Consider the following 115,343-nt stretch of genomic DNA (forward strand, 5'->3'; position numbering starts at 1 on the left):
CGATCCATTTAGCCGCGAACAATTTTGGCTGGTAGGTCCTAAAATGGATATCACTTTTAGCGATAAAATCTTCTGGTCGACTTTTGTACAATATAACGAGCAAATCGATAATCTTAATATCAATTCCCGCTTTCAGTGGCGTTACCAACCAGTTTCAGATATTTACCTGGTTTATACCGACAATTATTTTACCGGAAACTGGAATTCAAGAAACCGGGCGGTGGTTTTAAAAATGACTTATTGGTTGAATTAATGTAATACGCTTGTGGCCTTAATTAACCGAACCATTCTCTTTCATATTCGTAAAAAAGCCAACTATTAGTGACTAAAATCACTTCTGTTTAGAGCGACAAATCGTATGTTTTACCAATTTGTTAAACCGGTTTTGGGGGCTTCAAATTATTTCTGACATCGCGAAAAAAAATTAACTTTGCGTGCCTTAAAACAATTTGACAGACAATTGTTTAAGATAAAAACGATTTTATAATATAAAACTCACTAGTAAAATGAAAGTAACAGTAGTTGGAGCAGGCGCAGTAGGCGCAAGTTGTGCTGAGTATATTGCAATTAAAGATTTTGCAGAAGAAATAGTTTTGGTTGATATTAAAGAAGGATTTGCTGAAGGAAAAGCGATGGATTTGATGCAAACTGCTTCGTTAAACGGTTTTGATTCGAACATTGTTGGTAGCACTAACGATTACACGAAAACAGCCGGTAGCGATGTTGCAGTTATTACCAGTGGTATTCCTCGTAAACCGGGAATGACTCGTGAAGAGCTGATTGGTATTAATGCCGGTATTGTAAAAGACGTTGCTGAAAAATTAATTGCTGAGTCGCCAAACGTAATCATCATTGTGGTAAGTAACCCAATGGATACAATGGCTTACCTGGCTCATAAAGCTACAGGTCTTCCTAAAAACAGAATTATCGGTATGGGTGGCGCATTAGATAGCGCACGTTTCAAATACAGATTGGCTGAAGCAATGGATTGCCCACAGTCAGATATCTCGGCGATGGTAATTGGTGGTCACAGCGATACTGGTATGGTTCCATTAATTGATAAAGCCGTTTGTAACAGTGTTCCTGTTGCTGAATTTTTAAGCGAAGAAAAACAAGCAGAAGTAGTTGAAGCTACGAAAGTTGGTGGTGCTACTTTAACAAAATTGCTGGGAACCAGCGCATGGTATGCTCCTGGTGCAGCAGTATCAGAATTGGTGCGCGCCATTGCTTTGGATTCTCAAAAAATGTTCCCATGTTCAGCTTTACTTGAAGGTGAGTATGGCTTAAACGACATTTCAATTGGTGTTCCTTGTGTGATTGGTAAAAACGGTATCGAGAAAATTGTTGAAATTGAACTTTCAGCTGCCGAAAAAGAAAAACTTACTGCAAGTGCAGAAGGTGTTTCAAAAGTGAACGATTTACTATAATTCGATAGAATTATACCAATTGTTTTTCATCGTGAGACCTAAGCGAAACGATGAAATTACAATGGTTAATGCCGATTGAAATTTTGAGGTTCAATTTGATTTCATATCGGTATAAACACAGCATACAGAGGCCCGCAATTTTTGCGGGCCTTTTTTGTGCGAATTTGTTTTAAATTTGGAACCATGCGAACGAAAATACCTATCGACATTATAGAACTGGAATCCTCGAATTATCATTTAATTCTGCCCTCACAATTTAATGGTGAGCAAAATGCTTATTGGGTTGTTGATACCGGCGCATCCAAATCGGTATTCGATAAAAACCTTACTGATTTTATTTTGTCGGAAAATGGAGAAACTGAAGATCTTCATGCAGCCAATATGAGTGAGGAGCCCTTAAAAACTTCGTCAGGTATTTTAAAACCGCTGCTTTTTGGTAAGCTAAAAGTTGATAATATGAAAGTGGCACTGATGGATATGAATCATATAAACGAACTGTACCAAAAAGTTACCGACTACAAAATCTGTGGTTTGCTGGGTAGCGATTTCCTGGTAAAATACAATGCCGTAATCGATTATAAACGAAAACGTTTACTATTGACAAGTTGAAAATCCCTTTTTTAAAAGATTGGATTAGGTCTAATTCAGTGTTAACGAATTTACAATGGCTTTCAATTCTTCTTTTTGCTTATCCGATTGATACGTAATTGTGATGTCGATATAAAAGTCCTCTTTTTTTAATGCAAAATGGGTTTGTTTAATTGTCATATCCTGAATGGTCATTGCTAAATCGAACGTATAACATTCAATGTCGTTAGTTAGCACCTTCTTTTTGATGTCAGAAGTTATAGGATCTAAATTTGCATATTGTTTTTGGGTATGTTCCAAATAGTCGCTTTCTTTTTTTAGTTGTGGATAAAGAGTTTTGCTTTCTGCCATTATGGACAGGTTAGGTTTAAAATCCTCTTGTTCTCCTTCTCGGTAGATAGTGAGCAAATTGGCCACTAAAACAGTATCCTTTTTATCTGCTTCTTCTGCAGGTGTCTTTCTTTCAATTTTGCCCATAGTATCCACCTCCCAGCTTTCCGGAACATTCATACTCATATTGAAATAGGTACTGGAATAAACACCATTTTCAAGTTTACCCTCTTCAACCGGACTGTGGTTTATCTCTTTGCAACTCATCGAAACAAGGGAGGTTAACAAAGCGAAAGTGAAACTTAATCTTTTTATCATGGCATATTTTTTTGATTTTGTACAGCAAGCGAATCGAATCTTGCTTAATTGCTGTTCGAGATAAACGCAATCTTCTTGCTGTTTGGCGACCAGTTTGGAACATTCATTGACCCCTGACCTCCATAAATATAGGCTAAAATACGAGGTTCGCCACCTTCGTAAGGAATTAATCGAATAAGGCAATGTTTATAAAACGGATGATCGCCGGGATCAACATCTTCAGGGAATGAAATAAATACGATCCATTTTTTATCCGGGCTAACATGTGGAAACCAGTCGTTGTATTTGTCGTTGGTCAGCTGTACCGGATTTTTTCCATCGGCGTCCATTCGCCACAGTTGCATTGTTCCGCTTCTTGCCGAGTTAAAAAAGATGTATTTTCCATCCGGACTGAATTCCGAACCGTCATCAAGCGTTTTAAAGTTGGACAATTGTGTTTCTTCTCCGCTTGCTACATCAACACTGTAAATATCATATTGTCCGTTTCGCTGGCCGGTAAAAAGCATCGTTTTTTTGTCGGGCGACCAACCGTGAAAGTACGAAGCGCCAATTCCGGTTTTTGTAACCCGAACCGGAGTAGAATCGCCTTTGGCCGGCAGGTAATAAATCGTTGAATTACCATCGTTATCCGCACTGTGGTGCGAAATCCCTAACAAACTACCATCAAAACTAAGAACATGGTCGTTGTTGTTATTGGTAGCAAAACCGGTATTTAACGGATTTATTTCTCCGTCTGCCAGCTTGTAGGTGAATAAGTGGCCTTTTGAGTTGTAGATCAGATTTTCATCATCAGGTGTCCAGTTGGGTGCCTGAATGGAGTGTGCCGATTGATGGATCACTTTTCGTAAACCACTCTCAATATCAAGTATTTCGAGATTGCTGCCAATATAATCGGTGTAGGGTACGTAATCTTCTTTTTCAGGACGAATAATTCGCACATTGCGGTAAACAGCACTTTCCATAACATCCGGGTTATGTGCACAAACATAAATACCCACATAAACTTCGTTGTCGAGCGAGAGGTTATCGAGTTGCACCACTTTTAAAGGTTCGCCAAATTTGGCCGTCGACATGATAAAAGTAGCGCCCTTTCTTTCCAGCTGGATTACATCCGGAGCCGTATCGTCAGATATCACTTCTTCCGTATCGGCACCTGTCGTTTTTCGGTATTGTAATGATGTTAGCCCGTCGCCATGAACCGTTGCGTTTGCATGCGGCGAATTACTGTCGAGGTTATTCCGAACCATCCAACCAACTTTTCGGTGCGGATCAACACCGTCTCCCAGAAATTTAACTTCGGCACGTAAAATAAAATCACCCTGCAGTGTTGTCCACAGGTAATGAAACTGATCGTCGCCAAACCACATGTTTAGTCCCGATCCTCCGATTGTGTATGTTTGATCGCTTGGATTGAATGATGCAAAACCCTCATGTTTGCAAGCGCCAATATCAGTGTGGCTATCGAAAATACCTACTTGGTTCTGTGCCAGTGAAAAATTTGAACTAAGTAACAGGACGAAAAGTACGGTGAATAAACTTAAGAAAGCAGATTTGATCATGACGTTTTTAATTTAGTTGGTTATCGTTTTTCAGGGGGTAAAAATAAGGAGTTTTCGTTCAAATATCAGAATGCAGGACCTATTGTTGAACACATCTTGAAGCTATTATTGGTTATAGTATTCTTTCACTGTTGCAGGAATAATTTCATCACGATAAAACTCCAGCGATTCCGATTTAAATTGTGCTTTGTTCCAATCAAAGTCTTCAAGAAATTCGTACCCGGCTTTCCATACAAAGGCAATTGCATTTATAATCAATGAGTCGGTTTCAACTTCAACCGGCACGATTTTATATTCGTTGCCCTCGTAAAAAGCCAGCAGACCAATCGCTTTTTCATTTAGATGCAATAATACTTTTCCTTTTACCTCCGAGTTTTTCATTGGGATTATTGCAGGATAATCTGCACCTTTTATAGCAACGCGTGCAAACCCTTTTAAAGTTGCAACTTCAGACTTTACTGTTTGCCCGCATAATCCATCGGCAATTTCAGGAAATAACAGCGACCCATATACAAATACATTAATCATAAATTGTTGGTGTTAAACGAAATACTTCTAAATTACCTTCATTACCTTTGGAAAGCTCGGGTATTTCGGTATATTTGCTCCGCTTAAAAATAAGGTGTAAAAACAAGTGAAAAAAGTTTTATTTACAACAAATGTTTTAAGCGCTTGCAGACGAGAGATTTAACAAATGATTTCTAAAATAAAAATAACAAGAAAATTTGCGGTTCAGCTGGCCCTATTTATGACGGTAATTGCTGCTGCTTTGGTGCTTGATGTTTATTTTGGAAATAACCCGGAGGAAGTTAAAAGGATTAAGGCTGAATCGCAGGAGCAGAGTAGCGAGCAGGGCAAAGTATACCTGATTTCGCAAACGGCTTCAAATACGATTAAAACCTTTGAAGACAGGGGCCATTCCCGCAATACAAAGCCTCAGCTGCACGACAAATTTTTACGCAATTATCATTCGGTTCGCAATTACCAGGTTTTAAAAGCCGAGCGGGTTATACAAACCACACCGCTAATTTCATCTTATCATTACCTGGTTTTCCAAAATCACGTCTTTTCCCCCGATGAAGACCCGATAGGTTGATCGTAGTTCTTTTATCCTTATAAAAGAATATCAGGCAAAGTTTGTCTGAACCATCTCGAATTCAATCAATTAAAAAATAACAATAAACATTTAAATTCAATTAAAATGCAAAACAAAGGTGCAATTTTAACATTTGCAATTCTGTTGGCAGCGGTATGTTTTTACCAACTATCGTTTACCTGGGTATCCAATCAGGTAAAAGACGATGCCATTGAATATGCACAAGGTGATGAAATGAAAGAGTTTCAATACCTCGATTCAATGAAGAGTGAAGTGGTTTACAACTTCCTTGGACTGAAAAAGTATACTTACAAAGATGTTCAGGAACTGGAATTAAACCTGGGACTTGACCTTAAAGGAGGTATGAACGTAACGCTGCAAGTTGAAGTACAGGATATCATCCGTGCAATGTCGAATTACAGCGACGATGAAACATTTAACGCTGCGTTGGCACTGGCACAGAAAAACCAGCAAAACAGTACAAAAGACTTTGTAACGCTGTTTGGCGAGGCTTTTGAAGAAATCGATCCGAATGCACGTTTGGCTGCTGTTTTCAATACTCTGGAACTTCGCGAACAGGTTAATTTCAACACAAGCAATGCCGAGGTATTAAAAATTATCGATGAGCAAACTTCTGCAGCAATCGACAATGCTTTTAATATCATCCGTACGCGTATCGACCGTTTTGGTGTAGCACAGCCTAATATTCAGCAACTGCAAAACAAAAGTAGAATTTTGGTGGAGTTACCTGGTGTTAAAGATCAGAACCGTGTGCGTAACCTGTTGCAGGGAACCGCAAACCTTGAGTTTTGGGAAACTTACGAGAACCAGGAAGTGTATCAATATATGCTTCAGGCCAACGAGCGAATTAAAGAAATGGAAGTGCTTGATTCAGAAAAAAGTGTTGAAGAAACTGCTGTTGATACAACAGAAGCGGAAACAACGGCTGATGATGCAGAAGAAAATTCTTTGCTTTCGGAGTTGGAAGCAGGTGCTGCCGACGATACCACTGCAACACCTGATAATTTAGCTGCTTTTAAAGAGCAGTTTCCATTGTTTGCCCTTTTGAACCCAAGTACCGATCAATCCGGTCAGCTTTATCCCGGTCCTGTTGTAGGTATGGCAAACGCTAAAGACACGTCACAGATTAATACTTACCTGCATAATCCACAGATCAGAAGTTTGTTCCCTCGCGACATGAGATTCGTTTGGACAGCAAAAGCGGCTGATGAAGCAGGTACTTTTTACCGTTTAATTGCACTAAAAGTTACTACCCGCGACGGAAAAGCACCCCTTGATGGAGGTGTAATTACCGATGCTCGTCAGGATTACGACCAGTTTGGAACAAATCCTGAAGTAGCTATGCAAATGAATGCTGAAGGATCAAAGGTTTGGCAACGTATGACGAAAGAAAACGTTGGTAAATCGATCGCTATCGTTTTAGATGGTTACGTTCGTTCGTTCCCAACGGTAAATGGAGAGATCCCTGGTGGACGCTCAAGCATTTCAGGTTTGGAAAGTATTGAAGAGGCGCAAGACCTTGCAAACGTATTGAAGTCGGGAAAAATGCCGGCTCCTGCACGTATCATTCAGGAAGATATTGTTGGTCCTTCGCTGGGGCAGAAAGCGATTAACAGCGGTTTAATTTCATTTGTAATCGCTTTTGCGCTGGTACTGGTTTACATGTTGTTCTTCTACAGTAAAAATGCAGGTTTAGCTGCAAACATTGCACTAATCGCTAACATGTTCTTCATCTTCGGTATTCTTGCTTCGCTTGGTGCTGTACTTACATTGCCAGGTATCGCGGGTATTGTGCTTACCATTGGTATGTCGGTTGATGCCAACGTGCTGATTTACGAACGTGTTCAGGAAGAAATGCGCGCCGGTAAAGGTGTAAAGTTAGCCATTACCGATGGTTATAAAAACGCTTACTCAGCAATTATCGACGGTCAGGTAACAACATTGTTAACCGGTATCGTTCTATACATGTTTGGTTCTGGCCCGATTAAAGGTTTTGCTACAACTTTAATCATTGGTATTCTTACCTCTCTGTTCTCGGCAATTTTCTTAACCCGTTTGATTTTCGAATGGCAACTGAAAAAAGGTGGTCGTATTTTATTTACCTCTTCAGCAACAGAAAATTGGCTGCGTAAAACCAAAATTAAATTCCTCGAGAAAAGAAAAATGTTCTACATCATTTCAAGTGTATTCATTTTGATTTCTATCGGCTCTTTCCTTGTTCGTGGATTGGATTACGGTATCGACTTTAAAGGTGGTCGTTCGTACATTGTTGCATTCCAGGAAGATGTTGAAGTAGGCGAAGTACGTGCGGCACTTGCCGATGTTTTTGGTTCAGCACCAGAGGTAAAAACTACAGGTGATAACATTAAAATTACCACCGACTATAAAATTGAAGACCGCAGTGAAAATATTGATAACGAAGTAGAAGGTTTATTGATGCAAGGTTTGCAGGATGCCGACCTGATCGATAAATCGGTAACATTAGAAGAGTTTACACTGGACTATCAACAGAGTTCACAAAAAGTAGGTCCTACCATTTCAGATGATATTCGAAAGGATGCAGCTATTGCAATTGGCTTCTCGCTGATTATTATCTTCCTTTATATTCTGGTTCGTTTCCGCGACTGGCAATATGGTTTGGGAGCGGTTGCTGCACTAGCGCACGACTCCTTGATTGTGCTGGGAATCTTTTCATTGTTTTCAGGAGTGTTGCCATTTGCATTGGAAATCGACCAGGCGTTTATTGCAGCCATTCTAACGGTGCTGGGTTACTCCATTAACGATACGGTGGTTGTATTCGACCGCATCAGGGAATACCTGGGCTTGCACCCAAAACGCGATCGTGTAGAAAATGTTGATGCTGCATTGAACAGCACGCTTCGTCGTACATTTAGTACTTCGTTGTCAACTTTCGTGGTATTGCTGGCCATCTTCTTATTCGGAGGAGCTACCATTCGCGGATTTACGTTTGCATTGTTAGTGGGTGTACTTGTTGGTACTTACTCATCGCTTTTTATTGCAACACCAATTGCACACGACACGCGCAGTCGTTTAGCTAAAGTGGTTTCAAAACGTAAGAAATAGATTGAAAACAGAAGTCTGAAGTTGAAAGACGGAAGACTGAATTGATACAAAGGATGTCATCGCTTAACTGGGATGACATCCTTTTTGCATTCCGGAAGTCTTAAAATCCTCAACCGGAAGTATTGCTTCAACATTTTGTTGAAGTGAAGACGCTATAATTCTGACAAAAAGTAAACATTTGCATGCAAACAGGTTTTCCGCTGTTACTAAATGTTAGTCCGCAGGCCTGCGGACAAGAAAAATGTAAGTGCGGACGTGTTTTTTTAGGCTGCGGACGCTAAAATATTGTCAGCGGAAAGCTATACACTGCCTGCGGACGCCTGGTTTATGTCAGCGGAGAGCAAAATAGTGGCTGCGGACACTCATTTTTGATCTGCGGCAAGCTCCTGATAGCCAGCGGAAGGTGAAAGGATGAAACCAGGACTTTATTTTGTAGAATATTTATCGGTAATCACGTGCAAAACTATCTTCCCACTTCGGTCTTCTGACTTCCAACTTTTTATATATTTGTGATCTAAATCAATTTTAACGATGCAGTATTTGTTATTTATAAGTGGTGGCGAGATAGTATTGGTGATGCTATTGGCATTGTTGTTTTTCGGATCGAAAGCGATCCCGGATATTGCCAAAACAATGGGGAAGGGAATGCGAGAGTTTAAAAAGGCCACAAACGAAATAAAACGCGAACTCGATAACCATACTTCTGACATTAAAAAGGATATCGACGAGGTTTCTTCAACGGTTAAAAAGGAAACCACAGATATTCAAAAAGATATTACTGATAAGCTGAAGGATTAAATCCAAAAAATCATTGTTAATGATTCTACTCTCCATATTGGCATTGCTGGCTTGCTTTATATTGCTTGCCCGCGTTGTGGATTTATTTTTTATTTCCTCGCTTGATAAAATTTCGAAAGACCTGCGTTTGTCGAGCGATGCTGCCGGTGCCACATTGATGGCAGTAGGGTCGAGTGCTCCGGAATTGTTCGTTGCCCTGTTTGCCGTTATAAAACCCGGCGATCACCAGGCGATTGGTATCGGAAGTATTGTTGGTAGCGCTATATTTAACCTCTTGGTAATTGTTGGCGCATCGGCACTGGTTCGAAAAGCCACGCTTACAAAAAGTCCGGTTATCCGCGATCTTGTCTTTTATTCACTTTCGGTTGCCCTTCTGGTATTATTTATATGGGATGGCAAACTGGAACTTTGGGAGACAGCTGTTTTTCTTGGGGTTTACGTGTTGTATGTAATTGTGGTCGTTTATTGGCGAAAATGGTTTACATACAAAGATAAACTTAGCGATGAAGTGGAAGAAACCGAATGTAATCCAAAGGGTTTTCTGGGACTTTTCGATCATGTACTTTGTTTCATTTTTCCAAAGCCAAAACGTTATTACCTCGTATTTTTTGTGTCGATTTTGCTAATTGCTGCATTAAGTTGGGCATTGGTTGAATTGGCCGTAGTAATATCACACGAATTAAATATTCCGGAAGCCATTATTGCACTTACCGTTCTGGCAATAGGAACCTCAATCCCCGATTTGTTTTCGTCGCTTATTGTGGCACGCCAGGGGCGGGGAGAAATGGCGGTTAGCAACGCCATTGGTTCGAATATTTTTGATATTTTGGTTGGACTGGGATTCCCTTTTATACTTGTAATGCTTATTTCCGGAGGTACTATTGAAGCTGGTGGCAATTTGCTAAGCTCAGCGCTTATTTTATCAGGATCGGTATTGTTGCTGATCGTGCTTTTACTCCTTCAGCGCTGGAAAGTGGGAAAATTAACCGGAGTAATACTGTTGCTGGCTTACCTGGTTTATGTGGTATTTGAAATACTAAGGATGTAAAATTTGTGTTTATTCTATTAAATAATTGCTTTGATAAGAGCTGCTAATATAACGAAATCGTTTGGAGCACTTGAGGTGTTAAAGGGAATCGATTTGGATATTCCAAAAGGAAAAGTTTATTCCATTGTAGGAGCCAGTGGTGCAGGGAAGACTACTTTACTTCAAATTTTGGGAACGTTAAGTAAGCCCGACAGTGGGGAACTCTTCTTCAACGATTCGAAAATTTCTGATCTGAGTGAAAAGAAGCTGGCCGATTTTCGTAACCGCCAAATTGGGTTTGTGTTTCAATTTCATCATTTGTTACCTGAGTTTACAGCGCTGGAGAATGTTTGTATTCCGGCATTTATTGCCAAAACACCTAAAGCAAAAGCAGAGGCACGCGCAAAAGAGTTGATCGATTATTTGGGGCTGGCCGATCGCATGAGCCATAAACCATCGGAATTATCGGGTGGTGAAAAACAACGTGTGGCAATGGCACGTGCACTAATTAACAGCCCGTCGGTAGTAATGGCCGACGAACCTTCCGGAAACCTGGACTCTGCCAATCGCAATGAATTGCACGACCTGCTTTTCAAATTGCGCAACGATATGGGACAGACGTTTATTATTGTTACCCACGATGATAATTTTGCCGAACAATCCGACCGGATCATCCACATAAAGGACGGAATTATAGAGTAGGAGAAATGCCGATATCCATTTCAAATCAGGACTTAGAAGATTTCCTTAACGAAAAAGTTGAAAAATACAATCAACCTGAATTTATTGAAACCGATCCGATTCAGGTACCCAAACAATTTATAAAAAAAGAGAACATTGAGATTGCCGGTTTTTTGGCTGCAACAATTGCCTGGGGAAACCGCGCAGCCATAATAAAAAATGCTTTGCGTTTAATGGCTATGCTCGATAATCAGCCTCACGATTTTGTGCTAAATGCCTCGGAAGAAGAACTTAATCGGCTGCAAAAATTTGTTCACCGCACGTTTAATGGCAACGATTGTATTTATTTTATCCGTTCGCTACGAAATATCTATAAAAATCGCGAGGGCTTGCAAACGGTTTTTGAAAACGGATATCAAACAGAAGAATCTGTAAAATCAGCTTTAGCACATTTTTATTCGGTGTTTTTCGAAACAAAAGGAGAACGAACACGCAAACATATTTCAAACGTAAACAAGGGAGCTTCTGCTAAACGCCTGAATATGTATCTGAGATGGATGTGCCGTAGCGATAAATCGGGAGTGGATTTTGGCTTGTGGAACGGAATCCCTCAACGGGCACTAATGTTACCACTTGATTTACACACCGGCAATGTTGGCCGAAAACTGGGGCTATTGCAACGCCGCTCTAACGACTGGAAAGCGGTGGAAGAAATAACCGCTTTTTTACGCGAATTCGATCCGAATGACCCGATAAAATACGATTTTGCACTGTTTGGATTGGGTGTTTTTGAAAAATTCTGAGTTTTGTGAATTTGTACCTTTGGGTTAAGCGATATGGGCAGAAACAACTATTTTCAATTCAAGCAATTTCGGATCGAACAGGAACGATCGGCCATGAAAGTTGGCATTGACGGTATTTTGCTGGGTGCCTGGGCAAACGTTTGCCACTGTAAGCAGATTCTGGATATCGGGACAGGAACAGGTTTGATTGCTTTAATGCTGGCACAGCGCTCGCAGGCAGATATTACTGCCATCGAAATTGAAAAAAATGCTGCGGAAGAAGCTGCTAAAAATGTGGCTGCATCGGTCTGGAAAGAGAGGGTAAAAGTTCAGCATATTTCTTTACAGAAATTTGCATCAGAAACTACTCAACAGTTCGATTTGATAGTATCCAATCCTCCTTACTTTCAGAATTCGTTAAAAGCCGGAAATGAAAATCGGTCGTTGGCGCGGCATACTGATAGTTTATCGCATAAAACTCTGCTGTATAGTACCTCTAAGTTATTATCGGAAGAAGGCCGATGTGCGTTTGTTTTCCCTGAAACAGTATTAAAAGATATAGAACACCTGGCAAAGCTTAATCATCTCTATCTAACCCGAATTACGATGGTAAGTCCTAATGAGAATAAACCGACCAACCGGATTTTAGTAGAAATGATTAAAAAAGAATGTTCCACAGCAACCGACAGGCTGCAGATTTATAACAACGACGGATCGTGGAACGATAAATTTAAAAAGTTGACCTGCGATTATTACCTAAACTTCTAAACAAAAAACATAAACGGATTAAAAATTTGGTTCATTTGTTTTGAGAAGCGTTTGATAGCATCGTGGTTAATGTGCGAGACGCTGTCTTCAATTTTAGCTACTTTCTTTACAATCATTTTCTGAAAGAAATTCATTTTATTAAAATCGAATTCTCCACCCAGACATGCTGTTGCTTTGGCACTTTGCAACAAATCATTTGCGAAAGCATCCTGTAACTGGATTTCTGCTTTTTCGCCTTCCTCCATGCAACATATAAATAAACCCAGTTCTTTGTTTTTCAGAATGTCAATATTCTCAGTGCAATAATCCTTTACTTTTTTCTGAATCTGGCCGGCATGAATGGAGCCGCCAATAATTACGCGGTCAAAAGAAGAAAGATTGGGAGCTGCTTCCTTTTTAAGATTAACTAGTAATACTTCGCCTCCTAGAAACTGTTTAAGTTCGGTGGCTGTTTTTTCTGTACAACCATGTGTGGTGCAATAGGTGATTAATGTTTTCATCGTATTAAAATTGTTTGTTTTCTAAGGAATAAGATGGAACTCGTCCCGGTTAATCGGGACTCGTTTCATTTTTTCGATAACTTGGTTTTTAAAGAAATATAAATTGACATTCGAAAATATCTATTCAAAATTAGGACACACTACTGAACATTCGTGTTAAAAATCGGTTAATTCTCTAAAACTATCGGTAAAATAAAACACCAAAAAGTCTTTTAAGTCAATAATTGCACATATTTTTGTGTCGAAGAAAAAAATAGATACATCATGACAATTGATATGAAACCAGAAGTACAGCTTGATACAAATTATTATAAGGTTATAGGAATCAGGAAATTAACAGATCACACATTTGTTCTGTCGTTACCTAAAAGTCGTTTCGAATTTGTTGCAGGGCAGCATGTGTCCTTATCTATCACAGGCGATTATCAAAGCCGCGAGTACTCGATTTACAGTGCTGAAAAAGGTGAAAATCTGGAGTTGCTGGTAAAAGAAGTTGAAGGTGGTTATTTTTCACCAAAACTTAAGCATCTGAAAGTGGGCGACATGGTAGAGGTACACGGTCCTTTCGGAAAATTTGGTCTGGATGAGAAAAATAAAGACACGCACCAACATGTTTTTATTGCCAGTGGAACCGGAATTGCACCTTTTCATAGTATGGTAAAAAGTAATCCTGATTTGAATTACCATTTAATTCACGGAGTTCGAAATGCCGAAGAAGCCTACGAGCAGGAAAGTTATAATAAAGCGCATCACACACTTTGTACATCGCGCGATAAAAGTGGCGATTTTAATGGCAGGGTGACTGACTACCTGAAAAAGACAGAATTTGATAAAAACACTTGTTTTTACCTTTGCGGAAACAGTGATATGATCTTCGACTCGATGGAGATTTTAAGCGAGAAAGGATTTGGAAGAGAGAATATTACCGTTGAGGTATATTTTTAAGATATAATTGCAGAATAGTTTGAGAGAGTTTTTAAAGAAATGCCATCCCATAAAAAGGGATGGCATTCTTTTTTATTTTGAGTCGATTTTTTCGCCAAATGCCAAATCGCCTGCATCGCCCAATCCCGGAACAATGTATGATTTTGGTGTCATCTCCGGATCAACAGCGCCCAGCCATAAAGTTACATTTTCGTCTTCTATATTGTTTTTCACATATTCAACACCTTCTTCGCTGGCAATAATTGCTACCAGGTGGATGTGAGCCGGCTTGCCCTTACTAAATAAGGCCTCGTAGCCAATTTCCATCGATTTCCCGGAGGCCAGCATCGGATCAGAAAGTATGACTACCTTATCATCAAGCGAAGGTGAGGCCATGTATTCAAATTCAATTTCAAATTCGCCTCCTTCAGTATATTTTCTATAGGCACTTATAAAACAGTTTTCGGCCCGGTCGAATATACGAAGCAGACCATTATGCATGGCGAGCCCGGCACGCAGAATAGTTGCTAACACCGGCTGACTGCACAATTTAGGTACTTTTGCCACACCAAGCGGTGTTGTAACATTGCTAACTTCAAACTTCATTTCTTTACTTATTTCGTAGGCAAAAATTTCACCTATTCGGTTGAGGTTATCACGAAAACGAAGTGGATCGGTTTGAATTCCTGTATCTCGAATTTCTGCCAGATAGTGGTCTAAAATGGAGTGGGTATTGCCTAAAACTCGAATTTCCATATTTAATAATTTTAGGTGAAGAAGACATCTCCGTCACCGTCCTGATATATTAGTTGCTTTTTATTTGAAACCTGAAAAGTACTGTATATTTTTTGCCCATAACTTTTCGCGTACAAAAATGGTAATTTTCTGCTAAATAGCTGGTCTGCCAGCTCTTTTTTGTAGCTAGTTACGTACTCAATTTTATGGGTAAGGCAATATTTTTTTAGGAAGACGGCTATTTCTCTAGTACAATCTTCGGTGAAATTTAAATACAGTGTTTTTAAATGCCCTTCGCGAACGGAGAAAATAAAGAAGCCGAGCATTTTATTTTCTCGCTTAAGCTGTATGGTTTTGTAATAAAAATCGTTAGAGAAGGATGAAAACGGGTAGCGGGGGATTCATCATTATTTTGTTGTGAGATCCAGGGATGTTCAAAGATCCATTTCAATTCGGTTTCGTTCCGGTTAAAAACACTGTTAACCGGATTGGATTTTAAGAACTCAAAACACGTTTCATCTGGTTTCTCGGTTTCTATGAATGATAGCTTATAATCCTTTTTTGTGTGGTAAAAGGCTGTAATCAGACGAACAATTAACCCAATAAAAAAGTCAATAACATTGAATAACAACTTGGTTAAAGGATTAATTTTTGTCGGAAAAAATTTTGCTGTTTTTGCATGCAAATATGCGCGTACTCCTTCAAACTGATGAATAGCTTGAAACAGCCCGGTTTTTAAATACAGCTTTTCCGAATTTGGAGCATAGTTTGTAAACAGCAATTTTTTGTTCCAGTCTTTGTAGGCTTCTCGTAAAAGTTGTTCGGAATAACCAAAGCGGCGGTGTTGCTTGTGCACCCAGTTCCCGCTACACCATCCAAAGCGAATTAATTGTCCATCAGAATTAAGGGTATCGGCAAACAGGCTGCGAAAAGCGATCAACTTGTTATCTATAAAACCAAGATAAAGCACAATGTCTTCGGGCTTTGCATGGGGGTTGGCAAGATACGATTGGGCGCGGATTGGTGAAATAGGGACCACTTCGTAATTCTGAAATTCCTTGCTGTTCACAAAGTTCTCAAGCTCCTTTATTCGTATTTTTTTTATCTGTAGAGTCAATGTTTTACTGTTGCTTTGCCAATTGTCTGGCGCAGTTTAAAATATAGAAATTCAGCTTTTACATTCAATTCAAAATTACCTATTTGTTCTGCCGGGTAGCGTTGAAAATGATGGGGTATTTCATCGTATTTTACGCCTGCTGTTCCAAAAGTAATAGCGCATAATTCGTTTTCGTGAATTTTATTTATCAATTTACTGGAAACACCATCGTCGGTGTATGGAAATGCAAATGCTTTGATTTTAGGATTCACATTTTCAGTCACCCACTTTATACTTTTTTTGATGTGTTTTAATTGTTTTTTTTCTGAGATTTTCCAAAACTCAGGATGTTTATGACTGTGTCCTCCAATGGAGAAACCCTTTTTATGCAAATCTTTAATTTGTGCAGTCGTCATGTAGGGTTGATGCGTTTGGAGAAACGCCTGAAAATCGATCTCAAGCAACTCGGCAGCATGTTCCAGTACATCTGTTTTCGAGAAAGGTACCTGTAAAATATTATTTAGGGGTACTTCATTCTCGTAGAGGTAATTTTCCACTTCAGCATCCGGGCGCGTGCGCATTTCACCAGCAATTAAACTTGCCTTGTACCGATGGAACAGTTCTTTATTGTCTACAAATCCGCTATTCACAAAAAAAGTGGCTGGAATTCCTTTCTGCAAAAGAATGGGTGCAGCTATTTCTGCGCATTCTTTCAGCCCGTCATCAAAACTTAAATGAAAACTGTTGGGTTTGGGCGATTTTGTTAGCTCTTCAAGCGAAATCGGCTGAAAATATTTTAGGTAGAAATCGAGTTCCTGTTTAAATTGTTTCTCGCTTATTACAGGGTAGTTTAAAATATGTGGTAAATGCTTGTTGCTAATGGTGTGGTAAAATGGTAAAAACGGGGGCGCTTTTGCTTCCAAAAGTTCTCGGGTTAAAAACATGGGACTCAGTTTTTTACATACCAAACGCGGAAAATGCCTCATTGCCAATTATCGTTTAAGCCATCTGAAAAGCAAAGGTAAACGATTAAATTTAAGTTGAAAGTACGTTTCGGGTTTTGCGCCAAAGCCCTTGTAAAAGCGCTCTACTCCCGGAATCATCGAACCCTCAAAATCTAAAATCAGGTTTTTACCGGCGTTGTCTTCAATAAACCGATTAATGAGGTAGTACATGGCTCCGGTGTTTTTCCCTTCTTCGTTTGAGGCAGCGTTAAAGTATATCATGCGGTCTTTCCACCGACAAAAATAAACAGCCGCACAAAGTTCATTTCCGGGGGTATAAACACCGTATATTTTTCCAAAGCCTTTGTATGCTCCAAAGGCGATGATACTTTTCAGTTTGTCGACTGCTGATGGATCAACTCCCGGTGGTAGATTTTGCTCCTTAAACTCCAGGTAGGCTTCAATCCGGATGCCCTCAATAATCGTCAAATCCTGTTTTTGGGCTTTGGCAATATTGCGTTTTGTATTCTTTGAGTATCCGGCAATTATAGACTTAAAATCCGGTGTTAATGAAAGCAGGTAGTTTTTCCGCTCATAAAAAATCTTCCTATAATTTTCGCTGGGAATATTTACTGCATTTAATTGTACATCGGCGTAGCTGAACCGTTGCTTTATTCTGGTTATAAATGCATCGAAAATAGTTTTCGATGGCGTTGGGAAAATTCCGAGTTGTTGCGAGAACAGTGGCTGATAAAGGTATTTTATGCCTAGTTTTTTCCGAAATGGCAGTGGCATTACATATTCGTAATCGCCATATACCAGAGCATCCCATTCAATGGCAGTCCGGTCGAGGTGCCAGTCGTAGGCATAAATCCTGCAATTTAGCGCACCATCAATACATTGATTCCATTTGTAGGAATCGATTTGTGCATGTTTTATATAGTGAACTTTTTGTATGCTACTCATTTAAAAATGTCGGGCTACTGGTTGTCCCATTCAAATCCTAGTTTGTTCATCTGTTCAAACACATCTCTGAAACCTTTCCATGTTCCCAGGTCGTTGACGGTTTCGTTGTGCCAAACACTTACAAATGTACCACCAACATTTTTAACTTCCTGCATAATTGTTTTTATTTCTTCAAAAGCTTTTTCGGGAGTTACCTGAAGGTAGTAACGCAGCGTTCCGTCCATTAGGTTGAACGGGATAATTTTCAGGTTCGTTACCGATTCATTCTTTAAATTGTAGAAAAAATAGGGGGTGCAGATACCGCCTCTGAATCCCGGTTGTGCAGAATAACCAAGTGTGTAATCTTCCTCAATTCCGGCTTTTATTAAGCGTGTGTATGTTTTTGGAAATCGGAGCCTTAAATAATGCTGGCGACTTTTATGAATGGTTTTGCCGGTAATTTCTTCCAGGCGTTGTTTTTCCATTCTTACTTTCTTTTTGCCGCCTTTCTTGCTACTTCCAAACGATGGATGAATACCAACATCGTATTTTTCGGCTGTCTTTTTTATTAGTTCCCTGTATTCTCTATTTGTGTGGGCAATATTTTTGTCGTAACGTCCGTAATCGCCCAACAAAAAGAAAAATTTTACTTTATCCTCGTTTCCTGCAAATACACTGTCGAGGTAATCGTAAGTATCGTACGGATCGGATTCTTTGCCGTCTAATACACGTTTGCGTTTTATAGTGTCTTGTCGGTTGCCTGTTATCACTGATTTTGCCCAGGCTGCAGTTGTGCGCAGAAATCCTTTGTTTTGATAGGCGTAGGCATTGTCGATATCGATGGTTGAAATAAAGCTGAACTTTGATTCGGTATAGCTAAACTCCGGGTATTTCTCTTTTAATAGCTTTGCCAAAAGTTTTGCCCAGATGTTTACAACGGGTTTTTGCAGCAGATTGTATTTCGATAATATACTGTTTTGATAAGGGTAACGCCCCAGTTTATCGCGGATTTTATCTACATATTCCTCGTGTCGGGTTACCAGGTAAAATGAGGCTGCGAAAGGATCGAAAGGGAGATCGGAATCTTTTGAACTTTCGCAGAAATATTTTTGTCCCTCGTACCAAACTGTATTAATTGTGGGTTTTATAAGTGCATTCTGAAAGATGAGTTTGTGTGGTTTAATATAAAATTCATCATCAAATTTTTCGTACGAATAATTGATCTTCGGTAACCCCGACTTTCGAAACTCATCGGAATTTTGAGTAAATGCAATTTTCGTTTGCAAAATGTTGGAGAAGATTAGTTTTCCAATGTACTCAATTCGCGGGTTAACTTCGTCGGAATAAAAAAGTATCATTTTCGTTCGATTTATTAGTTTAACATTCCTTCGTCGGCTAAACTCAGGTAGTTGTTCTGGCCAATAATAATGTGGTCGAGCACCGTAATATCCATAATTTCAGCCGCATTTTTAATTTTCTGAGTGATATTCAGATCGGCAGTTGATGCCTGCATAGTTCCTGAAGGGTGATTGTGGCAGAGAATAATTGCACTAGCCATCTTATCCAGCGCATTTTTTAATATCAGCCGAACATCGATGACTGTCCCGGAAATGCCTCCCTGGCTCACCATAAATGTGTCGATTATCCTGTTGCCGCGATTGAGCAGCAGAATCCAAAACTCTTCATGGTTCAAATCGCCGAGCATGGGTTGAAAATATTCGGCAGCGTCTTTGCTCCCGGTTATCTGTTTTTTATTGAATACATTAGCATCTTTTCTACGTTTTCCTATTTCTAAAGCGGCAACAATTGTAACGGCTTTTGCTTCGCCAATTCCCTGAAATTTTGTTAGATATTCAATGCTTTTTCTGCCCAGATCGTTAAGGTTATTATCAACTGAGGTTAAAATTCGTCTGGAGAGTTCTACTGCTGTTTCTTCGAGATTTCCCGATCCAATTAATATGGCAATGAGTTCGGCATCGGTTAGCGATCGTGGTCCTTTACTTAATAGTTTTTCGCGCGGACGATCTTCAACAGCCCAATCTTTAATATTTAGTTTTTTATATTCTCCCATCTATCCCGGAGTTCTTTTCTAAAATTAATCATAATTAACGATTTCGGAAATAGAAAAATATAGTTACAGAACATACGGAAGTATGAAACACAAAAAACCTCTCCGAAACTCGGAGAGGTTTTTTATATAATGTGGTTTTTCTCTGCTTACAATGAATTAACCTGAGTGGTTAATTTTGATTTTAAGTTGGATGCTTTGTTTTTATGAATGATATTGCGTTTCGCTAATTTATCAATCATAGCCACAACTGAAGGATACATTTTTTCAGCCTCTGCTTTGTCAGTTACATCACGTAAAGCTTTAATCGCATTACGGGTAGTTTTTGCGTAGTACTTGTTGTGTACCCTCTTTTTTTCGTCTTGACGAATTCTTTTTAATGCTGACTTATGATGTGCCATTTTCTTGTTTCTCTCTTTTTTAAAAATTAGTAGCCCGTAGGGGATTCGAACCCCTGCTACCAGGATGAAAACCTGGCGTCCTAACCCCTAGACGAACGGGCCTTCCTATTTAACTCCCTTAATTTTGGGACTGCAAAAATACTTCATTTTTGTAATCGACCAAATTTTTCAGGATTTTTTCTCAGCTAAAATACGATTACTTTTCGTTTAAAGCGCCGTTTTTATTTTAGCGCTGCAAAGGAAAGAAACATTTTTTAATCTGCAAACAAAAAATGGGAAAAAGTAAGGAAAAAAAATCTTTAGCGTAATTCGAAGTTCTGCCCGAGGTAAACGCGGCGCACATCTTCGTCGGCAGCAAGTTCTTCCGCGGTTCCTGCCTTTAATATATTTCCTTCGAAAAGCAGGTACGAACGATCGGTAATCGTTAATGTTTCGTGCACATTGTGGTCGGTTATTAACACACCGATATTTTTTTCTTTTAATTTCATAACAATTTGCTGAATATCTTCTACCGCAATCGGGTCAACTCCAGCAAAGGGTTCGTCAAGCAAAATAAATTTCGGATCGATTGCCAGTGCACGGGCAATTTCAGTTCGGCGTCGTTCTCCTCCTGAAAGCTGAATGCCTTTGCTTTTTCTAATATGCTGCAAACTAAACTCATCGAGAAGTGTTTCCAGTTTTTCTTTTTGGTACTCTTTTGTGTAATCGGTCATTTCCAAAACAGCCCGAAGATTATCTTCGATACTTAGTTTGCGAAAAACTGATGCTTCCTGCGCGAGGTACCCAATTCCACGCTGGGCTCGTCTGTAAACCGGTAGTTTTGTTATGTTTTTATCATCCAGAAAAACCTTTCCTGAGAAAGGTTGAATTAACCCCACAATCATGTAAAACGAAGTTGTTTTTCCTGCTCCGTTCGGACCTAATAATCCAACAATTTCGCCTTGCTGAACTTCAAAACTAACTCCTTTAACTACGGTTCGTTTACGGTATTTCTTTACGATATTTTCTGCTCGAAGAATCATAATGGTTCAAATAACGTCAATTTTTGATTGAATTACATGGCTTCCATCTCTTTTTCACGTTTTTTAACCACGTGTCGCGAAATCATTATGCCAATCTCATACAAGAATACCAGCGGGAAACAGACCATAACCTGGCTAAAAATATCAGGTGGTGTAATTACTGCTGATAACAACAACATTGCGATATATGCGTGACGACGATAAGTTTTCATAAATTGCGGAGTTAGGAGCCCTACTTTACTTAAAAAGTAGGAGAAAATTGGAATAAGAAAAACCACTCCTGCTGCAAGTGATATGGATGTTACCGAACCAATATACGACCGCAGGTTAATGGTATTCTCCACCTCGCTACTTACCTGGTAGGTACCTAAAAAATGAATGGATAAAGGCACAATTAAAAAGTACCCAAATAATATACCCGTTAAAAATAATACTGATGTAAAGAACACCGCCCCACCTGCATGTTTACGTTCGTTGGGGTACAATGCCGGTTTTATAAAACGCCAGAACTCGTAAAAAACAACCGGCGATGACATAATAAAACCGGCGATAATTGATACCATAATATGTGTAGAGAATTGCCCGGCAATTTTTATACTCTGCATTTTTAAAGGTACCTGGTTAATTTTCACCGCTTCCGATCCTACCAAATCGCCTAATTTGGCAAACATACGGTTGGTCCAAAAGTCGGGCATTCTGGGGCTGAGAATAACCACATCGAAAATAAACGATTTTAAAACGAATGCAGCGATAGCAAAAATTAGTATGGCTGCAGACGAACGGATAATATGCCAACGGAGTATTTCCAGGTGATCAAGAAAAGACATTTCGCCTTTTGGGCTATCGTCATTTTGTTTTTTGGTAGTACGTTCTTCGCTCATGAATTCTGGTTTTCAAAAAAAACTTCACAAATGTACACGAATTTTTCGCATTTAAAATCTCAAATATTACTTATATATTGCAGCGCTTAAACTTTTCGTGTAATGTTAATCTCATTTAAATACTCCAAATTATAAAATGTAAAATTTATTAAATTGTATTGCCATTTTGCTTACTTTTAATAATTTAGAATTTGCGTATGCTACAGATATTGGGAGATTGAACATATGAGTAAAAAAGTTGTATTAGCGGAAGAGTTGCAGCATTATTTCGGTTTCGACCGTTTTAAAGGGCAACAGGAAGAGGCGATTAAAAGTGTGATGGATGGTAATAACATCTTTGTGTTAATGCCTACAGGTGGAGGAAAATCGTTAATTTATCAGTTGCCGGCTTTAATTCTCGATGGGACTGCCATTGTGATTTCTCCGCTAATTGCCCTGATGAAAAATCAGGTGGATGCAATACGAAGTACACACGCCGAGGACAGTGTTGCTCATTTCTTAAATTCTTCGTTATCAAAAGCAGCTATAACACAGGTTAAACAAGACGTGTTGGCAGGCAAAACAAAACTGCTTTACGTTGCTCCCGAGTCGTTGACAAAAGAGGAGAATATAGAATTCCTAAAACAAATAAAGATCTCGTTTTACGCTATTGATGAAGCGCATTGTATATCAGAGTGGGGACACGATTTCAGGCCGGAATACCGAAGAATTAAACCGATTGTTGAAGAAATAGGGAAATCGCCGATTGTGGCACTTACTGCTACTGCAACGGCAAAGGTCCAGCACGATATTCAAAAGAACCTTGGTATTTTAGAAGCAAGAGTATTTAAAGCTTCGTTTAATCGCGAAAATTTGTACTACGAAGTGCGTCCAAAGGTGAAAACCGAAACGCAGATCATAAAATTCATAAAACAAAACGAAGGCAAATCGGGCATTATTTATTGTTTGAGCCGGAAAAAAGTGGAGGAGCTGGCTGAAACCTTGCAGGTGAACGGTGTTAAAGCACTTCCTTATCATGCCGGTATGGATGCCGCCACCCGCTCGGGAAATCAGGATAAATTTTTGATGGAAGAAGTGGATGTAATTGTGGCTACTATTGCTTTTGGTATGGGCATTGATAAACCCGATGTGCGTTTTGTAATTCACTACGATATCCCGAAAAGCCTTGAGGGATACTATCAGGAAACAGGCCGGGCAGGCCGGGATGGAGGTGAAGGACAATGCATTACTTTTTACAGTTATAAAGATATTCAGAAACTGGAAAAATTTATGCACGGGAAACCGGTTGCCGAGCAAGAGATTGGGAAACAACTTTTACTTGATACCGTTTCATATGCAGAATCAGCCATTTGTCGCCGGATAATATTATTGCATTATTTTGGGGAGCATTATCAGTCTGAGAATTGTGGAAACTGCGATAACTGTCTGAATCCGAAGGAGCAGATTGAGGCAAAAAACGAAATAGTTACTGCCCTGAAAGCTATTCTTGAAGTGCATGAGAAATACAAGGGCGACCATATTGCTAATATTTTGATCGGTAACAGTACTGCTGCCATTAAATCGTTCAAGCATTACAATTTAAAATCCTTTGGTACTGGAAAAGAGCACGATGAGCGTTTTTGGAATGCCGTATTCCGCCAGTCGATGGTAGCCGGAATAATCAATAAAGACATTGAAAATTACGGCTTGTTAAAAGTCACACAAAAAGGGCACGATTTTTTGGAGAACCCGCATAGTTTTATGCTGGTAAAGAACCATGAATACGAAGAAGAGGACGGTTCACGAAGTGGAGGAGGTGCACCTTCAGGAGGTGCAAGTGGCGACCCGCAGTTATTCGCAATATTAAAAGACCTTCGAAAAAAGATGGCTAAAAAACACAATTTGCCGCCATTTGTCATTTTCCAGGACCCATCGTTGGCCGACATGTCAATTCAATATCCGGTAACAACCGAAGAATTGCAAAATATTCAGGGTGTTGGACAGGGAAAAGCCCGCCGTTATGGGAAAGAATTTGTGGCCCTGATAAAATCGTATGTGGAAGAAAATGAGATTGAACGCCCTGAAGACCTGGTTGTGCGAATGGTGGCCAACAAATCGAAAATGAAAGTGTTTATCATTCAGAGTATCGACCGCAAACTGTCGTTTGAAGATATTGCCGATTCAAAAGGTATTGAAGTCAGCGATGTGATTGGCGAAGTGGAGGCTATTGTTAATTCGGGTACCAAATTAAATATTGATTATTACATTGAAGATGTAATCGACGAAGATCATCAGGATGATATTTTTGAATATTTCCGCGAGGCTGAAACCGATTCTATTAAGGATGCCATGGAGGAATTAGGCGAAGAGGAGTACTCGGAAGATGATATTCGTTTGATGCGTGTGAAATTTTTCTCCGACATGGGTAACTAATCCTTATCATTGATTTTCAACTTTTTTGTTGTAGAAATTGTTATTTTTGCACGCCTTTTTATTTGAAAAAATTAAAGTAATAAATATGACTGTTACTGTTCAGAAAGAATTAGATTATAAAGTTGCCGATATTTCATTGGCAGAATTCGGAAGAAAAGAAATAGAGATCGCGGAGAAAGAAATGCCGGGATTAATGGCCATTAGAGAAAAGTTTGGCCCTCGCAAACCGCTGGATGGAGTGCGTGTGATGGGAAGCTTGCACATGACCGTACAAACTGCTGTTTTAATTGAAACATTGGTTGCCCTTGGAGCAGACGTTCGTTGGGCAAGCTGTAATATATTTTCAACACAGGATCATGCGGCAGCTGCTATTGCAAAAGCCGGAGTGCCGGTGTTTGCCTGGAAGGGCGAAACCCTTGAAGAGTACTGGTGGTGCACTCGCGAGGCGATGAGTTTTCCCGAAGGAAAAGGCCCGCAACTTATTGTTGACGACGGTGGAGATGCCACTTTGCTTATTCACAAAGGTTATGCTGCCGAAAAAGATGCCAGTGTGTTGGAGGTTGATACTTCGGTTGAGGAAGAAAAAGTGATTCTTGAGCTTCTGAAAAAAACGTTGAAGGAAGATCATCAAAAATGGCATCGCACGGTAGCTGAATGGAAAGGTGTATCGGAAGAAACAACCACCGGGGTGCATCGTTTGTATCAAATGGCGGAGAAAGGCGAGTTGCTGGTTCCTGCTATCAATGTTAACGATTCGGTAACGAAGTCGAAATTCGATAATCTTTATGGTTGTCGCGAGTCGCTGGCCGATGGAATAAAACGTGCTACCGATGTAATGATTGCCGGAAAAGTTGTAGTTGTTGCCGGTTATGGAGATGTTGGTAAGGGTTGTGCACACTCGATGCGTAGTTATGGCGCGCGCGTTATTGTTACCGAAATTGATCCGATTTGTGCGCTGCAGGCTGCCATGGAAGGTTTTGAGGTGAAAACAATGGAAGATGCACTGGATGAAGGAAATATTTATGTTACCACTACCGGAAACTGCGATGTAATTACTGCCGAGCACATGGCAAATATGAAAGATCAGTCGATCGTTTGTAATATTGGCCACTTCGACAATGAGATTCAGGTTGCCAAAATGGAAAAATGGCCGGGCATTAAAAAGGTAAATATCAAACCACAGGTTGATAAATATACTTACGAAAATGGCCAGAGTATTTACTTGCTCGCCGAAGGTCGACTGGTAAATCTGGGATGTGCAACAGGCCATCCGTCGTTTGTTATGAGTAACTCGTTTACCAACCAGTCGCTGGCACAAATTGATTTGTGGGAGAACGACTACAAAGTTGGTGTTTATACTTTGTCGAAAAAGCTTGATGAAGAAGTTGCCCGTTTGCATTTAGCGCAAATTGGCGTAAAACTTACAGAATTAACAGAAAACCAGGCCGCTTATCTTGGCGTATCGAAAGAAGGTCCGTTTAAGCCGGAACACTACAGATATTAAATAAGAAAGATTTTATACGATAGAAATGGGTTTCACTTCGTGAAGCCCATTTTTAATTGTATACCCGGAGTATATTTCCGCTAAGTGAGGTCTTGTATTGTTTTAACGGTGCGGCTGCCGGTCCTTTTGTTGGAGTTCCGCCAATAAAAATAAATTCTGATTCGCAACAAGTGCATTTCCCAATTACTCCTTCATTTTCAACCCGGCATGATGGATTGATTTCGTTTGTGCACGTTGCGTCAAATGCATAATACGAGCCCTCTATTTCGCAATAAACAATAACTCCTCCAAACCCGGCATTAGCAAAATATGCCGAGTTGCCCGGAACAGTGAGGTCATTCCAAAGACCAAGATCAATATTTAAACCAACCCACACATCCGGAATTTCAGAATCGATCTCGTCGCACGATGAATACATCAAAAAAGTTAGGGCAATAAAAAACAAATATTTCATACCTGAATAAACTGACTTCCTGTTGTTGCTTTTCTTTTGCATGATGCTAATTTGTTTTGCTATTCTTTTTAACGCGAAAATTTTTATTTACGTGCTCGTTTCGTACTTTTATAAACTGAACAGTCAAAAATACAATTTATTGCTGATAGAAAATTATGGATGATATAGTAGTTATCATACTGACACTTATTGTTGCCTTGTTTGGCATCCTCAATAAAAAGCGTAAGAAGAATGTGGCGCCCGGAGAACCTGGTTCTTCAGAGGATAAAACACCGAATTTTTGGGAGATGTTAATGGATGATAATGAAGATATGTCACCCAATCCACATCCATATGAAGAAGTAGAGGTGGAGGAAGATGAAGTGCCGGTTCGGAAAGCCAGACCCATATATGAATATAGTACAGACATAAAGAATTCACAACCGGTAAAGACAAAAAAGAAACGGGCGAAGAAATCGAAAAAGCAGACGCTGATAATGGGCGAGAAGTTTTCGTTGAAGAAAGCTGTGATCTATAGCGAAATTATTAATAGTAAATATATCTAACTGTGTAAAAATCACGTGTTTTCGATATTTTTATTGTCAAATCATCTAAAAATAAAAGAAAATACATACTTTTGCATTAGGAAGAGTTCCGGGCAAATCGGGATTCTTTCTATTTTTTTATGCCTAGGTGAGGCGAAATAATAACATAAAGGAGGATACAGAAATGTCCGAAGTAACATATTTGACAAAAGAAGGTTTAGAAAAGCTGAAAAAAGAGCTGGAACATTTAAAGAATGTTGAACGTCCAGCTATTTCTAAACAAATCGGAGAAGCTATTGAAAAGGGAGACATCTCCGAAAATGCTGAATACGATGCAGCTAAAGATGCTCAAGGAATGCTTGAGGCAAAAATTGCTTTATTGCAAAGTAAAGTAGCCAATGCACGTATTTTGGATGAGTCCAAAATTGATACATCAAAAGTTCAGATTTTGAATAAAGTTACCATCAAGAACAAAAAGAATAATGCTACTATGCAATATACTTTGGTTCCTGAAAGTGAAGCGAATTTGAAAGAAGGAAAGATTTCGGTACAAACGCCAATTGCCAAAGGACTTATGGGCAAAAAGTTGGCGATGTTGTTGATATTAAAGTTCCGTCAGGAACAATACCTTTTGAGATTGTTGAAATTTCAATCTAAGAACCATGGCAAGCATTTTTACAAAAATTATCAATGGTGAAATTCCTTCCTATAAAGTAGCGGAGGATGCGAATTATTTTGCTTTTCTCGATATTTTCCCAACAGCGAAAGGACACACTTTGGTAATTCCGAAAAAAGAGGTGGATTACATTTTCGATTTAGATGACGAAACCTACGCCGGATTACAAATGTTTGCCAAAAAAGTGGCAAAAGGTCTCGAAAAAGCTGTTCCCTGTAAAAAAGTAGGGATAATGGTTTTGGGACTCGAGGTGCCTCATGCACATATTCATTTGGTGCCCATGCAAAGCGAACACGATTTGCTGAACTTTGCCGACAAAACAAAACTCCCCGAAGAGGAAATGAAGCAGCTGGCAAAGCTCATCGCTGAAAATATTGACAAGCAGCCCTGATTAAAACATCAGGGCTCTTTTGCCCCAAAAATTCCATCAAAAATTATTAACATCCCTCAATTCGGCTCAGAGAATTGGTATCTTTAAAGACTTTTTTTAGATAGTTTTTATGGTTCCATTTACGCATTTACACGTACACTCGCAATACTCCATTCTCGACGGAGCTGCCAGCATTAGCGATCTGGTAAACAAGGCAAAAGGCGATAACATGCCGGCTTTGGCAATAACCGATCACGGAACGATGTTTGGTATTAAAGAGTTTCACGCCGCCTGTTCAAAAGCTGAAATCAAACCAATTTTAGGATGTGAAACTTATGTGGCTTCCCGTTCAATCAGTAATAAAAGTGACAAAGTCGATCGCTCGGGGCACCACCTTATTTTGCTGGCAAAAAACAAGGTTGGGTATCGTAACCTCATTAAGCTGATATCGATAGCCAGTACATCGGGGTTTTATTATAAACCACGTATTGATAAAGAGTTGCTCGAGAAATACCACGAAGGATTGGTTGCATCGTCTGCCTGTCTTGGTGGAGAAATTCCGCAGTTGTTGATGGCCAACAATATGAAAGATGCCGAGAAATCCGTTCTGTGGTATAAGAAGCTGTTTGGCGAAGATTATTACCTGGAACTGATGAGGCACCCGGCACAATCGCAGCGCGAGCGTGAATCGGTTTACGACTGGCAGGTAAAAGTAAATAAACAACTGATTCCGCTGGCTAAAAAACTGGGTGTTAAATTAATTGCCACCAACGATATTCATTTCACCAACGAGTCGGATGCTGAAGCGCACGACCTGTTAATTTGTTTAAATACGGGTAAGGATTTTGACGATCCGAACCGGATGCGTTACACCAAACAGGAGTGGTTTAAAACGCAGGCCGAAATGAACGAGCTTTTTAAAGACGTTCCGGAGGCGCTGGCAAATACCAAAGAGATTGCCGAAAAAGTTGAAGCTTTTGAGCTGGATACTGCGCCGATTATGCCGGTGTTTCCAATTCCCGAAAAAATTGGCACGGAAGAAGGTTTTAAGGAGAAATATTCAGAGGCTGATTTGCGCAAGGAATTTAGCGATGCGGCATTTGAGCGGCTGGGTGGCTACGAAAAAGTAATTCGGGTGAAGCTGGAATCGGCATTTTTGGAGCACCTTACATTCGAGGGAGCAAAAGAACGTTATGGCGATCCGCTGGAGAAAAGCGTGGAAGACCGACTGATTTTCGAGCTGAATACCATTAAAACAATGGGTTACCCCGGTTATTTCCTTATTACGCAGGATTTTATTAACTGGGCAAAAGATAATGGGGTGATCGTTGGTCCTGGACGTGGTTCAGCAGCCGGTGCCGCCGTGTCGTACTGTGCAGGAATTACCAATATCGACCCGATTAAATACGATTTGCTTTTTGAGCGTTTCCTGAATCCCGACCGTATATCGCTTCCCGATGTGGATATCGACTTTGATGACGATGGACGACAGCAGGTGCTAAACTACGTAACTGATAAATACGGCGAGGACAAAGTGGCTCACATTTGCACTTTCGGAACAATGGCCACGAAGTCTTCTATCAGAGATGTGGCCCGCGTGTTAAAGTTGCCATTGCCCGAAGCTGATCGTCTGGCAAAGCTGGTGCCCGAGGCTCCGAAAATGAGTTTCAAAAAGGCTTTTAAAGAGAGTCCTGACCTGGCAAGAGAAAAGAATTCTACCATTCCGTTGGTTGTTGATACGCTCACTTACGCCGAAAAACTGGAAGGGTCGGTACGAAATACCGGAGTGCATGCCTGTGGAATTCTGATCAGTCGCGATACATTAACAGATCACATTCCGCTAATGCCTACAAAAGATGAAGAGCATCTGCTGACTACTCAGTACGATGGTCGTTTTGTGGAAGACATCGGTTTGTTGAAAATGGATTTCCTTGGACTGAAAACCTTGTCGATCATAAAAGAGTGCCTTGAAAACATCAAGCTGTCGAAAGGAATTGATGTGTCGATAAACGAGATTCCACTCGACGATGAAAAAACGTTTCAGCTTTTCAGTTACGGAGAAACAACGGCCATATTCCAGTTTGAATCGGACGGGATGAAAAAACATCTGCGCGATTTGAAACCAAACCGATTTGAAGATTTGGTGGCCATGAACGCACTGTACAGGCCGGGACCAATGGAATATATTCCCGATTATATTGCCCGTAAACATGGGAAACAGAAAGTGGATTATGATGTGCCGATGATGGAAGAATACCTGAGCGATACGTATGGTATTACGGTCTTCCAGGAGCAAGTGATGTTACTTTCGCGCTTGCTGGCGGGCTTTACCCGTGGCGATTCGGATACCCTTCGTAAGGCGATGGGTAAGAAGATTATGTCGGTAATGGAAAAGCTGAAAGTTAAGTTTGTTGATGGTTGTAAAGCCAACCGGCAGTTTGTTGACGAATGCAAAAACAAAGGGAAAACAACCGATGAGGTTATTCATAAAATATGGAAAGACTGGGAGGCATTTGCATCGTATGCATTTAACAAATCGCACTCGGTTTGTTATGCCTACATTGCCTACCAAACGGGCTTTTTAAAGGCGCATTACCCGGCAGAGTTTATGGCGGCCAACCTTAGTCGAAACCTGAATAATATTACTGATATTACCAAGCTAATGACCGAGTGCAAGCGAATGAAATTAAATGTTCTTGGTCCGGATGTTAACGAGAGTTTTATCAAGTTTACCGCGAACAAAGAAGGCGATATCCGCTTTGGCATGGGTGCCATTAAAGGGGTCGGATCAGGAGCCGTTCAGCACATAATTAATGTGCGTAATGAGAAGGGGCATTTTAAAACGATTTACGATTTGGTGGAGCATGTTAACTTGCAGTCGGTAAATAAAAAGAACCTTGAGGCACTTGCCATGGCCGGAGCATTTGAAAATTTGGAAGGAGTAAACCGCAGTTGCTTTTTTGCCGGAGAGCACGAGAACGATGATACCAATTTTATTGAGAAGTTAATTCGATACGGCAACCGTTTACAACTTGAAGCAAACAGTGCACAGCAAAGTTTGTTCGGTGGAGCGGGCATGGCACAGGATATTCAAAAGCCGGCCATTCCAAAAGTTGATGAATGGGCAAAGCTTATAATGCTTGAAAAAGAGAAAAATCTGATCGGTATTTACCTCACCGCTCATCCGCTCGACGATTTCCGCTTGGAGATCACAAATTTCTGCTCGCGAGATGTGGCGTTGAAAGACCTGAATAACGACATTTCGAAGTACAAAGACAAGGATTTTACTTTTGGCGGAATGGTAACTGCAGCCCGCGAAGGACAGTCGAAAAACGGAAATATGTATGCTGTTATGACCTTGTCCGACTACACCGATTCAAAAGAACTTTTCTTCTTTGGTAACGACTATGTGAACTTTAGTAAATTCTGCAAAGTGGGAATTTTTATCATGGTTAAAGGCTCGGTGCGAACGCGATTTAAAAGCGATTTCTACGAGTTCAAGGTGAACAGTATAGAGTTGCTTGATAATGTGCGCGAAAATTATATAAAAAGCTTAACCATTAACATTCCCTTAAAAGCATTAACCGAAGACGTGGTAAAACGCATCGATCACATAGCAAATGAATACAAAGGAAAGACGCTGCTGAAGTTTAATGTTTTTGATACCGAGAACAATATGTACATTGAAATGTTTTCAAGAACAACAAGGGTAAATCCTTTGAATAGTTTTCTGAAGTTTTTTGATGAACAACCGGAAATGACGTACAGAATTAATTAGTTTTGTGAAACAAATAAACGACATACAACAATAAAAAATAGAGATATGGCTTTAGAAATTACAGATGCCAATTATGAAGAATTGGTAATGAATTCAGACAAACCGGTGATGATCGATTTTTGGGCAGTATGGTGTGGCCCTTGCAGAATGATTGCTCCAATTGTTGAAGAAATGTCTGCTGAGTACGACGGCAAAGCAGTGATTGGTAAAGTTGATGTTGACAACAACCAGGATGTAGCAATGAAATACGGAATCAGAAACATCCCTACGGTGTTGTTTGTGAAAAACGGCGAAGTTGTTGACAAACAAGTTGGTGCTGCTCCAAAACAAGCTTTCATCGACAAACTGGAAGCACTACTGTAAAACTGTGTTCATTAAAACTGTCATTTCGACGAGTATGTGAGGAGAAATCTCTTGATTTAAAGAGCGAACTTTTTCACTATCGGAATGACAGTCTTTATTTCGAATTACCAGACTTCGACTACGCTCAGTCTGACTGTCACCCTGAGCGTAGTCGAAGGGTGTTCAATAAAACAACATTGCTTTTCTTTTCATCATTTTGAAGAACCTGATCGACATAGAACAATTTCATCGTTTCGATAATCTGGGGCTGGTGGCTCACGAGGTTGTTGAAGGGTTTATAACCGGTTTGCACCGAAGTCCGTTCCATGGATTTTCGGTTGAGTTTGCCGAACACCGTTTGTATAATCAGGGCGAATCGACCAAGCACGTTGATTGGAAATTGTATGCGCGCACCGACAAGCTTTTCGTAAAGCAATACGAAGAGGAAACAAACTTGCGTTGTCAGCTGGTTGTCGATACTTCTTCATCCATGTTATTCCCGTATTCAAAAGGGAAAAAGCATTTGCAAAATAAACTGGCCTTTTCAGTGTACACCGCTGCAGCTCTTATTTACTTGATGCGTAAACAACGCGATGCAGTGGGGCTAACACTTTTTTCCGACGAAATTGAGTTTCATTCTTCGCCTCGAATTTCATCGGTGAATGCCGAAGTAATGTATGGCAAACTCTCGGAATTGATCCAGCCCGAAAATGCCAGTTTGAGAAAAACCACCAATACTACACAGGTTCTTCATCAAATAGCCGAGAATATTCACAAGCGTTCGCTGGTAATTATTTTTAGCGATATGCTCGACAGTTCGAAAAATGAAGAGTTGTTTTCGGCACTTCAGCACTTGCGATACAACAAACACGAGGTTATTCTTTTTCATGTAACCGATCACTCGCTCGAACGTGAATTCGAATTCAGTAATCGTCCGCACAAGTTTGTCGATTTGGAGAGCGGGCAGGTTGTTAAGTTTAATCCTACGGAAGTAAAACAACACTACACAAATACGGTTAATGATTATTTCGAAGACCTGAAAGTAAAATGTGGACAATACCATATTGATTTGGCCGAAGCCGACATCAACAAAGATTTTAAAGAGGTACTTTTTTCTTACCTGGTAAAAAGGAAGAAGCTTTATTAGATCAATCCTTCAATTTTTTTTAATTTATACTTTCTCGAAACAGCTTGATAGCTTGTATTTTCGTTGAAATGATGTAGCTTAGTTTCCTGAATCAGCTTTTTAAGTTGTTTACTTAAACTTATTAAACCAATTATTATGGAAAGAAGATCATTTCTTAAAAAATCGGCATTGGCAACCGGAGCTGCCGTTGCGTCATCATCTCTAAGCGCCAGCCCTGTACCGGCAATTGAAAAAGACTTTTACGAATTAAGAGTTTATCATTTGAATGGCGGTGGCGGTCGAAATCGTTTACAAAAATATTATACGGAGGCGGTAATTCCCTTTTTACACAAGCGAGGAGCTAAAGTTGTGGCATTTAATGAGTACAGTATGGAAGAACCGCCGGTGATGTACATTTTACATGCCCACAAAAGTTTGTCGGATTATTATGATACTACCTTGGCTATGCGAACCGATCCTGATTTTTTAGCGGCAGCCAGAGAATATACCGCCGTTACCGCAAACAACCCGGTTTATGACCGATACGAAACTTTTCTGCTGGAAGCTTTTGATGGCTTTCCCCGCTTAATTGAACCCGATAAAAAAGGCGGGATAATTGAAATGCGTATCTACGAAAGCTATAGCGAAGATGCAGGAATTAGAAAAGTGAAGATGTTTAACGATGGCGAAATCCAACTGTTCCAAAGTCTCGGATTTCATCCAATGATGTTTGGCCAGCACCTTGCCGGTCAATACATGCCGGCACTCACTTATATGATGTGGTTTGAAGACATGGAAGAACGGGATGCCCTTTGGTCAACATTTGGACCTAGTCCGGAATGGAAGGCCATGAGCAGCAAAGAAGAATATGCCAATACGGTTAGTCACATTCACAAGAAATTTCTTGTTCCAGTCGATTTCAGTTAGTTCTTATAATCGATTGGTATTGGTTAGCCCTCAAGCCTGATATTTTCTCTCGCCCAAATTCCTAACCGCAGTAGATAAGAATTCGGGCGGTTTTCGGGGAGTTATTGTTTTATCTGTAATATATTGAAAAACTGTTTCGGCAAATCACCTTTTAATTTTCTGACGATTTTATTACATTTAACTAATATTAAACTAAATCCCCGTTTATGTTAGTTAAAACCTTCGGAAGTGCAGTTTTTGGAATCGATGCAACCACCATTACCATTGAAGTAGATGTAACCACCGGAATTAAATTCTTGCTGGTTGGCTTGCCCGACAGTGCCGTGAAAGAAAGTCAGCAACGCATTGAGTCGGCGCTGCGCTTAAATGGCTACAAATGGCCCAAAAAGAAAATCATTATTAACATGGCTCCGGCCGATATCCGGAAAGAAGGATCGGCTTACGATTTGCCGCTGGCAGCAGCGGTTTTGGCGGCATCCGGTCAAATAAATTCAGAAAAATTAGCGAAATATGTTTTAATGGGCGAACTCTCGCTCGATGGAACTCTACAACCCATAAAAGGCGTGTTGCCCATTGCAATAAATGCGCGGAAGGAAGAGTTTGAAGGACTGATCCTGCCAAAACAAAATGCACGGGAAGCTGCCGTTGTCGACCGGTTAAAAGTTTATGGAGCCGAAAATATTACTGAGGTAATCGACTTTTTAAACGATGAAGGAAATCTGGAACAAACGGTAATTGATACGCGGGCCGAGTTTTATAATCAGGTTAATAATAATCCACTCGATTTTTCAGATGTAAAAGGCCAGGAAAATGTAAAACGGGCTTTGGAAATTGCAGCGGCAGGGTCTCACAACATAATTTTAGTAGGCCCTCCCGGGTCGGGGAAGACGATGTTAGCGAAACGAATTCCTACAGTTCTGCCGCCATTTTCGCTAAAAGAAGCGCTGGAAACCACAAAAATTCATTCGGTAGTTGGGAAGATCGATAAAGAAACTTCGTTAATGACACGACGTCCTTTCCGAAGTCCGCATCACACAATTTCTGACGTAGCTCTGGTTGGCGGTGGAAATTATCCACAGCCTGGAGAGATCAGCTTGGCACACAACGGCGTTTTGTTCTTGGATGAATTGCCCGAATTTAAACGAACCGTTTTAGAAGTGATGCGCCAACCGTTGGAAGACCGGAATATTACCATTTCGCGGGCCAAGTTTTCGGTGGAGTACCCGGCAAGTTTTATGTTGGTGGCTTCCATGAATCCATGTCCGTGTGGTTATTACAATCACCCCACAAAAGAATGCGTTTGTGCGCCGGGAGTGGTTCAGAAATACCTCAATAAAATCTCGGGCCCCTTGCTCGATCGTATTGATATTCACCTGGAAGTTGTTCCTGTACCTTTCAAAAAACTGTCGGAGATGGAGTCGTCAGAGAATAGCGAGGCTGTTCGCAAAAGAGTGTTGAAGGCGCGAGAAATTCAGGAGAAACGTTTTGAGGAGCATAAAGGTGTTTATGCTAATGCACAAATGAGTTCGAAACTGATTCGGGAGTATGTCGTGCTGGATGAGGAAAGCAACGATTTGATTAAAAATGCTATGGACAGACTTGGTCTTTCGGCCCGTGCTTATGACCGAATATTAAAAGTGGCTCGTACCATTGCCGACCTCGACGGACAAGAAAGTGTACAGGCCGATCACCTTTCAGAAGCCATTCATTACCGCAGCCTGGATCGCGAGAATTGGGGTGGATAACCACCTTTTGGTGATGTCTCACTTCAAGTGAGGCTATCACTAAGACACAGCCCTACAAGCTAGGTACGATATACAAAATCGTGCCAGCGAGCGCAGTTGAACTAATTTTACTATTTTTAGTGGCTTCAACTATTAATCGACAAAATCATGACCCGAGTTATTCTTACTTTATTATCCGTTGTATTATTGCTTTCATCGTGCCAAACAAAACCGGAAATTTCAGATTGGCGTGGCCCCAATCGCGACGGAATTTATACCGCTTCGAACCTGTTAAAAGATTGGCCGGTTGATGGTCCCGAACTTTTATGGTCGTTCGAGGGACTTGGTTTTGGACACAGTGCAGTTGCGATTGCTAACAACAAGGTATACGTTACGGGAATAAAAGATACAACTAGCTCTGAAGGCACCTTATTTACGTTTGATTTAAATGGAAACCTGCTTTGGGAGAAAAATTATGGGAAAGATTTTAGTTTGAATTTTCATGGAACCCGATCGACACCGGTTGTTGTAAACGATTTAATTTATGTAGAAAGTGGGATGGGTGCTATTTATTGTTTAAATGCCGAAAATGGTGCTGAGCAATGGTCGCTTGATTTTATAAAAGATTTGGGCGTAGATTCCACCATTCAATTTGGTTATTCCGAATCGGTTTTAATCGATGGAGACCATTTAATATGTGTACCCGGTGCCAAAGAAAATAATGTGGTTGCCGTAAATCGTTTTACCGGAGAAATGGTGTGGAGTTGTGCCGGTAATGGTGAAATAGCCACGTATAATTCGCCCATTTTGGTAAATCACAATGGCCTTGAATTGGTAATAGCCATGACCTCGGGTTCAATAATGGGAATTGATGCCAATTCAGGAGAAATGTATTGGAGTATAGAACAAACACAGCGGAATAAAATACATGCAAACACCGCTATTTATGCACACGGTCAATTGGTTGTTTCCAGTGCCGATCCAACCGATTCGTCGGGATTGGTGCAACTTCAACTTTCCGAAGACGGTAAAAATGCAACCGTAGTTTGGCGAAATAAGAAGTACCGCAATTTAATGGGGGGAGTTGTTAAAATCGATTCGTGTTTATATGGTTCGGCTTATATGAAAAATGACTGGCAGGTTATTGACTGGAACACAGGAGAAATGCTGGTACAGAATAAAGATTTAGGTGGTGGCTCGATAATTTATGCCGATGGACTTTTTTATTGCTATGCCGAACGCGATGGAGAAGTTGCTCTTGTTGATGCTTCGCCCGAAAAGTTTGAGATTATTAGCAGGTTTAAAGTTCCACTGGGAACAAAAGAACATTGGGCGCGCCCGGTAATTAAAGGCACTAACTTATATATTCGTCATGGCAACGCGCTAATGGTTTACAACATTCAATCGAATTAAACTTACGCTTATGAAACAGCTATTTACAGTTCTTTTAATTGCCATAAATTTATTTGCGTTTGCACAAATAAGCACCTATTCGCCAAAAGATATGGAGAGCTGGCAAAGCATTGGTCAGGGAAATGGCTTTGTAACTCATGGCCAGTTTTTTATGGAAGAAGTAGAAGGCAGTAAAGGATTTATGCTTTTTTCGCCCCACAAATACGAAGATGTGGTTTTACGGTACGAAGTTATGACTTTAAATGCTGCTACTGTTTTAGTGGCGATATTAAATGCTTCTGACAGAGGAGAATCAACAGCATTAACCCTTAACGAAAACAGCGATAATTTTGGGTTCTGGACAACGGAAGTGGAAGATTATATGTTTGGATTTCGTGTGATGGCGCATAACTCAACACCGTTTCTACGCAAGCATCCTGCAACTAATGGCGAAAGTGCACAAATTGCTTTGGCCGATAAAGATGTAATGCACAGTGGCTGGCGGCACCAGGTTGAATGTGGAAAAAAGGCGAACAAACTTTGGCTGAAAATTGATGGAAAAACCCTGTTTGAAGTAAATGACGACAAGCCACACAAAGCTGGTAAAATTGCCATTCGGGTTCGCGGAACAGCAAACGAATTAGGGAAATGTATGATTCGTAATTTGGAGATTGAAGGGAGTCGTGCTAAATAGTCTAATTGTATTTTTTTGAAGGTCTTGTGATGTTTATCGGCCGGAACGCTGATGACACTGATTTTTTTGATTTTCGCAGAAAAGAGATGGTCTGCTGTTTTCCGCAGAAATATTTATAGGGATTGACACTGTAATTTGGTGATGGTCTCACTCTGAGTGAGGCTATCACTGATGAACCGTTGTTTTACCTTTTTCAGCCTTGCAGACTGAGCAACGATTTTCACAATAGCGCAAGCGGGGAGAGAAGCAATCTTTAAGTTCTTTATCAAATTAATTGTCTTTCATACAATAAGCTAATTTTATATCTTAGTAGCCTAAATCAATAAAACCACAAAATGAAGAAGCCTGTTCTTTTGGTGTTCTTTCTAATGAGCATCATTCCAAATTTATTCGCACAAAATATTCATCTAAATTCGCTGGGTTTTCTAACTGATGACTCCAAAACAGCAGTTATTCCGCAATCCTGCACTTCTTTTAAGCTTGTTTCGGTTTCTACCGGAGACATTGTTTTTGAAGGAGAAACTACTGGCCCAAACTATCAGAAAGATGTGGATCAGGAGGTTTGGAGGCTTGATTTTTCGGCCTTCCAAAAACCGGGGCGTTATTATCTGAAAGTGCCCGGAGTAGGCAAGTCGGGCGAGTTTGAAATTGGAGCTGATGTATTCAATTTTGCAGCCAAAACAAGCATGCGTGGCTTTTATTTGTGGCGTTGCGGAATGGCGGTTGACGGTGAGTTTGCCGGAAATCATTATCATCAGGATGCCTGTCATCTTAATGATGCCTACGAAGACTATATTGGTAAAAAGGGATCGAAGCGTGACGGAACAGGTGGTTGGCACGATGCCGGCGACCATGGAAAATATGTGGTGAATGCAGGTATATCGCTGGGCGTATTATTTTATGCGTGGGAACATTTTCAGCCTCAGTTAGAAAAAATGGAATTGGATATTCCCGAAACAGCACCCGGATTTCCCGATTTTCTAAAAGAACTTAAATGGGAAACCGACTGGATATTAAAAATGCAATATCCCGATGGTTCGGGAAGAGTCTCGCACAAGTTAACGCGCACCAACTTTTCGGATTTTATTATGGCGCACGACGATGATGCAAAACGCTATTTTACGGATTGGAGTTCGGCAGCAACAGCCGATTTTGTGGGAATAATGGCCATGGCTGCCCGCTACTTTAAACCCTACGATGCGGCGTACGCAAAAAAATGTTTGGATGTTGCCTGGGTAAGCTATCGTTTTCTGCAGGAAAATCCGGAGTACAAACGGTTTGAACAAGGTGATTTTAAGACCGGAGGCTACCAAACAAAAGATGATGACGACCGTTTGTGGGCGGCTGCAGAACTCTGGGCAACCACCGGAGATGAGGACTGTTTGCGTGATTATGAAAAACGTGCTGCTGAAATTGATTATGAAATTCTGGAAAACTGGGACTGGCAAAATGTATCTAACCTGGCAATGTTTACCTATGCACTTTCTTCGCGCGATGGAAAAAATTCAGAGATAGAAAAAACCATAAAAAAGAACATTATTGCAAATGCTGAGGCTATAGTCGAAAAGGGAAAATCGGATGTATATTCTCGTGCGCTTGGCGGCCGGTATTACTGGGGATGTAACGGAACTGTTGCCCGGCAAACGGTAAACCTGCAGGTTGCCAATCTTATTCAGCCTAACCCAAAATACAAACAGGCAGCCATTGGTATTGTCGATCATATTTTCGGAAAGAATTATTATAGTCGATCGTATGTTACCGGCTTGGGAATCAATCCGCCAATGTTTCCGCACGACCGCCGTTCGGGAGCCGATAAAATTGAGGCGCCATGGCCGGGCTACCTTGTTGGCGGCGGACATTCGGCAACCGACTGGGTGGATAAAGAAGAATCGTACAGTCACAACGAAATTGCCATAAACTGGCAGGCTGCCTTGGTTTATGCACTGGCAGGATTTGTTAGTTATTAGTTCAGCGAACTTTTCAATAATACTGTTGTACGATTATAGACAATTGTCAAAAAACAGATTGCTTCACTGCGTTGCCAATGACAGATTTTAATAAGTCGTTAAATATGAGTAAAATACCACTTTATGCATTATTGTCATTTCGACGAAGAATGAGGAGAAATCTTTCACAAAAGGAACAGATTTCTCATTCGTTTCCCTCATTCGAAATGACACCCCTGCATAATCTGTCATTACCTCATTATGGCAAAAACAAAATTTCGGTGGACTCTCGCAATGACGATATTGTCCGTGAGTTAGTTTTGTGGGGAGGGATTCGTTGGCGGTTATCCCGCCAACGAATCCCTCCCTGTGTAAAATCCCTTGAAGTGTGCGTCATTGACAGCATCGCGAAGCAATCTTAATATTTTCCCGGAGATCATTGACGTATTCTAAAGTGTTTTAGGACTGAAGACTAGGTAGTTCAATAGATTTCCATTAATTTTATAGAAATCAAAAATCTACCTGTTATGACTAAATCAAAAAAATATCCCGTTACCCGAAGAGATTTTATTAAGGTTTCAGCAACAACAACTGCTGCCTTTTCAGCAATGTCGCTTGGAGCTTGTAATTCAGAAAAATTACCGGAGCCAATGAAACGCCCTTTTGGCCAACTTGGCTTTAATGTTACAACACTTGGCCTGGGTGGTCAGGCCTCTATTCAGTGGACGCCCGACGATGTTGATCCGGTTCCAATTATTCTGAAAGCTTTTGATTTGGGGGTCAATTATTTTGATACATCAAATTTATACGCCAAAAGTCAGTTGCATTTTCATTCAGCCTTCGAGAAACTGAATCTTATCCCCGGGAAAGAAAATTATAATCAAAAATTGAGAGAATCCATTTGGCTAACCAGTAAAACCGGAATGCGTTGGGGTAAGCCCGGCTGGCCTGAGCGTGAAAACGTAAACAACTGGTCGAACGGAGAAAACGTTGAATGTGCCGTTGATGATGTAAAACGATCGTTGACTCAGATTTTTGGTGACGGCGAAGGCTTTTATCCCGAAGGTGCTTATCTCGACATGGTGCTTTGCCATACCCTTCACAATACCGATGAGGTGGATGTGCTTTATGAAGGATTGGAAACGCCGCTTGACCCCGATGGTAATTTTGGAGCCTTGGTAGCTTTACGCGATCTACGCGATGGCACCAATCTGACGGGAATGAACCCGAAAAATGAAAAGCTGATAAAACACATTGGTTTCTCCGGTCATGCTCATCCGCCTGCCATGATGGATATGATTCAGCGTGATGAATACGGCATTTTAGATGGTATGCTGATTGCCATTAACGCCAACGACAAAACAAAAATGAACATGCAGCACAACGTTATCCCGATTGCAGAGGCCAAAGGAATGGGAATAATTGGTATGAAAGTTTTTGCTGACGCTGCCCTGTATCATAAAGAACCGCGGTGGTCGCAAACACCTGACGATGTTTTCCGAAAAGTGGGTAATGATGAGCTGCCAAGTAAACCACTTATTGAATATTCACTTACCACTCCCGGTGTTCACACCCTGATTATCGGAATCGGACAAATCGACGAAGATCCGATGAAATGCCAGCTGGTGCAGAATTTTTATGCTTCTCAGGTAGCTCCTGACGGAATGAGTGCCGATGAGCGAAAACGAATTGAAGAGCAGGCAAAAAGTGTGAAGCCGGAAAGTAACTATTTTCAGGCTGTTGAGAAGGAACGACTTTCGGCTCCACGCGATGCTAAACGAACTGATGGAACATTAACCTGGAATACGGCGTTGGCAGATGAAGAACCCATTTTGTATTACGAAGTTTTGCAAAACGGCGAGTTGCTTGGCAAGGTGGAACATAAGCCCCAGTTATTAAAAAGCCAGCCGTTTAGTTTTAAGCTCGATAATTCAGAAAGTGTAACACTTGCCTCTGTTGATAAGGCCGGAAACCGAGCGGAAGTAGTCGTTGCGTAATGAAAATTTAATGGTTTTATCAATAAATATTTGAACTAAAATACGTACTATTGGTTTCAAATAAAAAAACATAATTTAACTAATATGGTAGACAGACTTTCCGATCCCATTGGCAGACTGATGGGATTGCGTTATAAATCACACCCCTGGCATGGTGTTTCAATTGGCGAAAATGCTCCCGAAGAATTAACTGCTTTTATCGAAGTGGTTTCAACCGACACGGTAAAATACGAAATTGATAAGGACAGCGGTTATTTGCGTGTTGACCGCCCGCAAAAATTCTCGAATGTGGTTCCTGCGTTATACGGCTTTATTCCGCAAACCTATTGCGGCACCAAAGTTGGCGAATACTGTTCGCAGAAAGTTAATCGAAAGGGTATAAAAGGAGATGGCGACCCGATTGATATTTGTGTGCTAACTGAAAAAGATCTGGCACATGGCGATTTGTTGGTAACTGCACGCCCAATCGGAGGTTTTCGGATGATTGACGGCGACCAGGCGGATGATAAAATAATTGCTGTTTTGGATAACGATACGGTTTATGGTCATTTCACCGATGTATCACAGGTTCCAGAAATAGTAATCCAACGTTTGGAGCATTACTTCCTCACGTATAAGGACATGCCGGGTGTTGAATCGAACACAGAAATTGCCGCTACTTATGGCCAGCAAGAGGCTCTTGAGGTAATCAAACTTTCGGTTGAAGATTATAACAATAAGTTTGCGAACTTAGGCAAACTGCTCGCATAAATAAAGCGGCCTGATTTCTGAAATCAGGCCGCTTTACTTTTAATAAATCCTTGCTACCGGGTAACGTTTATACGATTTTTCAGCCCACTCCGAGTTGGAATAGATATAACTCAACTGCGCCCGATGATTTTTAGCAAATTCAGGATCGGTTTGGCGTTTTTCTTCAAATTTCTTTTTGAACTCCCGATGTTCGTTTAAGTATTTCAACGCATTTTCTTCAAACCCATACGACGAAAAATATTCCCGTTGATCCAGAATCTGATCAAAGAAATTCCATCTGAAAAAGGAGTCGCGGGCTTTGGGCTCCAATTGTTCCAACAGGTAGTTTATTTTCTTTTGGCGAACCGGAATTACTAAGTCGCCAGCATAGTATTTAATGTTTTGCACTTCACTGGTGGTACTCACTTTGTCGTGAAAATAATGCCCGTTGTTTAGTCGGCTCGCATTCGAATATTCATCAATGTAGCACACCTCCACTTCCATTGTGGTGTCGTTTGGTAAACGCATAAATTCAATACCGTTTAATTCCAAACGCTCAATCACCCTGTTCCAGGTTTGTGGTAAAATGTAGTATTCCGGAATTTTAATTTCTTCTGCGGGATTATACACATCGAAGAATGGTATTTCTTCTGTATAAAGCCGGGTTTTGTCGTAACCAAAACGGGGCAATCCGGTAACCGGACTTATTTGATTGTAGTCTACCTCGTAACCTTTAAACTCCAACATACTGAATTGCGTGGTATCCAATTCAAAATTGATTGGATAGGTTTTGGCTGTCATCGATTCTTTTCTGCCTGTTTTGCGGCTTTCGATAATTTCTTCGGAATTTGCTGAGGTGAACTTTGCCAACACCTCAATAAACTGGTAGCACGATTTTACACGGTCAGCATAATCTTTGTACACATGATTTTCTGTCATCATTCCGTAACAGTTAAAAAGACTGGCATACCCCGATGAATAACGGCTGGTTTCCTGTGTCATTTTAATCCCCATTTTTGGATCGGGGTACATCCAGCTAACATACGGAATCAGCTCGTATTCACCTTTTTCCATGTTGCGGTAAAGGCCGGGCAGCAATTTTTCGCGAATGAAATTTTCCTGCGACGGTGGGAACATGTCGGGCGACGGTGCTATTAAAGTAACACTATATTGATGTTCTGATCCGTTGGTGGTGTGGGTATCCAGAAACACATCGGGATCCCATTTGGTAAATAGGCGGTTAAAATTACGGGCATTTTCCGAATCGCATTTTGCAAAGTCGCGGTTAAGATCGAGATTGCCGGCATTGCCACGGAAACCGGTTTCGTAAGGAGTAGTTTGCCCCGAACGATTATAAGCACTGCGGTTTAAAAGTCCACCAATATTATAAGCCGGAACAATAACAATAACCGTGTTTTCAAGAAGCTCTGCCAGGTTATCGGCGTTGCGTAAAATGTTATCGGCAAATTTAAGGCTGGCGTCAATTCCGCATGGTTCGCCTGCATGAATTCCGTTGTTAATCAACAACACCGATTTGCCCTGTGCTTTTATGGTTTCAGGATTGAATTCTGCTTCGTTATTAATTATAAAAGTGTGTAGAGGTTTGCCCACATCGGTTTGCCCATTTTCAACAAGAGTGGCATTTTCGTACTTCGCATCGAGCAGCTCATACATTTCAATAATCTCGTCGTAAGTTGGTGTATAATTTTGCTCGTACTTTAAATCCAAAAGCGGTTCTTGTGCAAATGAACATACGGCAATAACGCTCAGCAGAAGCGTTGTAAGTTTCCGGAGAATCATAATATGCAGTTTTTTTTATCTTTGTGAATTGCAATCAACTTTCGATTTCTACAACAAGAACTGACTATAGAAGACGAAAGAATCGTTCAATAACAAAGTGACCAATAATGTGAATATTTTATTTTCGTTCTAATTCAAGGTAAGAATAGTCAAAATTGTTCTTTTCATCGTTCAGATCTTCGCGTTTTACCTCGTTCCATTCCGAATAATTAACTTCAGGGAAATAGGTGTCGGCATCGAAAGATTTGTGCACCAGCGTGAGGTAAAGTTTGCCTGCGACGGGGAAAAATTGTTTGTAAATCATTCCACCACCAATAATAAAAGCTTCTGTTTCGTCCTTCACTTTTTCAATAGCTTCATTGATGGAAGAAACCGTTTCGCAACCCGGGAAAATATCGTCTTGTTTGTCGGTAACTACAATGTGCCTACGATTTGGCAATGGCCATTTTGGCAACGACAACAAGGTGTTTCGGCCCATAATAATGGTATGGCCACTTGTTATTTCTTTAAAGTGTTTCAGGTCGTTGGGTAAATGAAACAGCAGATCGTTATTTTTGCCAATGGCAAAGTTCTCAGCAATAGCAACGATTATCGAGATATTCTTTTGGATATTATTTGTCATTTCAATTAAATTTTAAACTGCAACAGCTCCCTTAATGTGTGGGTGCGACTGGTAACCAACTAACTCAAAGTCTTCGAATTTAAAGTCGAAGATGCTTTTTACATCCGGATTGATTTTCATTGTTGGCAGCGGATATGTTTCGCGTGTTAGCTGCAATTTTACTTGCTCCACGTGGTTAGAATAGATGTGTGCATCGCCAAAAGTATGCACAAAATCACCGGGTTCGAGGTCGCAAACCTGGGCCATCATCATGGTAAGCAAGGCATATGATGCAACGTTAAAAGGTACGCCAAGAAATACATCGGCACTGCGTTGGTATAACTGGCACGACAATTTCCCGTCGGCAACATAAAACTGAAAAAGGATGTGGCACGGAGGCAGGTTCATTTTATCCAGTTCGCCAACATTCCAGGCACTCACCAGGTGGCGTCGCGAATCGGGATTATTTTTTATAGTATCAATTACCTGCGAAATCTGATCGATATGACCGCCATCGGGAGTTGGCCAGCTGCGCCATTGGTAGCCGTAAATGTGCCCGAGGTTTCCGTCATCGTCGGCCCATTCGTTCCAAATGCGCACACCGTTATCCTGCAAATATTTTACGTTGGTATCGCCTTTCAGAAACCAAAGCAATTCATAGATAATCGATTTCAGGTGAAGCTTTTTTGTTGTTATCATCGGAAAACCTTCGCTCAGATCAAAACGCATTTGGTGGCCAAAGCGACTGATTGTTCCTGTTCCCGTGCGGTCTTCTTTAACCGCTCCCTTTTCTAAAATGGTTTCCAATAGATCTAAATACTGCCTCATTTTTCAAATATTTCTGACAAAAATAATCGATCAAAATGAACTGCTTCCGATTTCCGTGCTTTAAATATTCACAATTGCACTGAGGTTGTTAACGGGCACAGTTACAGTGATAGTATCACTCAGAGTGATGCTATCATTAAATGCTATCACCAAATCTAAGCCTCAGGATTAAGAAGGGAACCACATTTCTTGCAGAAAACAGCATCGTCATCGTGCGATGAATGCAGGCATTGCGGGCAAACCTGTGTATTTTTTTCGCTTGTAGGGTTGATCATCTCGGCAGTAACGATACCCGTAGGGACAGCAATAATGGCGTAACCCATTATCATTACAATACTTGCCAGAAACTGCCCCATTGGTGTTTCGGGGCTGATGTCGCCATAACCAACGGTTGTTAAGGTAACGATTGCCCAATATATTCCGCCGGGGATGCTGGTAAATCCGTGTTCCGGGCCTTCAACAAGATACATTATGGTTCCAATAATAATCACCAACATGGTTATAAAGAAGATGAAAACACTTATTTTTTCCCGACTGTGCCATATCGCTTTTACCAGTGTGCGGCCTGCCTGTGTGTATCGTGTAAGTTTTAATATTCTGAAAACCCGTAGTAATCTTAAAATACGAATTACCACCAGACTGTGCGATCCGGCAATAACTAAGCCGATGTATGTTGGTAAAACGGATAAGAGGTCGATAATGCCATAAAAACTAAAAATATAACTCAATGGCTTCTTTATTATGGCAATACGCAAAAGGTATTCAATGGAGAAAATTATGGTAATGCCCCATTCCAGAATGCGCAACAAATGTTGGTGATTGTCGCGAATGGAGGGAACGCTCTCAAGTAAAACCAGAGCCACACTAAGAATAATAACGAATAAGAGTGCCACGTCGAAAAACTTACCACCCGGCGTATCGGCTTCAAATATTATTTCGTAAATTTTCTTTTTGGTTTTGTCCATAGCGAGCAATATTGGGCATTAAATATACAAATATGCAATGAAACTGCTTGGGAGGAGAAACAAAAAAGCCCTTCCCAAAAAAGGGAAAGGCTTCTGAAATTATTTTGAATTGGTTTTTAGAGAATGCTTTCAACTTTTTCGTATGGAAGATCACACGCTTCTGCAACGCCTTTGTACACCACTTTGCCGTCAACAACATTCAGTCCTTTACGTAGAGGCTCATTGTCGATACAGGCTTGCTTCCATCCTTTTCCTGCAATCTCAATGGCATACGGAAGTGTTGCATTTGTTAATGCAATGGTTGAAGTGCGTGGCACAGCTCCCGGCATGTTGGCAACACAATAATGCAATACATCGTCGATTACAAAAGTTGGATCGGCATGAGTTGTAGCCTTCGTTGTTTCAAAACAACCTCCCTGGTCAACAGCAACGTCAACCAAAACAGTACCCGGTTTCATGGTTTTCAGCATGTCGCGGGTTACCAAGTGTGGCGCTTTTGCACCAGGAATAAGTACGGCGCCAATAATAACGTCGTGTGATGTAACCATATCGCGAATGTTATACTCGTTGCTCATCATGGTTTTTACGTTAGCTGGCATAATATCGTCGAGGTAGCGCAAACGTGGTAACGATACATCCATAATGGTAACATCGGCACCAAGGCCCGCAGCCATTTTTGCCGCTTCGGTACCAACAATACCACCTCCAATAATCAATACTTTTGCCGGAGTAACACCCGGAACGCCACCAAGAAGTACACCATAGCCGCCAAATGTTTTTTCAAGGTATTTAGCACCTTCCTGAACCGACATGCGGCCGGCAACCTCACTCATTGGTACAAGCAAGGGAAGCGAGCGGTCGGGCAGTTCAACAGTTTCGTATGCCAGACACACCGATTTATTTTCAATCATGGCATGTGTTAATGGCTCACAAGATGCAAAGTGGAAATACGTGTAAAGAATTTGTCCTTCTTGAATTAACTTGTATTCCTCTTCAATCGGTTCTTTAACTTTGATGATCATTTCGGCAATGCCGTAAACGTCTTCAATGGTTGGTAGCATTTTGGCTCCGGCACTTTCGTAAACCTCATCCTGGAATCCGCTGCCCATACCTCCTCCGGCCTGAATATATACTTCGTGGCCATGTTTAACTAATTCCGCAGCACCGGCAGGTGTTAACGCAATGCGGTTTTCGTTATTTTTAATTTCCGTTGGTACTCCAATTATCATTTTAGTATAGATTTGAGTTTTTTCCTGAGTTCAAAAATAGGCCACTATTTGTGACTAAAACATGATATATTCTCAGGATTTGCAACAATTTAGTCTAACAGTAATACTTATGACATCATATCATTAAAATTTGCAAGTTAACTTTGCAATAAGATATTAATTTGGCTTAAATTTTAGATTATTATTTTCAGTTTGATAATCCTATCTTTGCTTGCTTTTAAAATATATTATACAACATGCCGACAGTATCAGAGAGAGGAAGGATAATGCCTGATTCACCTATCAGGAAATTAGCCCCGTTAGCTCATGAAGCTAAAGAGAGAGGGGTTAAAGTGTTCCATTTAAATATCGGTCAGCCCGATTTGCCAACACCTCCTGAAGCGCTGGCGGCAATTCGTTCTATCGACAGAAAGATTTTGGAATATACTCCCAGCGAAGGAATTTTGTCCTTTCGCCAGAAGTTGGAGAAATATTACCACAAATTTGATATTGATGTCACGGCAGATGATATTATTGTTACTTCGGGAGGTAGCGAAGCGGTAACCTTTGCCTTTATGAGCTGCCTCGATCCGGGCGATGAAATTATTGTTCCCGAGCCGGCTTATGCCAATTACGAAGCTTTTGCAATTGTTGCCGGAGCAAAAATTAAATCGATAGCCGGTAATATTGAGGAAGGATTTGTATTACCACCAATAGAAGAATTCGAGAAGCTGATCACCCCAAAAACAAAGGGGATTATGATCTGTAATCCGAATAATCCAACCGGTTATTTATATACCCAACAGGAAATGAATGCCATTCGCGACCTGGTTAAAAAGTACGACCTGTATTTGTTTTCCGACGAGGTTTATCGCGAATTTTGTTACACCGGAGCTCCTTATATTTCCGCTTTTCATTTAGAAGGAATTGAACAGAATGTGGTTTTGGTTGATTCCGTATCAAAACGTTACAGCGAATGTGGTTTACGGATTGGTGCATTGATTACCAAAAACCAAGAGGTAAAAAAGAATGTAATTAAATTTTGCCAGGCACGATTAAGTCCACCACTTATTGGGCAAATTGCCGCAGAAGCTTCATTGGATGCCGACCCGCAATACATGCTTGATAATTATAACGAGTATGTGCAGCGCCGGAAATTTTTAATCGATGGATTGAACAGAATTGACGGAGTTTATTCGCCAATACCAATGGGGGCATTTTATACGGTTGCACGATTGCCGGTTGATAATGCCGATAAATTTTGTGCCTGGTTGTTGTCCGATTTTCAATATGAAGGACAAACTGTATTTTTGGCTCCGGCTTCAGGTTTTTACACCGGTTCTGATAAAGGACAGGATGAAGTTCGAATTGCCTATGTGCTAAACAAGACCGATTTGGGAGTTTGTTTGAAGATTTTGGCAGAAGCCCTTAAAGTATATCCGGGAAGAAAAGAGCGTAAGGGGGCAGTTTGAAAATGAGGTGGAGTAAAATTTAGCTGCACTTAAACCATTGTTGCTTTTTCCTGCCGGAGGCCTTCATTTTTGCCTTAATGCGAAAACGAAGCACGAGGAAGGCATTTCCGAGCTCAAGGCTCCTTTTGAGCTTCGCACTACGTTTTTATAAAACCCAAGTTCGGACGGGTGATCTCTTCAATGCTTCAGAGCTTCCCGTTCTGACTATGGTTTTATTTCAACTTCGGACAAAGCCCAAAAGAGGCCGTTCGCGAATATAACGTAAGCTACATCGAAGCTTGGCCTTGGTCGGTGAGCCGGAAAACAAGTGGTGACGGCGTTAAAAAATTACTGCTGTTTGAGGAGGTGCGACGAGTTTCAGGAATTTTAGTCGGCGCCGCGTAGCTTTTCCGAGTGAAGCGGGCGCAGCCTTGAGTTTTTTGTTTACTTATTGTCTCAAGACAAAAAGTAAAATAAGTCCGATAGGACAAAAGCATGTTTCTTATGGATGGTGGCTTGATGCAATTTTGAAACCATTGGAATAAGATAGTTTTTATCCAACGGAAATTTCATATCAGGCAATGCTAGCCATTTTTACAAAAAAGTTGAATGTTTAAAGCATAAAAAACCGGACTGATTTCAGTCCGGTTTTTCTTTATCCGTTTGTTACGCTAAGTTCTTCACTCTTTCCATTGCCTCCAATACATTTTCTCTGTCGGCAAAAGCCGAAAAACGGAAGTAACCTTCCCCTGCCGGTCCAAAGCCAGATCCCGGAGTTCCAACCAGGTTTGCTTCGTTTAGTACTTTATCAAAAAAGTCCCACGATGTCATGTTGTCTTTTGTTTTTACCCAAACGTAAGGCGCATTAACGCCACCGTATACTTCGTAGCCAATTTCTGTCAGGCTTTCGCGCATTATTTTGGCGTTTTCAAGGTAATATGTAATTACTTCAGCAACTTCTTTTTTACCTTCTTCTGTATAAATAGATGCAGCAGCTTTTTGTACCGGATACGAAACACCGTTAAATTTTGTCGATTGGCGGCGGTTCCACAATGCTTTTACCGGATGTGCTTTTCCTTTTGAATCGTAGGCTACTAATTCCTCAGGAATAACGGTTATTGCACAACGTGTTCCTGTAAAACCGGCAGTTTTTGAAAAGCTACGGAATTCGATGGCAACTTTCTTTGCCCCTTCAATTTCATAGATCGAACGTGGAATTCCATCTTCGGTAATAAAGGCTTCGTATGCTGCATCATATAGAATTATCGCATTATTTTCGACGGCATAATCCACCCACTTTTTTAACTCTACTTTCGAGGCTACTGTTCCTGTTGGATTGTTCGGATAGCAAAGGAAAATCAAATCCGGAGTTTCGGTCGGAAGCTCAGGAATAAAGCCGTTTTCTTTTGTACAAGGCATATAAATTATTCCCTCGTAATGACCGTTTGCCTGGCAAGCGCCTGTTTTTCCGCTCATTACGGTTGTGTCGGCATAAACCGGGTAAACGGGGTCGCAAATGGCAATTTTATTATCATTCCCAAAAATTTCCTGAATATTACCCGTGTCGCATTTCGAGCCATCAGAAATAAAAATATCATCAGCCGAAATATCAATTCCCCTGTCCTGGTATGAGTTTTTTGCAATGGCTTCGCGCAGGAAACCATAACCTTGCTCCGGTCCATATCCTTTAAAAGTTTCTCCTTTCGCCATTTCGTCAACACCTTCGTGAAAGGCTTTTACCACACTTGGCACCAAAGGTTGGGTAACATCGCCGATACCCATTTTAATTACTTTTTTATCGGGATTGGCATCGATAAATTCGTTCACTCTACGTCCAATTTCCGGGAAAAGATAACCCGCCTGAAGTTTCAGGTAATTCTCATTAATTTTTGCCATATCTGTCTATTTTATACTGATTTCCGTAATTGAGGCGTAAAGATAAAAAAATCTATCGGCATGTATTTTCGTAGCCGAAGGCCTTTACGGCTATTTAAGTTAATTTAATGCGCATGCAAAATCTTCTCAATGCTATATCGTTCTCAGCCATTCTTTGAAAACGGGGTTTGAAATTATGTATTGAGTACCATGCTTGGTAACAATGTCTTTCTTTATTAAGCTGTGCAAGGCAGTATTTAACGAGGAGCTAACAGGGAGTTTGTATTTTTCTTTTGTTTCAGCTGAATATAATTCCTCATTAAGGGATAATCTTGAGAGCGTAAGTAACACCGTTCGCTGTATGTTCGATAGTTGATCGTATATATTTTGGAAGATGTCTGATTGTCCGTTTATAATTTTATTTAGCCATTTTTTATTGAATTGTACATCTTTTTGGTTTTCACCTGTCAGAATTAGGTAAAAAACTTCAGATGCAAAAAACTGGGTATAATGAGGATGTCCTTCCGTGATTTCAAGGATTTTGTCGACAACTGAAGGTTCGACTTTTAGACCCCGGCTTTTAAATCGTTCGTTAATAAAATTGGCTAACTCTTCTTGTTTAATAGGATTGAGCTGCATTTTCATGCCGAACTCATAAAATGGCGAATTCTGATCAGAAAATATTGATTTCATTAATGACTGTTTGCTGCCCAAAAATATGTAACTGATATTTTTATGAAACTGAAAGGCTGAGCGCATCCAGTTGATTAGAAACGGATCAATACGTTTTATTTCTTGAAATTCATCAAAAGCAATACATATTTTTTGTCCGTTTTTTTTGCAGATTTTATGTGGAATATTAAGAATAGTTTCCACATCTGTTTGCTGATTTATTGCTTCTAATTGCAATGAGAACGACGGAGTACCCCTTTCGTCAAAAACAACGGATGGTTTTAACCCTTTGAAATTTTGAATGAATTTCTCTGATAAATTTCTGATATTGTCTTTCCAGTCGAATAACTCATTGGCTAAAAGTTGGGCGTAACGTTTACAAAAATCATCGACGCTTTTTATATTGTAAAGATCGAGATAAAGACATTTTACCGATTTCGTTTCTTCGAAAACCCTGTTTATTAAAGAAGTTTTCCCGAAACGCCTTGGTGAGTATAACCACAATGACTGACTGCTTTGGATATAGCTTTTCAAACGAAAGATTTCTTCTTTTCGGTTACAAAACCCCTCTTTGTCTACAATACTGCCATATTTGAATGGATTGTCTTTTTTCATCTTTTTGTTATGTCGCAAAACTGCGTGTCGTAAAACTGCGTGTCGCAAAATTACGAAATATAATTATTGTCACAAAATAGTGCTCGGTACTATTCACCTAATATTGAAAAAGCAAAGCAAGATCATTCCTGAATTGGTTTTCGTTTGATACATTTGTCTAAACAATAATACAACTATGCAAAACTTCTTTGTAAAATCACACGGTCTGGGGAACGATTATATCGTTTTAAATCAAGATGAGATAACATTTGAATTAACAGAAAAAGCCATTATTCGAATTTGCGATGTTCACTTTGGAATTGGCTCCGATGGTATTCTTTTAAAGGTGCCCAGCGATAACGCCGATTTCGGTTTGCGCATTCTGAATCCCGATGGGTCGGAGGCGGAGAAAAGCGGAAATGGCTTACGCATTTTTGCCAAGTATTTGTACGACCATGAATTTACTTCAGCAAAAAGTTTCAGCATTGAAACTCCCGGTGGGCTCGTTCGTGCTGAAATTGCAGAAGAAAAAAACGGCAAGGCTTTTATGGTAAAAGTTGATATGGGCAAAGCAATTTTCGAGTCAGAAAAAGTTCCTGTAAATCTTCAGAAACCTGAATGTATTGACGAATCATTGCCATTGCACGACAAAACTTTTCAGATTAATTGTGTTTCGGTTGGAAACCCGCATTGTGTGGTTTTGGTTGATGAACTTAACGAAGAAGAGATTAAAACTTACGGATCTGACATTGAGAATCATCCAATGTTTCCTAATCGGATTAATGTGCAGTTTGCAAAAGTTATTTCGCCAAATGAGGTTGAGATTATGATTTGGGAACGCGGTGCAGGCTGGACACTGGCTTCAGGAAGTTCGTCGTGTGCGGTGGCTTGTACGGTAGTTAAAAGAGGATTAACAGAACGAAACCTTACCATAAAAATGCCGGGTGGAGATTTGTCCATTGAGATAGACGAAGATTGGGAAATCCGCATGACCGGCGAAGTTCGCGAGATTGGAACGGGAACATTGAGTGCAGAAATTATTCAGGATTTGGAACTATAAAACATCCTTTTTTTACCAAAACCAGTGATTAAATTTCCAGGTTAGTAATTTCTTTTGTTATCTGGTAATCGTATTCCGGATATTCGTACATGGCCATCCGCGGTTCGGTGTGGCCAATGGTGTATCCGAAAACGCCGGCGTAATCTTCCGGGTTTTCACCCATTTCTTCCAGCTGTTTAAGGTATTCGTCGAGCGATTTTGACTCGATAACAATTACCTTCCCCATTTTATGAATAATAGGACTGTGGGTGCGTGTAGGATCGTGTTCGAATTCCAGAATCCGCCTACCGTAGCGTGTAATGCCGATGGTTCTGAAAGTCATACTTTTCCCTACTCCTGGCAGGTTAAGAATACTTCGGTCGGTGGATAAAAACGGAAGTTCGGCTTCTTTGTGTAGCGATTTTATACTCTCCACAATTTTTTGAGGATGCAGTAGGAGATGTTGAGCAAAATCCATGTCCTTTTTAGGAATTGTTCCAAATATTTTTTCTTCCATTCGTTCCTGCATCAGTCGCGAGTTAGGAGTAAAACTGGTTTTATTTTCTTTAAATCCTTTCACTGCGAAAGTATAGTAGGAAAGCACACCTAATTCATTTAGAACATTACGCAGTTTTGCACTGTGTCCGCGCCTTGAAGCTGCAGTAGTAAAGACCTCTTGGTTGGTAACTGCCCAGCCCGATTCAAGAAGCAGCTGAACAGCCCGTTTTGAATCGAACGTAATTTCCATGGGCGACTGAAAGTGTGTTTGAACAACAAACTGTTTTATGCCTGCCTTTTGGGCTTTCTTTTTAAATTCCGAAAGAACTTTCCCGAGATTGGGAGTTATTCGTTGGGGCAGATAAGCCGGTAAACGCGTTCCAATTCTTATTCGCACAATTTCGGCATATTTTTCCCCTTCAGCGCGTAAGCTGTTGTCTTCAATTTTTGCCAGAGCCATTTTGTAAATTGCATCAAGTATTTGTTTCAGGCTTCTGTTGCTACTCATTAAGGCATCGCCACCGGTAATAAGTATATCGCGAAGCTGAGCGTCGTTTCTGAAATAACCGAGTAGTTCCGGAAGGCGTTCTTCCCAGGTTCTTTTGGGTTTCAGTTTGTCGAGATTAAAATTGTAGCGCCCGCTCTGAAAATCATACATCCGTTGACAGCTGGCGCACAAACCGCCACAGGCACGGCCAACCGTATCGGGAATAAAAATGGCTACTTCGGGGTAGCGTCGGTGGATGTTATATGAGGGTACAATCCAGCCTGCAGCATTTGGCTCGCCGGGTTTTACCTTGTCTTCTTTTTCCCAGGCTACAATTTTTCCGAACTCCTCAACCAGTTGTTTGCTGTAAATTACGTACGAACGAATGGCCATGTCGGCACCCACCACATAATCGGGGATATATGAATTTAACAGCGAAAGGTAATACGGATTGACAAAAAATGGAATGCCTTTTCTTCTGGCCTTTTTCAGCACCTTCATTGTTTCTTCGGTAAGTGTGTAGTCGAGCATTTCGTTCAACAACTCCGGAGAACGGATAGCAAAGCGTAAATGGAAGTTGCTATCTAGCCACCACTCATTCATCAGCTTTTCTTTATTGGCAAAACTCAAACCTGATTCAAAGGAATACCTTCGGCTGGAAATATCACCACTATCGATTTTTTCGATCAAAATCCGGATGATCCTCTTTTTATTATCTTGTCGTAGTTCTTCCACCACAGGATCAAGTCCCGATGGATATTTCTTCATCCAGTTTTCTACCTGGCTTTTTGTGGGATGTGTTCGAATTTGTGTATCATTTAACTGGCGAAACAATTGCAACATGTCCTCGAAAAAAGCCGCTTCTGCACCACTGCTTCCTTTATGAGTAGCCAGCCAGAGCATTTTAAACGGATTGGTTTGCGCCAATTGTCCGCCAATATTCTGATCGGGAAATTCTTTGCCGGCATTGTCGATATAATCGAGAATACGTATAGCCGCCAAGTCCTGCCAGCTGAGTTTTTCTTCCGGTTCCGGATCGGTAGATTTATTCAGATAATAACTTTCGGCAGCCGGATTGCGTTTTAAAATGGGCATAACCCAGTTGCGTAAAGCCGCATGAACTTCAACTACGTTGTCGGCATTTCGTATTATGTTTTCAAGAACCGGATTTTCGGCTAACAGTTTTTGAAGAATTTTTCGTGCGCGTATGGAGATTCCAACATTGTCCCAGAAAGCAATTGAATCCATGGCGAATTTTTTAAATAAAGTTGTTGGATCATTTAAGGTACTAAAATTTGATTTTAAATCAAAGGAAAACAAGTAGTGTTTGCAGGTGCTTTGTGAAACTTTTGTATTGAAAATCAAAATATTATGCCGTTGTGAGCGCAATTTGTTGAAATCGATTATCTTTGTGCCGATTTTTAAAAATAACAGAGAAATCCCGAAAGGGAAGGAACACCTAATAGTTTGAAATAATGGCACATAAAGCAGGATTTGTGAACATTGTTGGCAACCCGAATGTGGGTAAATCAACAATTATGAATGCACTGGTAGGCGAAAAACTGTCTATCATCACCCAAAAGATGCAAACCACGCGCCACCGCATCAAAGGCATTGTAAGTGGCGAAGATTTCCAGATTGTTTATTCCGATACTCCCGGTATTCTGAAGCCCAGTTACAAGCTTCAGGAATCGATGATGAAGTTTGTTGACACAGCTTTAATCGATGCCGACGTGATTCTTTTTGTTACCGATGTAAAAGAAAAGGTAGACAAAAATCCGGAATACATTGAGAAAGTACGAAAGTCGAATATGCCGGTTATCGTATTGCTGAATAAGATCGATCTCTCGAACCAGGAAGAAGTATTAAAACTGTACGATCATTGGTCGAACACATTTCCGGGAGCCGATGTTTTTGCGATTTCAGCCCTGGAAAAGTTCAATATCGAACCTATTTTCGATCGCATTATGGAGCACCTTCCCGAAGGTCCGGCCTTTTTCTCAAAAGAACAATTGACCGACCGGAACGAGCGCTTTTTTGTGCAGGAAATTATTCGTGAGAAGATTCTTCTGCACTACCAAAAGGAGATACCTTATTCGGTGGAGGTTGAAGTTGAAGAGTTTAAAGAGACAGATAAAATTATAAATATCCGTACAGTGATTCACGTGTCGCGCGATAGCCAGAAAGGAATTATCATTGGGCATCAGGGCAAGATGATAAAACGCGTTGGAACGGAAGCACGCCTTGATGCAGAAGAATTTTTTGACAAGAAAATTTTTCTGGAGTTGTATGTGAAAGTAGCCAAAGACTGGCGCGAGAAAGACGGTCAGTTAAAGAATTTTGGATACGATAAGTTTTAAAGTCGGAAGACCGGAGTAGAAAGTAAGTAGCAGAAACAGGGAAAATATCCTTAGCCCCGACTTTTAAGTTGGGGGAGATGGAAGCCTCCGGAAAACAATGGGCTTTTAGCCCTTAAAAAAGATTGAAAAATGAGCAGCAGAATAGTAGCTATAGTAGGACGCCCGAACGTTGGGAAATCAACTTTATTTAATCGTTTGATTGAACAACGCAAAGCCATTGTTGACGAAACAGCAGGCGTTACCCGCGACCGTAATTACGGAAAAGGCGAGTGGATTGGAGTAGAATATTCAGTAATTGATACCGGTGGTTATGTTGTTAACTCTGAAGATGTTTTTGAATCAGAGATTAACAAACAAGTGCATTTGGCCATTGATGAGGCCGATGTGATTATGTTTGTGGTTGACGTGGAAGCTGGAATTACCGACCTGGATGATGCCATCGCCAGTATTTTACGACGCAACAAAAAGGAGATTATCGTGGTTGTAAACAAGGTAGATAACCATAATCGTATTTTAGATGCACAGGAATTTTACGGCTTAGGATTGGGCGAGATTTATTGTATTTCGTCGATGACCGGAAGCGGAACCGGCGATATGCTGGATGCGTTGGTTGAAAAATTTCCGCACAAAGAGTCGTTGGAGGAAGAGCACGAGTTGCCACACCTGTCGGTTGTTGGCCGCCCTAATGTTGGTAAATCATCGTTTATAAATGCCTTAATTGGCGAAGCTCGTAACATCGTTACCGATGTTGCCGGAACAACGCGCGATTCAATACATACCCGATACAATAAGTTCGGCCACGATTTTATGATCGTTGACACAGCCGGACTTCGCAAAAAAGGAAAAGTACACGAAGATCTTGAGTTTTACTCGGTTTTACGCTCAGTGCGCACCATCGAAAATTCTGATGTTTGCATGTTGCTTCTTGATGCCACCCGTGGTGTGGAAGCGCAGGACATGAACATTCTGAACCTGATCTTAAAAAATAAAAAGGGTGTGGTTATTTTGGTAAATAAGTGGGATTTGGTAGATAAAGATACCATGACAACCAAAAAAATGACACAGGAAATTCAGGAGAGGCTGGCACCGTTTACCGATGTTCCTATTCTTTTTATTTCGGCATTAACAAAACAACGTGTTCACAAAGCGCTGGAGATTGCCATGGAGGTACATCGAAACCGTAAGCAACGTATTAAAACCTCAGAATTGAACGAGATTTTGCTGGAAGCAATTGAAAACTACGGGCCGCCATCGGTGAAAGGGAAATACATAAAAATTAAGTATTGTACACAGTTACCATCGCCAACTCCGGCGTTTGCATTATTTGCCAACTTGCCACAATACATTAAAGAGCCGTATAAAAGGTACATCGAAAATCAGTTACGCGATAATTTTAATCTTACCGGCGTACCTATTCAGATTTATTTCAGGCAGAAGTAGGAAAAGCTGGAAGATTGAAGTAGGAAGCTCGGAGTTGAAAAATTCCATCTGTATGGTTGCAGGTGGAATTTTTTCGTTATAAAGAACCCGTATATGAGAGAAGTGTGTTGTCAAAAAATTCTTAAATTGGCTAAAAATCTTTGGGATTAATGGGCTATAAAATGTTGTATTCCGAAGCATAAAATTAAAAGTATGGCACGTTTTTTAAAAGATCGCTCAAAAGCAAAAGGGTTAGTGCCCGGTTCGCTGGTTTTAATCGGTAGACAAAAAATGGATCAGCCGGTGATTCAATTAATAACCTACGATAAAAATAATTTATTGGAGGAGTCAGTTGATTCGGTTTCTTCTATTCAGCAGAAATTATCAGCCGATAAAGTGAACTGGATAAACATTTATGGGTTACACGATCTTGAGATGATCAAAAAGGTAGGTGAAGAATTTAAGTTGCCGTCACTTTTACTCGAAGACATTTTGAATACTGACCAGTCGCCCAAGTATGAAAATGGCGAGAATTACGATGCTTTTATCATGAAAATTCTTCATCAGGAAAAGGAAGCAAACCGAATTCAAGCCGAGCAGGTAACATTAATTTTGGGCGAAAACTATGTGTTAACTTTGCAGGAGCGTAAAGGCGATTTTTTTGAAGTGGTACGCGAGCGCATTCGTAAAAATAAAGGGAGAATACGCATCAGCGGAAACGATTACCTCGCTTATACTTTAATGGATACTTTGGTTGATAATTATTCGATTCTGATAGAAACTATTGGGCGTCAGGTGGAAGATATTGAAGATCGTCTTTTTAAAACCATGGACTCAAAAATTGTAGAGGAGATCTATCGTTTTAAAACCGAACTCAATTACATTCGGAAAGCAGTACGCCCTGTGCGCGAGTTTATTACTACTTTGCTACGTACGGAAGACTCATTTTTTAAGGAAAAGAATTTTGCCTTTCTGAAAGACTTGAACGATCTTACCGTGCAGTGTGCCGAAGCAGTTGAAATGTATAATAGTATGACTTCAGATCAGCTGAATATTTATAACTCGAATATGAGTAACAAAATGAACGAAGTAATGAAAACCCTTACCATATTTGCTTCAATTTTTATTCCGCTCACTTTTGTGGCTGGAATTTACGGAATGAATTTTGACTACATCCCCGAGCTCAAATTCAGGTATGGATACTTGCTTTTTTGGGTAGTTATACTTATCGTTGGAGGTGGATTGCTGATTTACTTTCGGCGTAAAAAGTGGTTGTAACTTTTTTAATCAAAACATATATGCAGGATATTGAGAATATAGAACTGAAGTATTTAAAATTCGACGATTACCAGGAACTTAAAGCGGCCATGATTGAGGTTTACCCAAGCATGCCCGATGCGTACTGGAAAGAACATCATATCAAATCACTTATCAAACGTTTCCCCGAAGGCCAGGTGGTGCTGAAAGTTAACGGGCAGATTGCCGGTTGTGCGCTTGCCATAGTGGTTGATTACGATAAGTTTGAAGATAACCACAAGTACAAAGAAATAACCGGTAATTATTCTTTCGATACGCACTCGCCCAATGGCGATATGTTATATGGAATTGATGTTTTTATTAAACCCGAATTTCGTGGATTACGGTTGGGGCGCCGGCTATACGATTACCGAAAAGAACTGTGCGAAAGACTAAACTTAAAAGGAATTGCTTTTGGAGGACGCATTCCCAATTATCACCTGTACCAAAATGAGTTGTCTCCAAAAGAGTACATACAAAAAGTACGTACAAAAGAGATTCACGACCCCGTTCTGAATTTTCAGATATCAAACGACTTCCATCCGGCAAAAATTATAAAAGGTTATCTCGAAGGAGATAAAGACTCGAAAGAGTACGCCGTACTTTTAGAGTGGGATAATATCTATTACGAAAAGCCTCGTAAAAAGCCGGAAATCACTAAAACAGTGGTGCGTTTGGGATTAGTGCAATGGCAAATGCGGCCTTATAAAACGTTCGAAGATTTGATGTTTCAGGTTGAGTTTTTTGTTGATGCCGTTTCGGGCTACCGCTGCGATTTTGCCTTGTTCCCTGAGTTTTTTAATGCGCCGTTAATGGCCGAGAACAACCATTTAACTGAACCCGAAGCCATTCGGGAACTGGCCAGACATACAGATGATATTATTGCAAAATTCTCGGAACTGGCTATCAGTTACAACATCAATATAATTACAGGGAGTATGCCCGAATTGGTGGATGACAATTTATATAATGCCGGTTATTTGTGCCGCCGCGATGGAAGTACCGAGCGCTACGAAAAGCTCCATGTAACACCCGATGAGGTAAAGGTTTGGGGAATGCAGGGCGGCAGTTCCCTGAAAGCTTTGGATACCGATTGTGGAAAAATTGGTGTGCTGATTTGTTACGATTCTGAGTTCCCCGAATTGAGCCGTTTGCTGGCCGACGAAGGAGTGGATATCTTATTCGTACCATTTTTAACCGATACCCAAAATGGTTTCTCGCGGGTGCGAAATTGTTCGCAGGCGCGGGCCATTGAAAACGAATGTTATGTGGCTATTGCCGGTAGCGTTGGTAACCTGCCAAAAGTGCATAATATGGATATCCAGTATGCGCAATCGATGGTTTTTACACCCTGCGATTTTGCTTTTCCTGTAAACGGAATTAAGGCAGAAGCTACGCCAAACACCGAAATGATTTTGATTGCCGATGTTGATATTGGCTTGTTGCGCGAATTGAACCAGTTTGGAAGCGTTCGAAATTTGAAAGACCGTCGCCAGGATATTTTCCAGCTGAAAAAGAAGGTGTAATATCTTTTGGCAGAAAGAATTTCAGTATATACATTCATCAAAGTAGAAAATTCAGGGACGAAGGAAGCACTCAGATTTTCTTATCCCGTTTAAATAAAAAACTATGTTCATCGTTCACGTTTTTGTACACGTAAAAGAAGATTGTATTGATGCGTTTAAAGCGGCTACCATCGAAAATGCAAAACACAGTTTAAACGAACCGGGTATAGCTCGTTTTGATTTTGTAGAACAACAAGACGACTCTACACGTTTTGTATTGGTGGAAGTTTATCGTACAGCCAACGACCCTGCAAAACACAAGGAAACGGCTCACTACCAAAAGTGGCGCGACACAGTTGCCGATATGATGGCAGAGCCGCGATCGGCACTAAAATTTTATAATGTACTTCCCGGCGAGAACGGTTGGGATTAATTTCGATAGAAAAAATGGCAGTTAATTTTTCATTTGCAACCGCGGGGCAAATTATTTTTGGAAATCATACGCTTGATAAGGTACCTGATCTTGTTGCTGGTTTTGGCAAGAAGGTTATTTTGGTAACAGGGAAAAGTTCATTAAGAGCAGAAGAACTGATGGCGAAATTCAGCCCGGGAACTGATACCATACTTTTTAAAGTGCCCGGAGAACCGACCACTGATTTGATTGAAGCCGGTGTAAAATTAGCACGCGAGCACAACAGTGAAGTAGTAGTTGGTTTTGGCGGAGGCAGCGTGATTGATAGTGCAAAAGCAATTGCCGCAATGGGAACAAATAAAGGTGAGTTATTGGATTATCTGGAAGTGATTGGAAGAGGAAAGCCACTGACAGAAAGGCCGTTGCCATGTATTGCTATTCCAACAACTGCCGGAACCGGCGCCGAGGCAACTAAAAACGCGGTAATAAAATCGCCCGAAAATAATGTGAAAGTAAGTTTACGCAGTAGCCAGATGTACCCCGACATTGCAGTTGTTGATCCGGTACTTACCTGGTCGATGCCACCAGCATTAACAGCCAGCACCGGAGTTGATGCTTTAACACATTTACTCGAAACGTTTGTGTCAAATCAGGCCAATCCGTTTATCGATATGATTTGCCGCGAAGGATTGACTCGTATTTCACGTTCCTTACGAAAAGCATTTACAGATGGGGCTGACAAACAGGCGCGTGAAGATATGGCAATGGCCAGTTTGCTGGGAGGAATGGCACTTGCCAATGTAAAACTTGGCGCCGTGCATGGTTTCGCCGGACCAATGGGAGGTATGTTTCCAATTCCGCATGGTGCTGTTTGTGCCTGCCTCATGTCGGCAGTAATTGAAGAGAATATTCAGGCTTTGCGTAACAATAAACTCGACAGCTCGAAATTTGATGAGTTAGCAAAAATTCTTACCGGAAACGAAAAAGCCATGTCGAACGATGCCGCTATTTGGGCATCGGAATTGGTGGCTGAACTTCAGGTTTCAACACTCTCCGAATTTGGATTGACCCAAAAGGATTTTCCATTACTGATTGAAAAAGCAAAAGTTTCGAGTAGTATAAAAGGCAATCCGGTAGAATTGACAGATGAGCAGTTGTTTCGTATTCTGGAGCGATCGTTGTAAATCACATTCCGGTATCGGAATAATTTTTGTAGAATAAAACTATCTTTGTAGAATAATTATAACGCGATGATTGGCAGATTTTTTCATACACCGGGAACAAAAAGATTTAAAATTACTCCACGTTTTTGGGATCCCGACAAGGACGAAAGAGACGAGCGGGAACGACGAATAAAGGATGAATTGGGAATTGTTGAAGAAAAAAAACAAAGCAATCGTACGTTTCGTCCTAATGTTAAAGGACAGTTTCGTTCAGGCGATAACTGGGCCCGATCATCCGAATCGGCCAGAAAAGCACAGAACCGCCGACTTATTTGGATTTTTCTGATCCTAGCATTGGTGCTTTATCTTTTCTTCTTTTCCGACTTTTTTAACTAAACAGCGCACTCCGTAGTACAAATTTCTAAAGATTTAATCTTGAGCGATATTATTCAGTTATTACCCGATGCAGTAGCCAATCAGATTGCTGCCGGAGAAGTTATTCAGCGACCGGCATCGGTTGTTAAAGAGCTCGTGGAAAATGCTCTTGATGCGGGTGCAACTGAAATAACCATCAATATAAAAGACGCCGGGAAAACACTCATTCAAATTTCTGATAATGGCAGCGGGATGTCGCCAACCGATGCCCGAATGGCTTTTGAGCGCCATGCCACCTCGAAAATACGTGAGGCTAAGGATTTATTTGCCATTCGTTCAATGGGGTTTCGTGGCGAGGCACTGGCATCAATTGCCGCCATTGCCGATGTTGAACTACGTACCAAAAAAGCCGACGATGAGGTAGGAACTTTTATACATGTTATTGGCTCGGAAGTAAAAACACAGGAGCCTGCCGGGTGCAACAATGGTACCAATTTCATGATTAAAAACCTGTTTTTTAATGTGCCGGCTCGTCGTAAATTTCTGAAAGCGAATTCAACCGAATTAAAACATATTATCTGGGAAATTCAGCGGATAGCGCTACCCAATCCCGACATCAAATTATCATTGATTCACAACGGCACAACAGTTTATGATTTGCCACCGGCCAACCATCGGAAACGTTTGGTTGATGTGTTTGGAAGAAGTTTGAACCAAAGCCTGATAAATGTTGATGAAGACACCAGCATTGTTAAAGTGTTTGGTTACGTTGGTCAGCCAAAATATGCCCGCAAAACACTGGGCGAACAATTCTTTTTTGTGAACGGGCGTTTTATGCGTCATCCGTATTTTCACAAAGCCATTATGCAGGCTTTTAATAAGTTATTGCCGCCCGATACGTATCCGTCGTATTTTTTGTTTCTGGAACTCGATCCTGAAGCAATTGATATAAATGTGCATCCTACAAAAACCGAAATAAAATTTGAAAATGATCGCGATATCTGGCCGATAATTCATGCAGCGGTGCGCGAATCGTTAGGCAAGCATAATGTAGTACCATCCATTGATTTTGACCAAAGTGGAAGCATCGATATTCCTGTTCCGAAAAAAGGAGGTGAGGATGTGCGTTTCCCAGAGATTCAGGTCAATCCCGACTATAATCCTTTTAACAACGAAAAACAGTTCGCCGAACGTGGATACTCGCCTTTTGATAAGGACTCAGGACAGGGAAGAAGCTCTTTTCCGGATTCGGGTAGAGAAAAAAAGAACCTGGAGAACTGGGAGGAATTGTACCAGGGAGCACAGCTAAAAATAAAACCTGAGCCGGAATATCGCGGTACAGCTCCGCAAAATGACGACTTATATGTCAACGCGCCCGGGCAGTTTAGCGGTAAAAAAGTGTTGCAGCTGAAACAACGTTATGTGTTAACGCCGGTAAAATCGGGGTTGATGGTTATCGATCAGAAAAGAGCACACGAGCGCATTTTATTTGAGAAATTTATGGAAGTGCTGAAATCGGATTCGGTAGCCAGCCAGCAGCAATTATTTCCGCAAACCATTGAACTCAATCCAGCCGATTCGGCATTGCTGAAATCAATTTTGGAAGATTTGTTGTCGTTGGGATTTGATATTCGCGAATTTGGCAAAGACACTTTTATTATAAATGGTACGCCAGGTGTTCTGGATATTTCTTCGCCTGAGCTGATATTAGAAAAATTGCTGGAAGACTATAAAACATCGCCGGTTGATGCGCGATCAAAAGCCAGGGAACAAATTGCTGCGTCGTTGGCAAAAGCATCGGCAATGGATTATGGCACCAACCTCAAACAGGAAGAGGTGGATCACCTGATCGACAACTTGTTTGCCTGTGCTACACCCAACTTTTCGCCCGACGGGAAGAAGGTGTTGACCATCATTTCGACAGATGATATCGAAAAAAGTTTTTCAAAATGACAGATTGTCGTTAATTTGAACGCGTTAATTTTTGGCTCGGTCATTGTATCTTGCCTCATCATTAAAACAATAAGCAACTGAAGATCGTTGATTTTGGAAAGAAAGATTATTTCGGTCTACCAATTTTAAAATTATGAGATACCGTCCGATGTTAAATATGCCTCCGGTAGTGAAGAATTTGATTCTCGCCAACGTTGTGGTTTTCCTGATTACCATTGTGTTAAAACAAACCGGTACCGATTTGTACCCGATTTTAGGATTACACTTTCCCTTGTCGGAGAAGTTTAGGCTACACCAGTTTTTTACTTATATGTTTATGCACAGCTCGAGTGGTATTGGGCATATCTTTTTTAATATGTTTGCCCTGTATATGTTTGGGCGCGTGTTAGAAGGCGTGTGGGGGTCAAAACGGTTTCTGACATTTTACCTGGTAACCGGAATTGGTGCAGCAGTGTTGCATATGGTGGTCGCTTATTTCGAATACCGGTCACTTATTGGAAAATTGTCACCCGATCAAATTGCTTACGTGAAAGAGGTTGGCTACCAAATTTGGAGCGAGGGAAAGAATTTTAGCGATCCATTATCCGGTAAGCTAAATGCTATTCTGAATACGCCAACCGTTGGTGCGTCGGGAGCTGTTTTTGGCATTTTGTTAGGTTTCGGAATGTTGTTCCCGAATACCCAGCTGATGTTACTTTTTCCGCCAATACCAATTAAAGCCAAGTATTTTGTGATTGGTTACGGTGCTTTGGAATTATTCTTTGGCGTGTCGGGGATTCAGGGAAGTGTAGCCCACTTTGCTCACCTTGGAGGTATGCTGTTTGGTTATTTTATGATTAAATACTGGAACAAGAACTCGAATCGTTTTTATTAAAAAAAGACTCTGGAAATTGTGGATATTGCTGGCGACATAAAAAGAACATTTAAAGAAGGATCGGTATTAACCCGGCTCATCTATATAAATATTGGTGTTTTTCTTTTGCTGAAAATTATTGCAGTATTCTTTTACCTGAGCGGACAAGCATTTCCGGTGTATCAGTGGTTGTCAGTACCTTCGGTAACCGAAGTTTTAGCAAAACAGCCATGGACCCCAATAACCTACATGTTTTTACACCAGGGTTTTATCCATCTCCTGTTTAATATGCTTGGGCTGTATTGGTTTGGACAGCTGTTTCTTTATCATTTCGAGGGGGACAAGATGTTGGGTGTTTACCTGATGGGAGGTCTTTGGGGGGCGTTTTTGTACGTCATAGCTTACAATGTATTTCCGGCATTTGATTCAATGTATGGTCTGTTGCTGGGAGCTTCGGCATCGATTATTGCAATTTTAGTAGCCGTTGCTTTTTACGATCCTAACCGCGAGATTCATCTGTTTTTTATCGGGCGTTTCCCATTAAAATATGTAGCTGCGTTTTACGTGCTATTATCGATAATTGGCATTTCGTCTACTAACCCCGGAGGAAATATTGCACATTTAGGAGGTGCTTTCTGGGGGTGGTTTTACATTTATCAATTGCGAAAAGGAAAAGATATGGGTGCTGGGTTAGTTGACTTAGTAAATCAAGCAGGCGAGTTTTTTGAGGGTCTTTTTAAGCATAAAAGCAAAATGAAAGTTACTTACCGAAAACCGCCGCGCGATGATTACGAGTACAACCGTCAGAAACATAAGCAGCAAGACGAGATCAACCGTATTCTGGATAAAATTGCAAAATCGGGTTACGATAGTCTATCCAAGCAGGAAAAAGAACTGCTCTTTAAACAAGGGAAAAAATAGTACAAGTCTTCATCGCTCATCATTCAACTTTTATCGTAGTCATCCTGATAGGTATGCGCCTGGTAAATACTGGCATTCAACTCAAAGCCAATCAGTAAAATCAAGGACATTACATACATTAAAAGCATTACTGCCAGTAATGTCCCAATTGATCCGTATAAAATATTGTACTGGCTAAAGTTATTTAGATAATAGCTCATCCCTATAAACCCAATAATACTTAAAATGGTTGCCAGTGTTCCACCGGCAGAAATAAAACGCCACTTTGTTTTTTTTGCCGGTGCCATATAATAGAGAAACGAAAAAGTAAAAAAGAAAATGGTAGTAGTAATAACCCACTTACCAACAGTTAACAGGTTTACCAAAAATCTATCTCGGATAATGTCAATTCGGTCAAGGTAGTTGATTAATACTTGTCCGCCGGTTAACATAGCAATAGCTACACCAAGAAGAAGTGTAAAAATAATGAGCAGAAAAACAGCTACAAAGTATTGGCTTCGCCAGGTTCGACGATTGATATTGTGCACAGTGGCATCAAAAGCACTCATCATAGAAACAATGCCGTTGGTGGCGAAAATAAGCGCTATAAAAAAATTTATCGACATAACATCGCGACGGGGATCCACTAAAACAATTTCAGTAATGGTTTCCTCTACCACAGGCCAAATCTTGTCGGGTACTAACTCGTGGATGATCACGAAAAGTTCATTTTCGAAACCACTTGAAGGAATAAGGGTAAACAGAAATATAATACCCGGGAACAAAGCAATAAAAAAAGAAAATGCGATTCCCGATGCACGTGTTGTTATCGATCCGTCGACAATACTTCTCCAAAAAAACAATAAAACATCATACAGTGGTACTCCATCAAAAAGAGGCAGTGAGATATTTTTGGCGTGTTCAACAGCTTTTTCGCCCAGCTTTTTTAGTCGCTCAAAAGAGATCTTATCCGTTGCCATACCGGCCATTATTGTTGTTCAATTCGCAGTTGGTGAATGTATTGTTTCCCACTGTTTTGTTTAAGTAAAAAGTAAACCCTGAAATTGCCTTTTTCTGTTTTTAATTTTCCGATAACATATTGAGCATTCTCTTTTCCACTGTCGTGAATAATACTAAAAGCATTTTCGGCTACCGGTGGAAATTTACTGAAAAAATTGGTTACAATTTGTTGGGCCTGGGCTTTGCTGTATACATTGTCGTTATCAAGTACTACCAGTTCAACGTTTTGGTTAAAATAAGAGGAAAGTACTTTTGCATTTCCGGTTGCCAAACCAACATTTATTTCGTTCGGAACCTTTTTATCCTGTGGTGTATTACCTGCCACTGCCAGAAAGCTGCAGAATACCAGGATAACCGAAATTATCGTTTTAAAATTCTTCATCATATTTTAATTCCGTATTTGTGTTGCATAATAAGCAAAAACTATGCAAAAACACTTTTATACGCTTATTTTTACTGTAAATTTATAAAATTAAAAATCAATTGGGCGATTGCAGTAAAAACATAATTTTATTTAATTCGCCTTCAGAGGGTTATGAGTTTCCACGTTTTTGTTATTCAGGAATTAAAAAAGAAGTTGATAACAGTGTAGGCGCTTTACATACCTCATGAACAGACGATCTTAATTATGAAGATAACATTACTGGTTATTGGTAAAACTGATGCGGCCTATTTACGCGATGGGATGAACGAATATTTAAAGCGACTGAAACATTACATCAGTTTCGATGTAGAAGTAATTCCCGACATTAAAAAAGGGAAAAATACCAATCCGGAAATGCAAAAAAATAAGGAAGGCGAAATTATTCTATCAAAACTGGCTCCGGGCAAAGAGTTACATTTGTTTGATGAGAAGGGAAAAATGTTTTCGTCGGTTGAGTTTTCGCGGTTTCTTGAGAAGAAAATGATTAGTGGACCAAAAGAACTGGTGTTTGTGGTGGGCGGTCCTTATGGTTTCTCGGATGAAGTGTATAAACGAGCCAGTTCAAAAATTTCACTGTCGCGATTAACATTTTCGCATCAAATGGTGCGATTGTTGTGTGTTGAGCAGGTCTACAGGGCAATGACAATTTTAAAAGGCGAACCGTATCATCATGAATAATCGATGTTAGTTAAACTAAATAAATATACTTACCTCATTGTGGCCATTGGGATTATAGTTGTGGCAGCTATTCTCGAAAATGGTTTGCTTAGAAGAAATCCGGAGACTAAACTAATTAACGATTTCCAAACACAGCTACTGGCAAACGAAACAAAACTGCATGATAAACTGGCAGAAATTAAAGAAGTGCTGGCTGATGATGAATTGGACGAAGATATAAGCGAATTTTTTAGCCGGGATCAAACACTTATTCGTGAAACCGGATTTGGCGCGATGGTTTTTAAAAACAAAGAATTGTTTTTTTGGTCTGACCGTGGTATAACGTTTTTCAACCGATTGGAAGAAATAACTCAAACCAGTGGCCTGGCAAAATTGCCAAACGGTTATTACCTGGTAGATACAATTAATGTAGACGAGTATACAGCGGCTGTATATCATTTAATAAAGCGCAACTATACCTACGAAAACAAATACCTGCAAAATAATTTTTTTAAAAATTACAAGCTCCCCAACGACTATATTATACGAACAGAAAAATCCAAACACGGCTATGATATTGTTGACCTGAAAGGCGATTACCTGTTTACTCTTTTACCCCACGGAAATTATTTGTGTACCACCAATCAGTTGTATTTTCCCGGGGCCATATATTTCATCGGGCTTATTTTACTGTTATTTTATTTCCGAAAAGAATTTGTAGACAACGACGCTCCGTTCTTTCTGAAACTGGTTTCGCTGGGAGTGGCATTGTTTGTGGTGTATTGGATTCACCTCATTTTCCAGGTGCCCAAGGTATTTTTTCATCTGAAATTTTTTAGCCCTGATTATTTTGCCATAAACGACTGGTTGCCATCACTGGGCGATTATTTTCTACTGGCGATATTTTTCCTTTTCTGGATATACAATTTCGCCATCGACCTGAATATCTCCGATTTGCAAAAGAACTCGGGTTTACGGCGAAAGGGAGTAATTATTCTACTTCTGATTTTTAATGCCAGTTTATATTTGCTTATCGATAATTTAATTAAGGAGCTCATTTATAATTCAACCGTTTCATTTGCGCTGAACAAGATTATCGATATCACGCCTCAAAGTGTTTTGGGGATTTTTGCAGTAAGTTTATTATTATTGGGCGTTGTATTTTTTACTATCAGGGTAAACGAAAAAACGCTAAAAAGTTTTAAACTCTATCAGCTGGTTATATTAACGCTGGCTATTAGTTTATTCTTTGCCGGAGTGCAATACATTGCCGTACAAAATGTATCTATTTACGCACTGTTGCTCTTTATTAGTTGCGTTATACTTTCTTCGCTCATAACCCGTCACTATCTTCAAACCTTTACCTTAAGTTATCTGATTATTTATGTGGCGGTAGTTTCAGTTTATTCATTGGTTGTTATTAATCGTACTATCAGCAAAAAAGATAAAGAGCAACAGAAACTGTTTGCGGTGACACTTGTTGCCGAACGCGATCCGGCAGCCGAAGTTTTTATGACCGAGATACAACAGCAGATTACAAAAGATTCGGATATACCGGAGCTGTTACTTCAAAACAGGGATGACGATGCCATTGAGCACATCAGGCAATTGTATTTCAATTCCTATTTCAGAAAGTACCTGCTAAATATTCTGGTGTGTCGCGAGGGAAGTAATTTGATTATTCCTCCTGATAATTATGAAGTTTCGTGCATGCCCTACCTAAATGACAAAATAGAATCGGAAGGAATACAAATCCCTGGTACTAACTTTTATTTTATGGATAATATGAACGGAAGGATTTCATACACCGGCCGTTTACACTATCCCTTGGTTGATGGAGGAGAAGGGATAACTATTTATATTGATCTGGATTCTGATTTATTGTTCGAAGGAATTGGTTTCCCCGAGTTGCTGATCGATAAATCGATGGCTCGGTCAAATAGTTACCGCAAATACAATTATGCCAAATATTATGCGGGAGAATTACGAGATAAATATGGCGATTACAACTACAATTACAACGGGCATGTATACCTGAAATCGGATGATGAATTTTCGTTTCTTCGTCAGGGAAAATACGAACATTTGGTTTATCGTACCAGCCAGCAGAATTATGTGGTTGTTTCCAGGGAGTTGCTAACACCTATCGATTATCTGATTTCTTTCCCGTATTTGTTTGTATTCTATTTTCTTACCCTGCTGGTTGTTTTAATGATTGCTAATCGCTCCATTCGGGGACGAAGGGTATTTTTCGATCTGAAATTTAAGATTCAGGCAGCGATTATTTCCATTGTTTTTGTTTCGCTAATGGTTGTTGCCGGTGTCACCCTGTATTACAATGTAAAAGAGTATCGGCAAAAACACCAAGACGACCTGAATGAAAAAATGAAATCGATTGCTGAAGAAATTGACATGCGCCTGACCGATAAAAGTGAGATTACTCCGGAACTGGAAGATTGGCTGCGCGAGGAGCTGGCAAAACTCTCAAATATTTTCAGAACAGATATCAATATTTATGGTACTGACGGGCACCTTATCGCTTCATCTCGTTTCGAGATCTTTGAGCGTGGTTTGGTATCATCGCGAATTAATGCCCGTGCCAATTACGAGGTGTATCAGAACTATTCCATCAGCTATTTTCAGCCCGAGAATATTGGCAAATTGTCGTACCTGTCGGCTTACCGGCCAATTATAAATAATGATGGGAATTATTTGGGAGTGATTAATTTACCCTATTTTATCAGGCAGGATAATTACAGCCAGGAAATATCCACATTTATTGTAGCCTTTATAAATTTGTATGTGCTACTGTTTTTAGCCAGTATTATTGCCGCAGTTTTTATTGCAAACCAAATTACCCGGCCCTTGGTTGTTATTCAGGAAAACCTGCGAAAAATGCAGTTGGGTAAACGTAACGAACCTATTCAGTATAATAAGAAAGACGAAATTGGAAGTTTAGTAAGAGAATACAATAAAAAGGTTGATGAGCTGGCGGTAAGTGCAGATTTACTCGCACGCTCGGAAAGAGAATCGGCATGGCGTGAAATGGCCAAACAAATTGCACACGAGATAAAAAATCCACTGACACCAATGAAACTGAACATACAGTATTTGCAGCGTGCCAAAGGAAAAAACGAAGAGTACAATGAATTTGTAGATCGGGTAACATCAACATTAATAGAGCAGATCGATAACTTATCGAATATTGCTACCGAGTTCTCGAACTTTGCAAAAATACCAACTGCCCGCAACCAGGTATTTTGTTTGGCCGAGCAGCTAAAAAAGTCGATCGATCTTTACGAAACACATGACGAAATTGACATTAAATTTGACTCGAACGGTTATGAAGATCTTGAAGTGAATGCCGACAGAGAACAGTTGTCGCGGGCCATTATAAACCTGATTCGAAATGCCATTCAGGCAATTCCCGAAGATCGAAAGGGAGTGATAAAACTTAAACTCGACCGGCGCCAGCACATGGCATTAATTTCGGTTGAAGACAACGGCGCCGGTATTGATGCCGAGTTGCGCGATAAATTGTTTAGCCCCAGTTTTACTACTAAAACCAGAGGAATGGGATTGGGCCTATCAATTGTAAAAAATATTGTTGAAAATTTTGCCGGGAGAATATGGTTTGAAACCAAGATGGGGAAAGGGACAACGTTCTATCTGGAAATTCCGGTACATCAGGAAACCAATAATAAATAAAACAGAGATAAAACATGGTTACTTTATTATTTAAAGAAATAACTGAACGACTGAAAATAATTGAATTCCCCAAGATTGATGTCGTAATTGGTATTGGGACCGGAGGTGTTCCGGCAGCAACAATGGTGGCTTATCATTTGGATGCCGAGCTTTTAGTAATGACACTGAATTACCGCGACGAGCAAAATAACCCGCGCTACAACGAACCCAAAGTGCTTGAAAAAGCCAACTGGAACCTGGACGGGAAACGAATTTTGTTGGTCGACGATGTGTCGGTATCGGGAAAAACCATGGAGGCGGCTCTCTTGCAACTCAAAGGTTTAAATGTTAAAACCTGCGCCATGAAAGGAACAGCAGATTATGTGCTGTTTCCCGAAATTAAAGATTGTGTAAAGTGGCCCTGGAAACCTTAATGGGGTTGAAATAAAAATTGAAAATGAAGTATTCAACGTATTTTATTGTGTGCTGTTTGGTTGGGCTGGTGGCGTGTGCAACTCCAACATCAAAACAAGATTACCTCAATCGGTTTGAAGGTTTTGTTGAGCGGGTAGAGGATAATCATAAAAAGTACAGCCGAAAAGACTGGGAATGGGCTGATGAGAAATTTGAAAAGTACAATTCGGAATGGTATCTCGAATTTAGCGACGATTTTACGCTTGAAGATCAGATAAAAATAAAAGGACTGATAATAAAATATCACGCACTAAAAAATAAGGAAAGCGTGGGCGATATGCTTCGTGATCTTTTTAAAGATGATGCAAATAAAATTGGCGACAAGGTAGAGAAATATATTGATGAGGATTTTGACGAAGATCTGGATAAAATTATTGATGGTGCTACAGAAATCGGCGACTCAGCAGTAAAAGTAATAGAGGATGCTGTTCGGGTACTGGATGAGTCTTTTTAATTTTGGTGAAATTTTATTCAACGTATCGATTCATTAATTTTTTAGGAACCGATAAAAACAATGAAATATTGGCATAAGGCGCCCCTGAAACTTTCGATGTTATCAGGTAATCTGTATCCGGTTTTAACAGGGTGCTTCCCAACTTAAAATTCGATTCAGTAACATTAAAATTAATGTTGTTTGAATAGCCAAATTTAGCCTCAAATCCCACCCATTTATGAATTTTGACCAGGACCCCAACAGTTGCATCAATTGTAGATTGACGTAGCTGAATACTTTCCATTTCATTAAGTACTGTATCATCGACGCGCACGGTGTAACTGGTTCCCGATATTTCGGCGTCGCATAAAAGGTACAATTTTTTGTTTATTTGTTTCCAAGCTTTAAAGCCTTGTGGCAGAAGTATATCAAGACCAATGCCATTGGCAAAACGTTTGGAGTAGTTAATTACCGGGTAAATCGCCGGATCGCCAAATGTATAGCCAAAATAAGCACCAAAAGCATAATAGGTGTTTCTGTTTTTGCGCGTGGCATAACCAACGGCGAGAGAGGATTTTAGTAAGTCGCCAACCGAAAAATATTTATGGTCATGAATGTGAAAATCTCCCGCCAAACTCCAACTGGTTTGCATTATAATTGAATGATTGTCGCGCAGATGAAACAAACCTTTCATATCAACACCCAAACGGCGCAGATTGCGATCGTTTAGTCCAACATACATAGGGTAGTCGCCGGGTTTAATGTCTTCAAAATAAAACTGCTCGTTTACATAGCGAAATCCGCCGGTTAGTTTTACACGCTGTTTATTCAAAATCGGAAATTTTAGACGCGCGGTTACTGTTCTGTTTCCGGTAATTTCGGCCGATCCGTTGCCAATTTGTGGTAGTTCCGATGTTGATGAAATATTATATTGAAAGGGACCTTCCATTTTCAGGTAAAGAAAACGGGTGGGCAAATTGCTTTCAAAATAGGGTGTCCAGTCTTCGCGCGAGAGGGTGTCCTGCGCAAACCCTGTTATTGAAACAAGAATTAATATGAGTCCTAAAAAATATTTCACAAGCCTATTAACGTACAATTGGTTTAATTATTTTCTTAATACTGTGGCTCCCAGGTTTTTTCTACCATTATTTTGTATTATATGCCAGCCGCGTTTTTCAAGCTCTATAGCAATGTTTCGGTTTATAAAACCATGTGTTACCAATATTGCCTGTTTGTTTTGCTCAGCCTTTCTTTCAATAAAAGAACTAACGTTGTCTACCCGGTCGCGGGCTTCCTGAAACGATTCTGTTCCAGGTCTTTTAAGCCCCATCAGCCACATTGTTCTCGATAGGGAAGTCCATACTTTATAGGGCAGGAACAAGGGGAGCCAAACCATGTGCATTTCAAATTCGTTGAGGTCTTTTAACGATACGATGGTTGCCGAATCGCCAAAAAGTTTTAAGCCGGTTGCGATTGAACGCGACAAGCCACTAACATAAATGGTGTCGGTAATACGCTCCGGAATTTTGCTTAATACCGTGTCAGGATTGAATTGACGGATTGGGGCAGTGTCGTATGCATCGCGCATTGCGGAGGCCGTTTTTGCTCCCATCCAGCCGTGGCGATCCAGTTTCACTGCTGCGTGCCGAATCAAAATCACTTCTTGTGCCAAGCTCTGTTGCCCGCCTAAAATGATTACCAGAAAAAATATGAGTTGGGTAAGTGTCTTCAAAACAAAAAGCTAAAGTTAAATTGAACTAACGTTTCTTCGCTGCTTTTGTTTAAGGTGGCAGTTACAATGGCCATCTTAAATGGCGAAAGCCAAATTCCCCCGCCGTAGCCGTTGTGCCAGTCATCGGATTTCTCTCCATCGAGCCAAACACGGCCAATATCGTCGAATAAAATAACACCAAGTTCGCCGGTTAACAGGTAATTTTTAAAATCGATGACTTTAAAACGTATCTCGGAGTTGAGATAAGCACTTGCATCGCCATAAAAACGAGTTTTTCTGTAACCGCGCAGGTTTGTTTTTCCATCTAAAATGGCAGCGTCGTGAAAAAAGTAATCGCCAACTATTTTTTCGCCACCAGCTCTGAACGCAAAAACCGTTCGCGGATATTTATTAAAACTCAACAAGGTAGCAGCCGAGCCGCCTATCTTGGTAAAATCGGGTTCTCTGCCCTGTATATTCAGGTATCGATTGGCCGAAGCATCTACAACAAAACCACGTGTTGGTCTAAAATCTTTATTCAGTTTTTGATAGCTGTAATACCCTCCCACAACAGCATAATGGATTTGTGCAAGATTTGCGGCACTCAGTCCGTTTTTATCAAAATTGGTAATAAATTTATTTTCTTCATCCTTGGTATCGTTGAGTTTCCATTGCACCCTTACTCCTATTTTGTGCTCGTTTGTCGGATGATCTTTGTGTTCGTCTTCTTCGTCGTAACGTACCCAAACCGATTCGCCAAACCTTTTCTGAACGGACAGCTGAGCAATAATGTGTCGTTGTTTTACCTTATAATAGTCGTTGTCGAAACCACTGTTGGTGTATGATGAGTTGTTCCCGAAACCAAAAAAGTTGGTTGTGTAGTTCTCGGTACTTGCGTCAACGCCAAATAGGGCATCGAATCCATTGTTGGTGGAAAGTGATTCGTATTGTGCTTTTAAAATAAGAGATGAATTTACAAGCGAATAATCACCCAAAATTGAGGTTCTGTTATCGCGCCGAAATTTTTGTTTGTACCACGACCGGCCATAACCCAGATAAATCCCATCGTCGGCGTTGTAACCTCCACTGGCCAATGGCATTCCTACATCGCGTTTAAAATATTTTCGGTCGTAATCGTGAATGATTTTATTGTCGGTGAGTTTGGCATTTGTTCTTCCGTTTCCTTTAATTTCAGTACTTTTTTTCAGGTCGTAAACCAGAGTTTTGGTTTTTATTCCGCTTACTTTTGAGTTGTTCACAACCACATCTTTATCCTGCCCTCCAATTATTCTGATTATCGGACCTTTGTTTACTTGCCCGCTAATTTCAAATCGGTCTTCTTCATCCAATCCGTAACATACAATTTCACGTGTTTCGCTTGTTTTTATTGTACGCTCATAAATGAGTTTTCCTTTGCTTTCGTCCTTTTTTATATGGTGAACAGTAATTGTTGTTTCTTCGTCATTTTCCCGCTTAATCTCGAACAGATCTTTTCGGTCGGTTCCCGGAATATTTATTCTTTTTGCCTGGTAAAGGTAGAGCTCGTGCGCCATTTCTTCCATGTACTTTTTACGCTCTAGCAGAATTTTTGCGGTAGAATCGGCAACCAGCGGCTGTACTTCTTTGGGGAAAGTTGCCATTGCTTTGTTAATGGCTTCCGGCGTCATTCGCTTCATTAGCTCGGTGTTCGCTTCTTGCCAGTCTTCCCACTCCATTTGATTGAGAAAAGTACGGTCGAAATAGCGGGCATTAAAACCCAGCCCGATTACATAATTTGTGCGCGGCTGAAAATTCTGAAGCTTTGGAAGCATAAAAGGCATCGCTGCAATTCCGGGTATAATTCCCTGGTTTACAAAAAACGTTTGATCGCGGTCTCGTGGAATGGGTTTATAAATGGTTTTACTGCCTTCTTCAAACGAAGCCCAGCGCCATTGGTCGTCGTGCCGATCCCAGTCGTTTATAAAAATGTCGAGTAAGCGGGCGCGCAGAACAGCGTGTTGATCCACCTGATGATCTTCACTTTCTGTGATTTTTTCAATCACATCGTCTGTTCCAATAATGTCTTCCGAGTAACCAAAACTTTCCAGATCGCTTCTGTCTTTTGCCGGTCGTTCTTCAAGTAGAAACAATCCGCTGCGCATGTCATCCTGGTATTGTTCAAGAAGAGGATCTTGTGGCACATAAACCACCTCGGGGTTGGTGTGAAAAACGCCGGCATATTCAGCTAAAACGGCTGCCGGCATTGCAGAATAAGGATTCGATGCGGAAATCTGATCTTGTACAATATCTTTGGCAAATGTAGGCTTCATTTCTTTTGGGAGTGCACCTTCAGCAAATTTCTCCAGCGAGCGCAGAACGTACTGATGGCCTTCATCTGTTTCCATACGAAGCGATTTGGTTTGTTGGCCACCTCCCCGTTTTAATACGGTAAGTCCCCCTTTTTCTTTTGTGATATCGAAAATACGGGCCTCAACCGGTGTTTCCCAAACTTCGCGGTAGTTGGCGCCCATCCATTTTTCGTAGCTTTTTGTAGCCTGATATTGGTGGCTCGCGTATGTGGTGTGTGTTGAATCTTCAAAAAGTTCTTGTCGTTTATCAATTAAATTTTCCGGTGTTTCTGTAGTTTGGTTGTACAACAGCCGACTGAAAACCGGCTCTTTTGTGCCGTTTTTAACAGTAAAAAAGTTGAGTGTTACATCGCCGTTTTCGTAAACATCAACACGTGAGATGCCGGCACTACTGCTTGCAAATTCTGCTTTATTGGTGTTTGCGAAAGATTGCTTCACCAACGATCCGCTGATCACCTGGTGAATGTTGTCTGTTTTAATATACTGCAGACTGTTCTCCAGCGCCGATGCATAAATTACATTTGGAAAACGATGTAAAACAGCATGCAATTGTTGGCGTAGGTTTCTGTAATTGGGGTGAACCAGATCGTTTTTTCCGCCCAACGTATTTTTAAAAATGGCATACGGAAATCCCAGAATACTTGTTGCTGTTGAGAAGTGGCTGCCATGGGGCCCACTGATTCAATTGGGTGGTAGCCAACTACAATAACTGTTTTATTCTCGTTAAGGCGCAGTGCATCCTGTAGCCAGATAAAAACATCCTCGTCTTTTTCAATGCCGCATTTCCCGTAGCGGGTGTCAAGTGCCGTGAGCCACCAGTATGTATCTATAAGAATTACAGTTAATTGATCGCTTAGCTGCACTTCTGTTGGTCCGGGACACCCCCAATCGTTGGTATAAACTTCATTATCCGGGAAATAATTACGAATGGCTTTGCGTACCTTTTTTGTCTGTTTTTTACCGTTGTTCCATTCCTTAATTCCGTTGGTAAAAAGTAAGGGCGTATTTTCATTTTCTATTTGTGGATAGAAATGAAACTCCAGCTCATCATCACTAGTGGTGTAGTCGGAGTAATTGCCCAAATAAACAAAAGCATGAGCTTGGGGGATGTTTGTTAACTCATCAATAAATTCATTGAATTCAGCATCGTCATCAGGGGCTGTATTTCCGGCTAAAAATACACTGTAATTTATGTTGCTTTGAGCAAAGGCAGGGGAATAGCAGCCTGCAAAAAATGCAAAAAAAACAAAGCTAATTTTAATCAGGTTTTTAATCATCACAACAAGGTCGTTTGTGCGTTGTAATACACATTTGTCATTTAATCGTTGGCGTTATTGATTTATCTTCTTCGCTAAAAAATAGATTAAAAAATTAAAGTTCTGTGTATTTTGTTGTTTTCTTTGATTCAAAAGTAGTTATTTTTAACTTCAGTAAAATTAATAAGAGTTACTGTTTACTAGTTGACAGATTCTGAATATTCAGAAAATAAAAAAAAATTGGCAGATGAAGATTGTTGAAGAGGTTAAGGCGTTTGCTATCAGATATTACGAGGAAAAAGTTTCGGCTTTGTTAAATTATCATTCCATTGAACACACCCGCTTGGTTGCTCAGGTATCGGGAACCATTGCCGACGCAGAAGGTTTGAACGAAAGAAGTAAAGATATTGTGGTGGTGGCAGCCTGGTTTCACGATATTGGTCATGCCGTTTCGTTAAAAGACCATGAAGCGGAGGGCTGTAAAATTGCACGGCAATTTCTCTCTGAAAAAGGAATGGATGAGGAATTTATTGTTGAAGTGGAAAAGTGCATTGGTGCAACAAAAATAGGAGCGCCAAAGAATTCATTACTGGAAGAAATAATTGGCGATGCAGATTTTGCGCATGCAGGAATGGATAATTTTATGGAAATCTCGAATTTGCTGCGTAAAGAGATGTGCAACTTTGTGGAACGAAAATGTTCGAAACGAGACTATTGGAAACAAACGCTTGATTTTATTTTGGGGATTAAATATTATACCAACTACGCCAAAAATACTTTTGAACCGGTTCGATTAAAAAATATCAGGAAAGTAGAAAAACGCATCAAAAAATTGTCGGGCAATAAAAAAACGAGTGTGCCTAAAAGTGCTCAGAAAAGTACAGCGCGTGGTATCGAAACCATGTTCAGGCTAACAGCCCGTAACCAAATTAATTTAAGTTCTATTGCCGACAATAAAGCCAATATCATGCTCACAATTAATGCGGTGTTGGTTTCAGTGTTAATGAGTACAAGTGCGCTAACGCTGCAAACCAGCGAACATAATTTCCTGGTTCCGGGGATTATATTAATTATAGGCTGTTTAATATCGCTTGTATTTGCTATTTTTTCAGTTATTCCAAAGTATGGAACGGGAAATTACAGCGATGAAGACCTGAAAAAACGAAAGCTCAACCTGCTGTTTTTTGGAAACTTTTTTAAAATGCCTTATGAGACGTATGAAAAGGGCGTGAAAGAGATGATGAACGATTACGATTATTTGTACGGAACATTAACCAAAGATCAATACAATCTGGGAAAGGTTTTGGCTAAAAAATATAAACTGCTAAGTTATTCCTACCGCGTATTTTTGGTCAGTTTTGTAGTGGCGGTGCTCACGTTCTTATTCCAGTATCTCTCAAAATATTTGTAACTATTGTTAAATGCCAAGACTTGAAAGAACATATAAAGGGGCAGTACGGCGACACCAGCTTTTACTGCTGGGGTTAACCTTATTATACTGGAATTTGGTAATCCGATTTGCCCTTTTTATGCGTTTGCTTGGTGCCCGCGACGACCACATGGGCGATATGTTATCAAAAGGAATGAGCTTTTTAGTTGAAGAAGTAGTGTGGTCATCGGTGGTTATTTCGCTGTTTGCTACCTTAAGTTGGTTTACGCTTAATAAGTTGTATCCTCGCCTGGTACGCAACTTTAAAATGCGCAAGCTGGCAGTGGGTGTTGTTTTTCTCGATATCCTTATCTTTTTAATAATAAGTATTCTGTTAGGAATTGTACATTACAGTGTAGCACAAGACCTGAGTTTCGCCGAGTCTATATCGCATTTACCAAAGTTTTTATTCAATTCAACCATCCTTTTTTTTCTAATTGTATTGTTTGTTGGAGGTTACGTTTACCAGTTAATTAATACACTTTTACAACAGGTTGGGTATGTTCCACTCGGGAAAATTATGATGGGGTACTACCAAAAACCCAGGGAAGAAGAGTTGATATTTATGTTTCTTGATTTAGAATCGTCAACCGCGGTGGCCGAAAAATTGGGGCACGAAAAGTACAGCTATTTTATTCAGGATTGTTTTAAATGTGTATCAAATTCGCTGCTGGCAACGCGCGGGCGCGTATATCAGTTTGTTGGCGACGAGGTGGTAATATCGTGGGATGCCAAACGAGAACCGTCGTATAAAAGGGCAGTAGATTTCTTTTTTCTGTATGAAAAAGCATTGAACAAACGACGCGATTATTTTGAACAGGAGTATGGCATGATGCCTGTTTTTACGGCATCGTTAAATGTTGGAAAAGTTATGGCTGCTGAAGTTGGCGAGATTAAGCGCGAGTTGGCTTTTCATGGCGATGTGTTAAACACTGCTGCGCGCATTCAAAAACAGTGTAAGCGCTACAGTAAAAAGATTTTGGTAACCAACAAATTTGCCGTAAAACTGATAAAAAGTACCAAAGAATATAAAATTGAATACGTTGACCTGATTAAGTTTTTTGGTAAGAAGAGATCGATAAAAATTTACGAAGTACATCAGGCTTAAAACAAAGGCCTTATCACTCCAGGTAGTAGTTTTATCATTTCACGAATTTCCTCTCGCTTCACTCCATTCTTCCGATTTATATTCGCTCCCGAAAACAGAAAACAATGAAAACAAGCATTATTGTTTGTACTTATAACGAAGAGGAAACCATTTTTAATGTGGTTGCTTCGTGTTGCAAACATAACCCAGATGCCGAAGTAATTGTAGTTGATGATGGATCAACTGATGAAACAGAGAGTGTTCTGAAAGCTCTGGTCCCGCATTATCATTTCGAGTATTTAAAGCTGCCTGAAAGCCATGGAAAGAGTTATGCAATGGCTTGTGGCGTTGAGTTTGCCAGCAACGAAATCGTGCTGTTTATCAACGCCAATCTGGTTCATTTGCGGAAAGATCATTTCGCAGCCATGTTAGCCCCAATTCAAAATCAACAGGCTGATATGGTTATTGGCAATCCGGCCAGTTTTACCATTAATTATGGTGCCGACCCATACGAAACGGCGATGAGTGAGAAAGCCATGTTGAGAGCGGATTTGCTTCCCATTTTAAACGATGTGAAAGAGATATTTTTTGGGGTAGAGGCTTTTCTTACTATTTATTATCAGGCATTGGGAAAGCGGGTTTGCCACCAGGCATTGAACGACCTGGAGCGGACGGAGCGCAAGACGGACAGCCAGACCGTTCGGCTAAGGCAAGAAGGCGATAAAGAAATTGCAAATGCGCTGATCTCCAACTTCGACCTAATGATGAAACGTGTGCAGAATAACATCCAGAATTCGCAGAATTATACCCAATCAACTATTTCAAGTGTACAATTGCAGTTGAACAAGTATATGAAACACCTGAAAGAGCGCATTACAAATGTTGAAACGTTTTAAGTGCATTTCAGGAGTTCATTTTGTCATTCGGTACACAAATCTAAATCTTTAATAATCAGCACAGTTACTTTTGTTATGTGATTAGAAAACAAAAACAATATAGTAGTATGAAACGAACATGAACTTATTTAATCATAACTACACGAAAAGGATGATTAAAAAAGTTTATTTGAGAGCGGAGCGCTTACATCCGTTCTCAAATTTTAAAGCAAATATTACAAAACTTGAAAATTTTAAACGGATGAAATTCAAAACCATTTTTCTCGTATTAGCAGCTGCTCTTTTTGCCTTTACAGGGTGCAATAGCAGTACAGGAGAAGAGCCTCAGGCCGAAACAATTAAAAATGTAAAAATTGAGACAGTTACCGATGCTGACACGCAGAACTTGATGACACTCAACGGAAAGATTAAGGAGAAAAGCCTTACCTCGCTCTCTTTTCGTGTTGGTGGGCCATTGTTTAAACTGGATGTAAAACAAGGCGACTACGTTAAACAAGGAGATGTGATTGCAGAGATTGATAAGCGCGATTACAAACTGCAGATAGAAACCACTAAAGCTCAGTTTGAGCAAACCGAAGGTGAGTATAAACGTTACAAGCAGTTGGTTGAGCAAGACAAGATTCCTGAAAATACCTTTGAAAAGATTAAGTCGGGATACCTGATGACTAAAACAGCTTACGAAAACGCACAAAACCAATTGCGCGACACCGAGCTGAAAGCACCTTTTTCAGGCTATATCTACGAGAAGTTTGTAGAGAATTTTCAAACGGTGGGAGCCGGAACACCGATTGTTTCAATTATTGATAATTCGCATCTTGAAGCTGTTGTTTCAGTTTCTGAAAGTCAGCTTCAGCGAGTAAATAATGCTAAAGAAAGTTATTTGAATGTAGCCAATGCAGGCATTAGCCAATTGCCGGTGAAATTGTTCAGCGTTAGCGAAAAAGCCATGCAGGATGGTTTGTACGAAGTGAAATTTTCGTTCGAAAACAAGAATAATTTAAAAGTAGCTCCGGGAATGACAGCGAATGTTACGGTATATAACAGTGCCGAGGAAAATCAGCTCTCGGTGGCAGCTTCAGCAGTTTTCCACGAAAAAACAAGCACTTACGTTTGGGTATTCAATCCATCAACAAATAAAGTTGAAAAGCGTGAAGTTAAAATTGCACTCGACGGAAATCAGGGACGTGTAAACATTGTAAGAGGTGTAAACAACGGCGAACAAGTTGTTACTGCCGGCGTACATTTCCTGGTTGAAGGACAAAAAGTTCAACCCATTAAAACACCATCGGTAACTAACATTGGAGGGTTGTTGTAATGCTGGAAAAGTTACTGAATCAAAAAGCAATGATCTCCACCATACTCGTTGCAGTATTGCTGGGAGGTGTAATTGCTTACAATAATATTGGGAAACTGGAGGATGCTGAGATTCCGATTAAGGCGGCTACAGTAGTTACGGTTTATCAGGGAGCAACGGCACACGAAGTTGAACTGGAAGTGACCGACCCACTTGAAAAAGCTATTCAGAAACTGGAAAATATTGATGAGATTCAATCTGTTTCGCGCCCCGGTTTGTCGTTAATTACCATATACATTCAACCAACAGTAAAAACACCACAGTTGCCACAGCTTTGGGATCACCTGAGGCGAAAAGTTAATGATGCAAAAGGGGCGTTGCCACCAGGCGCTATGGAGCCGATTGTGAATGATGATTTTGCCGATGTTTACGGGATTTTATATTCAATCACTGCCGACGGATATTCGCATCACGAGTTGACAAAATACACCGAATACATCGAACGCGAGCTTCTAAGTGTAAATGGTGTTCGTCGTTCGCAGATTTTTGGTGAGCAAACCGAAACTATCGATATTGTTTTTTCGCCCGAAAAACTGGCCGGGTTAAGTGTAAATCCAATGTACATTGCTGCAGCCATTCAAAACGAAACGGCTATTATCAATCCCGGATCCATTGTAACCGGCGACGAGTCGATTCGTGTTGGTGTTGGACAGAAAATTACATCGATAGAAGAAATTGAAAACCTTTTGATACAAGTTCCCGGTGGTGGGAATTTCCGTTTGGGAGATATTGCGACCATAGAAAGATCGTACCTGGAGCCCAAAAACGAGGCGCTTTTTTACAACAATAAAGTGGGTTTAACGCTGGGCTTATCGAACGAGAGTGGAATTAACGTTGTAAAATTGGGAGATCGGCTGGATGAGAAACTGGCTGAGATACAAAAAGATTTACCTGTTGGTATCGAGATTAACCAGGTTTATTACCAGCCCGACCGCGTGGATGATGCGGTAAAAGATTTTATGATGAACCTTGCCATGTCGGTAGGAATCGTAATCATTGTGCTGATGTTTGCCATGGGATTTCGATCGGGGCTACTTATCTCAAGCGGTTTGATTTTTACCATCATGGGAACCTTAATTGTGATGATGGCCATTGGCTTACCACTACACCGGGTTACGCTGGCAGCCATTATTCTGGCAATGGGTATGTTGGTTGATAATGCTATTGTTGTTGCCGATGGAATTCTGGTCGACTTAAAATCCGGAATGAAGAGAAGTAAAGCATTTGTAAATACCGCACAAAGAACGGCGTTGCCATTGCTTGGTGCAACGGCGGTTGCAATTCTGGCTTTCTTGCCATTGCGGATGTCGCCCAACGAAGCCGGCGAGTTTCTCGCATCGCTGTTTACGGTACTTATTATATCGCTTACGTTAAGCTGGATCTTTGCCATGATTCAAACACCATTTAATGCCAAATATTTTTACCGTAAAGAACGCCCGAAAGGTGAACATGCTGAGACATACGACCGCGGATTGTACAAGATATTTGGCACTTTTTTAAAATGGGCAGTGCGCAATAAATACATGTTTGCCCTTGGTTCATTTGCCATTCTGATTTTTGCATTCTGGTCGTTCCGTTTTGTGAAGGTTGACTTTATGTCGAAAATTGAATACGACCAGTTTTATATTGAATATTTCTTGCCACAGGGAGCCGACATTGAAGCAGTGGAGAAAGATATTCAACAAATTCAGGAAGGTATTTTGGAAATGGATGACGTTCATTCGGTTACAGCAGCCGTTGGTCGCCCGCCCGCCCGCTACTTGTTAATGCGTTACATGCAAACCGGTGGAACAAACTATGCCGATTTAATTGTGCAAACAGAAAGTACCGACAGGGTGCCAACAATTATTCCTGAAATAGAAAAGTATTTAAATAATAATTATCCGAATGCATTTTTCAGGGTACAGGAATACGGTGCCGCATTTGCCGCTGCTGATATTGAAGCACAGTTTATAGGTCCTGATCCTGCCGTATTAAAGGATTTGGCCAACCAGGCAAAAAAGATCTTTTTGGAAGAGCCGACAGCTATTCATGTTACCGACGACTGGAAAAATCAAACTAAAAAAATTGTTCCTGCTTATTCTGTTGAACGTGCACAACCGCTCGGATTATCGCGTGCCGATATGGGTAACTCTATTTTGGTAGCCACCAACGGACGACCAATTGGAGCCATTTACGAAGGCGATAGAATGATGCCGATTGTATTACGCACCGATAACAGAGTGGCCGAAAACATAGAACAACTAATGAATATTCCGGTTTGGGGACAACAAAGCCGTGCAAGTGTGCCGCTGTCGCAAATTGTTGATACCATGAAAGTAACATGGGATTACGAACTCATTCACCGTTTGGATAACAGGCGTGCAATAAAAGCACAATGCGATGCTGCAGACGGGTATACAGCTGCTGAAGTTCAGGCGAAATTTCAGGATAAAGTAGAGGCTATTGATTTGCCCGAAGGATACGAGTTAAAATGGGAAGGAGCTACCGCACGTTCGGGAGAAGCCAACTCGGCGTTGTTTATGTTCCTGCCGCTCGCAATTGGATTGATGGCGATTATTATCATCGGTTTATTTAATAACCTGAAACAGCCGATCATTATCTTCCTTATAGTGCCATTTGCATTTGTGGGTATCGTACTTGGTTTGGCAACAACAGGTGTTTACCTCACGTTTGCCGGTATTATTGGCGCACTCGGATTAATTGGAATGATGATTAAAAATGCGGTGGTACTTCTTGATGAAATAAACCGAAATATCAAGGACGGGAAAGATCGCTTAAAAGCTACTATCGATGCAGCATTATCACGTTTGCGTCCGGTAATGATGGCTTCGCTGACAACCATTTTAGGAATGGCACCACTGATTACTGATTCGATGTTTAACTCAACAGCCATCGTTATTATGTTTGGATTGGCCGTTGGTTCCATAATTACATTGGTAGTTGTACCGGTTCTTTACACGGTTTTGTACCGTGTTGATGGAAGTAAATTAAAAGCATTAAAGTCAAATGTAGAGTAGATAGATAGTGAAAAAGGTGGCCCCGTTTTTTGAATGGTCGGGGGACGACAGTTTCTGACCTTTGGTCAGATAGAAGATCGGGGTTATCCTTTTTTGCAAAAAGAAAACAGAAAGAATTCAATCTAAAAATTAGTATACAGATGAATCAATCAATAAAATATATAGCCGGCACAGTTATCGTTTTGCTTACTGTGTTTGGCAACACTTTCGGACAAAAAATAATGACGCTTGAAGAATGTCGTGAGCAGGCTGTGGCTTTCAATAAAGAATTGAAAAATGCAGCCTTACAAAACCGCGAGGCACAGGTAAACCAAGAAGTGGCCAGAACGGCTTTTTTACCGTCGCTTGGCTTTTCTTCGTCGTTAATGCATCGGCCCAATATGGATCCAATTAGCATGCCAGGTTATTTCTTGCAAACAGCCGATAGTGAAGAAGATGCATTAAACGGAAAGTTCTCGGGAACAAGCAATGTTTGGAAACCGGGGACTACAATCGACATTAGTAGCCTGACACTTATAAACAGTGGTTTTGAAATTAACCAGGCGATTTATGCCGGAGGTAAAATAAGGTATTCAAACCAGCAGGCTGATGCCGGTGTATCTATTGCAGATATGGCATTGAACATGAAATACTCGGAAGTGATTGAAGAAACCGACCGGGCTTTTTGGCAGGTAGCAACTGTTAAAGAGAATATTATTATCGCCACCGAATACATTAAACTACTTACCGAGTTGGAAGAGCAAATGACTGCTATGTATGAAGTGGGGCTTCAGCCTGCCAGCGAGAAATTGCGGGTAACAGTACAGAAAAACGAAGCCGAATTGAATTTGTTAAAAGCGCGAAACGGTTTAAAAGTGGCCAAAATGTATTTGAACCAGATTCTGGGACAGCCATTGGATAATGAGATTCAAATTAGTCACGAGGCCAATCCTGAAGTAAAATTGTTTAACCTGGAAGATGGAATGATACAGGCAAGTAACAAGCGAAACGAACTTAAAATTCTGGAAAAGCAAAAAGAAATTTCGGAGCTGGATGCAAAAATTACACATGCCGATTATTTACCAACTGTAGGTGTTAGCGCCCAATATACCAGTTATTGGGTAAAAGATCTCAACGAAAATATCGATTTTCAGCCGATGCTGGCAGCACAGGTTTCCATCCCAATTTTTCAGTGGGGGCAAGGGAAAAAGAAACAGCGTGCCGCACAATTAAAAGTACAACAGGCCGAAACCGATTTGCAACATACAAATGATTTGATTAATCTTGAAGTAATGCAGGTTCAGGTTCAGGTTGAAGAAGCTTATGAGTCAATTCGTTTGGCAAAAAAGAATGTTGCCGAAGCTGAAGAAAGTAGGGATGAAACTCAAGCCAGTTTTGAAGTAGGCTTGAATACAACCACTGATATATTGGATGCACAAGCGCAGTGGGTTAAGGCAAAAGCACAGTTAATACAGGCAATAGCGAGTTTTGAAGTGTTGAAAACCAAATGGCAAAGCGTAACCGGCAATCTTTATATGCCTGATGAAGAAAGTTAGAAAATTATTTGAGGAGTAATGAAGTGTTTGGATTTACATAGCCCAAAAAAGCAAAACCTTGCTACGAGGTTGCCCAGCTACGAGCCTTTTAGCATATTGGGAAGGTTTGTAATAATTAGCATTATTGCTGTTCTTATATTACATTTTATTTCATACGTAACATTAGTACCAAAAGGGTTCGATGAGAAAATCCCATTTGTAATTTATCTGGTGATTATTTTATCATTTAATGGTGCTGCCGAATTGCAAATAGCTCTTGACAATATTCTGGAGCGTTTTCTTCCGGTACCCAAAAAAATTAAATTACGGCTTTTTCTTCAAATTGGTGTGGGAATGTTATTTCTGTATGTTGCTCACCGCATAATTATGTATTTTGTTGAGCCAAAGCTTACTCTTGATGATTCTCGTTCGGGCGTAATTATGGGCATGATAACCGGATTGGTATTTGTGCAAATGGTAGCTAACTCGCTTACTATTGCCCGCTTTACTCAAAAGTGGTTCGATTCGCAGGAACAGATTGCCGAAATGAAACGCGAAAAGTTACGTATGGATTACAACTCTTTGCAAGATCAGTTAAATCCACACTTTCTGTTCAATAACCTGAGTGTACTAAAATCCTTAATTATTTACAATCCGGAAGTGGCAGTAGTGTTTACCGAAAACTTTACCGACGTATATAGGTATGTACTGCAAAGTAAAGATAAACGACTGGTAAAATTAGCCGATGAAATGGATTTTATGAAAGCCTATTCGGCTCTGCACAAAGAGCGGTTGGGCGATGGGATTGAGATTGAAAACCTCGTGGCAGATAGCATTTTAGATAAAGATATAGCGCCTCTTACCGGGCAGCTATTAATCGAAAATGCCATTAAACACAACATTACAAGCCGGGAAACGCCTTTGCAGATAAAGCTTTTTGTGGAAGATGATTATTTAGTAGTATCGAATAATTTGAATCGAAGAGCCGCGTCCTATTCCACAAAAACAGGATTAAAAAACCTGGTGAAACGATACGAGATATTAACAGAAAAAGAAATTGCTGTTCAGTACGACGAAAAATATTTTGAGGTGAAAGTGCCTTTGTTATAAAGCCGCAAAACAATGCGACAAGGGTTACAGTGAAATATAAAAACAATGAAGATATTGCGACCCAGATTAGTGGGGTGAAAAATGAATTCTGAGAATTTAAAAAACGGAAGAAGTGAGAGTTATTATTGTTGAAGATGAACTGCACAATTACCGCTTGCTAAGAGGAATGGTTGAAAAACTACGCCCCGACTGGCAAATTGTTGAGTGGTTTGAAAGTGTAAAGAGCACGGTGGCCTGGCTGAAAAGTAATCCGGCACCCGACATGATCTTTTTAGATATTCAACTAACCGATGGTATCAGTTTCTCCATATTCGACCAGGTAGACGTAACCAGCATGGTAATATTTACTACTGCCTACGACGAATATGCTTTGCGGGCTTTCCAGGTGAATAGTATCGACTATTTGCTGAAACCCATGAAAGAGGATAAGCTGCGTTTGGCAATCGAAAAATTCGAGCACATGGTTGCTGCATCAAACGAGAAGCCCGAAAACACTCCCGATTATAAAGAATTGTTACAGGCAATAACTTCCAGAGAAAAGAAATACAGACAACGTTTCCTGATAAGCGGAGCAACATCCTATTTTAAACTTGATGTGGAAGATGTAGCCTGGTTTTATACCGAAAACCGGGTTACAACAGCAGTAACTTTCCAGGGAAAAGAACATGTAATTGATTTAACGATTGAAAAACTGGAAGAACAACTCGATTCGGAATTATTCTTTCGCACCAACCGGAGTTCAATTGTGAACATTGATGCCATACGTAAATTCGAAAATCATTTTGGAGGGAAATTGATTTTGAGATTAATTCCGCCTATAGATGAACCGATTACTATAAGCCGGTTAAAGGCTACAGAGTTTAAAGAATGGGTAGGGAAATAAGTAAAATGCAGGTACTATCTATAAGATTATAATATATTTGTCAGTTAAACTAGAATCAGAATGAAGTATAGAGACCAGTTATACCAGGAAGCAATTGCAATGATAGAACATGCTACTCCACAGAAAGAGAGTCTTTTGTATCACAATATTTATTCATTACAAACCAACGGTGGTTATCCATTTTCATCAAAAAAAGATGTGCACGAATTGGTTAATTTCTTAAATTCATGCGATTAAAATAAAGTTGGTCCGGATTTAACACTATTTCCCGGGTCTGAATTGTTTTAATCTTAATGAAACAAGAAAATCAACTTAGCCATTCGGGTATGAAAAATTTGATCCTCACAACTTATCATCTCGTAGCCATTATAATTCTTCTACTGGCTGTTTTTCCTGTCTGTTCACAAGAAGTAAATACATCAGAGAAACCCAAAATAGCTTTGGTATTAAGCGGGGGTGGAGCTAAAGGCCTGGCACATATTGGTGTGCTTAAAGTGCTTGAAGAAGCTGGTATACGCCCCGATATAATTACCGGAACAAGTATGGGAAGTATTGTTGGTAGTTTGTATGCTGTGGGTTATACGTCAGATGAGCTTGCACAGATAAACGAAAATGCCAATTGGGACTTATTATTGACTGACAAAGAAAGATTGCGTAATGTTGCAATGGACGAAAAACAGGAAACAGAGAAGTACCTGTTTGAAATTCCCATAAAAGAAAAAAGAGTAAACCTGCCCGCCGGTCTTATTAACGGACAGCATTTGGAAGCCTATTTTTCGGAATTGTTTTGGCCGCTTACTTCGCACGAAGATTTTAACCAGTTGCCTATCCCGTTTCATTGTATGTCGGTTGATATGATATCGGGAAAAACAGTAGAGCACAGTTCCGGCGATTTGGTTCGGGCCATTCGCTCAAGTATGTCTATTCCAACCGTTTTTTCGCCTGTACGAATGGATTCCATGTTATTGGTTGATGGGGGTGTGGCGCGGAATTTTCCCGTTCAGGAAGCGATTAATATGGGCGCTGATATTATTATTGGTGTTTATGTTGGTTTTCAGAACGATGTAACGGCCGAAGATATGACATCGATAACCGATATCCTGCAGCGATCAATAGCTTTGGGCGGAATTCTTGATGCAAAAGAACAGTTCAGCAAATGCGAAGTGTTGATCATTCCCGACCTTCATGATTATTCAGCGGCAGATTTTTCGAAAGGATTGGAAATTGAGCAGGCCGGAGAAGATGCTGCACGTGAAAAGTTTAACGACCTAAAAGTGCTTGCCCAAAAACACAATCGCAGTTTCGAGCCTGTTACCAAGATCCGGCAACCGGACAAAATAAAATTATCATCGATTGAAATTGAAGGTTTACAATACCTGAACAAGAACTTTGTTTTGTCAAAATCAGGACTGGAGGGAGGAGATTCAGTTAGTTATAAAGATATTGACGAAGCCGTTGAATTTATGTACGGCACACGACACTTTGCCAAACTAACCTATTCGTTAAAAAAGGATGAAGCCCCCAATTCTTATATTTTGAAATTTAGCATTAAAGAAACGCCTCGGGCAATGTTAAAGCTGGCTCCGCGTTACAACAATGATTTAGGGGTTGGAATAACCACTAATTTCACCTTGCGAAATATGATTGCTCCCGCAACCCGGATGTTAATCTCTTTTGATATTGCTGAAAACCCGGGAATGGAGATTAAACTAAATAGGTTTGTTGGCAAGAAACAACGACTGTCTGATTATTTCTTTATTAGTAGTTACAGCTTTAAACTTCCGTTTTATGACGGAGGCAAGCGCTCAGGTAATTATAAACGCGATTATTTTGGCGGAGGATACGGGCTGGAGTATTTGTTTGGTTTAAATCATCAACTTGGAGGAAATGCATTCTATAAATACAACCGTTTAACACCACGTGCAGATTTGCAATCAATCTTTCCTGAAGCCGATTTCGATTACCTGAAGTCTCATGATTGGGGCTATCAGTTGTATTATAAAATAAATACCACCGATGACCTTTATTTCCCAAAAAAAGGAATAAAACTAGATATTGGATTTCAGCACATTTTTTCGGCTAACAGTGATTTGAATTTAAACACTACAGAGCCGAGAGACTATTTAATTGGCGAAGTTAATGATGCTTATGCAACCTTAACAATCGATCATAACTGGTATAAAACATTTGCCCGCAAGCTGACCTATAATTTTGAAGTGGGAGCCGGTTTTAGTTCGGAAGATGCCGGTGCTAACGGAATTTATATGTTAGGCGGATCGCAATTCGACCCCAACAAACTGCAGTCTATAGATCTTACCGGCTTTAATTATGCCGAGCTTTATACCTACAATTATGCGCTAGCCAAATCGTCGCTTAGTTGGGAAATAGCTTCCGGGCTTTACATAACAACTAAAGTTAATGTGGCTGCCACTGCCGATTCTTACGAAGATTTATTCGATCATTTAACAACACAGCCTTTTGGTAATCATATTTGGGGATATAGTTGCGGATTGAAGTACGATTCCTTGTTAGGACCAGTACAGTTGCTCATTTCGGGCAATAACCAGGATAATGAATCGCGGTTTCATTTAAGTGTCGGATACCCATTTTAATTTAATAGATACTTACTCCGTAAAATTGAAAAAAGCTTAATTTTTCTCTTAATTGTTGTTGTGTAAAGGCGACATATTCTTTTGATTTTGAAGTTTTATGCAAAATCTTTCTAATTTTAAACCCTCTCAAAAAAATAACTCATTATTTTTAGAGTTTTAATTGAAATAAATTGAATAACAGTATAACTAACTAAAATAAAAATCATGAAGGATAGAAGAGAATTTCTGAGAATTTCTACGGCAGGTGCTGTTGGTGTTTTGGCACTTGGAACTTATGCCTGTGGATCGGGAGGCAAAAAATCTGCAGAGCAAGCTGAAGCAACAGTTAAGGCAGCAACCGGAATGGGTGTTGGTCTGCAACTGTACACCATTCGCGATGCTATGGCAGCCGATGCGGCAGGTTCGTTAAAAAGAATTGCCGACATGGGCTACAAATTTGTTGAAATGGCCTCGTATTCCGATGGTAAATTTTATGGCATGGCACCAAAAGAATTCCAAAAAATGGTGGAAGACAATGGCATGAAAGTAGTAAGTAGCCATACCAGTGTTGAGGCCGAAGGTATTACTACTGCAAGTGCCCAGAAAATGGCCGATGCACATGCCGAAATTGGTATAGAATATTGTGTTCAGCCCTGGATTGAAGAAAAAGACCGAAATATAGAAACTTACAAAAGGATGATTGCCGAGTGGAATAAAGTTGGCGAGATCATGAAAAATGTAGGTATTCAGTTTGGTTACCACAACCATAACTTCGAGTTTAAACCAACCGACGGTATGGTGCCTTATTATGATGTATTCCTGAAAGAAATGGATGCGGACCTGATTACTATGGAATTGGATTGTTATTGGGCAATGAAAGCAGGTCAGGATCCTGTTGAAATGTTCAATAAATATCCCGGACGTTTCCAACTGCTTCACTTTAAAGGTATGGGCGACGAGGTTGTTGAGCCATTTTATACTGTAGACAAAGACGATATTGTGGCTGTTGGTGCTGGTGTTGCAGATTACAAAAGTATTTTAGACGCAAGCGAAACTGCAGGAATGAAATATTTCTTTGTGGAAGACGACAACCAGGGTAATGGTAAACCTTTTGAAGGAGTGAAGGCAAGTATCGATAATATACAATCGAAAATATTCGTTTAAGCAAACAATAGCTTAACTGAAAACCGGGTTCAAATAGAATCCGGTTTTTTTGTGCCCGTTTATGTTATCTCATCCTAAAATTTTATCATTTCGGAAAAAGAACCAACTGTCATTTCTAAAAAGCAACTACATTTGCATTAATGAATGAACGTTCATTAATTAATTCGAAGATATGGCACGGATTACAGATCAAACAAAAATTGAAAGACTGAAACAGTCGACCATGAAAATGGTAGTAGACCATGGTTTTGGAGGAGCTTCGGTGGCACTTATTTCAAAAGATGCACAAGTGGCTTCGGGCTATTTCTATATGCATTACAAAGGTAAATACGAGTTGGTAAACACCATTTTACAAGAGGTTTACAGCGAAGTGTTCGGCATGTTCGAAAAACTAATAGAACAGGGTAACCCCTTTCATGAAACCATTGAAAATATAATTCGCCATTTTGTTGAATTGGCAAACAAGGAGCCAATCCGGGTGAAATTTTTATACGTGCTTACCAACGATTATAATTTCGTAATCGATAAACATATCCAGGAAAATACACAGATGCTGCTTGAAAAATTGATGGAACTGGGACGATCAAGCAACGATTTGGACAAGACACTCATCGTTAGTGATTTGTACCTGATATTGATAATAACCACCATTCAGTTTATCAATCAAAAATACAGAAACAACGATCGGGATATCATTGCCGAAGAGGATATTAAGCATTTACTAAAACTGATTTTTAAGTTTTTGAAATAGGCAAAAACAACAGATTTGAATTTTTGAGAATACAACAGAATACAGCTTACAATAATAGAAATGAAAACAATTAAACAACAGAAAACAGTCTTATTATTCCTTTTGCTTTTGGCTGTGGGAATAACGGTTCACGGGCAGTCGCAGGACCAATTGTTGTCATTCGACCAGGCGATGCAAATTATGCTGGAACAAAATCCGGCACTGTTGCGCCAAAAAGAAGAGATCAGGCAGAAAGAATTCGAGATCAAATCGAAAAAAGGAATGCGTTTGCCACAGGTTTCGCTAAATGCAACAGCGGTGGCCATGTCCGATCCTTTGCATCTCGATTTAACTCCGGTGGGCGAAGCCATCAGTCCCTTGTACGAAACTCTGGGAACTTATGGTGTTTTTAGCGGCGTTCCAAATCCCGATCCGGCAACCAATGCACTTTATCCTTATTTAAGCGACGACATGAGTACCCAAATTGTACGTCAGCAATTGCTTGAAGGAGGCGAAGAGATTGCCGCTCACGATTGGGATGAGATCATTCAGGACAAAAATTTTGCTTTGCTGACAGCGAGTTTTACGATGCCAATTTATGCCGGAAGTAAAATAAATGGTGCGAACCAGGCTGCCGAAGTAAATCTGGATATTAGTCAGCAGGAATTGCGCCATACTGAAGGCGTTCTGTTAACGGAGCTGGTGACACGTTATTATGGACTGGCCCTCGGGTTGCAAGTGGAAAAACTTCGTAAAGAAATGCTGAAAAGTATGGAAAACCATCACAACGATGCAAAAAAACTATACGATAACGGAATGATTGCAAAAGTTGAATTGCTTCATGCCGAGGTGGCAAAAAATGAGGCTGAACGCGAAGTGAAGCAGGCCGTGCGGAATGTTGAGATATTGCGAACCGGCTTAAGAGCAACATTGGCAACTGATTCGATGGGGCAGGTTATTCCAGCCAATAATTTGTTTATAAATAACGAGTTAACAGGTCTGGCTGCGTGGTTAGATCGCGCCAAAGAATTAAACCCTCAATTGAAACAGATACAGGGGAAAAAGGAACTTGTTGAGATAAAACACCGGGTAGAAAAAAACGAATATTTACCAACGATTGCAGCAATGGGAAATTACAACATTGCCGATAAAAACTTTTCGCCATACATGCCCGAATGGGAGCTTGGAATTGGAATGAAGTGGAACTTGTTTCAGGGAATGAGCCGCAGGAACAACATACTGGCCAGCGAAACCATGCATAACCAGGTTGAATACGCAGAACAAAAAGCCAATAACGATTTGGAAGCCTACCTGGTAAAGCTATACAACGAATTGCAAATGCAAATGGAGCAAAAGACCGAGTTGGAAACAACGCTTGAGTTGGCAAACGAATACCGCCAGAGTACCGAGAAAGCATTTAACGAAGGATTGGCAACCTCTACCGATGTGGTGGAGGCGAATACAAAAGTGCTGCAGGTGAAAACGCTGCGCCTTAGTGTTTTATATAAATACGATGTTGGGTTGGCTAATTTCCTTCAAACAGCAGGTGTTCCCGAACAATACATCAATTTCTCGAGTGGAGATAATACTGTAACCGAATCACTTTAAGAAAACCAAAAGCAAAAAACATAGAATATGAATAAGAAGACCTTAAGCTCAATAATTGTACTTGTAGCTATCGTAGCGTTTATAGTGTACACATTTATTGTTGTAACAAAACCCGAGCCCGTAATTCTGCAAGGAGAAGTTGAGGCTCAACAATACAATATCGCATCAAAAGTTCCGGGAAGGATACAGAAAGTAGCTGTTGATCGTGGACAGAAAGTGAAAAAGGGCGACTTTATTTTTTCTATTGACAGCCCCGAAATTAATGCAAAACTGGCCAACGCAAATGCCGCGCGTACTGCCGCAAGTGCACAAAGCCGAAAGGCTCAAAACGGAGCGCAACAAGAAGATATTACAGCTGCCTACAGTACCTATGTAAAAGCTGAAGCAGCTGCACAGTTTGCTGAAAAGACATTTGCACGAATTCAGAATTTATATGATGAAGGAGTGGTGCCGGCACAAAAACGCGATGAGGTTGAAACGCAAATGAAAGCCGCCCGCGAAACGGCAAATGCAGCAAAAGCCATTTGGCAGAAAGCTGAAAAGGGAGCCCGCGAAGAAGATAAAACCGCTGCTGCTGCAATGGTAAAACGTGCCGATGCCGCCATTGCCGAGGTGCAAGCTTACCTGAAAGAAACAACAATTAATGCTATTGCCGACGGAGAAGTGTCGGGAGTAAATGTTGAAGAAGGCGAGTTAGTTTCAACAGGTTTTCCGGTAGTTACCCTACTCGATTTGAACGATATTTGGGTTACACTTTACATTCGCGAAGATTATATGACTCATTTTAAAATGGGTAGTGTGTTTAAAGCTAAAATCCCTGGATTGGATGGGCAGGAGTTCGACTTTAAAGTAAAATACATAAGTCCGTCGGCCGATTTTGCCCGATGGAATGCGACAAAAACTTCAGGAGAGTTCGATTTAAAATCGTTTGAAGTTGAGGCGCGTCCGGTCAATAAAATTGAAGGTTTGCGTCCCGGAATGACTGCCGTTGTTACCTTACCCGAAATGAAATAAAATGGACGGGAAAAAGAGACATCCTATTTTTGAGGTCATGGTTCGTGAGGCCAGGCGGATTCAGCAAAATCCTGCTTACCGGTTTTTGCTTTTAATCGGGCCGATCACGGGTATTCTGCTTCTCTTTTTTATCTTTCAACAAGGAGCAGCAAAACGTTTGCCCATTGCTTTGGTCGATCAGGATAATTCATCACTTTCCGTAAAAGTAGGAAATGCATTAAACGCTTCACCCGATGTGCAAATTGTGACTGGTTCACCGGATATCTTCCAGGCGCGGGAGTGGTTAAAACAAGGTCTTGTTCAGGCAATTGTTGTATTGCCCAACGATTTGGAGAAAAAAGTGTTTCAGGGAGTTGAAGCACCTGTTCCGGTTTATATAAACGGAACAAATGTAACGGTTGCCGGAGTTGTACAACGTTCGGTTTTAACCACACTAAATACCTTGTCTGCCGGAATTCAGCTAAAAAAACTGGCACTTAACGGTAACAATGCACAAAAGGCCATGGCTCGTGTTGTCCCTGTGATAATTCAAAAGCATGTCTTGTTCAATCCGTATACAAATTATGCCTACTTTCTTAACTCGGCAATGATGTATTTTACCTTGTTTTTATTTGCTTTTATGAGTTCGGTTTACACCTTCGGCAATGAACTGAAACGAGGAACAGGGCTAAGTCTTTTGGAAGCCGGAAACAACAGCGTACGAATGGCAATTGTTGGGAAACTTTTTCCATACACCGTTATTTATTCTGGTTTTGCAATGTTAATTGCCTACCTGCTTTATGTGGTTGAAGGCATGCCCTTAAATGGCAGTTTCGTAATTATCTTTTGCGGGCAGTTTATTACAATTCTTGCCTACCAAATGCTGGGATTAATATTTGTTGCTTTAACCAAAAACCTGCGTTTGTCGCTGTCGGTGGGGAGTGCCTATATAATGATGGGAATAACATTTTCCGGCCTTACTTTTCCGGTAGAAGGAATGATGCCATTTGTAAAAGCACTCACAGCCATTTTCCCTTTTACCTGGTGGGAGAAACTTTTTATTTCGCAATCGTTACGTGGAGCTCCAATAAAAGAAGCGTTGCCGTATTTGTGCTACATTATCCTATTTATGCTGTCGGGTATGGCTGCATTTAATCTGTATAAGAAAAGTTTGAGCGATCCGAAACACTGGGGAAAACAATAGGAACTATGACAAAAGACAAAAATAAAATATACAGCTTCGAGTTAATGGCTTTTCATTTTAAGAATGAATTGAAAGCAATTTTTACAGATAGCGGTGCAGTGTTGATTTTGGTGGGGGCGCTATTGATATATCCGCTGTTATACTCGTTCGGATATTTTAACGAGGTGCTTACCAACTTGCCGGTTGGTGTTGTTGATTTAGATCAAACAGCTACCAGTCGGAAATACACCAATATGCTTGATGCCTCGCGTGAAGTGCAGGTTACATACAATCCACAAAGTTTAAAAGAGGCTGAACAGCTTTTTCTGGAAAATAAAATTGATGGTGTTTTACTTATACCAAAAGGATTTCAGAAAAATGTGCTATCGACAAAACAGGCCAATGTTGCCGTTTATGCCGATGGTAGTTACCTGTTGAAATACAAAACATTTTACACAGCGGCACAAGCCGTTAATGCTTATTTTGGGGCAGGTGTTGGCGTGCAACATTACCTTGCCGAAGGAAAATCGTTACGACAGGCAAAAGTTTCGGCCAGTCCCTTGAGTATTCAAACCCACATGCTTTACATTCCTTCAGGTTCGTATGGCAGTTTTATCATGCCCGGATTAATATTAATTATTATTCAGCAAACCTTGCTTATCGGTATTGGGATTATGGGGGGACCTTCTCCGAATCAAAAGAGTCTCCGTTCCGGTTACCGGAAAACAAACGCCGGCGCGAAATTATTCCGTTAGTCTTTGGTAGAGTAGGAGCTTATTTGCTCATTTCTGCATTTAATATTTGCCTTGCATTGATCATTATCCACCATTGGTTCAACTATCCCGACAAAGGCAATATGTTTGATGTGCTGATGTTATTATTCCCCTTCTTATTGTCGGTAATATTTTTCGGAATTGGTCTGTCAACCTTATTTAAACATCGCGAGTCGGCCATTGTATTTATGATGTTTTTATCGCCGATTGCCTTGTTCTTAAGCGGTATTTCCTGGCCGGTATCTGCTATGCCCGATTGGCTGGTAGGCTTATCCAAAATTCTGCCCGGAACAACAGCTGTACCAGCCTATTTGCGTTTACGCACAATGGGTGTTGGAATTACTGAGGTAAAATCAGAGGTGCTAAAGTTATATTTTCAGGCAGGAAGTTATGCCTTTCTAACTATTGCATATTTCTATGTACGGCTTTTTACTGGCAAAATAAGAAAGAGGGAGAATTCTTAAATTCATAAGGATCTCAATGAGGGACCAGAAAAAATAAAAAGTGGATCTATAAATAAGGTTTCCTCTAATGTCAGACGGATTTTACTCTTTGGCTTAGCCCAAAGAGTAAACGGAAAGCCCAAGGCTGCGTTCGCTTCACTCGGAAAAGCCCTGCCTACCGGCAGGCAGGTACGCGATGCCGCCTAAAATTCCTGAAACTTCCCGATACTACGATCGGGACAGGCTGTCGTGCCTCCTCAAACCTGCCGGCCGGCAGGCGGGCACCAGTAATTTTTTAACGCCGTTACCACTTGTTTTCCGGCTCATCGGTCGAGGCCAGGCTTCGATGTGACGACGTTACCTCAGCGGATGGCCTCTTTTGGTCGTTGCCCGGAGTTGAAGTAAAACCTTAGTGAGAGCGGGAAGCTCCGAGGAATCGAGGAGATCACCCGTCCGAATTTAGGTTTTATGAAAATGTAGCGGAAAGGCTAAAAGCAGCCTTGACTTTTTTGTTTCATTTTTGTGTCAAGACAAAAATGATAGCCTCCGGCAGGAAAAACATGGATAGGATTCCTAATCAACCATTTGCCTATTTAATTATTATTGAAATAAGAATATTATAGGTGTTTGACCTATTTGATTTCGTGGGTTTTTACCCAATGTTATAACAGAATAAAAAAAGCTTTGATCCAATCGCGGTCAAAGCTTTTTATTTAATTCAAAATTACTTTTAGTTTCAGTATTCGGGCTTTTTTATAAAGCCTGATGGAATCTTCAGAAACGGCAGTTGGAATGTCAACTTTAACGCTCCACACTGGCCCTGTTTCTTTTAGTTCCGGTTTTCCGTTTTTGAAATTGTCTTTCATTGTTTATATGGCTTTTCTGCAATGTATGGTATTTTACAAATATTATGCCGAAAACCCTTGTTAGTTATCACCAGAACTTTGTGAACAGTAGCTGTTTAACTGTTGCAGGGACTTAATTCACGGCTTTTATAGTGTATCCGCGCTTTTCAATGCTTTTTTCAATTTCATCGATTGACACTGCCGATGCGTTGTATGTTACAATGGCAGTTGAATCTGCGAGTGTCACTTTTACCGATTCAATCCCACTCAGGGAATTTACTCCCTTTTCTACCGAGGTGACACACGCATCGCAATGTAACCCGCCAATATCAATAGTTGATTCAACAATTTGTTCCGGCTGTGCAACTTCAGTGTGTTTTTTTGTTCCTGAATTACAGGCAACAAATCCTAAAAGAATAAAGAGATAAAATAGTTTCTTCATGGTATTTTTTTTAATGTTTACTTATCGAATAACCGGGGCAAGTATTTGTTTGTTTTCTTCGCTGGCTGCACCCATCACGGTTTTAACTTTGTTTCCCATAAATCTTGAGAACAGGCCCGAGTTCAACATCGAAACATAGGTTTTGCCGTTGCGTTCGTATACGGCAACGCGGCAAGGCATAAGTGCCGAAACCACACGTTCCTGGTCACTGCTCAAAATCTGGTAGGCATGATCGGGTTTGCACAGCGAAAATACTTTCACCGGTTTTACATCAAAACCATGTTTTTTCATGGTTGCCTGGAGATCATATAAATGCGGCATGCTCCAGTTATGGTCTTTTGCCGATTGTTCAATGGCGGCAACGGTTTCGTCAAAATCGAGTTTACTTTCGTTTACCACAAACATTTGTTTGGGCATTATAACAATCAATACAATTACGGTTAAAAGTATGCCTGCAATAAGTCCGGTTAAAAACATAGTTAATCCTTTCATTTTTAGTTGTGTTAATTTACACAAAGAAACAACATACCGTAAACTTTTGTTTGATAGATTTGCCTGATAGTGCTTAGAAGCATAGAAAATAAAAAAGGGAACCACTCATTCGAATGATTCCCTTCATATATATTGACGTTAGTTTTAATACAATCCTTCAATCGATAAATAGCGCTCGCCGTGATCGTACGAGAAAGTAAGAATTCGCGATCCTTTTGGTAGTTCTTTGATCTTTTTGGCAACGGCAGCAAAAGATGCTCCCGATGAAATACCAACAAACAAACCTTCTTCTCTTGCCGCTTTCTGAGCATATTCAAAAGCTTCCTCTTTACTAATTTCTACTGTTCCATCAAGAAGATCAGTATTTAGGTTGTTCGGAATAAATCCGGCACCAATTCCCTGAATCCCATGAGGGCCAGGATCTTTACCGCTAATTACAGGGCTTGAATCCGGTTCAACCGCAAAAACTTTTAGGTTCGGAAATTTTGCTTTTAAAACTTCGGCAACTCCAGTTATATGACCTCCGGTACCAACACCGGTAATCAGGTAATCGAAACCTTCGGGGAAATCTTTTAAAATTTCCTGAGCAGTAAAATTGTGGTGTACAGCAACGTTTGCCGGGTTGTTAAACTGTTGCGGAATCCAGGCGTTATCCAGTTCGTTGGCCAGTTCTTCGGCTTTGGCAATGGCACCTTTCATTCCTTTTTCCTTTGGTGTTAATTCCAGCTCGGCACCAAATGCTTTTAATGCTCTTCTTCTTTCCAGCGACATTGACTCCGGCATAGTAAGAATTAAACGATAACCTTTTACGGCTGCCACCAATGCCAATCCGATTCCGGTATTTCCCGACGTTGGTTCAATAATCACCGAACCTTCTTTCAGCAGTCCTTTTTTCTCGGCATCCTCAACCATTGCGAGTGCAATACGGTCTTTTATGCTTCCTCCCGGGTTTGTTTTTTCTACTTTCACCCAAACTTCGTAATCCTCCGGATAGAGGCGGTTGATCTTTACATGTGGCGTGTTGCCAATGGTTTCTAAAATGTTCTTTGCTTTCATTTCACTATGAATTTAATTTTTGAGTTATTTCGGTAAATACTTTTTAAACAAAAAAAAAGCCTTTCCGTTCACGGAAAGGCCTTGTATAATCATGCAATTAAGCTCAAGCTAAAACACTACAACACCTTTCCCTTTTTTAAGGAAACAACAACACATCATCATATTGTTACCGGTGTTTTTCTTTTTCATAATGGACGCAATATATGCAATTTTTATTTATTCTAAATAGTAAATATGAAAAAAATCATGTTTTTGTCTACTTTGTTAAGAAAAGCGGGTATTTGTCTGGCTGTCTTAAAGATTTTGTTTCGTCATCCTGAACTTGTTTCAGGATCTTTTAAGAATTTGAAACCAGGTTCTATAGATGCTAAAATAAATTCAGAATGACATTGTTGCTACCTTTTTTAGCCAGCCTCATTATCTTTGTTACTAGCCTTTATATCTAAGCCATTTAATCAGCTCTTTAATATTTACCTTTTTTCCGTACATCAGTAATCCAATGCGATAGATTTTGGCGGCAGCCATAATGCATACAATTGTAGTAATTACTAAAAGACCCATTGATAAAAGTAGCTCCCAAATTGGCAGATCGTAAGGAACGCGTGCCATCATTGCCACCGGCGAGGTAAATGGAATTATAGAACACCAGAAAGCCAGTGGCCCCTCAGGATTTTTGGCAATGGGGAAGAGCAGCATAATAGAAAGGATCAGCGGAAAAGTTACCGGGAATACCATCTGTTGCGAGTCTTCGTCGTTATCAACAGCGGCACCAACGGCACCAAGCAGAGCGCTGTAAAGCAGGTAGCCCACCAAAAAGTAAAACACAAACGAAAACAGAATAAGCGGCAGGTTTAGATTGCCGATCATTTCCATAATTTCCATTACCTGATTGGATTGTGTAGCCTGCACGGCAGCCGGGTTCATTTGTCCCTGCGACTCCATAATACTTTGTCCCATTTGTTGTGCCGACTCGGGCGTGAAAAAGAGGCTTTGTACCACAACCAGTCCAATGCCACCCAGAAGTATCCAAATGGCAACCTGTGTTAAGCCTACCAAGGCCGTTCCGATAATTTTCCCGGCCATCAGTTGGCTTGGCTTCACTGAAGAAATAATCACCTCGATAATGCGGCTTTTCTTTTCTTCCATCACGCTGCGCATAACCATGGCGCCATACATAAACACAAAGAAATAAATGAGCAATCCCATGGCATAACTGGCAATAAAGGCTACTACCGACGAACTTTTCTTTGTTTCGCCTGATTGCGAAACCTTAAGCGTGCTAAGATTTACGTTGGTGCGCGTTTGGCTCAGGCGGTCTTCCAGATCAGGGATCCCCGAATCGGCTATCACTTTTTGTCGTTTATCGTTTTCGATAAAGCGGCTTAGTTTGCGCTCAATTTGTTCGGTAAGCTCAAACGGCAACTGTTTTTCGGAGAAAAGCTGCGCCTGGTTGTTCGAGTAAATATCCGATGGAATGTAAAGTACGCCGTAATAACCGCTGCCTTTTACATTGGTTTTTAAGGTTGCAAATTCTTCTTGCGGAATAAAATGATAACTCGTTGTTCCTTCTTCGCTGAATTCGCCAAGAAATAAATTAGTGGCGTCGTACACGGCAATAGTGCGTTCTTCAGTGTCGTCTTTTATCGAGAAATAGATAACAAGCCCGTAAACGCCGGCAATTAAAAACGGCGTCAGGATGGTTAATATGATGAACGATTTCTTTTTTACCCGTTTCAGGTATTCTTGTTTTAATATCAGTAATGTGTTGTTCATTGTGGCAAGTTTAGTTTTGGTTCGACTCTTCAACGGCAGTAATAAATACATCGTTCATACTCGGAATAAGTTCTTCGAATGCCAGAATTTCGGCTGCCGGCATTAACGCCGACAACAATTCGTTATTCGAATTCCCGTTCAGATACTGCACTTTCAAGGTGTTTGCCTTTTCCGACTCATCGTGGCTGATGATTTTGTAGTTGGAGCCTAACGCCAGGTCAATAGCTTTAAATTCGCCCCTGTATTTTATATCGAAAATATTCGTTTTATATTTCATTCGTATTTCATCGGTTGGGCCGTCTTCAATCTTTTTCGATTTGTTGATTAGTGCAATGTGGTCGCATAATTCCTCCACCGATCCCATATTGTGGGTAGAGAAAATAATGGTAGCACCTTCTGCTTTAAGGTTTAGAATCTCCTTTTTTAGCAGCTTGGCATTTATGGGGTCGAAGCCACTGAAAGGCTCATCGAATATCAGCAGTTTGGGCTGATGAACAACAGTGGTAATAAACTGCACTTTTTGCTGCATCCCTTTCGATAATTCTTCCACCTTTTTGTTCCACCAAGGCATAATATCGAATTTCTCGAACCATTGTTTCAGGTTCTTCGACGCATCGCGGTGCGACATACCTTTTAACTGAGCCAGGTAAATAGCCTGCTCACCAATTTTCATTTTTTTATAAAGTCCGCGTTCTTCGGGCAGATACCCAATATGCGAAATGTCTGACCGGTTCATTTTTTTCCCGTTCAAAAAAATCTCGCCACTATCGGGGGCCGTAATTTGGTTAATAATGCGGATGAGGGTGGTTTTGCCCGCGCCATTAGGGCCAAGCAACCCAAAAATACTTTGTTCTTTCACCGAAATGCTAACATCGGTTAATGCCTGTGTGGCAGCAAAAACCTTGTTTACATTGTGCGCTTCGAATAATTCCATGTTGTTTTTTATTGAATAGTAAGATTTAACCTGTGCAAATTACAGGTTTGGTTTTAAATATGCATAAAGAAAGCCTGAAAATAGTGCCCCTTGAAATAAATATCGGCGAATGGGGATTATTGGAGGATGAATCGGAATTGTTGTTCATATTTTTCCAATTAATCCGGTCGGAATTGTTTCGACGCATTATGAATTCAATAAAAGTTTCTATGGAATTGTTTTGCGGACACGACGAATTGTCTCGCGGCAATAAAGAATTATAGGTATTATCTAAAGAATAGGGATTATTCGATAGAAAACCTCTATTATTTCAAAGAGAATTGTCTCTCGGAGTTATGGAATAGCTTTAAGGCAACACGGAATCATAGATATTCCATTTGGAAGCAAGGTTGTTTCATAGAGAATTTCTATAGTTCTTACTGGAATCAATCTTCAGCACAGTAGCCAAAGATCGCCAAAACATTTGCTTTAAAAATGATGCTGAATACTTTCTTCCAGATAAGGATGCTTTTTCGGAACCAAACTGGCTTTGGTAAGTGTTGTTCCTACTACCCACGAAAATAATCCGGCATACCCCAGGAAACTACCGATTTCAAGCAGGCCAAACTTGGCTTCGTGAACCGTTGCCGGCCAAATAATGTAGTACAGTTCGGTGTATTGTCCGATTATCAGCAGAAGGATTACCGGAATCATAAATAATTTGCTCCTCGAACTCTTTCGCGGCATCAGTACCAAAAACGGAATTCCCCAGTTAATTACGATATTGGCGAAGAATAGCACTTTGTATACGCCATGCCAGCGGTGCACAAAAAACGATGTTTCTTCCGGAATGTTTCCGTACCATATTAGCATGAACTCAGCAAAATTAAAGTAACCCCAAACTATACTCGACATAAAAATATAACGGGTAAAATCGTGCAAATGACTGTGGTTCAGCAAAGGAAATTTTCCTTGTTTTGATAAAATTATTACAATCAGTGCAATTATTGAAGAGGCGTGTAAAACTCCGGCCATAAAGCTTTTGCCGGCAAACATGGTACTGAACCAGTGGGGTTCGAGCGACATCAGCATATCAACCGAAAACAGGCTGAATGAAAGTGCCAGCACAAAAATCAGAATCTTGGAATAGAACTCCGATTTTTCGAAATAATACATGCCGCCAACTTCGTCTTCTTTTAACGAGAATTTGCGCAACACTTTCGACAGAATAATCCATGCGGCAAAGAATAAAACTACCCGTGCAAAAAAGAACGGTACATTCAGGTATGGCGATTTGTGCTGTAAGATATGGTCGTGCGAAACAACTTCGTGGTGTGTCCATTCAAAAACGGAATGCATGCCAAAATAAAGAATCAGGAAGAATACCGCTGCAAACGGAAGGTACGCGGCCATAGCCTCGGGCACACGCTTAAACATAGCCGACCAGCCCGATTGCGTAATGTATTGTATGGCGGCAAAAAAAGCAGCACCAATGGCCAGCGATACAAAATAATAATTGTTTAAAAGGTAGTTTGCCCAGGTGCGCTCGGCATCAAAAACAAAACCCAGTGCAAAGGATACTACGCCAACGCCCATTAGCGCGTAGGTGAGCATTTTAAACTTGTTGGAAAGTATTAATCGGTCTTCCATATCTGTTGCTTTTGTTCTTCTTAGTTTATCGTTCAAATCATTCATAGTTGTCATTTCGAAGGAGGTACGACTGAGAAATCTTATTCATGAGACAGATTTCTCCTCATTCTTCGTCGAAATGACAGCTTTTATATTCTACTTCCTAATTTTTATACCCATGATATTTTAGATGAACTCTCATCATATAATTCTCAATTTTGTAATACCTCTTTTACATACATCGCAATTTTCCAGCGGTCGGCTGGCCGGATCATCGACCCGTGCTCGCCCATAATTCCCTGGCCAACCGTAATTACATGGTAAATGTCCGCTTCGGGATTGGCCAACATCTTTTCGCTTAGTAAACTGGCTGGAGGAAAGGTGTATTTTTTACTTACATACAACGATCCCTGCCCGTCGCCCTTTTCTCCATGGCACTGCATGCAGTAAATGCCGTACATTTTTTTCCCACGATCCAGATTTTTTTTATCAAACACCACCGGGTTTTCCAGAGTGGCTGCTGCCAGCGCACGGTCTTCTTCCGTTTTTTCGTAAGCGTAAGGAACGGTGCCACGTGGAATTGTTCCCGGAACAGGTGGCTGCATGGTTTTTCCGTCGGCAAAATTGGGATTGGGCGTGTAGCTCTCGTAAGCCGGAGAGGCAACCATATCATCGAAATACTGCCAGCCTGTTGTTCGGCGGTTGTAATCGCAGGAAGAAATCAAGGCAAGAGTAAAAAGTAAAAAGGCAAACTTTAAACCGTCCTTTAGGGCGGTGTGGACATTGTTTGGCTTCCTGATATTGAAACTTTGAAAATTGTTAACTTGTAAAATAACAATTTTCAAAGTTTCAATTAGCTGCTGTACCTGCGTGATCACCGCCCTAAAGGACGGTGCAAAATATTTTCTAATTGATTTTATTAAGTCCATAGTTATTCAATTTTACCATGTTCTGTGAGGATCGATTTAACTGATTCGCTGTTGCTTGCCATTCCGGCCTCGTCGAATACCATAACAAATTTATCGTCGGTGGCACGCTCGTGAAATATCTCTGCTCTTTTGCCGGGAAAAATTTTTGCCCTTGCCGAAAAGGTAAAAAGCGTGAGCAATGTAATAGCAAGAATAGTAGCAACAATTGTTACCACAATAAACGACGGAAAAGCATTATAGGGTTTCCCTCCATAACGCAAGGGCCAATCGATAACTGCCGCATAAGTTAGAAATCCAAGAATCCCAATTGCGGCAAACAGTCCGTAGAAGAAAGCGGCATGCGTAATACGTGTTTTAATGGGCATTCCTTCCAGAATCTCGTGCACCGGGTAAGGCGTATAAACCTCAACCGGAGTAACTCCTTTGTCTTTTAATTTCTCAAAAGCATCAACTAAAGTTGCTTCGTCGTCAAAAACGCCAAGGATATATTTTTTACTCATGACTCTTTGCTTTTAGTTGTCCGTTATTTGGTTTGTCGAATTTGGCCACACTTTTTAATTCAGAAATGGCAATCATTGGAATGTAGCGGAAGAACAACAGTACGCCGGCAAGAAACATTCCGAGTGTCCCGACAAAGAATCCTATTTCAACCCAGGAAGGCGAGTAGTTCGCCCAATTGGCTGGTAAGTAATCGCGGCTAAGCGTGGTAACCACAATGTTAAAGCGCTCGAACCACATACCAATATTGATAATGATTGAAATGATGAAAACAATCCACATGCGTTTACGAACGGCTTTAAACCAAAACAGCTGTGGAACCACGGCATTGGCGGTAAACATGATCCAAAACTGAAGTGCATAATCGCCAAACAAACGGTTTTGGAAGAACATATAAGTTTCGTATTCCGAGGCTGAATACCAGGCAATAAAAATCTCTGTCATGTAGGCTGTTCCCATAATGAGTGAAATAAATATCAGAATCCGGCAAATCGCATCAATATGTCTGTCGGTAATAAAATCGTTCATTTTGTATAGGCCACGCATCGTAATTACCAAGGTGAGCACCATTGCAAATCCCGAGAAGATTGCCCCGATTACAAAATACGGTGGAAAAATGGTGGTGTGCCAACCGGCTTGTACCGAAACAGCAAAGTCAGTAGCTACAATCGAGTGTACCGAAACGACCAAAACGGCAGCAATTCCGCCAAGTACAAAACTCAGGCCTTCAAAACGCAGCCACTCGCGGCTAGAACCGGTCCAGCCAAAGGCAAAAAATCCGTAAACTGCTTTTTTAATTTTCGATTTAGCAGTGTCGCGTATGGTGGCAAAATCAGGTACCATTCCAAAATACCAGAAGCTTGCTGATATAAGCAGGTAGGCCGAAATAGCCACAAAGTCCCAGAAAAGGGGAGAGTTAAAATTCACCCAAAGTGGTCCCCGCGTATTCGGATACGGGAAAATAAAGAAAAACAACCACGGACGCCCCATGTGTAACAGCGGGAAAAGACTGGCACAGAAAACGGCAACAACGGTCATTGCCTCTGCAGCACGGTTAATGGCTGTTCTCCATTTTTGTCGTAAGATGAGCAGGAAAATGGAAAATGCTGTTCCGGCATGTCCGATACCAATCCACCAAACAAAATTGATGATGGCCCAACCCCAGGCAACCGAGTTGTTAACTCCCCAGGTGCCAATTCCGGTTGAAATGGTTACGTATTTGCAATACAAACCAAATCCGAACATGCCCAAACTCACCAGCATGGCTGCATACCACCATAACGGTGTTTTGGCATGGATGGGTGCTAATATCTCCCTCGATATCTGGCTATGCGATTTTTCGCCATCAATTAGCTTTCCCCTTACGGCTGAATTATACATAGGCGTTTATGCTTTTTTGTTTCTTACTTTAGTTAAATAACCTACCGATGGCAGGGTGTGCAGCTCTTCCAGTAAATGGTAATTTCGCTCGTTTTTAAACATTTTATTAATCTTGCTGCTCTCATTGTTTAAATCTCCAAAAACCAGTGCATCGGCTGGGCATGACTGAACACAGGCAGGTTGAACCTCTCCGTCCTCCAATTTTCTACCGTCAACTTTGGCTTCTGCTTTCTTCTCCTGAATACGTTGTACACAGAACGAGCATTTTTCAACCACACCACGCGAGCGTACGGTAACATCAGGGTTTAGCACCATACGTCCTAAATCGCTGTTTGAGTTAAAATCGAATTTATCGTTGTTTACATACTGAAACCAGTTAAAACGACGCACCTTATACGGGCAGTTGTTCACACAATATTTGGTTCCTACGCATCGGTTGTAGGCCATTTGGTTTAATCCTTCCTCGCTGTGTGGAGTGGCCGAAACGGGGCATACATTTTCGCATGGTGCATTATCGCAATGCTGGCACATTACCGGCTGATGATATACATCCGGATTTTCAGCATCGTTAGAAAAATAGCGGTCAACACGAATCCAGTGCATAATCCGCCGATTCCGAACCTGCTCTTTCCCGATTACCTGCACGTTGTTTTCGGCCTGGCACGAGATAGAACAGTTTCCACATCCCACACAGCTTCCCAAATCAACTGCCATTGCCCAGTGATGGCCTTTGAACTCCTGCTCAGGATACAAAGAAACGTGATGTTTTTGATGCTCTTCGCGGATTTCATTTCCCGAAGCCGGATCAAGTTGCCACTTATCAAAATTTGTTTCACGAACAATTGGCCGGCCTTCCATTGAATGGTGCGTTTGCGATAAAGCCAGTTCGAATGTTTTTTCTGTTGTTTGCACATCGGCACCACTTATCCAAAGTTGTTTGGCATTGTTTTGAATCGATGCCAGCTTGTACATGTTTTTACCAACTCCGTCGCCCACTTTTCCGGCAATTTGGCGGCCGTAGCCTAATGCCACCGAAATCGTTTCAGGCGCTTGTCCGGGTTGCACAAAAACGGGCATTTCAATACCGTTAATGCTGATTACCGATTCGTTTTGAACGCCATTTTCTTCGGCCCATTTTACGGGTACTGCAGCAAAATTATCCCAGCTGATCTTCGCAACTGGGTCGGGTAGTTCCTGCAACCACGGATTGTTGGCCGAGCTTCCGTCTTTTAATGCTACACTTTGGTAGAGGGTAATTTCCCAGCCCCGAGATTCAGCACTGCCGAGTTCTAATGCATCTTCCAATCCATTTTCGTTATAAAGCGGGGCATCAGAAGTTATTTCTGTTTCGAATACTCCCTTTTGTAATGCATAGTTCCAGAACAAACGGGTATCGGAATATTTTGATTGTGAGGCTGAGAAGTTCTCTTCCCAGTTCGTTTTTACAATTTCGTAATAGTTAGGCTGCTCTTCTCCTGCCCATTTTAGCAGTGTTTCCTGTACCTGTCGGCTATCGAAAAGTTTTGAGATGGTAGGTTGCACCAAGCTGAAAATTCCTTTTTTGGTTCGGCATCGTTCCACGCTTCGAGGTAATGTGGCGCAGGACATACCCAGTAACTGGCGGCAGTAGTTTCGTCTTTTCTGTCGGAAAACGAAACAGAAAGTTCGGTACCCGAAATCAAATTTTCTATTTCTTCACCATTCGGATGATTATAAACCGGATTTACACCCCAGCATAGCAGGCCGGCAACTTCTTTATTTTTTAGTTCTGAAATTAATTTCTCGAAATCGGCATCAATAGCCTGGTGGGTATGTAATGGCCTGTCGAGTAAAATCGTTGAGCTGTAATTTCCCAAAAGATTATTAATGGCATTTACAATCAGGTGTATAGTTACATCGTTGCTTCCTGAAATAACCATCGACTTCCCTTCGTTTGCCAGCAGATCGTCGGCCAGTCCTTTTATATCAACCGGACTGCCAGGCGCTGCAATGGTCACAAACCCTTTTGCCTGCATTAATTGGTAGTAGAGGGCTTTTAAAATCGTCTTTTCTTCTGATGGTTTTATGGGAACACGCACATCGGCATTTGAGCCAGTCAGAGTCATTCCCGACTCGAACTGATAATGACGACTCATTTCGTCGCCTTTATCCAGCACTTTTCTTCCGGCTGCGTAACCTTTTGTATATTCTGTTGAAGAAAGCCAGGTACCTAAAAAGTCGGCACCAAAACTGGCAATTACTTTTGCACGCTCAAAACGGTAGTCGGGAATTAGTGCAGCTCCAAAACTTTGTTGATTGGCCTGCAGCATTCCGCTTGCCGAAACCGAATCGTATTGAACCCACTCAACATTGGGGAATTTCTCCTGAAAGCTTCCGATTACTTTTTTTGTTGTTGGCGAAATTATGGTTGACGTAAGCAAAACAACTTTTTTATTGTCGTTATTCAGTTGCTCCAGTTTTTTTGTGATGTAACTGTCTACTTCCTCCCAGTTTGTTGCTTTTCCTTTTTTTTGCGGTGTTTTAAATCGGGCATCATCGTATAGATCAAGAACGGAAGCCTGAACCCGGGCAGATGTTCCTTTTTGTGAAATGGATGACAAATCGTTGCCCTCAATTTTAATGGGGCGACCGTCGCGTACTTTCACCAAAACACTGCAGTATTCGTTGGCTTCAAAATAGCTTGAGGCATAATAGTTGGCCATTCCGGGGGTTACTTCTTCTGGTTTTACCAAATAAGGAATGGCTTTGTTAACCGGGCGTTTACAGCTGGCAACAACCGCTGCCGTTGCAACACTGAAACCAAACGTTTTCAGAAAATCGCGCCTTGATGAACCGGAAGCTTTTTTCATAGTGGCACGCTTCGCATCCAGTTCCAGTTTAATCTCGTTTTGCTTAAACTCTGCCGGATTATTAAACTCGTCTAAACTTCTCCAATATTTTGTCATAGTTTGTTTGATTCTGCTTTAAACTTGAACTTATTAGTAGTGGCAGCGCATACAATCGTTAGCACCAATATCAGCTGCTGTTACCGAATCGATAGCTCCGGAATTCAGCTCTTCATGTAATTTTACGTAATGTTCGTAATAACCATTGTTTCCAAAGTCCACTTCGGTATCGCGGTGACAGTTTACACACCATCCCATCGACAAATCGCTGTGTTGTTCCATAATATCCATCTCCTCAACGGGGCCATGACATTGCATGCAGTCGAGTTTTCCAGAACCAACATGCACCGCATGACTGAAATATACGTGGTCGGGAAGATTATGAATACGTTTCCACTCAATTGGTTGCCCGTTCTCGGAGGCATCAACCACCTTCGAAATTTCAAATTTGCCACTGTTGGTACCTTCTCTAATAAGTATGTGGCAATTCATGCAAAGATCGGTGGCCGGAATGCCCGCCGATTTGCTGTGCTCCACTGTTGTGTGGCAATACATACAATCAATTCCATTATCGCCGGCATGCACTTTATGCGAAAATTTTATGGGTTGATCGGGAGCATAATTTTCTTGTCGGCCCAGGCGAATAGCATCGGTAACAATCATTTTTACCTGCCAGCCAAAAGCAGCAAACAATATTAGTAGAGGAATGAATTTCAGTTTTATTTTGCGCAGAAAGATCAGTTCTACAACTGCCCAGGTAATCAGTAATCCTAAAAACAGGAACAGAATAAGGTTGTAATGTGTTGGTTTTGCCGGAGGAACTCCGGTGTGTGCCAGATTGTCTAAATAAATTTTTACGGTTTTCAGGTCTTCTTCCTCAATTTTGAAGTTAACGTGCGATGCTTCCGTTTTTACGCCTGTCGGATTCATTACCGTTGTTTGAAAAGCTTCAAAATCCTTATCCACGTATTTTATTGCTATATCCATGGCTGAAGGATTCCAGTTTAAGGTGTCAACCCGGTTTAAATTGTGGCAGGAAACGCACGATGCAAAGTCACGATCGAAAGGTAATAATCCTTTAAAGAAACGCTCCCCGCGTTTAACATCCTGGTTTGAATGTCCATCGGATATTACCGATTCAGTTGAATCGGCATAAGAACTAATTGATAGCAAAATACAAGTAACAAATGCGAACAGGGATATGAAAATCTGCGTTTTTTTCATGAAACCTCCCCTTAAGAAGTGTTCTCTCATTCTGTTAAGTTTAGTATTAAAATAAAGGCCTTTTTATGTAGACTCAATCTATTAACAATAAAAAGACCTGAAGGTTCTGCAAATGATTAAACTTTTACGTTAAATAGCTGAGAATGTTCTGAAATAGCGATAGCTTACATTTATGAGAAATGAAATTTTTATTTCCTATGTCGATAAACTATGACGTTTAAAGGCTTTAGGTTTTCTCTTTTTCGAGTTGTTCTGTTAATTTTCGTACCAGTTTCATATTCTCAAAAAATTCTGCGGCAATTACCCTGATAATGGTATAAACAGGAATGGCCAGGATCATTCCTATTATTCCGGCCATACTTCCGGCTGCCATAATTACAAGAAATATTTCGAGCGGGTGTGCTTTTACGCTACTGGAATAAATAAGGGGCTGATAAAGTACGTTGTCGATCACCTGAACAGAAAGAAAAACCAGTGTCATCCATCCTAATGTGGGTAAAACCTCATTCATAAAATCGAGATTAATATGTAAAGCTGCTCCGATGAGTAAGCCAAGCGCTGCTCCCATCCACGGGCCGAGATAAGGAATAACATTGAACATGCCACAGAACAGACCAATTACAACCGCATGGTTGAATTCGATACCAATAATGGTAAGACCGATGGTGTCGAGCAACATAACCATAAAAACCTCGAAAAGCAGTCCGATGAAATAACGCCGTAACAAGTAGGAAATTGACTCCAGGATATGGCTTACTTTTTCTTCGAAACGGGTAGGAACCAGTAAAATAATAAATGTGCGGAACATGGTTTCTTCTTTCAAAAAGAAAAAGGTGATAAAAGATACCGCGAAAAATCCGATCAGCAATTCCCCGATGGTTCCTGCCACCAAGCCAAACCAATTTGAGACTTGTGAAAAATCGATTTGGGCACCAAGACTTTCTGTAACGATATCAAGAAAATTCTTCGATTCAATGCCCACTGCATCTTTGTTGAAAAACTGCATCAGATTAAGCAAAGGTTCTTCTATTGAATCGAGAACAAGTGTAAAGTCAATCTGCGATAATGTTTCCACTTCGCTTATCAGCAGCGGGATCATAAACCGAAAAAATGAAATAAAAACGATCCACAAAGATACCAGGCTTGCAAACGCAGCCAGTCCTTTGGGCATTTTAAATCGTTTGTATTTAATTCTCATCAGCCAGCGAGTTAACGGGCGGCCGATAAACGAAAGTACTACCGAAATAAGAATGTAGGTAACTATGGCACTAAAATACCACAGTAGAAAAATGATAAAAAGTAGCCCAACAATAAAAAGCGTGTTGCGGGTCCAGCCTTTAAGTTGAATCATTTTTGTTCGTTTTTAACAAATATAACCAAATTTGGGACGAACGGAAGCGATTTCTATTGGGATTGGGAAGCAATAAAATGCAGGTACCACTGAACGATATATGCATTAAAAGAATGCGGTTTTAGCGGATGCTTTATTTTTATATTTTGCCGCAATTGCTGCGTTATTTCACGATAAAAAATTCCGTCGTTCATGGGGTAATACAAGGTTTTTAATTGATGGGGAGCCAGTTTTATCAGCCAGTTTTTTAGTGACGGGGCTTTGGTTGTTTCTTTTTCTGTAATCTGCTTCAGA

103 protein-coding genes and 1 tRNA gene (2 of these 104 cut by a window edge) are annotated in these 115,343 nt (G+C 40.6%); 60 read left to right on the forward strand and 44 right to left on the reverse strand.

Going from position 1 to position 115,343, the window contains the following annotated elements:
- The 3 genes from G0Q07_RS03665 to G0Q07_RS03675 form a co-directional block, all read left to right on the forward strand.
- Positions 1-253: the end of a hypothetical protein gene (locus G0Q07_RS03665; protein WP_163344816.1), read on the forward strand. The gene continues 392 nt to the left of window position 1, outside the view; the window shows 253 of its 645 coding nt (coding positions 393-645); the start codon falls outside the window, past its left edge; the stop codon is at positions 251-253.
- Between the two features lie 253 nt (positions 254-506).
- On the forward strand, positions 507-1,427 hold the full coding sequence (locus G0Q07_RS03670; protein ID WP_163344817.1) for a malate dehydrogenase: 921 nt from the start codon (positions 507-509) through the stop codon (positions 1,425-1,427).
- 183 nt (positions 1,428-1,610) lie between these two features.
- Positions 1,611-2,036: an aspartyl protease family protein gene (locus tag G0Q07_RS03675; RefSeq protein WP_163344818.1), complete on the forward strand. Its 426-nt coding sequence runs from the start codon at positions 1,611-1,613 to the stop codon at positions 2,034-2,036.
- A 30-nt stretch (positions 2,037-2,066) separates the two neighbouring features.
- Here the strand turns inward: G0Q07_RS03675 and G0Q07_RS03680 are convergent, their stop codons facing one another.
- The 3 genes from G0Q07_RS03680 to G0Q07_RS03690 form a co-directional block, all read right to left on the reverse strand.
- Positions 2,067-2,663: a hypothetical protein gene (locus tag G0Q07_RS03680; RefSeq protein ID WP_163344819.1), complete on the reverse strand. Its 597-nt coding sequence runs from the start codon at positions 2,661-2,663 to the stop codon at positions 2,067-2,069.
- A gap of 44 nt (positions 2,664-2,707) precedes the next feature.
- Positions 2,708-4,222 (reverse strand): TolB family protein, encoded by a 1,515-nt coding sequence (locus G0Q07_RS03685; RefSeq protein WP_163344820.1) that lies wholly within the window; start codon positions 4,220-4,222, stop codon positions 2,708-2,710.
- 105 nt (positions 4,223-4,327) lie between these two features.
- Positions 4,328-4,750, reverse strand: a complete 423-nt coding sequence (locus G0Q07_RS03690; RefSeq protein WP_163344821.1) for a gamma-glutamylcyclotransferase family protein — start codon at positions 4,748-4,750, stop codon at positions 4,328-4,330.
- A gap of 166 nt (positions 4,751-4,916) precedes the next feature.
- Here G0Q07_RS03690 and G0Q07_RS03695 point away from each other — a divergent pair, with 166 nt between their 5' ends.
- The 7 genes from G0Q07_RS03695 (at position 4,917) to G0Q07_RS03725 (ending at position 12,479) form a co-directional block, all read left to right on the forward strand.
- Complete coding sequence (locus tag G0Q07_RS03695) at positions 4,917-5,318, forward strand: hypothetical protein (protein WP_163344822.1); 402 nt, start codon at positions 4,917-4,919, stop codon at positions 5,316-5,318.
- Positions 5,319-5,423: 105 nt separating this feature from the next.
- Complete coding sequence (gene secDF / locus G0Q07_RS03700; protein WP_163344823.1) at positions 5,424-8,423, forward strand: protein translocase subunit SecDF; 3,000 nt, start codon at positions 5,424-5,426, stop codon at positions 8,421-8,423.
- Positions 8,424-8,954: 531 nt separating this feature from the next.
- Entirely contained in the window at positions 8,955-9,221 is a 267-nt protein-coding gene (locus tag G0Q07_RS03705; RefSeq protein WP_203532668.1) for a Sec-independent protein translocase subunit TatA/TatB, read from the forward strand.
- Between the two features lie 19 nt (positions 9,222-9,240).
- Entirely contained in the window at positions 9,241-10,269 is a 1,029-nt protein-coding gene (locus tag G0Q07_RS03710; protein WP_163344824.1) for a calcium/sodium antiporter, read from the forward strand.
- A 30-nt stretch (positions 10,270-10,299) separates the two neighbouring features.
- Positions 10,300-10,950: an ABC transporter ATP-binding protein gene (locus G0Q07_RS03715; protein WP_163344825.1), complete on the forward strand. Its 651-nt coding sequence runs from the start codon at positions 10,300-10,302 to the stop codon at positions 10,948-10,950.
- Positions 10,951-10,955: 5 nt separating this feature from the next.
- Positions 10,956-11,732: a TIGR02757 family protein gene (locus G0Q07_RS03720; protein WP_203532669.1), complete on the forward strand. Its 777-nt coding sequence runs from the start codon at positions 10,956-10,958 to the stop codon at positions 11,730-11,732.
- A 33-nt stretch (positions 11,733-11,765) separates the two neighbouring features.
- Entirely contained in the window at positions 11,766-12,479 is a 714-nt protein-coding gene (locus G0Q07_RS03725) for a tRNA1(Val) (adenine(37)-N6)-methyltransferase (protein ID WP_262887989.1), read from the forward strand.
- Here G0Q07_RS03725 and G0Q07_RS03730 read toward each other — a convergent pair.
- Positions 12,476-12,979, reverse strand: coding sequence for a flavodoxin domain-containing protein (locus tag G0Q07_RS03730; protein WP_163344827.1), 504 nt, complete (start codon positions 12,977-12,979; stop codon positions 12,476-12,478). The genes G0Q07_RS03725 and G0Q07_RS03730 overlap by 4 nt on opposite strands.
- 264 nt (positions 12,980-13,243) lie before the next feature.
- Here G0Q07_RS03730 and G0Q07_RS03735 point away from each other — a divergent pair, with 264 nt between their 5' ends.
- The gene (locus tag G0Q07_RS03735; RefSeq protein ID WP_163344828.1) at positions 13,244-13,924 is read left to right on the forward strand and encodes a ferredoxin--NADP reductase; all 681 of its coding nucleotides are present in this window, start codon (positions 13,244-13,246) and stop codon (positions 13,922-13,924) included.
- A gap of 72 nt (positions 13,925-13,996) precedes the next feature.
- Here G0Q07_RS03735 and upp read toward each other — a convergent pair whose 3' ends face one another.
- From upp to tatC, 10 genes are all read right to left on the reverse strand, one after another.
- Positions 13,997-14,659 carry a uracil phosphoribosyltransferase gene (gene upp, locus G0Q07_RS03740; protein WP_163344829.1) on the reverse strand — a complete coding sequence of 221 codons (663 nt, stop codon included), beginning with the start codon at positions 14,657-14,659 and terminating at the stop codon, positions 13,997-13,999.
- Positions 14,660-14,921: 262 nt separating this feature from the next.
- On the reverse strand, positions 14,922-15,755 hold the full coding sequence (locus tag G0Q07_RS03745; RefSeq protein WP_163344830.1) for a GNAT family protein: 834 nt from the start codon (positions 15,753-15,755) through the stop codon (positions 14,922-14,924).
- Positions 15,752-16,678 carry a polysaccharide deacetylase family protein gene (locus tag G0Q07_RS03750; RefSeq protein ID WP_163344831.1) on the reverse strand — a complete coding sequence of 309 codons (927 nt, stop codon included), beginning with the start codon at positions 16,676-16,678 and terminating at the stop codon, positions 15,752-15,754. Before G0Q07_RS03750 ends, G0Q07_RS03745 begins: the two co-directional genes overlap by 4 nt.
- 48 nt (positions 16,679-16,726) lie before the next feature.
- The gene (locus tag G0Q07_RS03755) at positions 16,727-17,644 is read right to left on the reverse strand and encodes a hypothetical protein (RefSeq protein WP_163344832.1); all 918 of its coding nucleotides are present in this window, start codon (positions 17,642-17,644) and stop codon (positions 16,727-16,729) included.
- A gap of 14 nt (positions 17,645-17,658) precedes the next feature.
- Entirely contained in the window at positions 17,659-18,981 is a 1,323-nt protein-coding gene (locus G0Q07_RS03760; protein ID WP_163344833.1) for a polysaccharide deacetylase family protein, read from the reverse strand.
- Positions 18,982-18,995: 14 nt separating this feature from the next.
- Positions 18,996-19,694 (reverse strand): RadC family protein, encoded by a 699-nt coding sequence (gene radC / locus G0Q07_RS03765; RefSeq protein ID WP_163344834.1) that lies wholly within the window; start codon positions 19,692-19,694, stop codon positions 18,996-18,998.
- A gap of 146 nt (positions 19,695-19,840) precedes the next feature.
- Complete coding sequence (rpsT, locus tag G0Q07_RS03770) at positions 19,841-20,092, reverse strand: 30S ribosomal protein S20 (protein WP_163344835.1); 252 nt, start codon at positions 20,090-20,092, stop codon at positions 19,841-19,843.
- Positions 20,093-20,122: 30 nt separating this feature from the next.
- Positions 20,123-20,194, reverse strand: a tRNA-Glu gene (locus G0Q07_RS03775).
- 197 nt (positions 20,195-20,391) lie between these two features.
- Positions 20,392-21,114 carry an LPS export ABC transporter ATP-binding protein gene (lptB, locus tag G0Q07_RS03780; RefSeq protein WP_163344836.1) on the reverse strand — a complete coding sequence of 241 codons (723 nt, stop codon included), beginning with the start codon at positions 21,112-21,114 and terminating at the stop codon, positions 20,392-20,394.
- Positions 21,115-21,146: 32 nt separating this feature from the next.
- Positions 21,147-21,995 carry a twin-arginine translocase subunit TatC gene (gene tatC, locus G0Q07_RS03785; RefSeq protein ID WP_163344837.1) on the reverse strand — a complete coding sequence of 283 codons (849 nt, stop codon included), beginning with the start codon at positions 21,993-21,995 and terminating at the stop codon, positions 21,147-21,149.
- Between the two features lie 225 nt (positions 21,996-22,220).
- Here tatC and recQ point away from each other — a divergent pair, with 225 nt between their 5' ends.
- Positions 22,221-24,407: a DNA helicase RecQ gene (gene recQ / locus G0Q07_RS03790; RefSeq protein ID WP_163344838.1), complete on the forward strand. Its 2,187-nt coding sequence runs from the start codon at positions 22,221-22,223 to the stop codon at positions 24,405-24,407.
- A gap of 85 nt (positions 24,408-24,492) precedes the next feature.
- A complete protein-coding gene (ahcY, locus tag G0Q07_RS03795) occupies positions 24,493-25,911 on the forward strand; it encodes an adenosylhomocysteinase (protein ID WP_163344839.1) in 1,419 nt (472 codons plus the stop codon).
- Between the two features lie 52 nt (positions 25,912-25,963).
- Here the strand turns inward: ahcY and G0Q07_RS03800 are convergent, their stop codons facing one another.
- Positions 25,964-26,407 carry a Rieske (2Fe-2S) protein gene (locus G0Q07_RS03800; protein WP_163344840.1) on the reverse strand — a complete coding sequence of 148 codons (444 nt, stop codon included), beginning with the start codon at positions 26,405-26,407 and terminating at the stop codon, positions 25,964-25,966.
- A gap of 113 nt (positions 26,408-26,520) precedes the next feature.
- On the opposite strand from G0Q07_RS03800, the gene G0Q07_RS03805 reads away from it, so the two are divergent.
- The 13 genes from G0Q07_RS03805 (at position 26,521) to G0Q07_RS03865 (ending at position 42,611) form a co-directional block, all read left to right on the forward strand.
- The gene (locus G0Q07_RS03805; protein ID WP_163344841.1) at positions 26,521-26,910 is read left to right on the forward strand and encodes a hypothetical protein; all 390 of its coding nucleotides are present in this window, start codon (positions 26,521-26,523) and stop codon (positions 26,908-26,910) included.
- 163 nt (positions 26,911-27,073) lie between these two features.
- A complete protein-coding gene (gene greA, locus G0Q07_RS03810; protein WP_246222978.1) occupies positions 27,074-27,586 on the forward strand; it encodes a transcription elongation factor GreA in 513 nt (170 codons plus the stop codon).
- A complete protein-coding gene (locus tag G0Q07_RS03815; protein WP_163344842.1) occupies positions 27,552-27,956 on the forward strand; it encodes an HIT family protein in 405 nt (134 codons plus the stop codon). The genes greA and G0Q07_RS03815 overlap by 35 nt, the downstream gene beginning before the upstream one ends.
- Before the next feature lie 109 nt (positions 27,957-28,065).
- A complete protein-coding gene (dnaE, locus tag G0Q07_RS03820) occupies positions 28,066-31,713 on the forward strand; it encodes a DNA polymerase III subunit alpha (RefSeq protein WP_163344843.1) in 3,648 nt (1,215 codons plus the stop codon).
- Between the two features lie 45 nt (positions 31,714-31,758).
- Complete coding sequence (trxA, locus tag G0Q07_RS03825) at positions 31,759-32,076, forward strand: thioredoxin (RefSeq protein WP_163344844.1); 318 nt, start codon at positions 31,759-31,761, stop codon at positions 32,074-32,076.
- A gap of 196 nt (positions 32,077-32,272) precedes the next feature.
- Positions 32,273-33,202: a DUF58 domain-containing protein gene (locus G0Q07_RS03830; protein ID WP_163344845.1), complete on the forward strand. Its 930-nt coding sequence runs from the start codon at positions 32,273-32,275 to the stop codon at positions 33,200-33,202.
- Positions 33,203-33,337: 135 nt separating this feature from the next.
- Complete coding sequence (locus G0Q07_RS03835; protein WP_163348872.1) at positions 33,338-34,108, forward strand: NIPSNAP family protein; 771 nt, start codon at positions 33,338-33,340, stop codon at positions 34,106-34,108.
- A gap of 206 nt (positions 34,109-34,314) precedes the next feature.
- A complete protein-coding gene (locus tag G0Q07_RS03840) occupies positions 34,315-35,853 on the forward strand; it encodes a YifB family Mg chelatase-like AAA ATPase (protein ID WP_163344846.1) in 1,539 nt (512 codons plus the stop codon).
- A 147-nt stretch (positions 35,854-36,000) separates the two neighbouring features.
- On the forward strand, positions 36,001-37,245 hold the full coding sequence (locus G0Q07_RS03845) for an outer membrane protein assembly factor BamB family protein (RefSeq protein ID WP_163344847.1): 1,245 nt from the start codon (positions 36,001-36,003) through the stop codon (positions 37,243-37,245).
- Positions 37,246-37,255: 10 nt separating this feature from the next.
- The gene (locus G0Q07_RS03850) at positions 37,256-37,918 is read left to right on the forward strand and encodes a hypothetical protein (RefSeq protein WP_163344848.1); all 663 of its coding nucleotides are present in this window, start codon (positions 37,256-37,258) and stop codon (positions 37,916-37,918) included.
- Between the two features lie 335 nt (positions 37,919-38,253).
- Positions 38,254-39,885 carry a glycoside hydrolase family 9 protein gene (locus G0Q07_RS03855; RefSeq protein WP_163344849.1) on the forward strand — a complete coding sequence of 544 codons (1,632 nt, stop codon included), beginning with the start codon at positions 38,254-38,256 and terminating at the stop codon, positions 39,883-39,885.
- A 506-nt stretch (positions 39,886-40,391) separates the two neighbouring features.
- A complete protein-coding gene (locus tag G0Q07_RS03860; protein ID WP_163344850.1) occupies positions 40,392-41,861 on the forward strand; it encodes an aldo/keto reductase in 1,470 nt (489 codons plus the stop codon).
- Positions 41,862-41,945: 84 nt separating this feature from the next.
- On the forward strand, positions 41,946-42,611 hold the full coding sequence (locus G0Q07_RS03865; RefSeq protein ID WP_163344851.1) for an inorganic pyrophosphatase: 666 nt from the start codon (positions 41,946-41,948) through the stop codon (positions 42,609-42,611).
- A gap of 39 nt (positions 42,612-42,650) precedes the next feature.
- Here G0Q07_RS03865 and G0Q07_RS03870 read toward each other — a convergent pair whose 3' ends face one another.
- From G0Q07_RS03870 to ald, 5 genes are all read right to left on the reverse strand, one after another.
- Complete coding sequence (locus G0Q07_RS03870; RefSeq protein WP_163344852.1) at positions 42,651-44,390, reverse strand: M14 family zinc carboxypeptidase; 1,740 nt, start codon at positions 44,388-44,390, stop codon at positions 42,651-42,653.
- 118 nt (positions 44,391-44,508) lie between these two features.
- The gene (locus tag G0Q07_RS03875; RefSeq protein WP_163344853.1) at positions 44,509-45,012 is read right to left on the reverse strand and encodes a dihydrofolate reductase; all 504 of its coding nucleotides are present in this window, start codon (positions 45,010-45,012) and stop codon (positions 44,509-44,511) included.
- A gap of 12 nt (positions 45,013-45,024) precedes the next feature.
- Positions 45,025-45,819, reverse strand: a complete 795-nt coding sequence (locus G0Q07_RS03880; protein ID WP_163344854.1) for a thymidylate synthase — start codon at positions 45,817-45,819, stop codon at positions 45,025-45,027.
- A gap of 155 nt (positions 45,820-45,974) precedes the next feature.
- The gene (locus G0Q07_RS03885; protein WP_163344855.1) at positions 45,975-46,784 is read right to left on the reverse strand and encodes an ion transporter; all 810 of its coding nucleotides are present in this window, start codon (positions 46,782-46,784) and stop codon (positions 45,975-45,977) included.
- Positions 46,785-46,900: 116 nt separating this feature from the next.
- Positions 46,901-48,013: an alanine dehydrogenase gene (gene ald, locus G0Q07_RS03890; RefSeq protein ID WP_163344856.1), complete on the reverse strand. Its 1,113-nt coding sequence runs from the start codon at positions 48,011-48,013 to the stop codon at positions 46,901-46,903.
- 236 nt (positions 48,014-48,249) lie between these two features.
- Here ald and G0Q07_RS03895 point away from each other — a divergent pair, with 236 nt between their 5' ends.
- Positions 48,250-49,464, forward strand: a complete 1,215-nt coding sequence (locus tag G0Q07_RS03895; protein WP_163344857.1) for a pyridoxal phosphate-dependent aminotransferase — start codon at positions 48,250-48,252, stop codon at positions 49,462-49,464.
- Positions 49,465-50,109: 645 nt separating this feature from the next.
- Here the strand turns inward: G0Q07_RS03895 and G0Q07_RS03900 are convergent.
- Together G0Q07_RS03900 and G0Q07_RS03905 are read right to left on the reverse strand one after the other, a co-directional pair.
- On the reverse strand, positions 50,110-51,339 hold the full coding sequence (locus G0Q07_RS03900) for an LL-diaminopimelate aminotransferase (RefSeq protein WP_163344858.1): 1,230 nt from the start codon (positions 51,337-51,339) through the stop codon (positions 50,110-50,112).
- 132 nt (positions 51,340-51,471) lie between these two features.
- Entirely contained in the window at positions 51,472-52,605 is a 1,134-nt protein-coding gene (locus tag G0Q07_RS03905) for an AAA family ATPase (protein WP_163344859.1), read from the reverse strand.
- Between the two features lie 175 nt (positions 52,606-52,780).
- Between G0Q07_RS03905 and dapF the strand changes: the two genes are divergently transcribed.
- Complete coding sequence (gene dapF / locus G0Q07_RS03910) at positions 52,781-53,644, forward strand: diaminopimelate epimerase (RefSeq protein ID WP_163344860.1); 864 nt, start codon at positions 52,781-52,783, stop codon at positions 53,642-53,644.
- A gap of 28 nt (positions 53,645-53,672) precedes the next feature.
- On the opposite strand, the gene G0Q07_RS03915 is transcribed toward dapF, so the two are convergent.
- Entirely contained in the window at positions 53,673-55,856 is a 2,184-nt protein-coding gene (locus tag G0Q07_RS03915) for a KamA family radical SAM protein (protein WP_163344861.1), read from the reverse strand.
- A gap of 227 nt (positions 55,857-56,083) precedes the next feature.
- Here G0Q07_RS03915 and era point away from each other — a divergent pair, with 227 nt between their 5' ends.
- The 10 genes from era (at position 56,084) to G0Q07_RS03965 (ending at position 66,865) form a co-directional block, all read left to right on the forward strand.
- Positions 56,084-56,968: a GTPase Era gene (era, locus tag G0Q07_RS03920; protein WP_163344862.1), complete on the forward strand. Its 885-nt coding sequence runs from the start codon at positions 56,084-56,086 to the stop codon at positions 56,966-56,968.
- 129 nt (positions 56,969-57,097) lie between these two features.
- Positions 57,098-58,408: a ribosome biogenesis GTPase Der gene (gene der, locus G0Q07_RS03925; RefSeq protein WP_163344863.1), complete on the forward strand. Its 1,311-nt coding sequence runs from the start codon at positions 57,098-57,100 to the stop codon at positions 58,406-58,408.
- Positions 58,409-58,600: 192 nt separating this feature from the next.
- Entirely contained in the window at positions 58,601-59,665 is a 1,065-nt protein-coding gene (corA, locus tag G0Q07_RS03930; protein ID WP_163344864.1) for a magnesium/cobalt transporter CorA, read from the forward strand.
- A 20-nt stretch (positions 59,666-59,685) separates the two neighbouring features.
- Positions 59,686-61,209, forward strand: a complete 1,524-nt coding sequence (locus G0Q07_RS03935) for a carbon-nitrogen hydrolase family protein (protein ID WP_163344865.1) — start codon at positions 59,686-59,688, stop codon at positions 61,207-61,209.
- A 103-nt stretch (positions 61,210-61,312) separates the two neighbouring features.
- Positions 61,313-61,621 carry a putative quinol monooxygenase gene (locus G0Q07_RS03940; RefSeq protein ID WP_163344866.1) on the forward strand — a complete coding sequence of 103 codons (309 nt, stop codon included), beginning with the start codon at positions 61,313-61,315 and terminating at the stop codon, positions 61,619-61,621.
- A 14-nt stretch (positions 61,622-61,635) separates the two neighbouring features.
- Positions 61,636-62,784, forward strand: coding sequence for an iron-containing alcohol dehydrogenase (locus G0Q07_RS03945; protein ID WP_163344867.1), 1,149 nt, complete (start codon positions 61,636-61,638; stop codon positions 62,782-62,784).
- Between the two features lie 66 nt (positions 62,785-62,850).
- Positions 62,851-63,159 carry a hypothetical protein gene (locus tag G0Q07_RS03950; RefSeq protein ID WP_163344868.1) on the forward strand — a complete coding sequence of 103 codons (309 nt, stop codon included), beginning with the start codon at positions 62,851-62,853 and terminating at the stop codon, positions 63,157-63,159.
- Positions 63,160-63,198: 39 nt separating this feature from the next.
- Positions 63,199-65,091 (forward strand): DNA mismatch repair endonuclease MutL, encoded by a 1,893-nt coding sequence (mutL, locus tag G0Q07_RS03955; RefSeq protein WP_163344869.1) that lies wholly within the window; start codon positions 63,199-63,201, stop codon positions 65,089-65,091.
- Positions 65,092-65,224: 133 nt separating this feature from the next.
- Positions 65,225-65,965 carry a rhomboid family intramembrane serine protease gene (locus G0Q07_RS03960; protein WP_214648364.1) on the forward strand — a complete coding sequence of 247 codons (741 nt, stop codon included), beginning with the start codon at positions 65,225-65,227 and terminating at the stop codon, positions 65,963-65,965.
- Positions 65,966-65,983: 18 nt separating this feature from the next.
- Positions 65,984-66,865 carry a rhomboid family protein gene (locus G0Q07_RS03965; RefSeq protein WP_203532670.1) on the forward strand — a complete coding sequence of 294 codons (882 nt, stop codon included), beginning with the start codon at positions 65,984-65,986 and terminating at the stop codon, positions 66,863-66,865.
- 23 nt (positions 66,866-66,888) lie between these two features.
- Here G0Q07_RS03965 and G0Q07_RS03970 read toward each other — a convergent pair whose 3' ends face one another.
- On the reverse strand, positions 66,889-67,824 hold the full coding sequence (locus G0Q07_RS03970) for a YihY/virulence factor BrkB family protein (protein WP_163344870.1): 936 nt from the start codon (positions 67,822-67,824) through the stop codon (positions 66,889-66,891).
- Between the two features lie 8 nt (positions 67,825-67,832).
- On the reverse strand, positions 67,833-68,249 hold the full coding sequence (locus G0Q07_RS03975) for a DUF4783 domain-containing protein (protein WP_163344871.1): 417 nt from the start codon (positions 68,247-68,249) through the stop codon (positions 67,833-67,835).
- A gap of 243 nt (positions 68,250-68,492) precedes the next feature.
- Here G0Q07_RS03975 and rlmH point away from each other — a divergent pair, with 243 nt between their 5' ends.
- The 4 genes from rlmH to G0Q07_RS03995 are packed head-to-tail and all read left to right on the forward strand — an operon-like array spanning position 68,493 to position 73,560.
- Positions 68,493-68,966: a 23S rRNA (pseudouridine(1915)-N(3))-methyltransferase RlmH gene (rlmH, locus tag G0Q07_RS03980; RefSeq protein ID WP_163344872.1), complete on the forward strand. Its 474-nt coding sequence runs from the start codon at positions 68,493-68,495 to the stop codon at positions 68,964-68,966.
- Between the two features lie 3 nt (positions 68,967-68,969).
- Positions 68,970-72,653, forward strand: coding sequence for a sensor histidine kinase (locus G0Q07_RS03985; RefSeq protein ID WP_163344873.1), 3,684 nt, complete (start codon positions 68,970-68,972; stop codon positions 72,651-72,653).
- Positions 72,654-72,667: 14 nt separating this feature from the next.
- Positions 72,668-73,066, forward strand: a complete 399-nt coding sequence (locus tag G0Q07_RS03990) for a phosphoribosyltransferase (protein WP_163344874.1) — start codon at positions 72,668-72,670, stop codon at positions 73,064-73,066.
- Between the two features lie 23 nt (positions 73,067-73,089).
- Positions 73,090-73,560, forward strand: coding sequence for a DUF6565 domain-containing protein (locus tag G0Q07_RS03995; protein WP_163344875.1), 471 nt, complete (start codon positions 73,090-73,092; stop codon positions 73,558-73,560).
- 13 nt (positions 73,561-73,573) lie between these two features.
- Here the strand turns inward: G0Q07_RS03995 and G0Q07_RS04000 are convergent, their stop codons facing one another.
- The 4 genes from G0Q07_RS04000 to G0Q07_RS04015 are packed head-to-tail and all read right to left on the reverse strand — an operon-like array spanning position 73,574 to position 78,878.
- Entirely contained in the window at positions 73,574-74,617 is a 1,044-nt protein-coding gene (locus G0Q07_RS04000) for a DUF6268 family outer membrane beta-barrel protein (RefSeq protein WP_163344876.1), read from the reverse strand.
- Between the two features lie 27 nt (positions 74,618-74,644).
- A complete protein-coding gene (locus tag G0Q07_RS04005) occupies positions 74,645-75,271 on the reverse strand; it encodes a phosphoglycerate mutase family protein (RefSeq protein WP_163344877.1) in 627 nt (208 codons plus the stop codon).
- Positions 75,268-78,201 (reverse strand): BamA/TamA family outer membrane protein, encoded by a 2,934-nt coding sequence (locus G0Q07_RS04010; protein WP_163344878.1) that lies wholly within the window; start codon positions 78,199-78,201, stop codon positions 75,268-75,270. The genes G0Q07_RS04005 and G0Q07_RS04010 overlap by 4 nt, the downstream gene beginning before the upstream one ends.
- Positions 78,114-78,878, reverse strand: a complete 765-nt coding sequence (locus G0Q07_RS04015) for a hypothetical protein (protein ID WP_163344879.1) — start codon at positions 78,876-78,878, stop codon at positions 78,114-78,116. Before G0Q07_RS04015 ends, G0Q07_RS04010 begins: the two co-directional genes overlap by 88 nt.
- Positions 78,879-79,101: 223 nt before the next feature.
- Here G0Q07_RS04015 and G0Q07_RS04020 point away from each other — a divergent pair, with 223 nt between their 5' ends.
- From G0Q07_RS04020 to G0Q07_RS20985, 17 genes are all read left to right on the forward strand, one after another.
- Positions 79,102-80,265: a Pycsar system effector family protein gene (locus G0Q07_RS04020; RefSeq protein ID WP_163344880.1), complete on the forward strand. Its 1,164-nt coding sequence runs from the start codon at positions 79,102-79,104 to the stop codon at positions 80,263-80,265.
- 10 nt (positions 80,266-80,275) lie between these two features.
- Positions 80,276-81,391 carry an adenylate/guanylate cyclase domain-containing protein gene (locus G0Q07_RS04025; protein ID WP_163344881.1) on the forward strand — a complete coding sequence of 372 codons (1,116 nt, stop codon included), beginning with the start codon at positions 80,276-80,278 and terminating at the stop codon, positions 81,389-81,391.
- 104 nt (positions 81,392-81,495) lie between these two features.
- Positions 81,496-82,266 (forward strand): glycosyltransferase family 2 protein, encoded by a 771-nt coding sequence (locus G0Q07_RS04030; RefSeq protein ID WP_163344882.1) that lies wholly within the window; start codon positions 81,496-81,498, stop codon positions 82,264-82,266.
- A gap of 151 nt (positions 82,267-82,417) precedes the next feature.
- Positions 82,418-83,581, forward strand: coding sequence for an efflux RND transporter periplasmic adaptor subunit (locus G0Q07_RS04035; RefSeq protein WP_163344883.1), 1,164 nt, complete (start codon positions 82,418-82,420; stop codon positions 83,579-83,581).
- The gene (locus G0Q07_RS04040; protein ID WP_163344884.1) at positions 83,581-86,640 is read left to right on the forward strand and encodes an efflux RND transporter permease subunit; all 3,060 of its coding nucleotides are present in this window, start codon (positions 83,581-83,583) and stop codon (positions 86,638-86,640) included. Before G0Q07_RS04035 ends, G0Q07_RS04040 begins: the two co-directional genes overlap by 1 nt.
- Positions 86,641-86,780: 140 nt before the next feature.
- Positions 86,781-88,175: a TolC family protein gene (locus G0Q07_RS04045; protein WP_163344885.1), complete on the forward strand. Its 1,395-nt coding sequence runs from the start codon at positions 86,781-86,783 to the stop codon at positions 88,173-88,175.
- Between the two features lie 18 nt (positions 88,176-88,193).
- Positions 88,194-89,264 carry a sensor histidine kinase gene (locus tag G0Q07_RS04050; RefSeq protein ID WP_163344886.1) on the forward strand — a complete coding sequence of 357 codons (1,071 nt, stop codon included), beginning with the start codon at positions 88,194-88,196 and terminating at the stop codon, positions 89,262-89,264.
- Between the two features lie 112 nt (positions 89,265-89,376).
- Positions 89,377-90,147: a LytR/AlgR family response regulator transcription factor gene (locus G0Q07_RS04055; protein ID WP_163344887.1), complete on the forward strand. Its 771-nt coding sequence runs from the start codon at positions 89,377-89,379 to the stop codon at positions 90,145-90,147.
- A gap of 60 nt (positions 90,148-90,207) precedes the next feature.
- Positions 90,208-90,384: a hypothetical protein gene (locus G0Q07_RS04060; RefSeq protein WP_163344888.1), complete on the forward strand. Its 177-nt coding sequence runs from the start codon at positions 90,208-90,210 to the stop codon at positions 90,382-90,384.
- An 89-nt stretch (positions 90,385-90,473) separates the two neighbouring features.
- Positions 90,474-92,759 carry a patatin-like phospholipase family protein gene (locus G0Q07_RS04065; RefSeq protein ID WP_163344889.1) on the forward strand — a complete coding sequence of 762 codons (2,286 nt, stop codon included), beginning with the start codon at positions 90,474-90,476 and terminating at the stop codon, positions 92,757-92,759.
- Positions 92,760-92,963: 204 nt separating this feature from the next.
- Entirely contained in the window at positions 92,964-93,902 is a 939-nt protein-coding gene (locus G0Q07_RS04070; protein WP_163344890.1) for a sugar phosphate isomerase/epimerase family protein, read from the forward strand.
- 172 nt (positions 93,903-94,074) lie between these two features.
- Positions 94,075-94,653, forward strand: coding sequence for a TetR/AcrR family transcriptional regulator (locus G0Q07_RS04075; protein ID WP_163344891.1), 579 nt, complete (start codon positions 94,075-94,077; stop codon positions 94,651-94,653).
- A gap of 60 nt (positions 94,654-94,713) precedes the next feature.
- Positions 94,714-96,240 (forward strand): TolC family protein, encoded by a 1,527-nt coding sequence (locus tag G0Q07_RS04080; RefSeq protein WP_163344892.1) that lies wholly within the window; start codon positions 94,714-94,716, stop codon positions 96,238-96,240.
- A gap of 27 nt (positions 96,241-96,267) precedes the next feature.
- Positions 96,268-97,254, forward strand: coding sequence for an HlyD family secretion protein (locus G0Q07_RS04085; protein ID WP_163344893.1), 987 nt, complete (start codon positions 96,268-96,270; stop codon positions 97,252-97,254).
- 1 nt (position 97,255) lies between these two features.
- Positions 97,256-98,437: an ABC transporter permease gene (locus G0Q07_RS04090; protein WP_163344894.1), complete on the forward strand. Its 1,182-nt coding sequence runs from the start codon at positions 97,256-97,258 to the stop codon at positions 98,435-98,437.
- A 5-nt stretch (positions 98,438-98,442) separates the two neighbouring features.
- Positions 98,443-99,171, forward strand: coding sequence for an ABC transporter permease (locus G0Q07_RS20980; RefSeq protein WP_163344895.1), 729 nt, complete (start codon positions 98,443-98,445; stop codon positions 99,169-99,171).
- 23 nt (positions 99,172-99,194) lie between these two features.
- The gene (locus G0Q07_RS20985) at positions 99,195-99,653 is read left to right on the forward strand and encodes an ABC transporter permease (RefSeq protein ID WP_163344896.1); all 459 of its coding nucleotides are present in this window, start codon (positions 99,195-99,197) and stop codon (positions 99,651-99,653) included.
- Between the two features lie 692 nt (positions 99,654-100,345).
- On the opposite strand, the gene G0Q07_RS04105 is transcribed toward G0Q07_RS20985, so the two are convergent.
- The 6 genes from G0Q07_RS04105 to G0Q07_RS04130 form a co-directional block, all read right to left on the reverse strand.
- Positions 100,346-100,498 carry a hypothetical protein gene (locus G0Q07_RS04105; protein ID WP_163344897.1) on the reverse strand — a complete coding sequence of 51 codons (153 nt, stop codon included), beginning with the start codon at positions 100,496-100,498 and terminating at the stop codon, positions 100,346-100,348.
- A gap of 112 nt (positions 100,499-100,610) precedes the next feature.
- Entirely contained in the window at positions 100,611-100,919 is a 309-nt protein-coding gene (locus G0Q07_RS04110) for a heavy-metal-associated domain-containing protein (RefSeq protein WP_163344898.1), read from the reverse strand.
- A gap of 21 nt (positions 100,920-100,940) precedes the next feature.
- On the reverse strand, positions 100,941-101,411 hold the full coding sequence (locus G0Q07_RS04115; RefSeq protein WP_163344899.1) for a DUF302 domain-containing protein: 471 nt from the start codon (positions 101,409-101,411) through the stop codon (positions 100,941-100,943).
- A 144-nt stretch (positions 101,412-101,555) separates the two neighbouring features.
- Complete coding sequence (gene cysK / locus G0Q07_RS04120) at positions 101,556-102,467, reverse strand: cysteine synthase A (RefSeq protein WP_163344900.1); 912 nt, start codon at positions 102,465-102,467, stop codon at positions 101,556-101,558.
- Between the two features lie 429 nt (positions 102,468-102,896).
- A complete protein-coding gene (locus tag G0Q07_RS04125) occupies positions 102,897-104,240 on the reverse strand; it encodes an ABC transporter permease (protein WP_163344901.1) in 1,344 nt (447 codons plus the stop codon).
- Positions 104,241-104,250: 10 nt separating this feature from the next.
- The gene (locus G0Q07_RS04130; RefSeq protein WP_163344902.1) at positions 104,251-105,174 is read right to left on the reverse strand and encodes an ABC transporter ATP-binding protein; all 924 of its coding nucleotides are present in this window, start codon (positions 105,172-105,174) and stop codon (positions 104,251-104,253) included.
- Between the two features lie 59 nt (positions 105,175-105,233).
- Between G0Q07_RS04130 and G0Q07_RS04135 the strand changes: the two genes are divergently transcribed.
- Positions 105,234-105,437: a hypothetical protein gene (locus G0Q07_RS04135; RefSeq protein ID WP_163344903.1), complete on the forward strand. Its 204-nt coding sequence runs from the start codon at positions 105,234-105,236 to the stop codon at positions 105,435-105,437.
- A gap of 205 nt (positions 105,438-105,642) precedes the next feature.
- Here the strand turns inward: G0Q07_RS04135 and G0Q07_RS04140 are convergent, their stop codons facing one another.
- The 9 genes from G0Q07_RS04140 to G0Q07_RS04180 form a co-directional block, all read right to left on the reverse strand.
- A complete protein-coding gene (locus G0Q07_RS04140) occupies positions 105,643-106,848 on the reverse strand; it encodes a quinol:cytochrome C oxidoreductase (protein ID WP_163344904.1) in 1,206 nt (401 codons plus the stop codon).
- A gap of 146 nt (positions 106,849-106,994) precedes the next feature.
- Positions 106,995-107,711, reverse strand: coding sequence for a c-type cytochrome (locus G0Q07_RS04145; RefSeq protein WP_163344905.1), 717 nt, complete (start codon positions 107,709-107,711; stop codon positions 106,995-106,997).
- 2 nt (positions 107,712-107,713) lie between these two features.
- Positions 107,714-108,211 (reverse strand): DUF3341 domain-containing protein, encoded by a 498-nt coding sequence (locus G0Q07_RS04150; protein WP_163344906.1) that lies wholly within the window; start codon positions 108,209-108,211, stop codon positions 107,714-107,716.
- Positions 108,204-109,589, reverse strand: coding sequence for an NrfD/PsrC family molybdoenzyme membrane anchor subunit (gene nrfD, locus G0Q07_RS04155; RefSeq protein ID WP_163344907.1), 1,386 nt, complete (start codon positions 109,587-109,589; stop codon positions 108,204-108,206). The genes G0Q07_RS04150 and nrfD overlap by 8 nt, the downstream gene beginning before the upstream one ends.
- Positions 109,590-109,595: 6 nt before the next feature.
- Positions 109,596-111,170, reverse strand: a complete 1,575-nt coding sequence (locus G0Q07_RS04160) for a 4Fe-4S dicluster domain-containing protein (protein WP_163344908.1) — start codon at positions 111,168-111,170, stop codon at positions 109,596-109,598.
- A complete protein-coding gene (locus G0Q07_RS04165; protein ID WP_163344909.1) occupies positions 111,074-112,534 on the reverse strand; it encodes a TAT-variant-translocated molybdopterin oxidoreductase in 1,461 nt (486 codons plus the stop codon). Before G0Q07_RS04165 ends, G0Q07_RS04160 begins: the two co-directional genes overlap by 97 nt.
- Positions 112,535-112,567: 33 nt before the next feature.
- Positions 112,568-113,698 (reverse strand): cytochrome c3 family protein, encoded by a 1,131-nt coding sequence (locus G0Q07_RS04170; protein WP_163344910.1) that lies wholly within the window; start codon positions 113,696-113,698, stop codon positions 112,568-112,570.
- Positions 113,699-113,924: 226 nt separating this feature from the next.
- The gene (locus G0Q07_RS04175) at positions 113,925-115,049 is read right to left on the reverse strand and encodes an AI-2E family transporter (protein WP_163344911.1); all 1,125 of its coding nucleotides are present in this window, start codon (positions 115,047-115,049) and stop codon (positions 113,925-113,927) included.
- 53 nt (positions 115,050-115,102) lie between these two features.
- On the reverse strand, positions 115,103-115,343 hold the 3' end of the coding sequence (locus G0Q07_RS04180; protein WP_163344912.1) for an asparagine synthase-related protein. 1,310 nt of this gene lie beyond the right edge of the window; 241 of the gene's 1,551 nt are visible here — the last part of the coding sequence; the start codon falls outside the window, past its right edge — the gene reads right to left on this strand; the stop codon is at positions 115,103-115,105.

Source organism: Draconibacterium halophilum, assembly GCF_010448835.1.
In the GTDB taxonomy this organism is placed as follows: Bacteria; Bacteroidota; Bacteroidia; order Bacteroidales; family Prolixibacteraceae; genus Draconibacterium; species Draconibacterium halophilum.

What these genes read in the sequence shown, in the direction of transcription:
- G0Q07_RS03670 (WP_163344817.1), top strand. Translation starts at nt 507, where the DNA reads ATGAAAGTAACAGTAGTTGGAGCAGGCGCAGTAGGCGCAAGTTGTGCT.
- G0Q07_RS03675 (WP_163344818.1), top strand. Translation starts at nt 1,611, where the DNA reads ATGCGAACGAAAATACCTATCGACATTATAGAACTGGAATCCTCGAAT.
- G0Q07_RS03680 (WP_163344819.1), bottom strand. Translation starts at nt 2,663, where the DNA reads ATGATAAAAAGATTAAGTTTCACTTTCGCTTTGTTAACCTCCCTTGTT.
- G0Q07_RS03685 (WP_163344820.1), bottom strand. Translation starts at nt 4,222, where the DNA reads ATGATCAAATCTGCTTTCTTAAGTTTATTCACCGTACTTTTCGTCCTG.
- G0Q07_RS03690 (WP_163344821.1), bottom strand. Translation starts at nt 4,750, where the DNA reads ATGATTAATGTATTTGTATATGGGTCGCTGTTATTTCCTGAAATTGCC.
- G0Q07_RS03695 (WP_163344822.1), top strand. Translation starts at nt 4,917, where the DNA reads ATGATTTCTAAAATAAAAATAACAAGAAAATTTGCGGTTCAGCTGGCC.
- secDF (WP_163344823.1), top strand. Translation starts at nt 5,424, where the DNA reads ATGCAAAACAAAGGTGCAATTTTAACATTTGCAATTCTGTTGGCAGCG.
- G0Q07_RS03705 (WP_203532668.1), top strand. Translation starts at nt 8,955, where the DNA reads ATGCAGTATTTGTTATTTATAAGTGGTGGCGAGATAGTATTGGTGATG.
- G0Q07_RS03710 (WP_163344824.1), top strand. Translation starts at nt 9,241, where the DNA reads ATGATTCTACTCTCCATATTGGCATTGCTGGCTTGCTTTATATTGCTT.
- G0Q07_RS03720 (WP_203532669.1), top strand. Translation starts at nt 10,956, where the DNA reads ATGCCGATATCCATTTCAAATCAGGACTTAGAAGATTTCCTTAACGAA.
- G0Q07_RS03725 (WP_262887989.1), top strand. Translation starts at nt 11,766, where the DNA reads ATGGGCAGAAACAACTATTTTCAATTCAAGCAATTTCGGATCGAACAG.
- G0Q07_RS03730 (WP_163344827.1), bottom strand. Translation starts at nt 12,979, where the DNA reads ATGAAAACATTAATCACCTATTGCACCACACATGGTTGTACAGAAAAA.
- G0Q07_RS03735 (WP_163344828.1), top strand. Translation starts at nt 13,244, where the DNA reads ATGACAATTGATATGAAACCAGAAGTACAGCTTGATACAAATTATTAT.
- upp (WP_163344829.1), bottom strand. Translation starts at nt 14,659, where the DNA reads ATGGAAATTCGAGTTTTAGGCAATACCCACTCCATTTTAGACCACTAT.
- G0Q07_RS03750 (WP_163344831.1), bottom strand. Translation starts at nt 16,678, where the DNA reads ATGTTTTTAACCCGAGAACTTTTGGAAGCAAAAGCGCCCCCGTTTTTA.
- G0Q07_RS03755 (WP_163344832.1), bottom strand. Translation starts at nt 17,644, where the DNA reads ATGAGTAGCATACAAAAAGTTCACTATATAAAACATGCACAAATCGAT.
- G0Q07_RS03760 (WP_163344833.1), bottom strand. Translation starts at nt 18,981, where the DNA reads ATGATACTTTTTTATTCCGACGAAGTTAACCCGCGAATTGAGTACATT.
- radC (WP_163344834.1), bottom strand. Translation starts at nt 19,694, where the DNA reads ATGGGAGAATATAAAAAACTAAATATTAAAGATTGGGCTGTTGAAGAT.
- rpsT (WP_163344835.1), bottom strand. Translation starts at nt 20,092, where the DNA reads ATGGCACATCATAAGTCAGCATTAAAAAGAATTCGTCAAGACGAAAAA.
- lptB (WP_163344836.1), bottom strand. Translation starts at nt 21,114, where the DNA reads ATGATTCTTCGAGCAGAAAATATCGTAAAGAAATACCGTAAACGAACC.
- tatC (WP_163344837.1), bottom strand. Translation starts at nt 21,995, where the DNA reads ATGAGCGAAGAACGTACTACCAAAAAACAAAATGACGATAGCCCAAAA.
- recQ (WP_163344838.1), top strand. Translation starts at nt 22,221, where the DNA reads ATGAGTAAAAAAGTTGTATTAGCGGAAGAGTTGCAGCATTATTTCGGT.
- ahcY (WP_163344839.1), top strand. Translation starts at nt 24,493, where the DNA reads ATGACTGTTACTGTTCAGAAAGAATTAGATTATAAAGTTGCCGATATT.
- G0Q07_RS03800 (WP_163344840.1), bottom strand. Translation starts at nt 26,407, where the DNA reads ATGCAAAAGAAAAGCAACAACAGGAAGTCAGTTTATTCAGGTATGAAA.
- G0Q07_RS03805 (WP_163344841.1), top strand. Translation starts at nt 26,521, where the DNA reads ATGGATGATATAGTAGTTATCATACTGACACTTATTGTTGCCTTGTTT.
- greA (WP_246222978.1), top strand. Translation starts at nt 27,074, where the DNA reads ATGTCCGAAGTAACATATTTGACAAAAGAAGGTTTAGAAAAGCTGAAA.
- G0Q07_RS03815 (WP_163344842.1), top strand. Translation starts at nt 27,552, where the DNA reads ATGGCAAGCATTTTTACAAAAATTATCAATGGTGAAATTCCTTCCTAT.
- dnaE (WP_163344843.1), top strand. Translation starts at nt 28,066, where the DNA reads ATGGTTCCATTTACGCATTTACACGTACACTCGCAATACTCCATTCTC.
- trxA (WP_163344844.1), top strand. Translation starts at nt 31,759, where the DNA reads ATGGCTTTAGAAATTACAGATGCCAATTATGAAGAATTGGTAATGAAT.
- G0Q07_RS03835 (WP_163348872.1), top strand. Translation starts at nt 33,338, where the DNA reads ATGGAAAGAAGATCATTTCTTAAAAAATCGGCATTGGCAACCGGAGCT.
- G0Q07_RS03840 (WP_163344846.1), top strand. Translation starts at nt 34,315, where the DNA reads ATGTTAGTTAAAACCTTCGGAAGTGCAGTTTTTGGAATCGATGCAACC.
- G0Q07_RS03845 (WP_163344847.1), top strand. Translation starts at nt 36,001, where the DNA reads ATGACCCGAGTTATTCTTACTTTATTATCCGTTGTATTATTGCTTTCA.
- G0Q07_RS03850 (WP_163344848.1), top strand. Translation starts at nt 37,256, where the DNA reads ATGAAACAGCTATTTACAGTTCTTTTAATTGCCATAAATTTATTTGCG.
- G0Q07_RS03855 (WP_163344849.1), top strand. Translation starts at nt 38,254, where the DNA reads ATGAAGAAGCCTGTTCTTTTGGTGTTCTTTCTAATGAGCATCATTCCA.
- G0Q07_RS03860 (WP_163344850.1), top strand. Translation starts at nt 40,392, where the DNA reads ATGACTAAATCAAAAAAATATCCCGTTACCCGAAGAGATTTTATTAAG.
- G0Q07_RS03865 (WP_163344851.1), top strand. Translation starts at nt 41,946, where the DNA reads ATGGTAGACAGACTTTCCGATCCCATTGGCAGACTGATGGGATTGCGT.
- G0Q07_RS03870 (WP_163344852.1), bottom strand. Translation starts at nt 44,390, where the DNA reads ATGATTCTCCGGAAACTTACAACGCTTCTGCTGAGCGTTATTGCCGTA.
- G0Q07_RS03875 (WP_163344853.1), bottom strand. Translation starts at nt 45,012, where the DNA reads ATGACAAATAATATCCAAAAGAATATCTCGATAATCGTTGCTATTGCT.
- G0Q07_RS03880 (WP_163344854.1), bottom strand. Translation starts at nt 45,819, where the DNA reads ATGAGGCAGTATTTAGATCTATTGGAAACCATTTTAGAAAAGGGAGCG.
- G0Q07_RS03885 (WP_163344855.1), bottom strand. Translation starts at nt 46,784, where the DNA reads ATGGACAAAACCAAAAAGAAAATTTACGAAATAATATTTGAAGCCGAT.
- ald (WP_163344856.1), bottom strand. Translation starts at nt 48,013, where the DNA reads ATGATAATTGGAGTACCAACGGAAATTAAAAATAACGAAAACCGCATT.
- G0Q07_RS03895 (WP_163344857.1), top strand. Translation starts at nt 48,250, where the DNA reads ATGCCGACAGTATCAGAGAGAGGAAGGATAATGCCTGATTCACCTATC.
- G0Q07_RS03900 (WP_163344858.1), bottom strand. Translation starts at nt 51,339, where the DNA reads ATGGCAAAAATTAATGAGAATTACCTGAAACTTCAGGCGGGTTATCTT.
- G0Q07_RS03905 (WP_163344859.1), bottom strand. Translation starts at nt 52,605, where the DNA reads ATGAAAAAAGACAATCCATTCAAATATGGCAGTATTGTAGACAAAGAG.
- dapF (WP_163344860.1), top strand. Translation starts at nt 52,781, where the DNA reads ATGCAAAACTTCTTTGTAAAATCACACGGTCTGGGGAACGATTATATC.
- G0Q07_RS03915 (WP_163344861.1), bottom strand. Translation starts at nt 55,856, where the DNA reads ATGGATTCAATTGCTTTCTGGGACAATGTTGGAATCTCCATACGCGCA.
- era (WP_163344862.1), top strand. Translation starts at nt 56,084, where the DNA reads ATGGCACATAAAGCAGGATTTGTGAACATTGTTGGCAACCCGAATGTG.
- der (WP_163344863.1), top strand. Translation starts at nt 57,098, where the DNA reads ATGAGCAGCAGAATAGTAGCTATAGTAGGACGCCCGAACGTTGGGAAA.
- corA (WP_163344864.1), top strand. Translation starts at nt 58,601, where the DNA reads ATGGCACGTTTTTTAAAAGATCGCTCAAAAGCAAAAGGGTTAGTGCCC.
- G0Q07_RS03935 (WP_163344865.1), top strand. Translation starts at nt 59,686, where the DNA reads ATGCAGGATATTGAGAATATAGAACTGAAGTATTTAAAATTCGACGAT.
- G0Q07_RS03940 (WP_163344866.1), top strand. Translation starts at nt 61,313, where the DNA reads ATGTTCATCGTTCACGTTTTTGTACACGTAAAAGAAGATTGTATTGAT.
- G0Q07_RS03945 (WP_163344867.1), top strand. Translation starts at nt 61,636, where the DNA reads ATGGCAGTTAATTTTTCATTTGCAACCGCGGGGCAAATTATTTTTGGA.
- G0Q07_RS03950 (WP_163344868.1), top strand. Translation starts at nt 62,851, where the DNA reads ATGATTGGCAGATTTTTTCATACACCGGGAACAAAAAGATTTAAAATT.
- G0Q07_RS03960 (WP_214648364.1), top strand. Translation starts at nt 65,225, where the DNA reads ATGAGATACCGTCCGATGTTAAATATGCCTCCGGTAGTGAAGAATTTG.
- G0Q07_RS03970 (WP_163344870.1), bottom strand. Translation starts at nt 67,824, where the DNA reads ATGGCAACGGATAAGATCTCTTTTGAGCGACTAAAAAAGCTGGGCGAA.
- G0Q07_RS03975 (WP_163344871.1), bottom strand. Translation starts at nt 68,249, where the DNA reads ATGATGAAGAATTTTAAAACGATAATTTCGGTTATCCTGGTATTCTGC.
- rlmH (WP_163344872.1), top strand. Translation starts at nt 68,493, where the DNA reads ATGAAGATAACATTACTGGTTATTGGTAAAACTGATGCGGCCTATTTA.
- G0Q07_RS03985 (WP_163344873.1), top strand. Translation starts at nt 68,970, where the DNA reads ATGTTAGTTAAACTAAATAAATATACTTACCTCATTGTGGCCATTGGG.
- G0Q07_RS03990 (WP_163344874.1), top strand. Translation starts at nt 72,668, where the DNA reads ATGGTTACTTTATTATTTAAAGAAATAACTGAACGACTGAAAATAATT.
- G0Q07_RS03995 (WP_163344875.1), top strand. Translation starts at nt 73,090, where the DNA reads ATGAAGTATTCAACGTATTTTATTGTGTGCTGTTTGGTTGGGCTGGTG.
- G0Q07_RS04020 (WP_163344880.1), top strand. Translation starts at nt 79,102, where the DNA reads ATGAAGATTGTTGAAGAGGTTAAGGCGTTTGCTATCAGATATTACGAG.
- G0Q07_RS04025 (WP_163344881.1), top strand. Translation starts at nt 80,276, where the DNA reads ATGCCAAGACTTGAAAGAACATATAAAGGGGCAGTACGGCGACACCAG.
- G0Q07_RS04030 (WP_163344882.1), top strand. Translation starts at nt 81,496, where the DNA reads ATGAAAACAAGCATTATTGTTTGTACTTATAACGAAGAGGAAACCATT.
- G0Q07_RS04035 (WP_163344883.1), top strand. Translation starts at nt 82,418, where the DNA reads ATGATTAAAAAAGTTTATTTGAGAGCGGAGCGCTTACATCCGTTCTCA.
- G0Q07_RS04040 (WP_163344884.1), top strand. Translation starts at nt 83,581, where the DNA reads ATGCTGGAAAAGTTACTGAATCAAAAAGCAATGATCTCCACCATACTC.
- G0Q07_RS04045 (WP_163344885.1), top strand. Translation starts at nt 86,781, where the DNA reads ATGAATCAATCAATAAAATATATAGCCGGCACAGTTATCGTTTTGCTT.
- G0Q07_RS04050 (WP_163344886.1), top strand. Translation starts at nt 88,194, where the DNA reads ATGAAGTGTTTGGATTTACATAGCCCAAAAAAGCAAAACCTTGCTACG.
- G0Q07_RS04060 (WP_163344888.1), top strand. Translation starts at nt 90,208, where the DNA reads ATGAAGTATAGAGACCAGTTATACCAGGAAGCAATTGCAATGATAGAA.
- G0Q07_RS04065 (WP_163344889.1), top strand. Translation starts at nt 90,474, where the DNA reads ATGAAAAATTTGATCCTCACAACTTATCATCTCGTAGCCATTATAATT.
- G0Q07_RS04070 (WP_163344890.1), top strand. Translation starts at nt 92,964, where the DNA reads ATGAAGGATAGAAGAGAATTTCTGAGAATTTCTACGGCAGGTGCTGTT.
- G0Q07_RS04075 (WP_163344891.1), top strand. Translation starts at nt 94,075, where the DNA reads ATGGCACGGATTACAGATCAAACAAAAATTGAAAGACTGAAACAGTCG.
- G0Q07_RS04080 (WP_163344892.1), top strand. Translation starts at nt 94,714, where the DNA reads ATGAAAACAATTAAACAACAGAAAACAGTCTTATTATTCCTTTTGCTT.
- G0Q07_RS04085 (WP_163344893.1), top strand. Translation starts at nt 96,268, where the DNA reads ATGAATAAGAAGACCTTAAGCTCAATAATTGTACTTGTAGCTATCGTA.
- G0Q07_RS04090 (WP_163344894.1), top strand. Translation starts at nt 97,256, where the DNA reads ATGGACGGGAAAAAGAGACATCCTATTTTTGAGGTCATGGTTCGTGAG.
- G0Q07_RS20980 (WP_163344895.1), top strand. Translation starts at nt 98,443, where the DNA reads ATGACAAAAGACAAAAATAAAATATACAGCTTCGAGTTAATGGCTTTT.
- G0Q07_RS04105 (WP_163344897.1), bottom strand. Translation starts at nt 100,498, where the DNA reads ATGAAAGACAATTTCAAAAACGGAAAACCGGAACTAAAAGAAACAGGG.
- G0Q07_RS04110 (WP_163344898.1), bottom strand. Translation starts at nt 100,919, where the DNA reads ATGAAGAAACTATTTTATCTCTTTATTCTTTTAGGATTTGTTGCCTGT.
- G0Q07_RS04115 (WP_163344899.1), bottom strand. Translation starts at nt 101,411, where the DNA reads ATGAAAGGATTAACTATGTTTTTAACCGGACTTATTGCAGGCATACTT.
- cysK (WP_163344900.1), bottom strand. Translation starts at nt 102,467, where the DNA reads ATGAAAGCAAAGAACATTTTAGAAACCATTGGCAACACGCCACATGTA.
- G0Q07_RS04125 (WP_163344901.1), bottom strand. Translation starts at nt 104,240, where the DNA reads ATGAACAACACATTACTGATATTAAAACAAGAATACCTGAAACGGGTA.
- G0Q07_RS04130 (WP_163344902.1), bottom strand. Translation starts at nt 105,174, where the DNA reads ATGGAATTATTCGAAGCGCACAATGTAAACAAGGTTTTTGCTGCCACA.
- G0Q07_RS04135 (WP_163344903.1), top strand. Translation starts at nt 105,234, where the DNA reads ATGCATAAAGAAAGCCTGAAAATAGTGCCCCTTGAAATAAATATCGGC.
- G0Q07_RS04140 (WP_163344904.1), bottom strand. Translation starts at nt 106,848, where the DNA reads ATGAATGATTTGAACGATAAACTAAGAAGAACAAAAGCAACAGATATG.
- G0Q07_RS04145 (WP_163344905.1), bottom strand. Translation starts at nt 107,711, where the DNA reads ATGGACTTAATAAAATCAATTAGAAAATATTTTGCACCGTCCTTTAGG.
- G0Q07_RS04150 (WP_163344906.1), bottom strand. Translation starts at nt 108,211, where the DNA reads ATGAGTAAAAAATATATCCTTGGCGTTTTTGACGACGAAGCAACTTTA.
- nrfD (WP_163344907.1), bottom strand. Translation starts at nt 109,589, where the DNA reads ATGTATAATTCAGCCGTAAGGGGAAAGCTAATTGATGGCGAAAAATCG.
- G0Q07_RS04165 (WP_163344909.1), bottom strand. Translation starts at nt 112,534, where the DNA reads ATGACAAAATATTGGAGAAGTTTAGACGAGTTTAATAATCCGGCAGAG.
- G0Q07_RS04170 (WP_163344910.1), bottom strand. Translation starts at nt 113,698, where the DNA reads ATGAAAAAAACGCAGATTTTCATATCCCTGTTCGCATTTGTTACTTGT.
- G0Q07_RS04175 (WP_163344911.1), bottom strand. Translation starts at nt 115,049, where the DNA reads ATGATTCAACTTAAAGGCTGGACCCGCAACACGCTTTTTATTGTTGGG.